Consider the following 115,343-nt stretch of genomic DNA (forward strand, 5'->3'; position numbering starts at 1 on the left):
CTACCTGGACTCGAACCAAGACTAACTGAACCAGAATCAGTCGTGCTGCCAATTACACCATAGGCCACTGGAACGCAAGCCCCTGAGGGGATCTTGTTCTAGCTTTGCGCTGTCGGTTTCCGGCCTCTCGGCCCGCTCCCCGGCGGCGCAGGAAGAACATTACCTGAAGGTGGACGGGGCTCCAAAACGGCTTTCCGAGCCGAGGATCGCGGGGAGTTCGGTGAGCGAGGCGATCCGGTGCGGTCCGGTGGAGGCGTCACCGCTGGTGTACGCGCCGCCACGGTCGATCCAGACCGACAGCAGTCCGGCGTCGGCGGCGCCCCGCCCGTCGATCTCCGGGTGGTCTCCGACGTACGCGACGAGATGCGGCGGCAGGGTCAGCGCCTCGCACACCGCGAGGAAGGCGCCGGCCTCGGGCTTGGAGACGCCGAGCTCGGCGGCGCACAGCACGGCCTCGAAGCGGTCGCGCACGCCCAGAACGCGCAGCTTGCGGTCCTGGACGTGCAGGCTGGAGTTGGAGAGCACCGCGTGCCGGTGGCTGGCGGCGAGGGCGTCCAGGGCGGGCAGTACGTCCGGGAAGAGGGCCCAGGCGGCCTCGTAGTGCCCGAGGTACCGCTCGAACCAGGCCTCGGCCTCGGCGCCGCTGAGATCCTCGCCGAGAAACACCCGTACGCGGTCCCGCCGCTGCTCCTCGAAGGACACCTCACCGGCGGCGAACCGCGCCCACTGCCGGTCCGTGACCTGCCGCCAGTGCGCGAGGGCCTGCTCGACGCTGTCGTACCCGTCGAGCAGGCCCTCGGCCGCCAGGTGCGCGCCCATTCCGGCGCGGTCCGCGGTCGTGTAGTCGAAAAGCGTGTCGTCGACGTCCCAGACCACGGCCTGAATGCTCATGGTCCGACGGTAACCCGGCGACCGCGGGTTCCGGGCGGGTACGGCGAAGGGGCGGCACCCGTTCCGGATGCCGCCCCTCGTGTGCGCTACGCCGTCAGCTTCGCCAGCGCCGCGTCGATACGGGCCAGCGTCTTCTCCTTGCCCAGGACCTCCAGGGACTCGAAGAGCGGCAGGCCGACCGTGCGGCCGGTGACGGCGACCCGGACCGGGGCCTGGGCCTTGCCGAGCTTGAGGCCGTGCGCCTCACCGGCGGCCAGGACGGCCTCCTTCAGGGACTCGGCGGAGTTCCAGTCGGCCGCGTCGAGCTTCTCGCGGGCGGTGCGCAGCAGGGCGTCGGAGCCCTCCTTCATCGCCTTGTTCCAGCTCGCCTCGTCGAAGACCGGCTCCGGCAGGAACAGGAAGTCGACGTTGTCGGTGATCTCGGAGAGGACCTTCAGACGGGTCTGTGCGTGCGGGGCGATGGCCTGCCACTTCACCTCGTCGAAGGCCTCCGGGGCCCATGGGGCGAACGGGGCCTGGAGCCACGGGCGGCAGCGCTCTGTGAAGTCCTTCACATCGAGCAGGCGGATGTGGTCGCCGTTGATCGCCTCGCACTTCTTGAGGTCGAAGCGGGCCGGGTTGGGGTTCACGTCCGCGATGTCGAAGGCCGCGACCATCTCGTCCATGGTGAAGATGTCCTGGTCGGCCGAGAGCGACCAGCCGAGGAGCGAGAGGTAGTTGAGGAGGCCCTCGGGGAGGAAACCGCGCTCCCGGTAGAGGTTGAGCGACGACTGCGGGTCGCGCTTGGAGAGCTTCTTGTTGCCCTCACCCATCACGTACGGCAGGTGCCCGAACTCCGGGACACCCTTGGCGATGCCCAGCTCGATCAGCGCCTTGTACAGGGCGATCTGGCGCGGGGTGGAGGAGAGCAGGTCCTCGCCGCGCAGGATGTGCGTGATCTCCATCAGGGCGTCGTCGACCGGGTTCACGAGCGTGTAGAGGGGAGCGCCGTTCGCTCGGACGATCCCGTAGTCCGGGACGTTCTCCGGCGTGAACGTCAGCTCGCCGCGGACCAGGTCCGTGAAGGTGATCGTCTCGTCCGGCATGCGGAAGCGGACGATCGGGGTGCGGCCCTGCGCCTGGTACTCGGCGACCTGCTCGGCGGTGAGCTCGCGGCAGTGGCCGTCGTAGCCGGACGGCTTACCGGCCGCGCGGGCGGCCTCGCGGCGGGTGTCCAGCTCCTCCTGGGAGCAGTAGCAGTGGTAGGCGTGGCCGGCGTCCAGGAGCTTCTGGGCCACGTCCTTGTAGATGTCCATGCGCTGCGACTGGCGGTACGGGGCGTGCGGGCCGCCGATCTCCGGGCCCTCGTCCCAGTCGAAGCCGAGCCAGCGCATCGCGTCGAGCAGCTGCTCGTAGGACTCCTCGGAGTCGCGGGCCGCGTCGGTGTCCTCGATACGGAAGACCAGGGTGCCGCCGTGGTGCCGCGCGAACGCCCAGTTGAACAGGGCGGTGCGGACCAGGCCCACGTGGGGGTTACCGGTGGGCGACGGACAGAAACGTACGCGAACGGGGGAGCCGGGTGCGCTAGCCACGCTTGACAACCTTGTTGGTGAGAGTGCCGATGCCTTCGATGCTGACGGAGACCTCGTCGCCGACAGCGAGGGGGCCGACCCCCGCGGGGGTGCCCGTGAGGATCACGTCGCCGGGGAGCAGCGTCATGGCCTCGGAGATGTTGACGATCAGATCCTCGATCGGGTGGATCATCTCGCTGGTGCGGCCGAGCTGGCGTTGCTGTCCGTTGACGGTGAGCTGGATGGTGAGGTCCGACGGGTCGACGTCCGTCTCCACCCAGGGGCCGAGCGGGCAGGAGGTGTCGAAGCCCTTGGCCCTGGCCCACTGCTTCTCGCGCCTCTGCACGTCACGGGCGGTGATGTCGTTGGCGCAGGTGTAGCCCAGGATCACGTCCTTGACGCGCTCGCGCGGGACCTCGCGGCACAGGCGGCCGATCACGACGGCCAGCTCGGCCTCGTGGTGGAGTTCCTCGGAGAAGGAGGGGTACTGGATCTCGTCGCCGGGGCCGATCACCGAGGTGGACGGTTTGAAGAAGGCGAACGGGGCGTCCGGGACCTCGTTGCCCAGCTCACGCGCGTGCTCGGCGTAGTTGCGGCCGAAGGCCACGACCTTGTTGGGGAGCACCGGCGGCAGCAGCCGGACCTTGCTCAGCGGGACCTTCGTACCGGAGAGCTCGAAGTCCGCGAACGGGATGCCCTTGATGATGTCGAGGACGAGCTCGTCCGGCTGGTCGCCCTCGACCGCGCCGAAGGCGACGTTCCCGTCGATGGAGAACCTGGCGATGCGCACGGGATGCTTGGCCCCTTGACTGAGCTGGCTGAAGTCTGACGCTCCAGGCTATCTCGGCGGGGCCTGTCCGGTGGATCAGGCTGGAGGGGAAGGAACGGCAGCGTCTCGGCTTCACAGGCCCCTCGCGCGTCACTGCGCAAGGGGGCCTGTGGAGTGCTTGCCTAGCCCTGCTCCGCCGCGGCAGCCCCGGCCGGGACGTCCATCAGGACCGTGCGGCGGGGGTTGGCGGTCTGGGTCGGGAGGTCGACGGAGTGCTCCGGGTGATCCGGGGTCTGCAGTTCGTCGGCGTCGTCGAGGTGCGCCAGCGTCGTGCGCCGCGGGTTGGCTATCGTGCGGAACATCATCGTCGTCTTCACGGTTGTACTGAACCCTGTCGTGTACGGGGCGCCGGAAGCGCCGGTTGGCAGAAGGTCTCCTCTTGTAAAGCGTCAGGCTAAACATCCGATTCCCAGCGGATGGCACGCAGCGCCCTGCGGCCGCGTGTGAGTTTGCTCACGATCTCGAGCTCAAACCGGTCAATTCAGGCTGGCAACTCATACCAATGAAACGGACATTGACCCCCTGAAGCCGACATTCCGCTCCTGATCATCGCGACTGGGACACCCCGCCCGCCTCGACGACTCGCTCAGAAATGTCCGCTATAAGGCGGAGGTCGCTCTACGTGTCGTGACGCACCCCTCACGCGGTGTCACGGATGTCACAGCCTGACCAACTGGCCTTGTTGGAGATCCGGCACTGTGCTGGAATTCCACGGACCGCCGCAGGATCGAGCCGGTGCGCAGGGGGCGCGAAACAGCGCCGAGTGGCGGCAAGAAGGGGGAGTCCAGCGCCGGTCACTCACGACCATCCGGGTGCGCATTCAGGGCGCTCCCGATCGACGCCGACACCGTCCTTCCGTTCGCGGAGGGGCGCCTGGTCCAGAGGTTGCGACGCTAGTGCAGGGACGTTTCAAGAGGGATGGCAGCGCTTCGGCGGAGCCGGAGCCGCACGGCGGGACCGACCGCGGTTCCTCGCCCCAGCACGCCCAGGGCCCGGGCCCGTCCGGTGACGGCGGTGCGCGCCCCGGCGCATCGGCGCCTTCGGGCACTCCGGCGGCCGCTCCGGCGGTGAAGCCTCCGCAGGGATCGAGCGGCCCCGGGCCGCGCATAGCCCTGCGCAACTGGCGCATCTCCACCCGTCTGGTGTCGCTGCTCGCGCTGCCGGTGGTCGCGGCCACCTCGCTCGGCGCACTGCGTATCAACCAGTCCATGGACGACATCCAGCAGCTCGACAACATGAAGCTGCTGACGGAAATGACCAAGCAGGCGACCGAACTGGCCGCCGCGCTCCAGGAGGAGCGCGACCAGTCCGCCGGCCCGCTGGCGCACGGCTCGACGGCCAGCACGACCACGGTCAAGGGCCTCCAGACCAAGACGGACCGGGCGCTGGAGAACTTCCTCGCCGCCTCCGAGGAGGTCGACTCCGCCAGCAAGGACGGCAACCTCCAGGGCGTCCGCGACAGCCTGGTCGGCCTCGCCCGCGATCTCAACGGCCTCAACGAGATCCGCAGCAACGCCTACGAGGCCGAGGACAACTCCACGCAGACGGTGGAGGCCTACCACCGCCTCATCACGCACCTGCTCGACCTCTCGCAGGACATGGCGGAGGCGACCAGCAACCCCGACATGATCCAGCGCACCCGCGCCCTGTCGGCGTTCTCCTCCGCCAAGGAGTACGCGTCGATCCAGCGCGCGGTCCTGGCGGCGGCGCTGCCCGCGAACACCAAGACGGCCGCCGACCTGTCCGAGAACGACCGGCTGTACGCAGAATCGGCGCTGGAAAGCCAGATATCCGAACTGCGCAGCTTCACCAGCATCTTCGGTGAAGGGGCCGAGGAGCTCCTCAAGCCCATCGACCGGGGCAACTCCGTCATCGAGGCCACCGACACCTACGCCGGCCGCGCGCTGCGGGAGAACGGCCTCGCCGGGTTGGAGAGGCGCTCCTACCGGGACTGGCTGGACGACAGCTCCACCAAGATCCAGCAGATGAAGAACATCGAGCGCAAGCTGCTCGAGGACATGGAGCAGCAGGCCCGCGAGCTGCGCAGCGAGTCGGAGCGCGAGGCGATCATCTCCGGTGCGCTGATCCTGCTCGTGCTCGGCGTCTCGCTGGTCGGCGCCTTCGTGGTGGCCCGGTCCATGATCCGCTCGCTGCGCCGCCTGGAGGACACCGCGACGAAGGTCGCCCAGGACCGGCTGCCCGAGCTGGTCAAGCAGCTGTCCGAGTCCGACCCGCAGGACGTGGACACGTCCGTGGAGTCGGTCGGTGTGCACTCCCGCGACGAGATCGGCCGAGTGGCCGCGGCGTTCGACGACGTGCACCGCGAGGCGGTCCGCCTCGCCGCCGAGCAGGCCCTGCTGCGGGGCAACGTCAACGCGATGTTCACCAACCTCTCGCGTCGCTCCCAGGGCCTGATCCAGCGCCAGCTGTCGCTGATCTCCGAACTGGAGTCCCGGGAAGCGGACCCGGACCAGCTGGCCTCGCTGTTCAAGCTGGACCACCTCGCCACCCGTATGCGCCGTAACGGCGAGAACCTCCTCGTCCTCGCGGGTGAGGAGCCCGGCCGACGCTGGACCCGCCCGGTCCCGCTGGTCGACGTGCTCCGCGCCGCCGCGTCCGAGGTGGAGCAGTACGAGCGCATCGAGCTGGCCGCGGTGCCGACCACCCAGGTCGCCGGCCGCGTGGTCAACGACCTCGTGCACCTGCTCGCCGAGCTGCTGGAGAACGCCACGTCGTTCTCCTCGCCGCAGACCAAGGTCAAGGTCACCGGTCACGCCCTGCCCGACGGCCGGGTGCTGATCGAGATCCACGACACCGGCATCGGCCTCTCGCCCGAGGACCTCGCCCAGATCAACGAGCGGCTCGCCTCGCCGCCCACCGTGGACGTCTCCGTCTCCCGGCGCATGGGTCTGTTCGTGGTCGGCCGGCTGTCGCAGCGGCACGGCATCCGGATCCAGCTGCGCCCGTCCGACTCCGGTGGTACGACCGCGCTGGTCATGCTGCCCGTCGACGTCGCCCAGGGCGGCAAGAAGCCGCAGGGCAAGCCCGGTCAGGGTGGCGCCGGTGGCCCGGCCGCGGCGCAGGCCGCCGCCGGTGTGGCCGCGGCCCGCCGTGACAACGGCGGTTCGCTGGGCGCCGGTGCGCCCGCCGCGGGTGCCCTCGGGGCCGGTGCGTCCGGTGGCGGTGGCCGGCTCGGTGCCGGCCAGGGGCCGCGGGCCGAGCTGCCGGGCCGGGACTCGGGCGGCCGTCCGGGGGCTCCGGGCGGTGCACGCGGACCGCAGATGCCCCAGGGCCGGCCCACCCCGGCGGGCATGGGCTCCCAGGCCTCCGGTGGCCCGCAGGGCCAGGACGGCCGCGGCAACGTGCCGCCGCAGCGCGGCGACGCGGGCGCGGGTACCGAGCGCAGCCGGCGTGGACGTCAGCCGCAGCTGCCGCCGCGCGGTGGCGCACGGGCCGAGCTGCCGGGCAGCAACCAGCAGTCCCGGCCGAGCTGGAGCGACGAGAACGCGCAGCCGCCGGTGCCGCGCGCCGCGCTGGACACCCCGCGCGGCCACGAGGAGCCGGACGTCTCGCAGACGGCCCGGATGCCCCGCGTGAACGACCGCCAGGGCCCCGGCGCCACCGCCGAGATGCCGGCGGTTCCGCGGATCGACGACCGCCAGGGCTCCGGCGCCCCGAACGGCCAGCAGAACAGCGGCCAGTTCGTCCGCCCGGACGTCTTCGGCACGCAGAACGGGCCGAACAACTCGTCCACGACGGGGCAGTTCGCCGCACCTCAGGCGCACGACAACGGCTCCACCGGCCAGTACGCCGCTCCGCCGCAGTACGACAACGGCTCCACCGGCCAGTTCCCGGCGCCCCAGGCGTACGGCAACGGCTCCACGGGACAGTTCCCGGTTCCTCAGGCTTACGACAACGGGGCTACCGGCCAGTTCTCCACGCCGGGCCACGACGGCTCCTCGACCGGGCAGCACACGCTGCCCGGCGGCCACCAGAACCCCTCGGGTCCGGGCCAGTACGAGCGGCCGCAAGGCGACTTCGGTGCCCAGCGGCCCCCGGCCCCGCAGCGTCCGCAGAGGCCCGCCCGCCCGGAGCCGGAGGCGCTGCCGCCGGCCTCGGGCCCCGGTGACGGGCGTACGCCGCTGTACGACACGCTGGAGACCAACTGGTTCCACGGCCAGCAGGGTCAGCAGCCCGAGCCACAGCGCCGGCCCGACCGGCCGCAGGGCAACGGCTCCGCACCGGCCCCGCGCCAGCCGCAGGCCTCCGCGGCCCCTCAGCGCCCCGCCGCCGCCTGGCGCAGCTCGCCGAACGACGATCTCGTCCGGCAGGCGGAACGCGTCCGGCAGCCGGCCGCGGGCGGTGTCACCACCTCCGGTCTGCCGCGCCGGGTGCCCCGGGCGAACCTCGTCCCGGGCACTGCTCAGCAGCAACCGCACCAGAGCGGTCCGCAGGTCTCGCGTGCGCCCCAGGACGTGCGCGGTCGGCTGACCAACCTCCGTCGGGGTATCGCACAGGGCCGTCAGGCCGGGTCCGGCCAGACGGGCAGCTTCCCGAGCCCCACTCACCAGCAGGAGCGTTAGTTGAGTCCGATGAGCCAGGCGGCACAGAACCTGAACTGGTTGATCACCAACTTCGTGGACAACACCCCCGGGGTGTCCCACACCGTCGTCGTGTCCGCCGACGGTCTCCTCCTGGCGCTGTCGGAGGGCTTTCCGCGCGACCGGGCCGACCAGTTGGCGGCGGTCGCGTCGGGGCTCACCTCGCTGACGGCCGGGGCCTCCCGGATCTTCGAGGGGGGCGACGTGGCGCAGACCGTCGTGGAGATGGAGCGAGGTTTCCTTTTCCTCATGTCCATCTCGGACGGCTCGTCCCTGGCCGTTCTCGCGCACCCCGACTGCGACATCGGTCTCGTCGGCTACGAGATGGCGCTGCTGGTCGACCGCGCGGGCGCGGTGCTCACGCCCGACCTGCGCGCCGAACTGCAAGGAAGTCTGCTCCACTAGCGATCCCGGATCCACCCGTCTCACCAAATCACCGTCCGGCCGCCACAATCCCCCCACCGGCCCCCGTCAGACGGCACGACTGACCAACTTGCTGTCCCGCCCGGAGGATTCATGACCCCGCCCACCGCCTCTCATGATCCGTACACAGATCCGTACGGGGACGAGGGCGACCAGCCGCTGGTACGTCCGTACGCGATGACCGGCGGCCGGACCCGGCCGCGCTACCAGCTCGCCCTCGAGGCACTGATCAGCACAACGGCCGACCCGGCAGCGCTCATGGGGCTGCTCCCGGAGCACCAGCGCATCTGCCATCTGTGCCGCGAGGTGAAGTCGGTCGCCGAGGTGTCGGCACTGCTCGCCATGCCGCTCGGGGTGGCCCGGATCCTCGTGGCGGACCTCGCCGAGGCCGGACTCGTGGCCGTCCACCAGCCGGGCGGCGACGAGAACAACGGCGGTGCTCCGGACGTGACACTGCTCGAAAGGGTGCTCAGTGGACTTCGCAAGCTCTGAACCGAGAGGCGCCACCACATCGGCGAAGATCGTGGTGGCGGGCGGCTTCGGCGTGGGCAAGACCACGTTCGTCGGCGCCGTCTCGGAGATCAACCCGCTGCGCACGGAGGCCGTCATGACGTCTGCTTCGGCAGGCATCGACGACCTCACCCACACCGGGGACAAGACGACCACCACGGTCGCCATGGACTTCGGCCGTATCACCCTGGACCAGGACCTGATCCTGTACCTGTTCGGTACGCCGGGCCAGGACCGCTTCTGGTTCATGTGGGACGACCTGGTGCGCGGCGCCATCGGCGCGGTGGTGCTGGTGGACACGCGCCGGCTGGCGGACTGCTTCCCGGCCGTGGACTACTTCGAGAACAGCGGTCTGCCGTTCGTCGTCGCCCTCAACGGCTTCGACGGCCAGCAGCCGTACCAGCCCGACGAGGTCCGCGAGGCACTCCAGATCGGCCCGGACACCCCGATCATCACCACTGACGCCCGGCACCGCGCGGACGCCAAGTCCGCGCTGATCACGCTGGTCGAGCACGCTTTGATGGCCCGGCTGAAGTAGCACTCAAATAGGCAGCGCCGTACGGCAGTTGCCGTAGACATATGAGTACGGATGCTGAAGCCGGCTGTGGCCTTTGACACGGTCGGCTTCGGTGTTCATAACGTTTCGGCAGAGGAATCGGGTGGCACGGCCACGCGTCGCGGTCGACTGGTGTCGCTGCGCGCACAAAAGCCCCGTCTTTTGACGGGGCTCGCTCTTTATGACCGTTTTATCTGGGGCCTTGATCGCTCGGAATCCCCGTCATCCCATGTTTGGAAGAGCGCAGGTCGACGTGCTGGAATGCCTGAACTGCCCAAAGGTCAAAGACGTACTTGATGGTCGTTGGCGAAGTGGGCTCTGAGACACAGCGGCACGACGTAGGTGCCGACGCCGCCGAGAGGTTGTTGGTCGAGTGAGGCGAAGCAACAAAGGTCCCGAGCCGCCCGCCCGGGGCAACTTCACCCCGCCGTCGCGCGGAGCGGCGCCCGCCCCCGTTGTGCCCGGTCCGGAGCCGACGGCCGCGCCCGCCCCGAGCGGCGGCCGTTTCTCCCCGCGCAACTGGCGGGTGGCCACCCGACTGAACGCGATCCTGCTGATTCCCGTACTGGTCGGCCTGGTCATGGGCGGCTTCCAGGTGAGCAGCTCGATCGACACCTGGCAGGAGGCCGAGGACGCGGAGAACACCGCGCGTCTGGTCCGGGCCGCCCTGAGCTACGGCGACGCGCTCTACAACGAGCGTGACGTCACCGCCTCCCCGCTCCTGACGGGCAAGGGCCAGGACGACCCCGCGGTCGTCCAGGCCCGCAAGAAGACGGACGAGGCCGCCGACGCCTTCGACGAGGCTGCGCAGAACATGCCGGAGAAGGCCGGTCTGGAGCGCCGTCTGGGCCTGTTCCGCGAGGAGGAGCCCAAGCTTCAGAACCTGCGCGCGGCCGCGTACACGAGCAAGCTCGACGGTGTGAAGACCGAGGAGGGCTACGTCGCCGTCGCCCACCCGCTGATGGAGATGGCCAACGAGCTCGGTCTGGGCACCGGAAACATCACCAGCTACGGCCGTACGGTCTACGCGATCTCGCTGACCAAGGCGGCGCTGTCGCTGGAGCGCTCCATCGGTACGCACCTGCTGATCAAGCCCGGCCCGAAGCCCACCGACCTGGCCAGGCAGCGCGTCGCCCTGTCCTCCTACGCCTACCTCGAGGGCATCGCCGTCCAGGAGTACATCGGCGGTGGCACCGAGGCAGACGCGCAGAAGCTCGAGGACGCCGAGACGCAGATCCGGGCGGACGGCCAGGAAATGGCCAAGCAACAGCTGGCCAAGAACCCGGATTACAAGGCGCCGCCGGCCAAACCGGAGGACATGGTCGCGGCGATCTCGGGCCTGCAGTCCGCCGACGACCTCGACGCGCTCGCCCAGCAGGGCATCACCGCGACGAACTGGTGGGCGGTCAACACGCTCAAGTACGACGCCTACCGCCAGATCGAGTCGGACCTGGCCGACACCGCGGTGAGCGAGGCCGCGAGCATCGCCGACGACGCCAAGCGGGACGCCTTCATCGTGGGTGCCGCCGTCGTGGTCGCCCTGCTCGCCGCGTTCATCCTGGCCGGCATGGTGGCCCGCCAGATGAGCCGCTCGATGCGCCAGCTGCGCAACGCCGCCTTCGGCATCGCCGAGCAGCGTCTGCCGATGCTGGTCGACCAGCTCTCGCGGACCGACCCCGGTCGCGTCGACACCCGTGTGTCGCCCATCCCGATCACCTCCACGGACGAGATCGGCGAGGTCGCCCGGGCCTTCGACCAGGTCCACCGCGAGGCCGTCCGGCTCGCCGCCGAACAGGCGCTGCTGCGGGGCAACATCAACGCGATCTTCACCAACCTGTCGCGGCGCAACCAGTCGCTGATCGAGGGCCAGCTGACCCTGATCACCGACCTGGAGAACAACGAGGCCGACCCGGACCAGCTGGAGAACCTCTTCCGCCTGGACCACCTGGCCACCCGTATGCGCCGCAACGGCGAGAACCTCCTGGTCCTCGCCGGCGAGGAGCCCGGCCGCCGCTGGGACCAGCCGGTCCCGCTGGTCGACGTGCTGCGCGCCGCCTCCTCCGAGGTGGAGCAGTACGAGCGCATCGAGATATCCGGTGTCCCGGAGGCCGAGATCCACGGCCGCGCCGTGACCGACCTCGTGCACCTGCTGGCCGAGCTGCTGGAGAACGCGACGACGTTCTCCTCGCCGCAGACCAAGGTTCGGGTGACCGCAACCCGGCTGCCCGACGGTCGGGTCATGATCGAGATCCACGACAAGGGCATCGGCCTGACCGCCGAGGACTTCGCGGACATCAACCACAAGCTGGCCAACCCGCCGACCGTGGACGCCGCGATCTCCCAGCGCATGGGCCTCTTCGTGGTCGGCCGGCTGTCCGACCGGCACGGCATCCGCGTCCAGCTGCGCCCCTCCGGCGAGCAGGCCGGCACCACGTCGCTGGTCATGCTCCCCGACGCCATCACGCACGGCGGTGGCGGCGAACAGGCGCCGGACCGCGAGGAGTTCACGGTCTCGCAGATCATCCCGGAGCAGCAGCTCCAGGGTGAGAGCTTCAACCACCCGCCGATGCGCACGGCCGCCGAACTCGGCTTCGACGACAGCCGCTACGTCGAGGTCCCCGACGACATCCGCGAGCTGGACCCGGTGGGCCGCTCCCTGATGCGCGAGGAGCGCCGCGCGGCCCTGGAGGCCCAGACGCACGGCCCGCAGGGCACCGAGGCGCCCACGTACGGCGACGGCTTCGACGGCCAGCAGGCCTACGACAACGGCCGGCAGGCGTACGACAACGGCCAGAACGGCTACCCGGACCAGTCCGCGGCCTACGGGCAGCAGACCGGTTACGAGGAGCAGACGGCGTACGAGGAGCAGCAGCAGCCGTCGTACGACGAGCCGTACTACGCGCCGAACGGCATGCCGCAGGGCGACGGTTTCGCGACCAACGGCGGCTACCCGGAGCCCGCATATGCGGAGCCGGCCCAGGAGGAGCCCGCCGCCGCCCCGACGCGTTCCGCGGAGAGCTTCTCGGCCTTCGACGAGCAGTCCTACCAGGGCGACTGGCAGCAGCGGGACGGCTACCGGAACGACTACCCGGACCAGTACGCTCCCGAAGCGGAATCTCCGCAGGCCGCTGACGCAAGTGAGCGGGACCGCGTAGGCTTCGACCGTCCGGGCACGGGCCAGTCCGCCGGCCACCACCTGACCGACGCCGGGCTCCCCCGTCGCGGGTCCAACGGCGGCGGGCAGGGCACGGGCCGGCCCGCGAACCGGGAACCGGCAGCCCCCTCGGCTCAGAGCAACGGCGACGACGGCTGGCGCTCGGCGAACGACGAGCGGTGGCAGCAGGCCTCCCAGCTCCGTAAGCCCAAGGCGGGTGGAGTCACCTCCTCCGGCCTGCCGCGGCGGGTGCCCAAGGCCAATCTGGTCGAGGGCGCGGCGGAGACGACCCCGCAGGGCGGCCCCCAGGTCTCCCGCGCTCCCGAGGACGTCCGGGGCAGGCTGAGCAACCTGCGCCGGGGTGTCCAGCGGGGACGCACCGCAGGAAGTGAAACGAACGGCCAGGGCTTCGGTCCTGACAGCACCTACAACCAGGAGCGTTAGTGTGAGCCCGATGAGCCAGGCGGCACAGAACCTGAACTGGTTGATCACCAACTTCGTGGACAACACCCCCGGGGTGTCCCACACCGTGGTGGTCTCCGCCGACGGACTCCTTCTGGCGATGTCCGAAGGCTTCCCCCGCGACCGCGCCGACCAGCTCGCGGCCGTCGCCTCCGGTCTGACCTCACTGACCGCCGGCGCCTCGCGCATCTTCGAGGGCGGCAGCGTGAACCAGACGGTTGTGGAGATGGAGCGAGGATTCCTCTTCATCATGTCCATTTCCGACGGGTCGTCGCTCGCCGTTCTGGCCCACCCGGAAGCGGACATCGGCCTCATTGGGTACGAGATGGCTCTTCTGGTGGACCGTGCCGGTACGGTCCTGACCCCGGATCTCCGTGCGGAGCTCCAGGGAAGCCTTCTCAACTAACAGACAGACGGTGCGTTTTCGCGTCCCGTGGCCGTAAGGTTTCGGGACGCGGCTCCACAGCGATGGGTGCCCGGCACAGTCGGAGGAGGAGAAAGTGGCAACACCCCCAAGCGGTTCGTCTTCGGGCAACTGGTCGTACGGCCCTGGCCAGGGTCAGAACGACGGTTCCCAGAACCGGTACAACTTCCCCTCCACGCCGAGCCACCGGCAGCCGTACGCGCCACAGGGCCCCGGGCCCTCGCCGTACGACCAGCCGGCCGCGCCGCGCATCCAGCCCGTGCAGCCGCAGCGCCGCACCCCTGAGCCGGCGCCCGGCGGGGCGTCGAACAGCCACAACCCCCTGGTGCGCCCGTACGCGATGACGGGCGGCCGCACCAGGCCGCGGTACCAGCTCGCCATCGAGGCGCTGGTGCACACCACCGCGGCTCCGCACCAGATGCAGGGTCAGCTGCCCGAGCATCAGCGGATCTGCAACCTCTGCCGGGAGATCAAGTCGGTGGCCGAGATCTCGGCTCTGCTCACGATCCCCCTCGGCGTGGCCAGGATCCTCGTCGCCGACTTGGCGGAGGCGGGCCTGGTCGCCATCCATCAGCCCGGCGGCGACGAGAACGCCGGCGGCCAGCCAGACGTGACACTGCTCGAAAGGGTGCTCAGTGGACTTCGCAAGCTCTAGCGGCGGTCCTTCCCGCTCCACCACCTCCGCGAAGATCGTGGTGGCGGGCGGCTTCGGCGTGGGCAAGACCACGTTCGTCGGCGCCGTCTCGGAGATCAACCCGCTGCGCACGGAGGCCGTCATGACGTCTGCTTCGGCAGGCATCGACGACCTCACCCACACCGGGGACAAGACGACCACCACGGTCGCCATGGACTTCGGCCGTATCACCCTGGACCAGGACCTGATCCTGTACCTGTTCGGTACGCCGGGCCAGGACCGTTTCTGGTTCATGTGGGACGACCTGGTGCGCGGCGCCATCGGCGCGATCGTCCTGGTCGACACGCGCAGGCTCGCCGACTGCTTCCCGGCCGTCGACTACTTCGAGAACAGCGGCCTGCCGTTCGTCATCGCCCTCAACGGCTTCGACGGCCAGCAGCCGTACCAGCCCGACGAGGTCCGCGAGGCACTCCAGATCGGCCCGGACACCCCGATCATCACCACCGACGCCCGGCACCGCGCGGACGCCAAGTCCGCGCTGATCACGCTGGTCGAGCACGCCCTGATGGCGCGCCTGCGGTAGCGCTGCCGCGCGATGCACGTAAGGGGCGCCCTCTCCGTTCGGAGAGGGCGCCCCTTTTGCGTGTGCGCGGCCACCGGGTTGCCTCGAAAGGTGGTTCGCCGTCTGCGGGTCGTGCGTGGTTACTCGCGCGGTTCTACCGCCAGCTGTGCGGGGCCCGGAAGCCGGGCTCGCGCTCCAGGCGGCGCCAGCCGGCCTTGGCGCGGCCGCGGTGTGCCGGGGTCGTCGTGGACGTGCGTGCCGCCGCCCGGGCCAGGAGGATCGCCGTGATGGCGGCGACTTCCTCGGGCTCGGCGTGGCCCTTCTCGACGCGGATGTCAGGGTTGTTCATGGGATCAGTCTCCGTGGATGAGGTTTCCGCGGGGGTACCGCAGAGGTTCCGCCGGGTTACTGCGGGGGGTTGCCGTGCTTGCGCGAGGGCAGGTCGGCGTGCTTGCTGTGCAGCATCGCCAGGGACCTGATCAGTACCTCGCGGGTTTCCGCGGGGTCGATGACGTCGTCCACCAGACCGCGCTCGGCGGCGTAATACGGGTGCATCAGCTCGGACTTGTACTCCTTGACCATGCGTGCCCGCATGGCCTCGGGGTCCTCGGCCTCGGCGATCTGGCGGCGGAAGATGACGTTGGCGGCACCCTCCGCGCCCATCACTGCGATCTCGTTCGTCGGCCAGGCGTACGTGAGGTCCGCACCGATGGACTGGCTGTCCATCACGATGTAGGCACCTCCGTAGGCCTTACGCAGGATCAGGCTGATCCGTGGCACCGTCGCGTTGCAGTACGCGTACAGCAGCTTGGCGCCGTGCCGGATGATCCCGCCGTGCTCCTGGTCGACACCCGGAAGGAACCCGGGGACGTCCAGGAAAGTGACGATCGGAATGTTAAAAGCGTCACACATCTGCACAAAGCGCGCAGCTTTTTCGGATGCCTCGATGTCCAACACGCCTGCCAGCACCTGCGGCTGATTGGCGATGATGCCGACGACCTGTCCGTCGAGGCGGGCCAGCGCGCAGATGATGTTCCGCGCCCAGCGCTCGTGGACCTCCAGGTACTCGCCGTCGTCGACGATCTCCTCGATGACCTTCGCCATGTCGTACGGCCGGTTGCCGTCCGCCGGGACCAGGTCGAGCAGGAGGTCGGAGCGGCGGTCGGGGGCGTCCGTGGACTCCACCCGCGGCGGGTTCTCCCGGTTGTTCTGCGGGAGCAGCGACAGGAGGTAGCGCACCTCGGCGAGGCAGGTCTCCTCGTCGTCGTACGCGAAGTGGCAGACACCGCTCGTCTCGGCGTGCACGTCGGCGCCGCCCAGGCCGTTCTGGGTGATCTCCTCGCCGGTCACCGCCTTGACCACGTCCGGGCCGGTGATGAACATCTGCGAGGTCTCACGGACCATGAACACGAAGTCGGTCAGCGCGGGACTGTAGGCCGCACCGCCGGCGCACGGGCCGAGCATCACGCTGATCTGCGGGATGACACCGGACGCCTTGGTGTTGCGCTGGAAGATGCCGCCGTAGCCGGCCAGCGCGCTGACGCCCTCCTGGATGCGGGCGCCGGCACCGTCGTTGAGGGAGACCAGCGGGGCCCCGGCCGCGATGGCCATGTCCATGATCTTGTGGATCTTCGTGGCGTGGGCCTCGCCCAGGGCACCGCCGAAGATGCGGAAGTCATGGGCGTAGACGAAGACCGTACGGCCCTCCACCGTGCCCCATCCGGTGATCACACCGTCGGTGTACGGCTTCTTGGCCTCCAGGCCGAACCCGGTCGCCCGGTGCCGGCGCAGCTGCTCGACCTCACGGAAGGTGCCCGGGTCCAGCAGCAGCTCGATCCGCTCCCGGGCGGTCAGCTTGCCCTTGGCGTGCTGCGCCTCGGTCGCCCTCTCGCTCGGGCCGGCCACCGCCTGCGTGCGGATCTGGTGCAGCTCGGCCACTCGCCCGCGCGCGTCCGTCGGCTCGCCCGTCGGCTCGCTCGTCGACTCACCGGTCGCCTCATCCAAAACGGTCATGTAGCGACCTTACGAAGGACAACCGGGAAAGCGGGCCGTCGACTCCGTACAGTCTCCGGGGTGTTTTCCTGGTACCCCTTAACAGAACCAGGGGGGCATGCAGGCGTTCCGACTGCTCAGAGGGCTTCGGGTTTGTAGGGGTCGTACAAACTCGTCGGCTGGGAGTCACGTCACATTCAGGTCGGGCGCATGCCATCCCTCGGGTGACACGTGAGGATACCGGGCCTCAGCCGAAGCGGTTCAGCAGCCGGCGGTACACCGCGGGCGCGAGGCCGCGCACCCGGCCCGGCAGGGTCAGCCAGCCGGGGACATAGACGTCGTCCCGGCCACGCCGGACCGCGTCCCAGACCGTGGCGGCGACCCGGCCGGGCGGCGTGGGGCGTGGGCGGGTGCGCTGGTAGGGAGTGCCGCGGCGGGCGAAGAAGGCGGTGTCCACCGGGCCCGGCACAACGAGCGTCACGCCCACTCCGGTGCCGCGCAGTTCCTGCCGCAGGGCCTCGGCGAACGCGGCGATGCCGGCCTTGGCGGCGGAGTAGACGGCCTCCTCCCGCACCCCCACACAGCCCGCGACCGAGCCGACGAGCACCACCCGTCCGCGGCCGGCGCTCACCATGGCGGGCAGGACCTCCCGGACCAGCAGCAGCGTGGCGTTGAGGTCGACGGTCAGCACCCGGTCGATGGCGGTGGCCGGCATCGTCACGAAGGGGCCGGCCCAGCCGATGCCCGCTCCGGCGACCAGGACGTCGATCCGGCCCGTGGCGCGCAGCGCGGACTCGGCCAGCAGGCGGGGACCGTCGGGGGCGGCGAGGTCGGCGGGCAGGACGAGGGCCGATGTCCCGGCGGCCGTCTCCTCCAGCCGGATCCGGTCCCGTCCGCTGACGATCAGTTGCCAGCCGCCGGTGGCGAAGCGCCGGGCGGTGGCGGCGCCGATGCCCGAAGAAGCACCGGTGACGAGTGCCACGGGCCGGTCGGTGCGGTGCGGCGGCCGGTGTTCGCGCACCGCGGCCGGAGTGGGGGCGGGACGTGCCTTCGGGTCGTAGGTGGAACCGGAGCCGGTGTGGGTCACTAGTCGGTCTCCCTGCGCTGTGGGTCCGGTTTTCCGGGACACGTAGTCCAGGACACCGCCTGTGCGGTCCCCGGCGCCAGTTCTGGGGCGGTCCGTCCGCGGCGAGCTCACCCGAATCGCCGCCCGCCGCCCGGTCGTCCCTTCGGTGAGTCGGGGCCGCACCGGTCACGTACCGGCGCGGCAGGACCACTCCTGCGGGCCGCGGGGTACACCCAGGCGGCGGTACGGGCGGGACGGGCGCGGGTTTACCGGGATACGAAGGGGAGACCCCGGAAGCTCCCCCAACTCCGGTTCCGGCCGGTTCACGTGGCGAGGTCACCATGCGATTGCTGCTCGTCCACCCCAGCGCCCTGATGTATTCCGAGATCTTCCTGCGGCTCGAACCTCTGGGCCTGGAACGGGTGGCGGGCGCCGCTCGGGACGCCGGGCACGAGGTGCGGGTCGTGGATCTGCAGGTGACCGGCCGGAGGCAACTGCGCGACGAGGTCCGGTCCTTCCGCCCTCAGGCTCTCGGGGTCTCGCTGAACTACCTCGCGAACATCCCGGAGGCGATCGAGCTGGCCGCCGAGGTGAAGCGGGCGGTACCGGGCTGCTTCGTGTTCTTCGGCGGGCACAGTGTGTCCTTCGTCGCCGAGGAGGTGCTGGAGCAGGCCGAGGGGGCGGTGGACGCGGTGGTCCGCGGCGAGGGCGAGCCGGCCGTCGCGCCGCTGCTGGCGGCGGTCCGCGACGGCGGGGTGCCGGGGGTGCCCGGGATCGTCACGGCCGAGGGGCGTGGTCCGGCGCCGCTGATGGTGCACAGCATCGACTCCCCCGTCCCGGCGCGCGACCTGATGCGCAACCGGCGCCGTTACTTCATCGGCGAACTGGACCCGTGCGCCTCCGTCGAGTTCACCCGCGGCTGCCCCTGGGACTGCTCGTTCTGCTCGGCGTGGACGTTCTACGGCCGCAGTTACCGCAAGGCCTCCCCCGAGGCGGCGGCGGCCGACCTGGCGGGCATCCGGGAGCCCAACGTGTTCATCGTCGACGACGTCGCCTTCATCCGGCCCGAACACGGGGACGCCATCGCCGCGGAGGTGGAGCGCCGCCGCATCCGCAAGCGCTACTACCTGGAGACGCGCAGCGACGTACTGCTGCGCCACCCCGAGGTGTTCGAGCGGTGGGCGCGGCTGGGGCTGCGTTACATGTTCCTCGGCATGGAGGCGATCGACGCGGAGGGACTGGAGCTGTACCGCAAGCGGGTCAGCCCCGACGAGAACCTCCGTGCCCTTCGGACGGCCCGCCGGCTCGGCATCAAGGTCGCCATCAACCTGATCGTCGACCCGGCCTGGGACGAGGAACGCTTCCGGGTGGTGCGGGAGTTCGCGCTGGCCGTGCCGGAGATCGTGCACTTCACCGTGATGACGCCGTATCCGGGGACGGAGATCTGGCACACCGAGTCGCGCCGGCTCACCACCCGCGACTACCGCCTCTTCGACATCCAGCACGCCGTGGTGCCCACGGCCCTGCCGTTGGAACGGTTCTACGAGGAGCTGGTGCGCACCCAGGCCGTGATCAACCGCAAGCATCTGGGACTGCGCACGGCCTTCGGCGCGGCCCGCGTGCTCGGCCGCAACCTGCTGCACGGGCAGACGAACTTCGCCCGCATGCTGTGGAAGTTCAACCAGGTCTACAACCCGCGCCGCCAGATCGCCGATCACACCAGGCCCGTCCACTACGAACTGCCCCTGCCGCAGCACCTCGACGTCACCGACCGGCGTCAGCTGTACGTCCACACCCGGGGGGCGACGCAGGGCGCACCGGGCCACCGGGCCACCGAGTAACCGGACGGGCGCGGGCGTATGCCGATCGCCGTCCTCGCCTCGCTCGCCGCCGCTGTCTGCTTCGCCGTCGCGGGCGTCCTCCAGCAGTGGGCGGCGGGCGGGCGGCCGGACGAAGAGGCGCTGTCCCCGCGCCTGTTGGGCCATCTGGTGCGGGAGCCGCTGTGGCTGTGCGGGATCGGACTGGCCGTGGTGGCGTACGGATTCCAGTCGCTGGCCCTGGCGTTCGGGCCGCTCAGCCTCGTCCAGCCGCTGATCGTCGCCGAGTTGGTGTGTGCCGTGCCACTGTCCGCGTGGCTGCACCGCATGCGGCTCGGTGGCCGGGAGTGGTTCGGCACGCTCGCCGTGGCCGTCGGCCTCGCCCTCGCCCTGCTCTCCGCCCGCCCGCACGGCGGCCGTCCGGAGTCGGCGGGTGCGCTGTCCTGGCTGCTGATCCTGGGCGCGACCGCCGCGCTGGTCGCCGCTGCGCTGACGGCCGCCCGGCTGCTGACCGGGCCCTGGCGGGCGTCGGCGACGGCCCTGGCGGCCGGGGCGGTCATGGGCACCCAGTCCGTCCTGCTGGCCGCCACCGTGGAACGCCTGAGGCACGGGCTCGGCTCCGCACTGTCCGCCTGGCAGACCTACGCCCTGGTGGCGGCCAGTGTGGTGGGCCTGCTGCTCATCCAGAGCGCCTTTCAGCAGGGCCCGTTGGCCGCGAGCATGACGGTGATCGACGCGACGGAGCCGGTGGTCGCCGTGACCGTGGGCACGACGGTCTTCGGGGAGGCCACCCGCACGGGCTGGCCGGTCAGCGCGGTCACGGTGACGGGGCTTGCGCTGGTGGCGGCCGGGATCGTGAGCCTGGACTCGTCACCGGTGATCGCGGCGCTGCGAGGGCGGCGGGCGGGTGGTACGGCGTGAGCCGGCCGGCGCACGCCGTACCACCCGCCCGCCGCCCTCGCAGCGCCGCGATCACCGGTGACGAGTCCAGGCTCACGATCCCGGCCGCCACCAGCGCAAGCCCCGTCACCGTGACCGCGCTGACCGGCCAGCCCGTGCGGGTGGCCTCCCCGAAGACCGTCGTGCCCACGGTCACGGCGACCACCGGCTCCGTCGCGTCGATCACCGTCATGCTCGCGGCCAACGGGCCCTGCTGAAAGGCGCTCTGGATGAGCAGCAGGCCCACCACACTGGCCGCCACCAGGGCGTAGGTCTGCCAGGCGGACAGTGCGGAGCCGAGCCCGTGCCTCAGGCGTTCCACGGTGGCGGCCAGCAGGACGGACTGGGTGCCCATGACCGCCCCGGCCGCCAGGGCCGTCGCCGACGCCCGCCAGGGCCCGGTCAGCAGCCGGGCGGCCGTCAGCGCAGCGGCGACCAGCGCGGCGGTCGCGCCCAGGATCAGCAGCCAGGACAGCGCACCCGCCGACTCCGGACGGCCGCCGTGCGGGCGGGCGGAGAGCAGGGCGAGGGCGAGGCCGACGGCCACGGCGAGCGTGCCGAACCACTCCCGGCCACCGAGCCGCATGCGGTGCAGCCACGCGGACAGTGGCACGGCACACACCAACTCGGCGACGATCAGCGGCTGGACGAGGCTGAGCGGCCCGAACGCCAGGGCCAGCGACTGGAATCCGTACGCCACCACGGCCAGTCCGATCCCGCACAGCCACAGCGGCTCCCGCACCAGATGGCCCAACAGGCGCGGGGACAGCGCCTCTTCGTCCGGCCGCCCGCCCGCCGCCCACTGCTGGAGGACGCCCGCGACGGCGAAGCAGACAGCGGCGGCGAGCGAGGCGAGGACGGCGATCGGCATACGCCCGCGCCCGTCCGGTTACTCGGTGGCCCGGTGGCCCGGTGCGCCCTGCGTCGCCCCCCGGGTGTGGACGTACAGCTGACGCCGGTCGGTGACGTCGAGGTGCTGCGGCAGGGGCAGTTCGTAGTGGACGGGCCTGGTGTGATCGGCGATCTGGCGGCGCGGGTTGTAGACCTGGTTGAACTTCCACAGCATGCGGGCGAAGTTCGTCTGCCCGTGCAGCAGGTTGCGGCCGAGCACGCGGGCCGCGCCGAAGGCCGTGCGCAGTCCCAGATGCTTGCGGTTGATCACGGCCTGGGTGCGCACCAGCTCCTCGTAGAACCGTTCCAACGGCAGGGCCGTGGGCACCACGGCGTGCTGGATGTCGAAGAGGCGGTAGTCGCGGGTGGTGAGCCGGCGCGACTCGGTGTGCCAGATCTCCGTCCCCGGATACGGCGTCATCACGGTGAAGTGCACGATCTCCGGCACGGCCAGCGCGAACTCCCGCACCACCCGGAAGCGTTCCTCGTCCCAGGCCGGGTCGACGATCAGGTTGATGGCGACCTTGATGCCGAGCCGGCGGGCCGTCCGAAGGGCACGGAGGTTCTCGTCGGGGCTGACCCGCTTGCGGTACAGCTCCAGTCCCTCCGCGTCGATCGCCTCCATGCCGAGGAACATGTAACGCAGCCCCAGCCGCGCCCACCGCTCGAACACCTCGGGGTGGCGCAGCAGTACGTCGCTGCGCGTCTCCAGGTAGTAGCGCTTGCGGATGCGGCGGCGCTCCACCTCCGCGGCGATGGCGTCCCCGTGTTCGGGCCGGATGAAGGCGACGTCGTCGACGATGAACACGTTGGGCTCCCGGATGCCCGCCAGGTCGGCCGCCGCCGCCTCGGGGGAGGCCTTGCGGTAACTGCGGCCGTAGAACGTCCACGCCGAGCAGAACGAGCAGTCCCAGGGGCAGCCGCGGGTGAACTCGACGGAGGCGCACGGGTCCAGTTCGCCGATGAAGTAACGGCGCCGGTTGCGCATCAGGTCGCGCGCCGGGACGGGGGAGTCGATGCTGTGCACCATCAGCGGCGCCGGACCACGCCCCTCGGCCGTGACGATCCCGGGCACCCCCGGCACCCCGCCGTCGCGGACCGCCGCCAGCAGCGGCGCGACGGCCGGCTCGCCCTCGCCGCGGACCACCGCGTCCACCGCCCCCTCGGCCTGCTCCAGCACCTCCTCGGCGACGAAGGACACACTGTGCCCGCCGAAGAACACGAAGCAGCCCGGTACCGCCCGCTTCACCTCGGCGGCCAGCTCGATCGCCTCCGGGATGTTCGCGAGGTAGTTCAGCGAGACCCCGAGAGCCTGAGGGCGGAAGGACCGGACCTCGTCGCGCAGTTGCCTCCGGCCGGTCACCTGCAGATCCACGACCCGCACCTCGTGCCCGGCGTCCCGAGCGGCGCCCGCCACCCGTTCCAGGCCCAGAGGTTCGAGCCGCAGGAAGATCTCGGAATACATCAGGGCGCTGGGGTGGACGAGCAGCAATCGCATGGTGACCTCGCCACGTGAACCGGCCGGAACCGGAGTTGGGGGAGCTTCCGGGGTCTCCCCTTCGTATCCCGGTAAACCCGCGCCCGTCCCGCCCGTACCGCCGCCTGGGTGTACCCCGCGGCCCGCAGGAGTGGTCCTGCCGCGCCGGTACGTGACCGGTGCGGCCCCGACTCACCGAAGGGACGACCGGGCGGCGGGCGGCGATTCGGGTGAGCTCGCCGCGGACGGACCGCCCCAGAACTGGCGCCGGGGACCGCACAGGCGGTGTCCTGGACTACGTGTCCCGGAAAACCGGACCCACAGCGCAGGGAGACCGACTAGTGACCCACACCGGCTCCGGTTCCACCTACGACCCGAAGGCACGTCCCGCCCCCACTCCGGCCGCGGTGCGCGAACACCGGCCGCCGCACCGCACCGACCGGCCCGTGGCACTCGTCACCGGTGCTTCTTCGGGCATCGGCGCCGCCACCGCCCGGCGCTTCGCCACCGGCGGCTGGCAACTGATCGTCAGCGGACGGGACCGGATCCGGCTGGAGGAGACGGCCGCCGGGACATCGGCCCTCGTCCTGCCCGCCGACCTCGCCGCCCCCGACGGTCCCCGCCTGCTGGCCGAGTCCGCGCTGCGCGCCACGGGCCGGATCGACGTCCTGGTCGCCGGAGCGGGCATCGGCTGGGCCGGCCCCTTCGTGACGATGCCGGCCACCGCCATCGACCGGGTGCTGACCGTCGACCTCAACGCCACGCTGCTGCTGGTCCGGGAGGTCCTGCCCGCCATGGTGAGCGCCGGCCGCGGACGGGTGGTGCTCGTCGGCTCGGTCGCGGGCTGTGTGGGGGTGCGGGAGGAGGCCGTCTACTCCGCCGCCAAGGCCGGCATCGCCGCGTTCGCCGAGGCCCTGCGGCAGGAACTGCGCGGCACCGGAGTGGGCGTGACGCTCGTTGTGCCGGGCCCGGTGGACACCGCCTTCTTCGCCCGCCGCGGCACTCCCTACCAGCGCACCCGCCCACGCCCCACGCCGCCCGGCCGGGTCGCCGCCACGGTCTGGGACGCGGTCCGGCGTGGCCGGGACGACGTCTATGTCCCCGGCTGGCTGACCCTGCCGGGCCGGGTGCGCGGCCTCGCGCCCGCGGTGTACCGCCGGCTGCTGAACCGCTTCGGCTGAGGCCCGGTATCCTCACGTGTCACCCGAGGGATGGCATGCGCCCGACCTGAATGTGACGTGACTCCCAGCCGACGAGTTTGTACGACCCCTACAAACCCGAAGCCCTCTGAGCAGTCGGAACGCCTGCATGCCCCCCTGGTTCTGTTAAGGGGTACCAGGAAAACACCCCGGAGACTGTACGGAGTCGACGGCCCGCTTTCCCGGTTGTCCTTCGTAAGGTCGCTACATGACCGTTTTGGATGAGGCGACCGGTGAGTCGACGAGCGAGCCGACGGGCGAGCCGACGGACGCGCGCGGGCGAGTGGCCGAGCTGCACCAGATCCGCACGCAGGCGGTGGCCGGCCCGAGCGAGAGGGCGACCGAGGCGCAGCACGCCAAGGGCAAGCTGACCGCCCGGGAGCGGATCGAGCTGCTGCTGGACCCGGGCACCTTCCGTGAGGTCGAGCAGCTGCGCCGGCACCGGGCGACCGGGTTCGGCCTGGAGGCCAAGAAGCCGTACACCGACGGTGTGATCACCGGATGGGGCACGGTGGAGGGCCGTACGGTCTTCGTCTACGCCCATGACTTCCGCATCTTCGGCGGTGCCCTGGGCGAGGCCCACGCCACGAAGATCCACAAGATCATGGACATGGCCATCGCGGCCGGGGCCCCGCTGGTCTCCCTCAACGACGGTGCCGGCGCCCGCATCCAGGAGGGCGTCAGCGCGCTGGCCGGCTACGGCGGCATCTTCCAGCGCAACACCAAGGCGTCCGGTGTCATCCCGCAGATCAGCGTGATGCTCGGCCCGTGCGCCGGCGGTGCGGCCTACAGTCCCGCGCTGACCGACTTCGTGTTCATGGTCCGTGAGACCTCGCAGATGTTCATCACCGGCCCGGACGTGGTCAAGGCGGTGACCGGCGAGGAGATCACCCAGAACGGCCTGGGCGGCGCCGACGTGCACGCCGAGACGAGCGGTGTCTGCCACTTCGCGTACGACGACGAGGAGACCTGCCTCGCCGAGGTGCGCTACCTCCTGTCGCTGCTCCCGCAGAACAACCGGGAGAACCCGCCGCGGGTGGAGTCCACGGACGCCCCCGACCGCCGCTCCGACCTCCTGCTCGACCTGGTCCCGGCGGACGGCAACCGGCCGTACGACATGGCGAAGGTCATCGAGGAGATCGTCGACGACGGCGAGTACCTGGAGGTCCACGAGCGCTGGGCGCGGAACATCATCTGCGCGCTGGCCCGCCTCGACGGACAGGTCGTCGGCATCATCGCCAATCAGCCGCAGGTGCTGGCAGGCGTGTTGGACATCGAGGCATCCGAAAAAGCTGCGCGCTTTGTGCAGATGTGTGACGCTTTTAACATTCCGATCGTCACTTTCCTGGACGTCCCCGGGTTCCTTCCGGGTGTCGACCAGGAGCACGGCGGGATCATCCGGCACGGCGCCAAGCTGCTGTACGCGTACTGCAACGCGACGGTGCCACGGATCAGCCTGATCCTGCGTAAGGCCTACGGAGGTGCCTACATCGTGATGGACAGCCAGTCCATCGGTGCGGACCTCACGTACGCCTGGCCGACGAACGAGATCGCAGTGATGGGCGCGGAGGGTGCCGCCAACGTCATCTTCCGCCGCCAGATCGCCGAGGCCGAGGACCCCGAGGCCATGCGGGCACGCATGGTCAAGGAGTACAAGTCCGAGCTGATGCACCCGTATTACGCCGCCGAGCGCGGTCTGGTGGACGACGTCATCGACCCCGCGGAAACCCGCGAGGTACTGATCAGGTCCCTGGCGATGCTGCACAGCAAGCACGCCGACCTGCCCTCGCGCAAGCACGGCAACCCCCCGCAGTAACCCGGCGGAACCTCTGCGGTACCCCCGCGGAAACCTCATCCACGGAGACTGATCCCATGAACAACCCTGACATCCGCGTCGAGAAGGGCCACGCCGAGCCCGAGGAAGTCGCCGCCATCACGGCGATCCTCCTGGCCCGGGCGGCGGCACGCACGTCCACGACGACCCCGGCACACCGCGGCCGCGCCAAGGCCGGCTGGCGCCGCCTGGAGCGCGAGCCCGGCTTCCGGGCCCCGCACAGCTGGCGGTAGAACCGCGCGAGTAACCACGCACGACCCGCAGACGGCGAACCACCTTTCGAGGCAACCCGGTGGCCGCGCACACGCAAAAGGGGCGCCCTCTCCGAACGGAGAGGGCGCCCCTTACGTGCATCGCGCGGCAGCGCTACCGCAGGCGCGCCATCAGGGCGTGCTCGACCAGCGTGATCAGCGCGGACTTGGCGTCCGCGCGGTGCCGGGCGTCGGTGGTGATGATCGGGGTGTCCGGGCCGATCTGGAGTGCCTCGCGGACCTCGTCGGGCTGGTACGGCTGCTGGCCGTCGAAGCCGTTGAGGGCGATGACGAACGGCAGGCCGCTGTTCTCGAAGTAGTCGACGGGCCGGGAAGCAGTCGGCGAGCCTGCGCGTGTCGACCAGGAGATCGCGCCGATGGCGCCGCGCACCAGGTCGTCCCACATGAACCAGAAACGGTCCTGGCCCGGCGTACCGAACAGGTACAGGATCAGGTCCTGGTCCAGGGTGATACGGCCGAAGTCCATGGCGACCGTGGTGGTCGTCTTGTCCCCGGTGTGGGTGAGGTCGTCGATGCCTGCCGAAGCAGACGTCATGACGGCCTCCGTGCGCAGCGGGTTGATCTCCGAGACGGCGCCGACGAAACGTGGTCTTGCCCACGCCGAAGCCGCCCGCCACCACGATCTTCGCGGAGGTGGTGGAGCGGGAAGGACCGCCGCTAGAGCTTGCGAAGTCCACTGAGCACCCTTTCGAGCAGTGTCACGTCTGGCTGGCCGCCGGCGTTCTCGTCGCCGCCGGGCTGATGGATGGCGACCAGGCCCGCCTCCGCCAAGTCGGCGACGAGGATCCTGGCCACGCCGAGGGGGATCGTGAGCAGAGCCGAGATCTCGGCCACCGACTTGATCTCCCGGCAGAGGTTGCAGATCCGCTGATGCTCGGGCAGCTGACCCTGCATCTGGTGCGGAGCCGCGGTGGTGTGCACCAGCGCCTCGATGGCGAGCTGGTACCGCGGCCTGGTGCGGCCGCCCGTCATCGCGTACGGGCGCACCAGGGGGTTGTGCTGTTCGACGCCCCGCGGCGCCGGCTCAGGGGTGCGGCGCTGCGGCTGCACGGGCTGGATGCGCGGCGCGGCCGGCTGGTCGTACGGCGAGGGCCCGGGGCCCTGTGGCGCGTACGGCTGCCGGTGGCTCGGCGTGGAGGGGAAGTTGTACCGGTTCTGGGAACCGTCGTTCTGACCCTGGCCAGGGCCGTACGACCAGTTGCCCGAAGACGAACCGCTTGGGGGTGTTGCCACTTTCTCCTCCCCTGTGCCGGCACCCATCGCTGTGGAGCCGCGTCCCGAAACCTTACGGCCACGGGACGCGAAAACGCACCGTCTGTCTGTTAGTTGAGAAGGCTTCCCTGGAGCTCCGCACGGAGATCCGGGGTCAGGACCGTACCGGCACGGTCCACCAGAAGAGCCATCTCGTACCCAATGAGGCCGATGTCCGCTTCCGGGTGGGCCAGAACGGCGAGCGACGACCCGTCGGAAATGGACATGATGAAGAGGAATCCTCGCTCCATCTCCACAACCGTCTGGTTCACGCTGCCGCCCTCGAAGATGCGCGAGGCGCCGGCGGTCAGTGAGGTCAGACCGGAGGCGACGGCCGCGAGCTGGTCGGCGCGGTCGCGGGGGAAGCCTTCGGACATCGCCAGAAGGAGTCCGTCGGCGGAGACCACCACGGTGTGGGACACCCCGGGGGTGTTGTCCACGAAGTTGGTGATCAACCAGTTCAGGTTCTGTGCCGCCTGGCTCATCGGGCTCACACTAACGCTCCTGGTTGTAGGTGCTGTCAGGACCGAAGCCCTGGCCGTTCGTTTCACTTCCTGCGGTGCGTCCCCGCTGGACACCCCGGCGCAGGTTGCTCAGCCTGCCCCGGACGTCCTCGGGAGCGCGGGAGACCTGGGGGCCGCCCTGCGGGGTCGTCTCCGCCGCGCCCTCGACCAGATTGGCCTTGGGCACCGCGCGGCAGGCCGGAGAGAGGTGACTCCACCCGCCTTGGGCTTACGGAGCTGGGAGGCCTGCTGCCACCGCTCGTCGTTCGCCGAGCGCCAGCCGTCGTCGCCGTTGCTCTGAGCCGAGGGGGCTGCCGGTTCCCGGTTCGCGGCCGGCCCGTGCCCTGCCCGCCGCCGTTGGACCCGCGACGGGGAGCCCGGCGTCGGTCAGGTGGTGGCCGGCGGACTGGCCCGTGCCCGGACGGTCGAAGCCTACGCGGTCCCGCTCACTTGCGTCAGCGGCCTGCGGAGATTCCGCTTCGGGAGCGTACTGGTCCGGGTAGTCGTTCCGGTAGCCGTCCCGCTGCTGCCAGTCGCCCTGGTAGGACTGCTCGTCGAAGGCCGAGAAGCTCTCCGCGGAACGCGTCGGGCGGCGGCGGGCTCCTCCTGGGCCGGCTCCGCATATGCGGGCTCCGGGTAGCCGCCGTTGGTCGCGAAACCGTCGCCCTGCGGCATGCCGTTCGGCGCTAGTACGGCTCGTCGTACGACGGCTGCTGCTGCTCCTCGTACGCCGTCTGCTCCTCGTAACCGGTCTGCTGCCCGTAGGCCGCGGACTGGTCCGGGTAGCCGTTCTGGCCGTTGTCGTACGCCTGCCGGCCGTTGTCGTAGGCCTGCTGGCCGTCGAAGCCGTCGCCGTACGTGGGCGCCTCGGTGCCCTGCGGGCCGTGCGTCTGGGCCTCCAGGGCCGCGCGGCGCTCCTCGCGCATCAGGAGCGGCCCACCGGGTCCAGCTCGCGGATGTCGTCGGGGACCTCGACGTAGCGGCTGTCGTCGAAGCCGAGTTCGGCGGCCGTGCGCATCGGCGGGTGGTTGAAGCTCTCACCCTGGAGCTGCTGCTCCGGGATGATCTGCGAGACCGTGAACTCCTCGCGGTCCGGCGCCTGTTCGCCGCCACCGCCGTGCGTGATGGCGTCGGGGAGCATGACCAGCGACGTGGTGCCGGCCTGCTCGCCGGAGGGGCGCAGCTGGACGCGGATGCCGTGCCGGTCGGACAGCCGGCCGACCACGAAGAGGCCCATGCGCTGGGAGATCGCGGCGTCCACGGTCGGCGGTTGGCCAGCTTGTGGTTGATGTCCGCGAAGTCCTCGGCGGTCAGGCCGATGCCCTTGTCGTGGATCTCGATCATGACCCGCCGTCGGCAAGCGGGTTGCGGTCACCCGAACTGGTCTGCGGCGAGGAGAACGTCCGTCGCGTTCTCCAGCAGCTCGGCCAGCAGGTGCACGAGGTCGGTCACGGCGCGGCCGTGGATCTCGGCCTCCGGGACACCGGATATCTCGATGCGCTCGTACTGCTCCACCTCGGAGGAGGCGGCGCGCAGCACGTCGACCAGCGGGACCGGCTGGTCCCAGCGGCGGCCGGGCTCCTCGCCGGCGAGGACCAGGAGGTTCTCGCCGTTGCGGCGCATACGGGTGGCCAGTGGTCCAGGCGGAAGAGGTTCTCAGCTGTCCGGTCGGCCTCGTTGTTCTCCAGGTCGGTGATCAGGTCAGCTGGCCCTCGATCAGCGACTGGTTGCGCCGCGACAGGTTGGTGAAGATCGCGTTGATGTTGCCCCGCAGCAGCGCCTGTTCGGCGGCGAGCCGGACGGCCTCGCGGTGGACCTGGTCGAAGGCCCGGGCGACCTCGCCGATCTCGTCCGTGGAGGTGATCGGATGGGCGACACACGGGTGTCGACGCGACCGGGGTCGGTCCGCGAGAGCTGGTCGACCAGCATCGGCAGACGCTGCTCGGCGATGCCGAAGGCGGCGTTGCGCAGCTGGCGCATCGAGCGCTCATCTGGCGGGCCACCATGCCGGCCAGGATGAACGCGGCGAGCAGGGCGACCACGACGGCGGCACCCACGATGAAGGCGTCCGCTTGGCGTCGTCGGCGATGCTCGCGGCCTCGCTCACCGCGGTGTCGGCCAGGTCCGACTCGATCTGGCGGTAGGCGTCGTACTTGAGCGTGTTGACCGCCCACCAGTTCGTCGGTGATGCCCTGCTGGGCGAGCGCGTCGAGGTCGTCGGCGGACTGCAGGCCCGAGATCGCCGCGACCATGTCCTCCGGTTTGGCCGGCGGCGCCTTGTAATCCGGGTTCTTGGCCAGCTGTTGCTTGGCCATTTCCTGGCCGTCCGCCCGGATCTGCGTCTCGGCGTCCTCGAGCTTCTGCGCGTCTGCCTCGGTGCCACCGCCGATGTACTCCTGGACGGCGATGCCCTCGAGGTAGGCGTAGGAGGACAGGGCGACGCGCTGCCTGGCCAGGTCGGTGGGCTTCGGGCCGGGCTTGATCAGCAGGTGCGTACCGATGGAGCGCTCCAGCGACAGCGCCGCCTTGGTCAGCGAGATCGCGTAGACCGTACGGCCGTAGCTGGTGATGTTTCCGGTGCCCAGACCGAGCTCGTTGGCCATCTCCATCAGCGGGTGGGCGACGGCGACGTAGCCCTCCTCGGTCTTCACACCGTCGAGCTTGCTCGTGTACGCGGCCGCGCGCAGGTTCTGAAGCTTGGGCTCCTCCTCGCGGAACAGGCCCAGACGGCGCTCCAGACCGGCCTTCTCCGGCATGTTCTGCGCAGCCTCGTCGAAGGCGTCGGCGGCCTCGTCCGTCTTCTTGCGGGCCTGGACGACCGCGGGGTCGTCCTGGCCCTTGCCCGTCAGGAGCGGGGAGGCGGTGACGTCACGCTCGTTGTAGAGCGCGTCGCCGTAGCTCAGGGCGGCCCGGACCAGACGCGCGGTGTTCTCCGCGTCCTCGGCCTCCTGCCAGGTGTCGATCGAGCTGCTCACCTGGAAGCCGCCCATGACCAGGCCGACCAGTACGGAATCAGCAGGATCGCGTTCAGTCGGGTGGCCACCCGCCAGTTGCGCGGGAGAAACGGCCCCGCTCGGGGCGGGCGCGGCCGTCGGCTCCGGACCGGGCACAACGGGGGCGGGCGCCGCTCCGCGCGACGGCGGGGTGAAGTTGCCCCGGGCGGGCGGCGGGACCTTTGTTGCTTCGCCTCACTCGACCAACAACCTCTCGGCGGCGTCGGCACCTACGTCGTGCCGCTGTGTCTCAGAGCCCACTTCGCCAACGACCATCAAGTACGTCTTTGACCTTTGGGCAGTTCAGGCATTCCAGCACGTCGACCTGCGCTCTTCCAAACATGGGATGACGGGGATTCCGAGCGATCAAGGCCCCAGATAAAACGGTCATAAAGAGCGAGCCCCGTCAAAAGACGGGGCTTTTGTGCGCGCAGCGACACCAGTCGACCGCGACGCGTGGCCGTGCCACCCGATTCCTCTGCCGAAACGTTATGAACACCGAAGCCGACCGTGTCAAAGGCCACAGCCGGCTTCAGCATCCGTACTCATATGTCTACGGCAACTGCCGTACGGCGCTGCCTATTTGAGTGCTACTTCAGCCGGGCCATCAAAGCGTGCTCGACCAGCGTGATCAGCGCGGACTTGGCGTCCGCGCGGTGCCGGGCGTCAGTGGTGATGATCGGGTGTCCGGGCCGATCTGGAGTGCCTCGCGGACCTCGTCGGGCTGGTACGGCTGCTGGCCGTCGAAGCCGTTGAGGGCGACGACGAACGGCAGACCGCTGTTCTCGAAGTAGTCCACGGCCGGGAAGCAGTCCGCCAGCCGGCGCGTGTCCACCAGCACCACCGCGCCGATGGCGCCGCGCACCAGGTCGTCCCACATGAACCAGAAGCGGTCCTGGCCCGGCGTACCGAACAGGTACAGGATCAGGTCCTGGTCCAGGGTGATACGGCCGAAGTCCATCGCCACCGTCGTGGTGGTCTTGCCCCCGGTGTGCGTGAGGTCGTCGATGCCCGCGCTCGCGGACGTCATGACCGCCTCGGTGCGCAGCGGGTTGATCTCCGAGACGGCGCCGACGAACGTGGTCTTGCCCACGCCGAAGCCGCCCGCCACCACGATCTTCGCCGATGTGGTGGCGCCTCTCGGTTCAGAGCTTGCGAAGTCCACTGAGCACCCTTTCGAGCAGTGTCACGTCCGGAGCACCGCCGTTGTTCTCGTCGCCGCCCGGCTGGTGGACGGCCACGAGTCCGGCCTCGGCGAGGTCCGCCACGAGGATCCGGGCCACCCCGAGCGGCATGGCGAGCAGTGCCGACACCTCGGCGACCGACTTCACCTCGCGGCACAGATGGCAGATGCGCTGGTGCTCCGGGAGCAGCCCCATGAGCGCTGCCGGGTCGGCCGTTGTGCTGATCAGTGCCTCGAGGGCGAGCTGGTAGCGCGGCCGGGTCCGGCCGCCGGTCATCGCGTACGGACGTACCAGCGGCTGGTCGCCCTCGTCCCCGTACGGATCTGTGTACGGATCATGAGAGGCGGTGGGCGGGTCATGAATCCTCCGGGCGGGACAGCAAGTTGGTCAGTCGTGCCGTCTGACGGGGGCCGGTGGGGGATTGTGGCGGCCGGACGGTGATTTGGTGAGACGGTGATCCGGGATCGCTAGTGGAGCAGACTTCCTTGCAGTTCGGCGCGCAGGTCGGGCGTGAGCACCGCGCCCGCGCGGTCGACCAGCAGCGCCATCTCGTAGCCGACGAGACCGATGTCGCAGTCGGGGTGCGCGAGAACGGCCAGGGACGAGCCGTCCGAGATGGACATGAGGAAAAGGAAACCTCGCTCCATCTCCACGACGGTCTGCGCCACGTCGCCCCCCTCGAAGATCCGGGAGGCCCCGGCCGTCAGCGAGGTGAGCCCCGACGCGACCGCCGCCAACTGGTCGGCCCGGTCGCGCGGAAAGCCCTCCGACAGCGCCAGGAGGAGACCGTCGGCGGACACGACGACGGTTGGGACACCCCGGGGGTGTTGTCCACGAAGTTGGTGATCAACCAGTTCAGGTTCTGTGCCGCCTGGCTCATCGGACTCAACTAACGCTCCTGCTGGTGAGTGGGGCTCGAAGCTGCCCGTCTGGCCGGACCCGGCCTGACGGCCCTGTGCGATACCCCGACGGAGGTTGGTCAGCCGACCGCGCACGTCCTGGGGCGCACGCGAGACCTGCGGACCGCTCTGGTGCGGTTGCTGCTGAGCAGTGCCCGGGACGAGGTTCGCCCGGGCACCCGGCGCGGCAGACCGGAGGTGGTGACACCGCCCGCGGCCGGCTGCCGGACGCGTTCCGCCTGCCGGACGAGATCGTCGTTCGGCGAGCTGCGCCAGGCGGCGGCGGGGCGCTGAGGGGCCGCGGAGCCTGCGGCTGGCGCGGGGCCGGTGCGGAGCCGTTGCCCTGCGGCCGGTCGGGCCGGCGCTGTGGCTCGGGCTGCTGACCCTGCTGGCCGTGGAACCAGTTGGTCTCCAGCGTGTCGTACAGCGGCGTACGCCCGTCACCGGGGCCCGAGGCCGGCGGCAGCGCCTCCGGCTCCGGGCGGGCGGGCCTCTGCGGACGCTGCGGGGCCGGGGGCCGCTGGGCACCGAAGTCGCCTTGCGGCCGCTCGTACTGGCCCGGACCCGAGGGGTTCTGGTGGCCGCCGGGCAGCGTGTGCTGCCCGGTCGAGGAGCCGTCGTGCCCGGCGTGGAGAACTGGCCGGTAGCCCGTTGTCGTAAGCCTGAGGAACCGGGAACTGTCCCGTGGAGCCGTTGCCGTACGCCTGGGCGCCGGGAACTGGCCGGTGGAGCCGTTGTCGTACTGCGGCGGAGCGGCGTACTGGCCGGTGGAGCCGTTGTCGTGCGCCTGAGGTGCGGCGAACTGCCCCGTCGTGGACGAGTTGTTCGGCCCGTTCTGCGTGCCGAAGACGTCCGGGCGGACGAACTGGCCGCTTTCTGCTGGCCGTTCGGGCGCCGGAGCCCTGGCGGTCGTCGATCCGCGGAACCGCCGGCATCTCGGCGGTGGCGCCGGGGCCCTGGCGGTCGTTCACGCGGGCATCCGGGCCGTCTGCGAGACGTCCGGCTCCTCGTGGCCGCGCGGGGTGTCCAGCGCGGCGCGCGGCACCGGCGGCTGCGCGTTCTCGTCGCTCCAGCTCGGCCGGGACTGCTGGTTGCTGCCCGGCAGCTCGGCCCGTGCGCCACCGCGCGGCGGCAGCTGCGGCTGACGTCCACGCCGGCTGCGCTCGGTACCCGCGCCCGCGTCGCCGCGCTGCGGCGGCACGTTGCCGCGGCCGTCCTGGCCCTGCGGGCCACCGGAGGCCTGGGAGCCCATGCCCGCCGGGGTGGGCCGGCCCTGGGGCATCTGCGGTCCGCGTGCACCGCCCGGAGCCCCGGACGGCCGCCCGAGTCCCGGCCCGGCAGCTCGGCCCGCGGCCCCTGGCCGGCACCGAGCCGGCCACCGCCACCGGACGCACCGGCCCGAGGGCACCCGCGCGGGCGCACCGGCGCCCAGCGAACCGCCGTTGTCACGGCGGGCCGCGGCCACACCGGCGGCGGCCTGCGCCGCGGCCGGGCCACCGGCGCCACCCTGACCGGGCTTGCCCTGCGGCTTCTTGCCGCCCTGGGCGACGTCGACGGGCAGCATGACCAGCGCGGTCGTACCACCGGAGTCGGACGGGCGCAGCTGGATCCGGATGCCGTGCCGCTGCGACAGCCGGCCGACCACGAACAGACCCATGCGCCGGGAGACGGAGACGTCCACGGTGGGCGGCGAGGCGAGCCGCTCGTTGATCTGGGCGAGGTCCTCGGCGAGAGGCCGATGCCGGTGTCGTGGATCTCGATCAGCACCCGGCCGTCGGGCAGGCGTGACCGGTGACCTTGACCTTGGTCTGCGGCGAGGAGAACGACGTGGCGTTCTCCAGCAGCTCGGCGAGCAGGTGCACGAGGTCGTTGACCACGCGGCCGGCGACCTGGGTGGTCGGCACCGCGGCCAGCTCGATGCGCTCGTACTGCTCCACCTCGGACGCGGCGGCGCGGAGCACGTCGACCAGCGGACGGGCGGTCCAGCGTCGGCCGGGCTCCTCACCCGCGAGGACGAGGAGGTTCTCGCCGTTACGGCGCATACGGGTGGCGAGGTGGTCCAGCTTGAACAGCGAGGCCAGCTGGTCCGGGTCCGCTTCCCGGGACTCCAGTTCGGAGATCAGCGACAGCTGGCGCTGGATCAGGCCCTGGGAGCGACGCGAGAGGTTGGTGAACATCGCGTTGACGTTGCCCCGCAGCAGGGCCTGCTCGGCGGCGAGGCGGACCGCCTCGCGGTGCACGTCGTCGAACACCGCGGCCACTCGGCCGATCTCGTCGCGGGAGTGCACACGACCGACTCCACGGACGTGTCCACGTCCTGCGGGTCGGACTCGGACAGCTGCTTGACCAGCTCGGGCAGCCGGTCCTGGGCGACCTTCGTCGCGGTGTCCTCCAGCGGCGCAGCGAGCGGATCATGGACCGGGCCACCACGAAGGCGCCGACCAGCGAGACGCCGAGCACGAGCAGGATCAGCGCACCGGAGATGATCGCCTCGCGCTCCGACTCGCTGCGCAGCTCGCGGGCCTGCTGCTCCATGTCCTCGAGCAGCTTGCGCTCGATGTTCTTCATCTGCTGGATCTTGGTGGAGCTGTCGTCCAGCCAGTCCCGGTAGGAGCGCCTCTCCAACCCGGCGAGGCCGTTCTCCCGCAGCGCGCGGCCGGCGTAGGTGTCGGTGGCCTCGATGACGGAGTTGCCCCGGTCGATGGGCTTGAGGAGCTCCTCGGCCCCTTCACCGAAGATGCTGGTGAAGCTGCGCAGTTCGGATATCTGGCTTTCCAGCGCCGATTCTGCGTACAGCCGGTCGTTCTCGGACAGGTCGCGGCCGTCTTGGTGTTCGCGGGCAGCGCCGCCGCCAGGACCGCGCGCTGGATCGACGCGTACTCCTTGGCGGAGGAGAACGCCGACAGGCGCGGGTGCGCTGGATCATGTCGGGGTTGCTGTCGCCTCCGCCATGTCCTGCGAGGTCGAGCAGGTGCGTGATGAGGCGGTGGTAGGCCTCCACCGTCTGCGTGGAGTTGTCCTCGGCCTCGTAGGCGTTGCTGCGGATCTCGTTGAGGCCGTTGAGATCGCGGGCGAGGCCGACCAGGCTGTCGCGGACGCCCTGGAGGTTGCCGTCCTTGCTGGCGGAGTCGACCTCCTCGGAGGCGGCGAGGAAGTTCTCCAGCGCCCGGTCCGTCTTGGTCTGGAGGCCCTTGACCGTGGTCGTGCTGGCCGTCGAGCCGTGCGCCAGCGGGGGCGGACTGGTCGCGCTCCTCCTGGAGCGCGGCGGCCAGTTCGGTCGCCTGCTTGGTCATTTCCGTCAGCAGCTTCATGTTGTCGAGCTGCTGGATGTCGTCCATGGACTGTGTTGATACGCAGTGCGCCGAGCGAGGTGGCCGCGACCACCGGCAGCGCGAGCAGCGACACCAGACGGGTGGAGATGCGCCAGTTGCGCAGGGCTATGCGCGGCCCGGGCCGCTCGATCCCTGCGGAGGCTTCACCGCCGGAGCGGCCGCCGGAGTGCCCGAAGGCGCCGATGCGCCGGGGCGCGCACCGCCGTCACCGGACGGGCCCGGGCCCTGGGCGTGCTGGGGCGAGGAACCGCGGTCGGTCCGCCGTGCGGCTCCGGCTCCGCCGAAGCGCTGCCATCCCTCTTGAAACGTCCCTGCACTAGCGTCGCAACCTCTGGACCAGGCGCCCCTCCGCGAACGGAAGGACGGTGTCGGCGTCGATCGGGAGCGCCCTGAATGCGCACCCGGATGGTCGTGAGTGACCGGCGCTGGACTCCCCCTTCTTGCCGCCACTCGGCGCTGTTTCGCGCCCCTGCGCACCGGCTCGATCCTGCGGCGGTCCGTGGAATTCCAGCACAGTGCCGGATCTCCAACAAGGCCAGTTGGTCAGGCTGTGACATCCGTGACACCGCGTGAGGGGTGCGTCACGACACGTAGAGCGACCTCCGCCTTATAGCGGACATTTCTGAGCGAGTCGTCGAGGCGGGCGGGGTGTCCCAGTCGCGATGATCAGGAGCGGAATGTCGGCTTCAGGGGGTCAATGTCCGTTTCATTGGTATGAGTTGCCAGCCTGAATTGACCGGTTTGAGCTCGAGATCGTGAGCAAACTCACACGCGGCCGCAGGGCGCTGCGTGCCATCCGCTGGGAATCGGATGTTTAGCCTGACGCTTTACAAGAGGAGACCTTCTGCCAACCGGCGCTTCCGGCGCCCCGTACACGACAGGGTTTCAGTACAACCGTGAAGACGACGATGATGTTCCGCACGATAGCCAACCGCGGCGCACGACGCTGGCGCACCTCGACGACGCCGACGAACTGCAGACCCCGGATCACCCGGAGCACTCCGTCGACCTCCCGACCCAGACCGCCAACCCCCGCCGCACGGTCCTGATGGACGTCCCGGCCGGGGCTGCCGCGGCGGAGCAGGCTAGGCAAGCACTCCACAGGCCCCCTTGCGCAGTGACGCGCGAGGGGCCTGTGAAGCCGAGACGCTGCCGTTCCTTCCCCTCCAGCCTGATCCACCGGACAGGCCCCGCCGAGATAGCCTGGAGCGTCAGACTTCAGCCAGCTCAGTCAAGGGGCCAAGCATCCCGTGCGCATCGCCAGGTTCTCCATCGACGGGAACGTCGCCTTCGGCGCGGTCGAGGGCGACCAGCCGGACGAGCTCGTCCTCGACATCATCAAGGGCATCCCGTTCGCGGACTTCGAGCTCTCCGGTACGAAGGTCCCGCTGAGCAAGGTCCGGCTGCTGCCGCCGGTGCTCCCCAACAAGGTCGTGGCCTTCGGCCGCAACTACGCCGAGCAGCAGCGCGCGTGAGCTGGGCAACGAGGTCCCGGACGCCCCGTTCGCCTTCTTCAAACCGTCCACCTCGGTGATCGGCCCCGGCGACGAGATCCAGTACCCCTCCTTCTCCGAGGAACTCCACCACGAGGCCGAGCTGGCCGTCGTGATCGGCCGCCTGTGCCGCGAGGTCCCGCGCGAGCGCGTCAAGGACGTGATCCTGGGCTACACCTGCGCCAACGACATCACCGCCCGTGACGTGCAGAGGCGCGAGAAGCAGTGGGCCAGGGCCAAGGGCTTCGACACCTCCTGCCCGCTCGGCCCCTGGGTGGAGACGGACGTCGACCCGTCGGACCTCACCATCCAGCTCACCGTCAACGGACAGCAACGCCAGCTCGGCCGCACCAGCGAGATGATCCACCCGATCGAGGATCTGATCGTCAACATCTCCGAGGCCATGACGCTGCTCCCGGCGACGTGATCCTCACGGGCACCCCCGCGGGGGTCGGCCCCCTCGCTGTCGGCGACGAGGTCTCCGTCAGCATCGAAGGCATCGGCACTCTCACCAACAAGGTTGTCAAGCGTGGCTAGCGCACCCGGCTCCCCCGTTCGCGTACGTTTCTGTCCGTCGCCCACCGGTAACCCCCACGTGGGCCTGGTCCGCACCGCCCTGTTCAACTGGGCGTTCGCGCGGCACCACGGCGGCACCCTGGTCTTCCGTATCGAGGACACCGACGCGGCCCGCGACTCCGAGGAGTCCTACGAGCAGCTGCTCGACGCGATGCGCTGGCTCGGCTTCGACTGGACGAGGGCCCGGAGATCGGCGGCCCGCACGCCCCGTACCGCCAGTCGCAGCGCATGGACATCTACAAGGACGTGGCCCAGAAGCTCCTGGACGCCGGCCACGCCTACCACTGCTACTGCTCCCAGGAGGAGCTGGACACCCGCCGCGAGGCCGCCCGCGCGGCCGGTAAGCCGTCCGGCTACGACGGCCACTGCCGCGAGCTCACCGCCGAGCAGGTCGCCGAGTACCAGGCGCAGGGCCGCACCCCGATCGTCCGCTTCCGCATGCCGGACGAGACGATCACCTTCACGGACCTGGTCCGCGGCGAGCTGACGTTCACGCCGGAGAACGTCCCGGACTACGGGATCGTCCGAGCGAACGGCGCTCCCCTCTACACGCTCGTGAACCCGGTCGACGACGCCCTGATGGAGATCACGCACATCCTGCGCGGCGAGGACCTGCTCTCCTCCACCCCGCGCCAGATCGCCCTGTACAAGGCGCTGATCGAGCTGGGCATCGCCAAGGGTGTCCCGGAGTTCGGGCACCTGCCGTACGTGATGGGTGAGGGCAACAAAAGCTCTCCAAGCGCGACCCGCAGTCGTCGCTCAACCTCTACCGGGAGCGCGGTTTCCTCCCCGAGGGCCTCCTCAACTACCTCTCGCTCCTCGGCTGGTCGCTCTCGGCCGACCAGGACATCTTCACCATGGACGAGATGGTCGCGGCCTTCGACATCGCGGACGTGAACCCCAACCCGGCCCGCTTCGACCTCAAGAAGTGCGAGGCGATCAACGGCGACCACATCCGCCTGCTCGATGTGAAGGACTTCACAGAGCGCTGCCGCCCGTGGCTCCAGGCCCCGTTCGCCCCATGGGCCCCGGAGGCCTTCGACGAGGTGAAGTGGCAGGCCATCGCCCCGCACGCACAGACCCGTCTGAAGGTCCTCTCCGAGATCACCGACAACGTCGACTTCCTGTTCCTGCCGGAGCCGGTCTTCGACGAGGCGAGCTGGAACAAGGCGATGAAGGAGGGCTCCGACGCCCTGCTGCGCACCGCCCGCGAGAAGCTCGACGCGGCCGACTGGAACTCCGCCGAGTCCCTGAAGGAGGCCGTCCTGGCCGCCGGTGAGGCGCACGGCCTCAAGCTCGGCAAGGCCCAGGCCCCGGTCCGGGTCCCGTCACCGGCCGCACGGTCGGCTGCCGCTCTTCGAGTCCCTGGAGGTCTGGGCAAGGAGAAGACGCTGGCCCGTATCGACGCGGCGCTGGCGAAGCTGACGGCGTAGCGCACACGAGGGGCGGCATCCGGAACGGGTGCCGCCCCTTCGCCGTACCCGCCCGGAACCCGCGGTCGCCGGGTTACCGTCGGACCATGAGCATTCAGGCCGTGGTCTGGGACGTCGACGACACGCTTTTCGACTACACGACCGCGGACCGCGCCGGAATGGCGCGCACCTGGCGGCCGAGGGCCTGCTCGACGGGTACGACAGCGTCGAGCAGGCCCTCGCGCACTGGCGGCAGGTCACGGACCGGCAGTGGGCGCGGTTCGCCGCCGGTGAGGTGTCCTTCGAGGAGCAGCGGCGGGACCGCGTACGGGTGTTTCTCGGCGAGGATCTCAGCGGCGCCGAGGCCGAGCCTGGTTCGAGCGGTACTCGGGCACTACGAGGCCGCCTGGGCCCTCTTCCCGGACGTACTGCCCGCCCTGGACGCCCTCGCGCCAGCCACCGGCACGCGGTGCTCTCCAACTCCAGCCTGCACGTCCAGGACCGCAAGCTGCGCGTTCTGGGCGTGCGCGACCGCTTCGAGGCCGTGCTGTGCGCCGCCGAGCTCGGCGTCTCCAAGCCCGAGGCCGGCGCCTTCCTCGCGGTGTGCGAGGCGCTGACCCTGCCGCCGCATCTCGTCGCGTACGTCGGAGACCACCCGGAGATCGACGGGCGGGGCGCCGCCGACGCCGGACTGCTGTCGGTCTGGATCGACCGTGGCGGCGCGTACACCAGCGGTGACGCCTCCACCGGACCGCACCGGATCGCCTCGCTCACCGAACTCCCCGCGATCCTCGGCTCGGAAAGCCGTTTTGGAGCCCCGTCCACCTTCAGGTAATGTTCTTCCTGCGCCGCCGGGGAGCGGGCCGAGAGGCCGGAAACCGACAGCGCAAAGCTAGAACAAGATCCCCTCAGGGGCTTGCGTTCCAGTGGCCTATGGTGTAATTGGCAGCACGACTGATTCTGGTTCAGTTAGTCTTGGTTCGAGTCCAGGTAGGCCAGCTCGCAGAGCTCATCTGCAAAGCCCCCGTTGTGTAGCGGCCTAGCACGCTGCCCTCTCAAGGCAGTAGCGCCGGTTCGAATCCGGTCGGGGGTACGGATCCTTCGGGATCAAGGCCCCCGTTGTGTAGCGGCCTAGCACGCCGCCCTCTCAAGGCGGTAGCGCCGGTTCGAATCCGGTCGGGGGTACGGACTGGTCTAAACCACATTGGTCTATGGTGTAATTGGCAGCACGACTGATTCTGGTTCAGTTAGTCTTGGTTCGAGTCCAGGTAGACCAGCTCGGATCTGCGGAAACGCAAGATCCTCGCCCCCGTTGTGTAGCGGCCTAGCACGCCGCCCTCTCAAGGCGGTAGCGCCGGTTCGAATCCGGTCGGGGGTACGCAGATCGATGGGCTTCCACTTCGGTGGGGGCCCATCGGCGTGTCCGGCCCGATTTCCCTGCCTCACGCCCTGCCGAACCGGCGGCGTGACTCCTCCGCCTCCGCCAGCCGGCGCAGGGCGAGCAGGACCGGCTCGTACAGCACGGTCAGCGCCACGGCCGCCTCCACCTGTTCGTCCGGTGTGCCGCCGTACCGCTCCACCAGATCCAGATCGTGGACGGCGAGCTGCCCCAGCGCGCGGGCGTACGGCTCCAAGTCCTCGATGGCGCAGGGGTATCCGAGCCGCTCCAGGGCCGCGATCGCGGTGACGAGCATCCCGAGCGCGGGGGGCGTCACATCGGTCGTGGGGCCGTAGCCCCAGCCGAGCAGCTCCAACAGGCGGTCCGCGCGCTGCCGGGCCGTCTCGGTCGCCGGGTCCTCCGCGTCGGCGGACCTGCCGTGGGGAGGGCCCACACGGCGGTGCCCAGGCGCGCGTTGTGGTCCAGGGAGCCGTCGTCCAGTGCGGTGAGCACGTCTCGTGTGGAGGCCACGGAGACCCCGCCGACCTGGATCAGCGCCCGCACCAGGCGCAGCCGGCGCAGTGCTCCTCGCCGTACTCGGCCTGGGTGGCGGTGACCCGGCGGCCCGGCGGGAGCAGGCCCTCGCGCAGGTAGTACTTGATCGTGGCCGTGGAGACCCCGCTGCGCTCACTCAGCTCCGCCAGTCGCATGTCCGTCCCGTGTTCGAGTTTCCGCTTGCGCTCCCTGTTGGGAGTGTCACTATCCAAGCATGGATAGTGCCGCTATCCAATGACGGGATGGGGACATCATGAGCAAGCCGATCGAAGGGCGCATGTCCGCCGCGGGTGAGGGCGAGATCGTCGTCTTCCTCATCGGGATGCGCGTCAACAGCTTTGCGGCACTGCGGAGTTGGTGGCCGGTCGCCAAGGCCATGCCGCCCATGCTGGCGGAGCTCTCGCGCGAGAAGGGCAGCGGACTGCTGGGGTACCAGTTCCTGCTGGGCTTCCCGCGGGTGCTGTACGTCGTGCAGTACTGGGACTCGAAGGAGAAGCTCCTTGCGTACGCCTCGGCGCCGGCCGGCAGCACCGCCCGGCCTGGGCTGCCTTCAACCGGCGGCTGCGGGCGGGGGGGAAGGTCGGCTTCTGGCACGAGACGTACGTCGTGCCCGCCGGGTCCTACGAGTCGGTCTACGTGAACATGCCCGAGTTCGGCCTCGGCCGGGCCACCGGGTGGTGCCGGTCGCCCGGCGCGGCGACCGTGCGGCCGACCGGCTCAAGGTGAAGTGAGCGGGGCGGACATCGGGGACGGGCCTGCCGCGGCGTTGAGGCGGGCCCTCCTCCCGGTCACCGGCCGCCGGTCAGCTCGAGCGGCGCAGGGCCTCGGAGAGGCGGGCGGCGGCGTCGATGACCGCCTGCGCGTGCATACGGCCCGGGTGGCGCGTGAGGCGCTCGATGGGCGGAGACGGAGACGGCGGCCACGACGCGGTTGGAGGGGCCGCGTACCGGTGCGGAGACGGACGCGACGCCCGGTCGCGCTCGCCGATCGACTGCGCCCAGCCCCGGCGTCGTACCCGAGAGGCGCGGTGGCGTGAAGCGGGCGCCCTGCAGGCCCCGGTGCAGGCGCTCCGGCTCTCCCAGGCATGAGGATCTGCGCCGAGGAACCGGCTTCATCGTGAGTGTCGAGCCGGACCGGGACCGTGTCCCGCAGGCCGGACAGGCGCTCCGCCGCGGCGACGCAGATGCGCATGTCGCCCTGACGCCGGTAGAGCTGTGCGCTCTCGCCCGTGACGTCACGGAGGTGGGTGAGCACCGGGCCCGCCGTGGCGAGGAGGCGGTCCTCGCCGGCGGCCGCGGCCAGTTCTGCCAGCCGCGGGCCGAGAATGAAACGGCCTGCATGTCGCGCGCCACCATACGGTGGTGTTCCAAAGCCACGGCCAGGCGGTGAGCCGTGGGTCGTGCCAGTCCGGTGGCCGCGACCAGACCCGCGAGGGTGGCCGGACCGGACTCCAGAGCGCTCAGGACGAGGGCCGCCTTGTCCAGAACGCCGACGCGCTACTGTTGTCCATGCAACGATACTTGCGTCTCACTCTGTGAAACGCAAGTTCAATTTTCGGTGGAACGCGCCACCCTGGATGTCACGAAGGCACAGTGGCCCGCGGACCGACGGGCCTGGTGGCGGGCGTCCGGCACACCGGGGGCGCGGGCGCCGCCTCCTCAAGATCTCTAGTTGGGTCGGCGCACCTTTGCCGACCGGAGGGAAAGCGATGGGTAGGACACTCGCGGAGAAGGTCTGGGACGACCATGTCGTCCGGCGCGCCGAGGGCGAGCCCGACCTCCTCTACATCGATCTGCACCTGCTGCACGAGGTGACCAGCCCGCAGGCCTTCGACGGCCTCCGCAAGAGCGGCCGGAAGGTGCGGCGCCTCGACCTCACCATCGCGACCGAGGACCACAACACCCCCACCCTCGACATCGACAAGCCCATCGCGGACCCGGTCTCCCGGGCCCAGCTGGAGACGCTGCGCAAGAACTGCGCCGAGTTCGGCGTGCGGCTGCACCCGCTCGGTGACGTCGAGCAGGGCGTCGTGCACGTCGTCGGCCCGCAGCTGGGACTGACCCAGCCCGGCACCACCGTCGTCTGCGGCGACTCCCCACCTCCACGCACGGCGCCTTCGGCGCGCTGGCGTTCGGCATCGGCACCTCGCAGGTCGAGCATGTGCTGGCCACCCAGACGCTGCCCCTGGCCCGCCCGAAGACCATGGCGATCACGTCGACGGCGAACTGCCCGACGGCGTCACCGCCAAGGACCTGATCCTGGCGATCATCGCCAGGATCGGCACCGGCGGCGGCCAGGGCTACATCCTGGAGTACCGCGGCTCCGCCATCGAGAAGCTCTCGATGGAGGCCCGGATGACCATCTGCAACATGTCGATCGAGCGGCGCCCGCGCGGGCATGATCGCCCCCGACGAGACCACGTTCGCCTACCTCAAGGGCCGCCCGCACGCCCCGAGGGCGCCGACTGGGACGCGGCGGTGGAGTACTGGAAGACGCTGCGCACCGACGACGACGCCGAGTTCGACGCCGAGGTCGTCATCAACGCCGGCGAACTGTCGCCGTTCGTCACCTGGGGCACCAACCCCGGCCAGGGCGCGCCCTTTCGGCCGCCGTCCCCGACCCTGCTTCGTACGAAGACGCTTCGGAGCGCCTGGCCGCAGAAAAGGCCCTGGAATACATGGGTTGGAGGCCGGGCAGCCGCTGCGTTCCATCAAGGTGGACACCGTCTTCGTAGGCTCCTGCACCAACGGCCGCATCGAGGACCTGCGCGCCGCCGCCGAGCTCCTGGAGGGCCGCAAAGTCGCCGACGGCGTACGGATGCTGGTCGTCCCGGGCTCCGCGCGGGTCGGTCTGCAGGCCGTCTCCGAGGGGCTGGACGTCGTCTTCAAGGAGGCCGGCGCCGAATGGCGGCACGCGGGCTGCTCGATGTGCCTCGGCATGAACCCCGACCAGCTGGCCCCCGGTGAGCGCTCCGCGTCCACTCCAACCGCAACTTCGAGGGCAGGCAGGGCAAGGGCGGCCGTACGCACCTGGTGTCGCCGCAGGTCGCCGCCGCGACCGCCGTGCTCGGCCACCTGGCCTCCCCGGCCGACCTGACCGAAGAGCCCGCCCGTACGCCCGCTGGAGTCTGATCAGTCATGGAAGCATTCACCACCCACACCGGCCGGGCCGTCCCGCTGCGACGCAGCAACGTCGACACCGACCAGATCATCCCCGCCCACTGGCTCAAGAAGGTGACCCGGGACGGGTTCGAGGACGGGCTGTTCGAGGCCTGGCGCAAGGACGCGTCCTTCATCCTCAACCAGCCCGAGCGGCAGGGTGCGACCGTGCTGGTGGCCGGCCCCGACTTCGGCACCGGTTCCTCGCGTGAGCACGCCGTCTGGGCGCTGCAGAACTACGGCTTCAAGACCGTGATCTCCTCCCGCTTCGCCGACATCTTCCGCGGCAACTCGCTGAAGAACGGGCTGCTCACGGTGGTTCTGGAGCAGAAGATCGTCGACGCGCTGTGGGAGCTCACGGAACAGGACCCGCAGGCCGAGATCACCGTCGACCTGGAGCGCCGCGAGGTGCGCGCGGAGGGCATCACCGCCTCCTTCGAGCTGGACGAGAACTCCCGCTGGCGGCTGCTGAACGGGCTGGACGACATCTCCATCACGCTGCAGAACGAGGGCGACATCGCCACGTACGAGGCGGGGCGGCCTGCGTACAAGCCGCGCACGCTGAAGGTCTGAACCTTCGGACCCCGCGGCGGTCGAGTTTCGGCCACCCCAAACCCTGGCTGTACCCCGATCGGACCGATCGGGGGTACAGCCGTTTTTACGCCCGGACGGTGCCGCGCGCGACACCGTCCGTTCCTTCAACTGCCCACGTTAGGGCGGTTGTTGTTGGGGTACGCGAGCCTTGACAACGCGGCGTCGACAGGGGCCCGGACGGCCGTTTGAGGCAGCAGTTGCCACCCCGGGCAGGCGACAACTCGCCCCAGATGGCACAATCTGTGCATGGAACACGACGGCCAACTCGAGCTCTATGCGGCGGTCGCGGACCAACTCAAGGAAGCGCACGCAAGGGTGCGCGCACTGCAAGTCCCGGAGGGCGTACGGATGGCGCTGACCCGGAAGCTGCTGGTCATCACGGCCGCGGCCAAGCACGATCTTGCCGATGCGACAAGGCGCCTGGAGCGGTTCACGCCGACCTCGACGAGGGTCGATTCCCCGAAGAGGAAGCCTGAACAGTCCGGAACCGTCGAGTCGGCTGCGGCACAAGGGTGATTAGCCCGTTTCGTGTTTGATTTGCGGTATATATCTGCCTAACGTGCGAAAAGCTTGAACACTTTCGTTCTGGCGATGTCTCCGAAGGGGAAGACGTGAACAAGGCGCAGCTCGTAGAAGCGATTGCCGACAAGATGGCGGCCGCCAGCAGGCTGCCGACGCTGTCGATCATGTACTGGACGCCATCGTCCGAGCGGTCGTTGCAGGTGAGCGGGTCTCGGTCACCGGCTTCGGTTCGTTCGAGAAGGTCGACCGGCCGGCCCGGTACGCCCGCAACCCTCAGACGGCGAGCGGGTTCGGGTCAAGAAGACCTCGGTACGCGGTTCCGTGCGGGCCAGGGTTTCAAGGATTGGTGAGCGGCTCGAAGAAGCTCCCGCGCGGGGCGAGGTCGCCGTCAAGAAGGCGCCAAGGCAGCACCGGGCGGTGCCGCGGCCACGGTCAAGAAGGCCGCCGCCAAGAAGACCACCAAGGCCGCTGCGAAGAAGGCCGCGGCGAAGAAGGCGCCTGCCAAGAAGGCCACGGTGGCTGCGAAGAAGGCCGCGGCGAAGAAGGCCCCCGCCAAGAAGACCACGGCGGCCGCCAAGACCACCGCAGCGAAGAAGACCACCGCCAAGAAGGCCCCGGCGAAGAAGGCGACGGCCAAGAAGGCCCCCGCCAAGAAGTCGACGGCGCGCAAGAGCGCCGCCAAGAAGACCACCGCCCGCAAGAGGTAGCGGCGCGGAATTGCTCACGCGCCGGGCCGGACTCCCGTCGGAGCCCGGCCCGCGGTGTGTTCCGGGGCGGTTGAGCAGGGGGGTTTCAGAGCGTCTGGAGTGTCACCAGGGTGATCCGGGGGCTGTCCTCGGGCCCCTCCAGCTCGATGCGCACCCGCTGCCCGGGCCGCAGCAGTCTGAGCCCGCCCGCATCGAAGGCGGCGGCGTCGAAGGGCACCGGAGTGCCGTCGTCGAGCAGCACCTGCCCGCTGCGCGTCTCGGCGTCGTAGGTGTATGCGGTGGCCTGCATGACGGCAGCCTACTGCCCCGGGATCAGCAACCGCGCTGTGGCCGCTGCCGTACGGGGTCCCACTCCGAGGGCGAGCGCTGCACGCAGATCGTCGCCGGTGTCCACGTCCTGGCGTACCGAATCCACGCCCCCGACGCTGAGTTCCACCGCGCCGGATGCGCGATGGCGGGCCCGGGAATCCGTGCCGAATGCCGGGAGCAATTCCCGGCCCGGAGCGGCCGCCAGCAGTGTCGTACCGATTGCGGCCGCATCGGGGAGAAAAGCGCGCGGGAATTCCCCGGCCGCCTCCAGCACCCGGGCCAATTCCGTGGGCGCAGGGCGGGAAGATCGGCGTTCAGGCGGCGACGGGGATTTCGGGGCGTTCGCTCCGGACGGTTGCCGCTCCGTGTGCCAGAGCGGCGTTCAGGCCGCCGCTCGGCTCGTCCGTGACGATCCGGGCGCCCAGCGCGGCCAGCTCCCGGCCCGCCAGGGCGTCGTCCGTGACAACTGCCACATCCCGCACCGCCGGGCAGATCAGCGCGGCGGCCACCGTGTCCTGCGCGAAAGCGAGGGCGAGGCCCGGGCGCAGCCCGTCGCCGGCGGCGTCGGAGAGCCTGCTCTTGGCCCGCGCCAGAGACTTCACGGGTATCACCAAGGTCCAGTGCACGAGCGTTCGTCCCTCTCTTGTCGCGGCCATTGTCACCCGGCCATGGGGGCGGGCGGAGACTCGGGCGTACGGTGTTCTCGACAGACAGGCGGCCTGGGGCGACACTTGTGCGGCCCCCATGCCCTGGAAGGAAGGTGTCCGTGTGCCCCGCCGCAGAATCGGCTTCTGGTACCGCTTCGCCGCGGTGATCTGCAAACCGCCGCTGGTCGTTCTGCTCAAGCGGGACTGGCGTGGAATGGAGCACATTCCGGCCGCGGGCGGTTTTATCACCGTGGTCAACCATAATTCCCATGCCGACCCCTTCGCGTACGCGCACTTTCAGTACAACACCGGACGGGTTCCGCGATTCCTGGCGAAGAGCGGGCTTTTCAGGAAGGGATTCGTGGGCGCCGTGATGCGCGGCACCGGACAGATCCCCGTCTACCGCGAGAGCACGGACGCACTGAGCGCCTTCCGGGCCGCGATCGACGCCGTGGAGCGCGGCGAGTGCGTCGCGTTCTACCCGAGGGCACCATCACCCGCGACCCGAACGGCTGGCCATGACCGGCAAGACCGGTGCCGCCCGCGTCGCGCTGAAGACCAAGTGCCCGTCATCCCGGTCGCCCAGTGGGGCGCCAACGAACTGCTGCCGCCGTACGCCAAGAAGCCGCACCTCTTCCCGCGCAAGACCCACCATGTGCTCGCCGGCCCGCCGGTGGACCTCTCGCCCTTCTACGGCAAGGACATGACCGCGGACGTCCTCAAGGAGGCCACCGAGGTCATCATGGCCGCGATCACCCGCCAGCTGGAGGAGATCCGAGGCGAGCGGGCGCCCGAGACGCCGTACGACCCGAAGCGGGAACGCATCGAGCAGCGGCGCCGGACCGAGGCGCAGACGCAGACGCGAGCACAGGCAGAGGTGCCCGCGCAGGCAGAGGCAGGGGCGCACAGGGCGGGCGGCCGGCCGGTCGGGAAGTGGCCGGGCAGTTCGGCCGGGAAGAGGGGCAGGGGCAGTGAGCAAGCCGGTCAAGGCGGCGGTCTTCAGCGCGGGTTCGTGGGGCACGGCGTTCGGCATCGTGCTCGCCGACGCGGGGTGCGAGGTCACCCTGTGGCGCGCCGCGCGGAGGTCGCGGAAGCGATCAACTCCAGCCGGACCAACCCCGACTACTTCCCGGCTTCGAACTCCCCGAGAACCTGCGCGCCACCACGGACCCGCCGAGGCCGCCGCCGGCGCCGACTTCACGGTGCTGTCCGTCCCCTCGCAGACACTGCGCGACAACCTCGCCGCCTGGGTGCCGCTGCTGGCCCCGGCACCGTTCTGGTCTCGCTGATGAAGGGCGTCGAACTCGGCTCCGCCATGCGGATGAGCGAGGTCATCGAGGATGTCGCCAAGGTCGGCCCGGAGCAGGTCGCCGTGGTCACCGGACCCAACCTCGCCCGCGAGATCGCCGCGCGCATGCCGGCGGCGGCCGTGGTCGCCTGCACCGACGAGGCGGTCGCCCGGCGGCTCCAGGCCGCCTGCCACACGCCGTACTTCGCCCGTACACCAACACCGACGTCGTCGCTGTGAACTCGGCGGTGCGGTCAAGAACGTCATCGGCTCGCCGTCGGCATCGCGGACGGCATGGGGCTCGGCGACAACGCCAAGGGGTCGCTCATCACGCGCGGGCTCGCCGAGACCACCCGGCTCGGGTCGCCATGGGCGCCGACCCGCTGACCTTCTCCGGACTCGCGGGCCTGGGCGACCTGGTGGCCACCTGCTCCTCGCCGCTGTCCCGCAACCACACCTTCGGCACCAACCTCGGCAAGGGCATGACCCTCGAGGAGACCATCGCGGTCACCAAGCAGACCGCCGAGGGTGTCAAGTCCTGTGAGTCGGTGCTGGATCTGGCCCGCCGGCACGGTGTCGACATGCCGATCACCGAGACGGTCGTCGGGATCGTGCACGAGGGCAAGCCTCCCGTGGTCGCCCTCAAGGAGCTGATGTCGCCAGCGCGAAGCCGGAACGACGCTGAGCGCTCCGCAGGTGGTGCCGCGAAGGGGAAGTGCCGCGGGGTGCCGTCGAGCGTCCGCGGCGCCGTCGTGGCTCGTCGCGCCCACGGTGGGGGTCCCCCGCTCATGGGCGTCCCCCACGCGAGCGAAGCCGAGCGGGGGAGAAGCCGAGCGTGGGGGAGGAGCCGCATGTCGATACAGTCCCCCGCCCCTTCAGGGCGCTGCCGAACCGCCGCCGACTTCGCCCCGCCCGGGGAGGCGCTAGGTCGGGGCCCTACCAACGGGTACTCTCATCGCGATATGAGCACCGAGAACCTCCCCCAGAGCCCTGAGCAGCCGTCTCGCAAGCCGCGCGTGGCCGTCGTGTTCGGCGGGCGCAGCTCCGAACACGGGATCTCCATGGTCACCGCCGGCGCCGTACTGCGGGCCATCGACCGGACGAAGTACGACGTCCTGCCGATCGGCATCACCAGGAAGGCCGCTGGGTGCTCACCGCCGACGAACCGGAGCGCATGGCGATCGCCGACCGCCGCACGCCCGACGTCGAGGAGCTCGCCGAGTCGACCGAGGGCGGCGTGCTGCTCCCGTCGACCCCGCGAGCCGCGAAGTCGTCTACAGCGAGCCCGGATCGGTACCAAGGCGCTCGGCGAGGTCGACGTGGTCTTCCGGTGCTGCACGGTCCGTACGGCGAGGACGGCACGCTCCAGGGCCTCCTGGAGCTGTCCGGCGTGCCGTACGTGGGTTCCGGGGTGCTCGCCTCGGCCGGGCCAGGACAAGGAGTACATGAAGCGGGTGTTCGTCTCGTTCGGGCTGAAGGTGGGCCCGTACGTGGTGATCAGGCCGCGCGAGTGGCAGCTCGACGAGACCGGCGCGCGGCGCCGGATCGCCGAGTTCGCGGGGGAGCACGGCTGGCCGCTGTTCGTGAAGCCCGCGCGCGCGGGGTCGTCGATCGGCATCACCAAGGTCGAGTCCTTCGAAGGCCTCGACGAGGCGATCGCCGAGGCCCAGCGCCACGACCCGAAGATCATCGTCGAGGCCGCGCTGCGTGGCCGTGAGATCGAGTGCGGTGTGCTGGAGTTCGAGGACGGCCCGCGCGCCTCCGTCCCCGCCGAGATCCCGCCGCCGGACGCGCACGCGTACTACGACTTCGAGGCGAAGTACATCGACTCCACGCCGGGGATCGTCGGCCCGCTCACCGACGAGCAGACCGCCGAGGTGCGCAGGCTCGCCGTCGAGGCGTTCGAGGCGGCGTCCTGCGAAGGGCTCGTCCGGGCGGACTTCTTCCTCACCGAGGACGGTGAGTTCGTGATCAACGAGATCAACACGATGCCCGGCTTCACGCCCATCTCGATGTACCCGCAGATGTGGCAGGCGAGCGGGGTGGCGTACGCGGAGCTGGTGGACCGCCTGATCCAGGCGGCACTTCGCCGCTCAACGGGACTGCGCTGAGGCCGCCGGGGGCGAGCCTGGTGGGCGCAGCCGTCAGTCGGCGATCCCTTCGGGATCGCCTTCTTGACGGCCGAAGCCAGGTCGATGAGCACGGCGGACGAGTCGCGCCCCGCCGGCACGGCAACCTCGACGTACGCAAGACGATTGGCGGTTGTGAAGCGATACGCCCCGTCGCCCGCGTTCTCCATCAGCCAGTCGACGCCGTTCACGCCCCCGGCCACCGCGTCGGGATCCCGCCCCTCCGCCACCTTCGGGTCGATCATCTTCGGCGGCCGTGCGACACCGCAGCGCAGTATGATCGCGGGGTTTCCCAGCCCGCCGTGAGGACGGACCGGGGCTCGGGGTCCCGGCGCTCCAGACCGGCGACCTCACGCGGCAGCGCACCGTCCAGGTTCTGACACAGCTTGGTGACCTCTGTGTCCGGGCTGGGAACCGCGGTGCCCGCGCTGTCGTCTGCTGAGGAGCAGCCCGCGACGGTGATCAACAGGACGGACGCGGGCAGACCGATGAGCCGGTGACGGGAAAACTTCACCGGCCAAGGGTAGACGGGGGCTACAGATGGACGACCGGGCAGGTCAGGGTGCGGGTGATCCCGTCCACTTGCTGGACCTTGGCGACCACCATGCGGCCGAGGTCGTCGACGGTGTCGGCCTGGGCGCGCACGATGACGTCGTACGGTCCCGTCACGTCCTCGGCCTGGATCACCCCAGGGATCTTGCTGATCGTCTCGGCGACGGTCGACGCCTTGCCGACCTCCGTCTGGATCAGGATGTACGCCTGTACCACGGAACCTCCAGGGCGGCCACGAGGATCATGTGGGGAAAAGGAACGCCACGGTATCGCGTTGCCGCTCGCCGCGGGGACCTGCGGTGACCACGGCACACGCGCCGCGGTGCAGGCACGACGGATGTTGACGGTCGGGTGGGGCGGATCGGCGGTCACTTCGACCGTATCGAGGACACTGATGACCCGCGACCGGGAACGCACAGGGACAGAAGGGGCGTAAGGGCAATGAAGGGCACTGTTGGTGAGCTCGGTGAGTTCGGGCTCATCAGGGAGCTCACCTCCCGTCTCACCACCACCCCGGCGGTGCGGGTCGGGCCGGGTGACGACGCCGCGGTGGTCGCCGCGCCCGACCGCCGGGTGGTGGCCAGTACCGACCTCCTCCTGGAGGGGCGGCACTTCCGCCGGGACTGGTCCACGGCGTACGACGTGGGCCGCAAGGCGGCCGCGCAGAACCTCGCGGACATCGCGGCGATGGGCGCCGTCCCGACCGCGCTGCTGCTCCGGTCTGGTCGTCCCGGCGAACTCCCGGTGACCTGGCCGACGGAGCTGATGGACGGCCTGCGCGACGAGTGCCAGGTCGCGGGTGCCGCCGTGGTGGGCGGTGATGTCGTACGGGGTGACACGATCATGGTGTCGATCACCGCGCTCGGCGATCTGCGCAACCAGGAACCCGTGACCCGGGCCGGCGCCCAGCCCGGTGACCTCGTCGCGGTGACCGGCTGGCTCGGCTGGTCCGCCGCCGGCTACGCAGTGCTGTCGCGCGGGTTCCGCTCGCCGCGCGCCTTCGTCGAGGCGCACCGGCGCCCCGAGCCGCCGTATCACGCCGGTCCGGCGGCGGCCGCGTTGGGCGCGACGGCGATGTGCGACGTCAGCGACGGGCTGATCGCCGACCTCGGGCACATCGCGGAGGCCAGCAAGGTCCGCATCGACATCCGCTCCGGTGCGATCGACGTCCCCTCGCAGATGAACGACATCGGACAGGCGGTCGGGGTGGACCCCCTGCAGTGGGTGCTCACCGGGGGAGAGGACCACGCGATCGTGGCGACCTTCCCGCCGGACGTGAAGCTGCCCGCCCGCTGGAAGGTCATCGGTGAGGTGCTCAACCCCTCGGCACTGCCGCAGGTGACGGTCGGGGGCGGCGTGGGCCAAGGGCGGCTGGGACCACTTCGGGGACATCGAGTCATGAGCGCGCCGCCCAGAGTGCTGACCGTGGCCGGCTCGGACTCCGGCGGGGGTGCGGGCATCCAGGCCGACCTGAAGACGATGCTCGCACTCGGCGTGCACGGCATGAGCGTGCTCACCGCGGTCACCGCGCAGAACTCCTCGGGGTGCAGGGTGCCTGGGAACTGCCGGTGGCGGCGGTGCGGGCCCAGTACCGCAGCGTCGTCGACGACATCGGCGTCCAGGCCGTGAAGACCGGGATGCTGGCCTCGGCCGAACTGGTCGAGGTGGTGGCCGAGTTGATCGGCGAGACGGACGCGCCCACGGTCGTCGACCCGGTGGGCGTCTCCAAGCACGGGGACCCGCTGCTGGCGGCCTCCGCGCTGGATTCCGTACGGACGAAGCTGCTGCCGGCGGCGACCGTGGTGACGCCGATCTCGACGAGGTCGCCCAACTGACGGGGTACGGGTCGAGTCGGAGGCCGACCTGCGCCGGGCCGCGGCGGCCGTGCTGGCGTACGGACCGACCTGGGTCGTGATCAAGGGTGGGCATCTGCCCGGCGACGCCGTGGATCTGCTCACCGACGGCTCCGAGGAGCACTGGCTGCGCGCGCCCCGGCACGACAACCGGCACACGCACGGGACGGGCTGCACCCTCGCATCGGCGATCGCGTCGCAGCTGGCGAAGGGGCAGTCCGTGCCCGAGGCGGTGGCGGCGGCCAAGGAGTACGTCACCGGGGCGATCGCGGCCGGGTTCGCGCTCGGTGGGGGATCGGGCCTGTGGACCATGGGTGGCGCTTCCGGGCGGGCGGCGGCGCGTAAACGCTTGCCCTCGGCTCGATGCCCGTGGCCGCGGATCCGCTTCGGGCACAGCAGAGAGCCGGTCCACACGAGGTGGACCGGCTCTCTGCAGCGAACCAGCAGTGGCCGCGCGCTTAGCAGCTGTGCGTCAGCGCGAGACCTTGCCGGCCTTGATGCACGAGGTGCAGGCGTTCACGCGCTTCGGCGTCCCGCCGACCACGGTACGCACACGCTGGATGTTCGGGTTCCAGCGGCGGGACGTACGGCGGTGCGAGTGCGAGATGTTGTTGCCGAAGCCCGGCCCCTTGCCGCAGACGTCGCAGTTGGCAGCCACGGGTCACTCCAAAGACTTCAGATGCACTTACGGTTGATCCCGGCATGCCGGGATCGAGATCTTAGGCTCTTGCGAGCGATCTGAGATCTGAGTGGCGTTGCCAGGGGAATAGCCCGATCGGGATCGGGCAACCGGAGCAGCATACAACGGCTGCGCCCGTACAACGAAACTACCACGGCGGCTCAGGCGTCCGCCCCGCCCTCTTCCGCCGGGCACCGGCCCCAGGGCTACGCTGCGTCCGACGTCCAGCTCAAGGAGGCGCAGGTGGCGCAGGTGCCGCAGACATTCTTCGATGCTCTGGCGGTGCGTACCTGGTGCGGTCTCGCGCTGGAGGCGCTGGGACGCGCGCGTGAGGAGATCGACGCGATCAACGTGTATCCCGTGGCGGACGGGGACACCGGCACCAATCTGTACCTGACCGTCGAGTCGGCGGTTGCCGCGGTGGAGGCGGTCTTCGCCGCGCACGAGTCGGCTCCGGAATCCAGGGGGGCCGTCGCTGGCCGAGGTCACGCGCGCGATGGCGCACGGGGCGCTCATCGGGGCGCGGGGCAATTCCGGGACGATCCTCGCGCAGCTGCTGCGCGGCATGGCGCAGGTGCTCGTCGACGGTGCGGACGCTCAGACCGACGCCCAGAGCCTGCGGCTCGCGCTGCGGTGCGCCGCCGACTCCGCCCGCCAGGCCGTGGCCCACCGTGGAGGGCACGGTCCTGTCGGTCGCCTCGGCCGCTGCCGACGCGGCCGGTGGAGCCGAGGGCGACTGCGGGACGGTCGCACGGGCCGCCTACGAGGGGCGCGGGCCGCTCTCGCCGCGACCCCGGGACAGCTGGCCGTCCTCGAGCGGGCCGGGTGGTCGACGCCGGGGGACGCGGGCTGGTGGCGGTGCTGGCGGCGCTGGTGGAGACGTTCACGGGGGAGGTGCCGGGCACGGTGGCGGTGTCGGCTTCCGTGCGGCACGCGCGCGTGGGGTCCGACACCGGGCAGGCCTCTCGGGGCGGACCGGGCGCCGACGATGCGGCGGAGTGCGCGGACGGGGTGACGGAGGGCGGTCCCGCGTACGAGGTGATCTACCTCCTGGAGGCCGACGACGCATCCGTGGCGCGGCTGCGGCAGCGGCTCGACGCGCTCGGGGACTCGCTCGTGGTCGTCGGCGGGGACGGGCTGTGGAACGTCCATGTGCACGTGGACGACGCCGGCGCCGCCGTGGAGGCGGGTGTCGAGGCCGGGCGGCCGTACCGGATCCGGATCACGCACTTCGCGGCCGACGACGTGCACACCTCTCGCGGGGAGCGGCCGGCCGGGAGCGGGCCGAGCGAGCCGTGGTGGCCGTCGTACCCGGCGAGGGCCTGGCCGGGCTGTACGCCGAGGCGGCGCGCGACCGTGCTCGCGCGCGCCCGGGGAGCCGCCCGTGAGCGGGAGCTTGTCGAGGCCGTACGGCGGGCGCACGCGCGCGAGGTCGTCCTGCTGCCCAACGACGCCGAGCTGCGCACACCGCGGCCGCGGCGGCCGAGCAGGCCCGTGCGGAGGGCATCCGGGTGGCCCTCATTCCCACGCGCTCCGCGGTCCGGGCATCGCGGCGCTCGCGGTGCACGAGCCGGAGCGCCGCTTCGACGAGGACGTCGTGTCGATGACGTCGGCGGCGGGCTCGACCCGCTACGGCGAGTCGTCGTCGCGGAACGCCAGTCCTGGACATGGCGCATCTGCCAGGCCGGTGACGTCCTCGGCTCATCGACGGGGACGTCGCGGTGATCGGGTCGGACGTCACCGCCACCGCCGAGTCCGTCCTCGACCGGATGCTCGCGGCCGGCGGGGAACTGGTGACCCTCGTCCTCGGTGACGAGGTTCCCGAGTCCGTGGCGAGCGTCTTGGAGGCCCGGGTGAGGGAGGCGTATCTCGCGTCGACACGGTGGTGTACGGGGTGGACGGCAGGGGGCGCTGCTGCTCATAGGGGTGGAGTAGGGCCCATCGGTGGAGTCGGGCCCCTCGGCGGAGGGTCCATTGCTCCCCGCCTCCGTGGGGTTTCGTTCAACGATCCTCCTGTTCCTCCACACCCGCAGCAGCTGCTCGGCCTCTGCCCGCCGCGCCCGAGCGAGGTCGGTCTCGTCGACGGCATCCGCGTACGCGGCAGTACGGCACGCGCGCGTGCAGCCGCCTCCGCGCTGCGGCCCAGGTCGGCGCCAGCAGCCCGGGCGAGTTCGGCACCGGTACGGCTGTGCACGGCGGCGTCCCGAGCGAGGCGAACACCGCGACGGCCTGGGCCTTGGGCCAGGGCCTCCGCGAATGCGGCCTGGATCGAGCGTCCCCGGCGTCCTCGGCGGACGAGCGGGCCAGCAGGTCGCCGACTGGCGTGCGTGTCGCCCAGTTCGGCGGTCAGCCGCTGCTGCGCGTCCTCGTCGGCCGTGGCATCCAGCGCCCCGCTCGCACTCACCGAGGGCGAGCGTCATCAGCTCCCGTGCGTGTCCGTGCCGTCCTCCGTGCGCAGGCGAGCCACGCGCGGGCGCGCAGCGAGCGGACCAGACCGTGGACGTTGCCGAGGGAACGCACAGGTCGCCCGCGCGCGTACGCCCGGTCCGCCTCGGTGGGCAGCCCCGCCTGTCCGAGGGACTCGGCGGCGAGGTGGGCGAGGGTCGCGTGGTCCTGCTGCTCGGCCAGTGCCGGCGATCTCGCCGCCTGCAGTCGGGCTCGGCGGAGGCGCGGTGCTCCCGAGCTCGCTGAGGCAGTCGCCGAGCCACCACTGGGTCTGGACGATCGCGCGTCGCCGTGCGTCTCGGCGGTCAGGTCGAGCAACGCCGACTCCAGCACTCGGCGGCCTCGGCGCACCGCCCTGCCGCAGCAGGAACCCGGCCGAGCAGTGCCGGGCCCAGGCGCCGAACGTCGGGCCTCGCCGGCCTCGTCGGCCAGTGTGCTGCCTCCAGAGCGTGCTCGGCGGCCTGCGGACTCGTCGCTGCCGCGAGGACCTCGGCGAGCTGCAGGTGCAGCTGGGCCCGCCGGTCGCCTCCAGGTGCGGTCCCCGTGCTCCAGGGCCGCCTTCAGCGCCCGCTCGGCCTCCGCCAGTGTGCCGAGGTGGTGGGCGAGCCCGGCCAGCCGGGCCTCGTACTCCACCGCGAACACGGCAGCCCGCGTCGACGACGCCGCGAGGCCTGCGCGAAACAGTTCGGCGGCGGCCTCCAGATCCCGTGGTGCACCGCGAGTTCGGCGAGCATGGCCCGCGCCTCGGCGGCCCGTGCGGCGAGCCGGACGTCGTCCCCGGCCTGCCCTCCACGAGCGCGAGCACCTCCGCGCCGCCGCCTCGGCCGCGGCGAGGACGGCCTCCTGCGAGGAGCCGGGGGACGGTACGGGCGTCGGCCTCTGCGGCAACGCGCCTCCGGCGCCCGGCGGCCTCGTCCGCCTCCTGCACCCTCCGCATCAGGATCCGCGCCCGCCCCATCAGCACGGACGCGGTCGCCGGAGCCGTGGCACTCTCGGCATACAGGGAGGACTGGTCGTAGGGCTCGGCGACGGCTCGACGCCTCGGGACCCGCCCCGAGGGCGCGTACGTACGCCGCACGCGCGCGTGCGCCAGCGCCTCACGGGGTGCCCGCTCGGCGTACAGCTCGGCGGCGCGTTCGAAGAGCTCGGCGCCTCGGGCCCGAGGTCCATCGCCGGTGATCGGCGATCTCCGGCGGTCACGGGCGTCCATGCCGACGCCCTCCGCGGCCCGGGCGACGGCCGCCCAGGCTCGACGGCGTTCGGCTGCAGGGCATCCGACAGGCGGCGCGCCTCGGCCAGCAGCGCGGCCAGGTCCGGCTCGTCCGCGCCCGCGGTGGGCGAGGACGCGACTGGGGCGGGGGCCACGGACGCCGGGACGACCGTACGCCGGAGACAGCCGTTCCGCGCGCACGCCCAGGGCGAGCGCTCACAGCGGCTGCTGCCCATCCGCGCGCGTGCCGCTCACTGACGTGCGACGTGGTTGGCTGGTCGAAACGCGCCGCAGGGCGAGGGCCTCCGCGCGCGCGTGGGCGGCCAGTTCGCGTGCGTTCCATGTCCGGCCGGCCGGTCCCGGGACCTGCTGATCGCCCAGGCCCAGTTCGGTGAGGTCCATGAGCAGGCTCACCACGCTCATGAACTCCATTCGGCTGCGCGGATGTCCGGTGTCGGTGAAGTACGCGGCCGTCGCCAGCAGCTCAGACCGCGTGCCTCGTTGCCGGTCAGCGTGCAGAACTCGACATGGTCGGCGTACGCGCCCCGCATGCTCTCCATGGCCGTACGAGCCGGAAGCGCGCAGATGGTGGGCGCGTGCTCGTCCAGGCGGCCCAGCCGCAGCAGGGGCACGAGGGAGGAGCCAGCGTGGTGTGCGGCTCGTGGGCGGTGAACTCGCCGTCCAGCACCGGACCCACAGCTTCAGCGCCTCGGCGTCCGCGCCCGTTCCACTGCCACAGCCCTGACCCTGCAGCTCGCATGCGTGGCAGTCGGCATCCTGTCCGGTCTGCGGCCAGCCACGGGCGTACGCCCGTCCGCCCGCTGCACGTCTCGACATGCGCGGCCACGCTGAACTCGGCGCTGCGCACGGCCCGTTCGGAGTGACCGGCGAGGGGTAGCGGTGCTCCATCTCGCCGAGCCACTTCTCGATGGAGGCCAGCGGGATGTGCGGCTGGTCGAGCATGCGGCCGACATCCATTGAAGACCAGTGCAGGGAGTGGGTCTCGTACTCGTCGAAGTCCTCGGGCGCTCGTCCCATGCGCAGCAGACGCGCGAAGGGACGAACATTTGTCCTTCTCGGAGCTGTAGTTGTAGACCTTCAGCTGGTGTCCGAGCACCTCGATCACGGGAGCGGGATGCCCAGCTTCTGGCCTCGGCGAGCAGCTGTTCCGCGCGCGCGTTGCGGGCGGGCCTCCGGCTGCTCGGAGTTCTGAGCCATCGCCGGCGCAGCGCGTCGAAGTCGGTGATCTCACTCATCGGTGACCGTCCCCAGGGGAGTCGGAGTCGCTGTGGGTGGCCCATTCGAGGAGGCCGATGAACGCGCGGTTCAGCAGCGCGGAGTCGGCCGGCCGCAGCGGCGCTGCGCCATGAGCAGGGCCTGGCCGTACAGGGACTCCGGGCGGTGCCCACGAGCTCCGGTTCGTTCAGTGAACTGATCCGGCGGATCAGCGGGTGAGGTGGTTGAGACCAGAGCGCGCGTGGGTGCTGCCGGCAGCGGCCCAGGATGGCCCGGCCCACAGGTCGTCGGCCTGCTCCTCCGCCTCGGCGCGGGCCTGCTCGTGCCGGGCCGCCCGGTCGTCCAGATGCAGCGCGGCACGGACAGGGGGTGGAAGGCCCGCAGGACCACGTCACAGCCCAGCGGGTCCAGGGTGGCCCGCGCGGCCGCCAGAAAGCCCGAAAGGCCAGCTCCTCGGCCGGGTCGACGGCATCCAGGTGGGCGGTCACCGTGTCGGCGTCGAGCTCGGCCACCACGGTGCCGGGGCGGACCGAGGGCAGCGCCTCGACCAGTTCGCTGTCGTACGTGTAACCGCCGTTGACGACGCCGATGCCCTGCGCGGACGCGATCGGGGCGACCTGCCGGTACTCCTCGACGGTGCGCGTGAAGTGCACCACCGGGTGCCGCAGGGCGAACTCCTCCAGGGACAGCTGCCCGTCGGTCGTCTCGAAGGGCAGCCACGGCAGCATCGTGCGCAGCATCCCCCTGTCGTCGGGCAAGGGACTTCACGCCCAGATGGTGCACGGACAGGAACGCCGCCAGCCGCTCCGGATCACCGGCGGCAAGACCCGTCAGCCAGGACCGGATCCGCTCGCCCAGCGCTTCCGCACGGCGGCCAGCGTCTCGTCCTCGTAGAGCGACTCGCGTGACGCCGTGGGCCGCAGGCTGTCGGTGTCGAGCACACAGCGAACGAAGAACGCCCAGTCGGGCAGCAGCTGTTCGGCGCGCTCGGTCAGCAGCATGCCCTTGAGATGGACCCGGTGCCGGGCGCGCTGCGCCGGGCTGACCGCGGAGGGCAGGACGTACGCACACACCGCGGATGCCCGCGAGCGGTACGTTGAGGTCGATCGAGTCCAGCGGCGTGAACCCGAACAGCTCGTGACAGTGCCGCGCCAGGGCCACCCTCCGGGTGGCGGGGGAGGGGTACGGCCGGTCCCAGGGCGCCGGAAGGTCGGTGACCGCCTCGTCGCCCCCGCACGTCGTACGGCAGCAGCGAGCCGAAGTCCCGCGCCAGCGCCAGCACCCGTTCCTCGGCCAGCCACTCCCCGGCCCCGGCCCGCGCCACCAGGTGCACAGTGTCCCCGGTTCGGGACGGGCCTCGTCCGGCAGCGTCCGCACCGTGTACGAGCCGTCGTCGGTCGCCGTCCACTCCACGGGCCGGGCATCGGGCGTGCGGGCGCTGCGGCTGACGACCCGGATCCGCTCGGCGACGACGAAACAGGCCAGCAATCCGATGCCGAACTGCCCGAGAAAGTCGGAGCGCACCTCCTGGATCCCCTTGGCGCGCTTGGAACTGCGGCCGATGGTCGCCAGCAGGCTGTGCACATCGGCCTCGGTGAGCCCGACGCCGGAGTCCTCCACCCGCAGGGCGCCGCTCCCGGCGTACAGCCGCACCCGCGCCGGGGCGTCGGGCTGTTCGGCCCGGCGGGCGGTGATGGCGTCGACGGCGTTCTGCAGCAGTTCGCGCAGATAGACCTTCGGCTGGAGTAGAGGTGATGGGAGAGCAGATCCACCAGACCGCGCAGGTCGACCTGGAACGTATGAGGTGAAGGGGCTGACTGGGATGCCTGTGATGACTGTGAGGTCTGGGAGTCCATCGTCACAGCGCCGGTGGGGGACGACGTCGGCGCGGGGTCGGGCGGTCCGGGTGAGGCCGTGACCGCGAAAGGATGGCCGGGGCGCGCCATCCTAAAGCCCCAGCGAGCCGTCTGACCAGGGTTTCCCGAGACGTATACGGCTGCGCGCCCGGGACCTCTACGGCATTGTCAGTGGTGTGTGTGTGCAATGGATCTCGTGCCCGCACTGGAAGAACCACTGAGAAGGTGCTCGGCCCAGCCACCGCGAAGGTGTATGCCGAGCACCTCGGCCTGAACGTGGTGACCTCCTGCACCACTACCCGCGCAGATACGAGGAGCGGGGCCAGCTGACCCACCTCGCCGACCTTCCCATGGACGAGCACGTCACCGTGGTCGCCCAGGTCGCCGACGCCCGCCTGCACACCTTCGCCTCCGCCAAGGCGCCCCGCGGCAAGGGCCAGCGCCTCGAGGTGACCATCACCGACGGCAGCGGCCGCCTCCAACTGGTCTTCTTCGGCAACGGCGTGCACAAACCCCACAAGGAACTCCTGCCGGGCACCCGGCGATGTTCGCGGGCAAGGTCTCCGTCTTCAACCGCCGTCTGCAACTCGCTCATCCCGCCTACGAGTTGCTGAAGGGGGACGCCGAGGACGCCGTCGACACCTGGGCGGCGCCCTGATTCCGCTCTACCCGGCCACCGCCAAGCTGGAGTCCTGGAAGATCGGCAAGGCGATCCAGACGGTCCTGCCCAGCGCCCAGGAGGCCGTCGATCCCTGCCGGACCCCTGCGCGAGGGCCGCGGTCTGGTCTCCCTCCCCAGGCCCTCCTCAAGATCCACGCCCGCACACCAAGGCGGACATCGCCGGCGCCCCGACCGCCTCAAGTGGGACGAGGCCTTCGTCCTCCAGGTCGCCCTGGCCCCCGCCGTCACGCCGACGCCCAACTCCCGGCGGTCGCCCGCAAACCCAAGCCCGACGGCCTCCTCACGGCCTTCGACGACCGCCTCCCCTTCACCCTCACCGAGGCCAGCAGAAGGTCTCCAGGGAGATCTTCGACGACCTGCGACGGAGCATCCGATGCATCGGCTCTGCAGGGGAGGTCGGCAGCGGCAAGACCCTGGTGGCCCTGCGCGCCATGCTCGCCGTCGTCGACGCCGGTGGGCAGGCCGCGATGCTCGCGCCCACCGAAGTGCTCGCCAGCAGCATCACCGGTCGGTCGTGGAGATGATGGGCGAGCTGGCCGAGGGCGGATGCTGGGCGGGGCCGAGCAGGCCACGAAGGTGGTCCTGCTGACCGGGTCCATGGGCGCGGCCGCCGGCGGCAGTCGTTGCTCGATCTGGTCACCGGGGAGCAGGATCGTGATCGGCACGCACGCGTTGATCGAGACAAGGTGCAGTTCCATGACCTGGGGCTGGTCGTGGTGGACGAACAGCACCGGTTCGGGGTCGAGCAGCGCGACGCCCTGCGCGGCAAGGGCAAGCAGCCTCCGCACCTGCTGGTCATGACCGCCACGCCCATCCCGCGGACCGTCGCCATGACCGTCTTCGGGGATCTGAGACCTCCGTCCTCGACCAGCTCCCGGCCGGACGCTCGCCCATCGGCAGCCATGTCGTCCCCGCCGCCGACAAGCCCCACTTCCTGGCCCGGGCATGGGAGCGGGTGCGCGAGGAGGTCGCGAACGGCCATCAGGCATACGTCGTCTGCCCCCGTATCGGTGACGAGGAGGACGACCCGAAAAAGAAGAAGTCCCCGGAGGACGAGGCCGAGAAGCGCCCGCCGCTCGCCGTCCTGGACGTGGCCGACCAGCTGAGCCAGGGCCGCTGAACGGCCTCAAGGTCGCGGTGCTGCACGGTCGTATGCACCCGGACGACAAGGACGCCGCATGCGCCGCTTCGCCGCCGTGAGACCGACGTCCTGGTCGCCACGACGGTCATCGAGGTCGGCGTGAACGTGCCGAACGCGACCGTGATGGTGATCATGGACGCCGACCGCTTCGGCGTCTCCCAGCTCCACCAGCTGCGCGGCCGCGTCGGCCGGGCTCGGCGCCCGGCCTGTGCCTGCTGTCACCGAGATGCCCGAGGCGAGCGCGGCCCGCCAGCGGCTCAACGCTGTGGCGGCCACCCTCGACGGCTTCGAACTCTCCCGTATCGACCTCGAACAGCGCCGCGAGGGCGACGTCCTCGGCCAGGCCCAGTCCGGCGCCCGCACCAGCCTGCGCGTGCTCGCCGTCATCGAGGACGAGGAGATCATCGCCGCGGCGGAGGAGGCAGCGGCGTGGTCGCGGCCGACCCGGAGCTGACCGCCTTCCGGTCTGAGGACGGCCCTGGACGCCCTTCTGGACAGGAGAGGGAGCAGTACTTGGAAAAGGGGTGAGCGGGACACCCTTCAGGGGGCGGCTGTGTCGATATGCGGCTCCGCCGCGCGGGCGTGACCAGCCACCACGAACCCGCAGCCGGCCAGGGCGAATGCGCACCCCCACCGTGGCCTGCCAAACTGAACGCAAAGGACCCACGAACAAGGACCCGAGATGACCCGCGTGATCGCCGGCGCAGCCGCGGACGCCGCCTAGCCGTCCCGCAGGGAACCCGCACCCGCCCACTCCGACCGCTCGCGAGGGCCTCTTCTCCACCTGGCAGTCCCTGCTCGGCGGCCCCCTGGACGGCGAGCGGTCCTTGACCTGTACGCCGGTTCCGGCGCCGTCGGCCTGGAAGCCCTCTCCCGGGGCGCCGGCCACACCCTCCTCGTCGAAGCCGATGCCCGAGCGGTCCGCACGGTCCGGGAGAACGTCAGAAACCTCGGCCTGCCCGGCGCCGAGGTCAGGGCAGGCAAAGCGGAACAGATCATCCGCACACCGCCCCGCGGAGCCGTACGACATCGTCTTCCTCGACCCGCCGTACAGTGTCTCGGATCACGATCTTCGCGAGATTCTGCTCACACTCCGCACGGAGGGTGGCTCGCGGACGAAGCCCTCGTCACCGTGGAGCGCAGCACCAGAAGCGGTGAGTTCGGGTGGCCGGAGGGCTTCGAAGCACTCCGTACCCGCCGGTACGGTGAGGAACGTTTTGGTACGGTCGCGCCGCCTCTACGTGCGAAGACGCACCATGACCGGACCGGAGAGCGAGGGATCTCAAGTGCGCCGTGCCGTCTGTCCCGGGTCGTTCGACCCGATCACCAACGGACACCTCGACATCATTGCCCCGCCTCCCGCCTGTACGACGAGGTCTATGTCGCGGTGATGATCAACAAGTCCAAGAAGGGCCTCTTCGAGATCGACGAGCGGATCGACCTGATCCGCGAGGTTACGCCGATACGGCAACGTGCGGTCGAGGCCTTCCACGGCCTCCTCGTCGACTTCTGCAAGCAGCGCGACATCCCGGCCATCGTCAAGGGCCTGCGCGCGGTCAGCGACTTCGACTACGAACTGCAGATGGCCCAGATGAACAACGGCCTGACGGGCGTCGAGACCCTCTTCGTGCCCACCAACCCCACCTACAGCTTCCTGTCGTCGTCCCTGGTCAAGGAGGTCGCGGCCTGGGCGGCGACGTCTCCCACCTGGTCCCCCCGCCGGTCCTGGCCGCCCTGACCGAGCGTCTCGAGCAGGACTGAGGGCGCCCGACGCACGCCCGGGACGCCCGCCGCGAGCCCTGATGGCCCGTCATCCGGTGTCCGGCGGGCACCCCATGGCCGTACAGTCGTCCCGTCCGTCTCCAACACAGCTGTAAGAGTGGCGAGCAACCGTGGACGTGCAGAAGAAGCTCGACGAGATCGTCGCGGCGGTCTCCAGTGCCCGGGCCATGCCCATGTCGGCCTCGTGCGTGGTCAACCGCCCGACCTGCTCGCCATGCTGGAAGAGGTGCGCGCGGTGCTGCCCGACTCCCTCGCCCAGGCCCAGGAGCTGATCGGCGGCCGGGAACAGATGGTCGAGCAGGCCCGTCAGGAGGCCGAGCGGATCATCCAGGCGCGCACGCCGAGCGCGGCTCGCTGATCTCCGACACCGAGGTCGCCCGCCGCCCAGGCCGAGGCCGACCGGATCCTCGCCGAGGCCCGCAAGGAGGCCGAGGAGATCCCGCCGAGGCCGACGACTACGTCGACTCCAAGCTCGCCAACTTCGAGGTCGTCCTCACCAAGACCCTCGCTCCGTCGGCCCGGCCGCGAGAAGCTCCTCGGCACCGGCCCCGGCCTCGACGACCAGGGCTACGAGGACGAGGACGCCCCCGAGCGCAGCCATGACCCGGAGACTCTGCGCCGCACCGCCGACGAGTACGTGGACGTCAAGCTCGGGCCTTCGAGGCGGTCCTCGCCAAGACCCTGGAGGCCGTCGGCCGCGGCCGGCAGAAACTGCACGGCCGGATCGCCACCGACGACCTCGGCGCCCTGGACACCACGACCGTCCAGCACAGCAGCGATGCCGACTACCTCGCCGACCTGGCGGCCATCGCCGACACCCCGCCGAACAGCCGCCGGCAGCGGTACCGGCCCAGCCGTCGTACGCCCAGCAGGACGCCTACGCGTACCAGCAGTCCCGCAGCAGAACGATCCGTACGGCTACCAGCAGCAGTACGCCCAGCAGGACCCGTACGCTATCAGCAGGCCGATCCGTACGCCGCCTACCCGCAGCAGCCCGCGTACGACCCGAACCAGGCCACCCGGTTACCAGCAGCCCCAGCCCCAGCCCCAGCCCCAGTCCCAGTCCCAGGCGCTCGACGAGACCAGCCTCTTCGACACCAGCATGATCAGCGCGGAGCAGCTGCGGGCGTACGAACAGGGCCGCGGCAACGGCTGACGCAGCCGATTGGGCCGTCAGCGAAAGGTCCAGTATCCTGGCTCTTCGGTCGCGTGTGCGCTGTGCTGACTTCGTAGACGCCCGCGATCAACGCTGCCCGGGAACACCGAAGGGCGGCGTACCTGAAGCTCACAGGATCGAAAGCAGGAATGGCTCTGAACGCCCGCCTCGACCACCGCAACCCCCTTGTGTTCGACACACACGAGCTGGGTCGGCGGCCTGGTGCGCTGCAGCGCCTGACCCGCACGATCGACGCTCCGAAGGACCTCGGTCTCAAGGACGTCATCGGAGTGCCGGAAGGCGCACCGGTGGAGCTCGAACTCCGGCTCGAGTCGGTCATGGAGGGTGTGCTCGTCACAGGCACCGCCCGTGCGCAGGCCGAGGGGGAGTGCGTAAGGTGTCTGGAGCCGGTCGAGCTCGAGCTCGAAGCGGACTTCCAGGAGATGTTCTCGTACCCTGACGCCGATGACCGGGGCCGCGTCAAAGCGGAGCCGGCCGACGACGCCGAGGAAGACGAGGACAGGCTCTTTCTCGAGGACGGCCTGTTCGACCTCGAACCCGTGCTGCGTGATGCGGTGGTGCTCGCACTGCCGATGCAGCCGGTGTGCCGGGAAGACTGCCCCGGCCTGTGCTCCGAGTGCGGAGCGCGGCTGGCGGACGACCCGGACCACCACCACGACGCCGTCGACATCCGTTGGGCGGCATTGCAGGGACTCGCCGGTTCACTCGAAGACGGCGATAAGGACGAGATGAGCGGCGCCGAACCGGGCGTCGACGAGAAGCAGGAGAAGTAGCCGTGGCTGTTCCGAAGCGGAAGATGTCGCGCAGCAACACGCGCCACCGCCGGTCGCAGTGGAAGGCTGCGGTCCCCACCCTGGTTGCGTGCGAGCGCTGCCACGAGCCCAAGCAGCAGCACATCGCGTGCCCGTCGTGCGGCACTTACAACAAGCGCCAGGTCCTCGAGGTCTGAGCGGCTGGTGAGAGGCACTGTGTCCACGCCAAAGAAGCAGGCTTCCCGTGTGAGCGGGAGTGCACCGGCGGACAACCAGGCCTCGTCCCACACGCTTCTGGAAGGGCGGCTCGGCTACAAGGTCGAGTCCGCCCTTCTGGTGCGAGCGCTGACCCACCGTTCCTACGCGTACGAGAACGGCGGTCTGCCGACGAACGAGCGGCTGGAGTTCCTCGGCGACTCCGTCCTCGGTCTCGTCGTCACCGACACGCTGTACCGCACCCACCCCGACCTGCCCGAAGGCCAGCTGGCCAAGCTGCGGGCCGCGGTGGTGAACTCGCGTGCGCTGGCGGATGTGGGGCGAACGCTCGAGCTCGGCTCCTTCATCCGGCTCGGCCGCGGTGAAGAAGGCACGGGAGGCCGGGACAAGGCATCCATCCTCGCCGACACCCTCGAAGCGGTGATCGGCGCGGTCTATCTCGACCAGGGCCTGGACTCGGCGGCGGAGCTGGTGCACCGCCTGTTCGACCCGCTGATCGAGAAGTCCTCCAACCTCGGAGCCGGCCTGGACTGGAAGACCAGTCTCCAGGAGCTCACCGCGACCGAAGGCCTCGGTGTTCCCGAGTACCTGGTCACGGAGACCGGCCCCGACCACGAGAAGACCTTCACTGCTGCCGCCCGCGTCGGAGGCGTCTCGTACGGCACCGGCACCGGCCGCAGCAAGAAGGAGGCGGAGCAGCAGGCCGCGGAGTCCGCCTGGCGGGCCATCCGCGCCGCGGCTGACGAGCGCGCCAAGGCGGCGAAAGCCGCGCAGGCCGCGTCCGCCGAGGCCGCTCAGGCGGCGGCAGCGACCGGGACCGCTCCGGCGGCCACGGCAGTCGAAGCCGACGACTGATCGCCGTCATCCAGCACAGCGCAACCCGAGCGCCCGCCCCGCACCCGGGGGCGGGCGCTCGGCTCATACACCGGTTGTCACGGGGGATGCCATGCCCGAGTTGCCCGAGGTCGAGGTCGTACGGCGCGGTCTTGAGCGGTGGGTCGCCCACCGGACCGTCGCCGACGCCGAGGTGCTGCACCCCCGTGCCGTGCGCCGCCACCTCGCAGGCGCCGACGACTTCGTCCACCGTCTCAAGGGCCACCGGGTCGGCACACCGAGCCGGCGCGGCAAGTACCTGTGGCTTCCTCTGGAGGACACCGACCAGTCGATCCTGGCCCACCTCGGCATGAGCGGCCAGCTGCTGGTCCAGCCGCACACCGCACCCGACGAGAAGCATCTGCGCATCCGCATCCGCTTCGCCGACGCCCGCGATACCGAGCTGCGGTTCGTCGACCAACGCACGTTCGGCGGACTGTCGTTGCACGACACCACCCCGGACGGCCTGCCCGACGTCATCGCGCACATCGCCCGTGATCCGCTCGACCCGCTGTTCGACGACGAGGCCTTCCACCAGGCCCTGCGCCGCAAGCGCACCACCATCAAACGGGCCCTGCTGGACCAGTCGTTGATCAGCGGCGTCGGCAACATCTACGCGGACGAGGCCCTCTGGCGTACCCGCCTGCACTACGACCGCCCGACGGCGACCTTCACCCGCCCGCGCACGCACCAACTCCTCGGCCACATCAGGGACGTGATGAACGCTGCCCTCGCGGCGGGCGGCACCAGTTTCGACAGCCTGTACGTCAACATCAATGGCGAGTCGGGCTACTTCGACCGGTCGTTGGACGCGTACGGGCGGGAAGGGCTGCCGTGCAAGCGCTGTGGCACGCCGATGCGCCGGCGCCCGTGGATGAACCGGTCCAGCTACTACTGCCCCAAGTGCCAGCGCCCGCCGCGGGTGGCGCCGTAACCGCTACCGGGGCGCGCGTTCCTCGTCGTAGCGCCCGCGCGCCGCGAGGACATCGTCCATGCGGCCCTCCACGTAGTGGATGAGGGCCAGCAGACGCTCGGCGACCTCGCGGCCCAGCGGGGTGAGTTCGTAGTCCACGCGGGGCGGATTGGTCGGCTGGGCCTCGCGGTGCACCAGGCCGTCGCGCTCCAGCGCATGCAGGGTCTGGGACAGCATCTTCTCGCTCACGCCGTCGACCCGGCGGCGCAGCTCGTTGAAGCGGAAGGACCCCTCGTGCAGGGCGCCGAGCGTGAGCGCGCCCCAGCGTCCCGTGACATGCTCCAGCGTGCCGCGCGACGGGCAGGCCTTGGAGAACACGTCGTACGGAAGGTTCTGCTCCGCCGTGCGCTCCTGCGTGGTCGTCATTCCTCAAGCGTACTCGAACGCAGCGCTGACCCATAGATTGCGCTAACCATTGGTTAGTGCCCCTGGGTCGCTCCTAGTACCCGAAGTTCTGGGTCCACCACGGGCCGCCGGAGCCGTAGTGCACTCCCACACCCAGCGTCTTGAAGTCGCAGTTCAGGATGTTGGCGCGGTGGCCGGGGCTGTTCATCCAGGCGTCCATCACGGCCTGGGCGTCGGCCTGGCCCCGGGCTATGTTCTCGCCGCCGAGGCTGGTTATCCCGGCCGCCTCCGCCCGGTCCCACGGAGTGGCGCCGCTCGGGTCGGTGTGGTCGAAGAAGCCCTGCGCGGCCATGGCGTCGCTGAAGTCGCCGGCGAGCTCGGCCAGCGCGCTGTTCGCGGCCAGCGGGCTGCAGCCGGCCTTTGCGCGCTCCTCGTTGACGAGCTTGAGCACCTCGGCCTCGGCGGCGGACTCCGCGGAGACCGGCGAGGACGGGGCGTCGGTCTTCTCGGGCGCCTTCGTGGCCGCTTCGTTCCGGGAGGGCGTCGTCTTCGGCTTCTTCGACGGCGTGGTCTGTGTCGGTTCCTCGGCGGGAGCCTTGCCGGCCGGCGGGGTCGACGGCTTCGACGTCGGGGCCGAGGGAGACGGGGAGGGGGAGCTGGAACGCTCGGTGTCCCGGCTCGCCGGCGCAGTGGTGTCGCGGCTCTCCTCGGCGCTGCCGGACGTGCCGCCCTGCTGCGTCTCGGTGTTGGTCGGGATGTCGGTGGTCTGCACCTTGTCGCCGCTGCCTCCGCCGAGCGTGTAGCTGTCACCGCCGGGCAGTACACCCGTGGCGACCGCGACCGTGCCGATCGCGACCGCCGCGGAGACGCCCAGCAGGCCGGTGCGGACCGGCGTCACGCCCTTCTTCTTACGGCGGCGGTGCGAGCCCCCGTCCCGGGGCCCGTCGCCGGACAGGTACCCGTCGCTCGAGAAGACCGCCGTGTCGGCGGCGCGCTCGTGGTCCTCGGGGGCGAAGAGATAGGCCTCGCTCTTCGTCACCGCCTCGGCGTACGCCTCCGGGTTCAGGTACGGCGCGATACCGGGCGCGGCCTGGCCGCCCCCGTACGAGTGCTGCGGGTTGTGGCCCCCCACGGCTGAGCCGTGCGTCTCGTTGCCTCCCGTGGCGCGGCCCGTGGCGGCGCGGCCGGCGGCGGAGCGTCGGTGGCGTCCCATGTCCTGGCCTTCCTCGTCCTCGCGGTCGACTCGTCCGTCCGTTCGTCCGCACGGTGCGTCTGCGCGATTTGTTCGTGTGCGGTTCGTCCGTGCGGTCAAGCAAACCCACTCGATCGAGTGAGTTTCATATGAGATTCATTGGGGCTGGACGGTACCGCATGGTGCTGGGGGAGGAAGTGTCCCCAGAGACATTGGCCGGTTAGGTTGCACCCATGAGCGAGGATGTACGGCTGGTCGCCTGGGTGCGAGGACGCGTCCAAGGTGTGGGTTTTCGCTGGTTCACGCGCGCCAAGGCGCTCGAGATCGGCGGCCTGAGTGGTTTTGCTCTCAATTTGGACGACGGTCGGGTCCAGGTGGTCGCAGAGGGTACCCCTGAGGGCTGTCAGGGTCTGCTCGACTGGCTCCAGGGCGACGACACGCCCGGGCGTGTGGAGGGAGTGACCGAGATCTGGGACACACCCCGCGGCGGTTACGACGGCTTCGCCGTGCGCTGACCCGGCAGGGCCGAAAGGGTGGTGCGGCACCGCCGGGGTATGTCACCGGCAGCTGCCCCGAGTGGAAACGACCAGGTGGTTGCCAAGAAGGGCTTGCCGTGGCAGGCTCCACACGCAAGGATGATCGCCACGCCTTGAGGGCCCCGCAGGAGTCGTCGCGCCGCCGTTTCCCGGCCGTGCACCCCGGGTTGCTCGCCGATACGGGGCGTGATCGTGTTGACCGTCAAACTTTTTGGTGAGACGCTGAAAGCCCCGCGCACCTCAGCTGTTTGGCATGGATGAACGGCAGCACAACTCCACAGTGCCAAGCGGCCGCGGGTGCGAAATCCCTCACGACCCACACCGCATCGGTCGGTCACTCAGTGTGGAGGACCATCCATCATGGCAAAGGCGCTTCTCGGTTACGTCGGCGGCTCCGACCCTCGACTCCTCGCCGAGATGCGACGGCTCCAGCAGCGCGTCCAGGACCTCGAATCCGAGCTCGTACGGATCCAGGCGGAGAACGACGCGCTGGCGGCTGCCGCTTCTCACCACGACAGGATCATGGAGAGCGTCGACGCACACCAGGCGGAGCCTGCGCTCACCTGATCGCTGCATCGCACAACGACAGCAGTGGTTGGGAGCCCGTAACAACCGCTAAGTTGTCAGAAGTGGCAAGGGACGCTCCGGCGTCCCTTCTTTCTTTGCCCCGCGCATCCTTTCACCTTCTTTAACGTCTGGTGTGCCCTGCACGTTCAAGGGTGAAACCGCAGGGTGACGAGTGTTCGTGGAGTGAGACAACCCCGGGAGGTAGAGTCCAGCGGCGTGCACCTCAAGGCCCTGACCCTCCGTGGGTTCAAATCGTTCGCCTCGGCCACGACGCTCCGGTTCGAGCCGGGCATCACGTGTGTCGTCGGACCGAACGGCTCGGGCAAGTCCAACGTCGTGGACGCGCTCAGCTGGGTCATGGGAGAGCAGGGCGCCAAGTCGCTGCGCGGCGGCAAGATGGAGGACGTCATCTTCGCCGGCACCACCGGGCGCCCGCCGCTCGGCCGCGCCGAGGTGTCGCTGACCATCGACAACTCCGACGGGGCCCTGCCCATCGAGTACGCCGAGGTCACCATCACGCGGATCATGTTCCGCAACGGCGGCAGCGAGTACCAGATCAACGGCGACACCTGCCGGCTGCTCGACATCCAGGAGCTGCTCTCCGACTCCGGCATCGGCCGCGAGATGCACGTCATCGTCGGCCAGGGCCAGCTCGACTCCGTGCTGCACGCCGACCCCATGGGCCGGCGTGCCTTCATCGAAGAGGCCGCGGGCGTCCTGAAGCACCGCAAGCGCAAGGAGAAGGCGCTGCGGAAGCTGGACGCGATGCAGGCCAACCTCGCGCGGGTGCAGGACCTGACGGACGAGCTGCGCCGTCAGCTCAAGCCGCTCGGCCGGCAGGCCGCGGTCGCCCGCAGGGCCGCCGTGATCCAGGCCGACCTCAGGGACGCCCGCCTCCGCCTCCTCGCCGACGATCTCGTACGGCTGCGAGAGGCGCTCAAGGCCGAGGTCGCCGACGAGGCCGCGCTCAAACAGCGCAAGGAGGCCGCCGAGCAGGAACTGAGGAAGGCGCTCCAGCGCGAGGCGCTCCTGGAGGACGAGGTACGGCAGCTCGCGCCCCGCCTCCAGCGTGCCCAGCAGACCTGGTACGAGCTCTCCCAGCTCGCCGAACGGGTGCGCGGCACCATCTCCCTGGCCGACGCGCGCGTGAAGAGCGCGACCTCCGCCCCGCCCGAGGAGCGGCGCGGCCGCGACCCCGAGGACATGGAACGCGAGGCCCACCGCATCCGCGAGCAGGAGGCCGAGCTCGAGGCGGCCCTGGAAGCGGCGCAGCGGGCACTGGACGACACGGTCGCCCATCGAGCCGAACTGGAGCGCGAACTCGCCCTCGAGGAACGCCGGCTGAAGGACGCGGCCCGGGCCATCGCCGACCGCCGTGAGGGACTGGCCCGGCTGAACGGCCAGGTCGGCGCGGCCCGTTCTCGCGCGGCCTCCGCCCAGGCCGAGATCGACCGCCTCGCCGACGCCCGCGACGAGGCGCAGGAGCGGGCGTTCGCCGCGCAGGAGGAGTACGAGGCGCTCAAGGCCGAGGTCGACGGCCTCGACGCCGGTGACGCGGAACTGGCCGAGCGGCACGAGGCGGCGAAGCAGCAGCTCGCGCAGGCGGAGGCCGCACTCGCCGCCGCCCGTGAGGCGACCACGGCGGCGGAACGCAGCCGGGCCGCGACGCAGGCCCGCCATGAGGCCCTCGCCATGGGACTGCGCCGCAAGGACGGCACCGGCGCCCTGCTCGGCGCGAAGGATCGTCTCACCGGCCTGCTGGGCCCGGCCGCAGAGCTGCTGACGGTGACGCCGGGCCACGAGGTCGCCCTGGCCGCCGCCTTCGGCGCGGCAGCCGATGCCATCGCCGTGACGACCCCGGCATCGGCAGCGGACGCCATCCGCCTCCTGCGCAAACAGGACGCGGGCCGCGCGGCCCTGTTGCTGGCGGGAGCACCGGAGGACACGAACGGGGGAGGCCGGGGTGGCGACCGGAGCGCCGACGTGGGGCATCGGGCGGGGTGGTGCCCGCGGAGGGTGGTGCGGGTGTTTCGGGCGGTGCGACGTCCGGGGAGCGTGGCGCGGATGCTTCAGGCGGGGCGACGACCGCAGACGCCGGTCCCCGGGCCGGTGACGCTTTGCCACCGGGCGCCGGTGCTCCTCCCGCCGTATCCGGGAAAGCGCGCCCCGATGGTCCGTCGTATGCCGCTGATCTCGTGCGGGGACCCTCCGAGCTCATGCCCGCTGTGCGGCGGCTGCTGCGGGGGATCGTCGTCGTCGGGACGCTGGAGGACGCCGAGGAGCTCGTGTACACGCGGCCCGATCTCACCGCCGTCACCGCCGAAGGGGACCTGCTCGGGGCGCACTTCGCTCACGGGGGGTCCGCCGGGGCGCCCAGTCTGCTCGAGGTGCAGGCGTCGGTGGACGAGGCGGCCGCCGAGCTGGACGAGCTGGCCGTGCGGTGCGAGGAGCTGGCCGAGGTGCAGACCGCGGCCGGCGAGCGGCGCAAGGAGGCCGCCGCGCTCGTCGAGGACCTGGGTGAACGGCGTAGGGCCGCCGACCGCGAGAAGTCGGCGGTGGCCCAGCAGCTCGGCCGGCTCGCCGGGCAGGCCCGGGCGGCCGCGGGGGAGGCCGAGCGGAGTGTCGCCGCCGCGGCACGTGCCCAGGATGCGCTCGACAAGGCGCTTCAGGAGGTCGAGGAGCTCGCCGAACGGCTCGCCGTAGCCGAGGAGATGCCGGTCGAGGAGGAGCCCGACACCTTCGTACGGGACCGGCTCGCCGCCGACGGTGCCAACGCACGGCAGACCGAGATGGAGGCCCGCCTTCAGGTCCGTACGCACGAGGAACGGGTCAAGGGGCTCGCCGGGCGGGCCGACTCACTGGACCGGGCCGCCCGCGCGGAACGCGAGGCACGCGCGCGTGCCGAGCAGCGGCGGGCGCGCCTCAGGCACGAGGCGTCCGTCGCGGAGGCCGTCGCCTCCGGCGCGCGCCAGCTCCTCGCGCACGTCGAGGTCTCCCTCGCCCGCGCGGACGAGGAGCGCACCGTTGCCGAGGCGGCCAAGGCACAGCGCGAGCAGGAGCTGGCCGCCGCCCGCACCGAGGGCCGCGACCTCAAGGCCGAGCTCGACAAGCTCACGGACTCCGTGCACCGCGGTGAGGTGCTCGGCGCCGAGAAGCGGCTGCGGATCGAGCAGTTGGAGACCAAGGCGCTGGAGGAACTGGGCGTGGAGCCGGCGGGGCTGGTCTCCGAGTACGGCCCGCATCAGCTCGTACCGCCCTCGCCGCCCGCCGAGGGTGAGGAGCTGCCGGAGGATCCCGAGCACTCGCGCAACCAGCCGAAGCCGTTCGTCCGGGCGGAGCAGGAGAAGCGGCTGAAGTCGGCCGAGCGGGCGTACCAACAGCTCGGCAAGGTGAACCCGCTGGCCCTGGAGGAGTTCGCGGCGCTGGAGGAACGGCACAAGTTCCTCAGCGAACAGCTGGAAGACCTGAAGAAGACGCGTGCCGACCTCCTCCAGGTGGTGAAGGAGGTGGACGAGCGCGTCGAGCAGGTGTTCACCGAGGCCTACCGGGACACGGCCCGGGAGTTCGAGGGCGTCTTCAGCCGGCTGTTCCCGGGCGGCGAGGGCCGGCTCGTGCTGACGGACCCGGACAACATGCTCACCACGGGCGTGGACGTCGAGGCGCGGCCGCCGGGCAAGAAGGTCAAGCGGCTCAGCCTGCTCTCCGGCGGAGAGCGGTCGCTGACGGCCGTGGCGCTGCTGGTGTCGATCTTCAAGGCCCGGCCCAGTCCGTTCTATGTGATGGACGAGGTCGAGGCGGCGCTCGACGACACGAACCTGCAGCGGCTGATCCGGATCATGCAGGAGCTGCAGGAGGCCTCGCAGCTCATCGTCATCACGCACCAGAAGCGGACGATGGAGGTCGCCGATGCGCTGTACGGCGTCTCCATGCAGGGCGACGGTGTGTCGAAGGTCATCAGCCAGCGGCTCCGGTGACTGCGTGCGGTCTGCACCTGTTGCGGCCTGCGCCTCCAAATGAGTTCAACCTGTGAACGCAAGTACGACACGCCTGCGCGAAAAAATCACAGTAAAGAACCTATTGACTTCGAAACTTGAAGACATAGTCTCTGCAACGTTGCTTTTACCTTCAGGTTGAAGGGCTCACCATCACCCCGGCAGTGACGCCGGTGGCCCGAGGAGTTACCACGTGACCAGCACAGCGCAGGCACCTCAGCAAGGAGCCAAGGCGGCACCCCCCGAACATCTGGGGCACGTCGTCTTCATCACCGCCGCAGCCGCCATGGGTGGCTTCCTCTTCGGCTATGACAGCTCCGTCATCAACGGTGCCAACGGCGGCATCCAGGCTCGCTTCGAGCTCAGCTCCGGTGCTACCGGTACCGTCGCCGCCTGCGCCCTGCTGGGCAGTGCCGTCGGTGCCGCCCTCGCCGGCCGGATCGCGGACCGCATCGGCCGTATCCGTGTGATGCAGATCGCGGCGGTGCTGTTCGCCGTGAGCGCCGTCGGCTCCGGCCTTCCGTTCGCCGCGTGGGACCTCGCCGCCTGGCGTGTCCTCGGCGGTATAGCCATCGGTATGGCCTCGGTCATCGGCCCCGCCTACATCGCCGAGGTCGCCCCGCCGGCGTACCGAGGCAGGCTCGCCTCCTTCCAGCAGGCAGCGATCGTCATCGGCATCGCCGTCTCGCAGCTCGTCAACTGGGCCATCCTCAACATGGCCGACGGCGAGGAGCGCGGGGAGATCGCGGGCATCGAGGCCTGGCAGTGGATGCTGGGCGTGATGATCGTGCCGGCCGTGATCTACGGCCTGCTGTCCTTCGCCATCCCCGAGTCGCCGCGCTTCCTGATCAGCGTGGGCCGGGTCGACGACGCCAAGAAGGTGCTCGCCGACGTCGAGGGCGACATCAACCTGGACGCCCGCGTCGCCGAGATCGACGAGGCCATGCGCAGCGACCACAAGTCGACGTTCCGGGACCTGCTGGGCGGCAGGTTCGGCCTGCTGCCGATCGTCTGGATCGGTATCGGCCTCTCCGTCTTCCAGCAGCTGGTCGGCATCAACGTCATCTTCTACTACTCGAACCTGCTGTGGCAGTCCGTCGGTGTCGACCCGTCGAGCTCGTTCTTCTACTCGTTCGAGACCTCGATCATCAACATCATCGGCACCGTGATCGCGATGATCTTCGTCGACCGCATCGGCCGCAAGCCGCTCGCGCTGATCGGCTCGATCGGTATGGGCGTCTCGCTCGCGCTGGCCGCCTGGTCCTTCTCGTACCAGAACGGCAACGACCCGCTGCCGACCGCCCAGGGTGTGGTCGCGCTGATCGCCGCCAACGCGTTCGTGCTGTTCTTCGCCCTGTCCTGGGGTGTGGTCGTCTGGGTCATGCTCGGTGAGGTCTTCCCGAACAAGATCCGTGCCGCCGCGCTCGGTGTGGCCGCCTCGGCCCAGTGGCTCGCCAACTGGGCGATCACGATCACCTTCCCGGACCTGGCGGAGTGGAACCTGTCGCTCACCTACGTGATGTACGCGGTGTTCGCCTTCCTCTCCATCCCGTTCATCCTCAAGTTCGTGCCCGAGACCAAGGGCAAGACGCTGGAGGAGATGGGCTGACCCGCCCCCTGATCTCGGGGAGAAGGGCCAAGTCCCCGCTGCCCCTCTCCTCGTACTCGTAAGAGACGTGCTGCCCCGGCTCGCAGATCATGTGAGCCGGGGCAGCACGTCGTCACAGAACAGGTGCAGGCTGCGCCAGCCCTCCTCCAGCGGCATCCCGCCCACGAGCGGATGCAGGACGAGGTTGTCGAGCCCCTGTGCCACGCACTCGTCCGGTGTGAGGACCCGGTAGACGCCCTCGGCGCGCAGCTCGTCCACCGTTGTCGCCGTCGAACGCACCGCCGAGCGGATGCCGGCCGACTGCCAGGAGGCGTACGTCCGCGCCTCGTGCAGGAAATGCCCGCCGTACGTCGCCCAGGTCCGGTCGGGGTCCTCGGCGAGGTGCAGGAGAGGAGTCTCGGCGGCGGGCATCATGGTCCAGCCCTCGGTGCCGTACTCGACCAGCCGCTCCTTGTAGTAGGCCTCCAGCTCGGGCAGGTGTGCGCTGGGGAAGAAGGGCAGGCCGAGGCGGGCGGCCCGGCGGGCGGCGGCCTTCGAGGAGCCGCCGACCAGCAGCAGCGGGTGCGGATCGGAGTACGGGCGCGGGGTGACCCGTACCGTACGGCCCCGGTACTCGAACTCCTCGCCGGTCCAGGCCTTCAGCACCGTCTCCAGCAGCTCGTCCTGCAGCCGCCCGCGCCGCTTCCACTCCACATCGAACTGGGCGTACTCCTCCGGCCGGTACCCGATCCCCGCGACGGTCACGAGCCGTCCGCCGCCGAGCAGATCCAGTACGGCGATGTCCTCGGCCAGTCGCAGCGGGTCGTGCAGCGGGCCGATGACCGCCGACACGGTGACCGCGAGGTGCCGGGTGGCGCCGAGGACCGCTCCGGCGAAGGCGAACGGCGAGGGCAGCCAGTTGTTCGCGACGCCGTGGTGCTCCTCCGTCTGCACGGTGGTGATCCCCCGGTCGTCGGCGTACGCGGCCATCTCCAGGGCGGCCCGGTAGCGGGCGTGGAGGGAGGCGGGGGTGGCGCCGGGCTCGACGAGGTTGAAACGGACGACCGTGACGGGCATGGGAAGGTCTCCCTCCACCGGGCGGGTGTGGAGGGGGACAGTAGCTGACGGAGTGTCAGACAGCCAGGGTCATGCTGATGTGCGCCTGACATGACGACGCCTCTTGGAGGAATGCACAAGATGGGCCCGGCGGACCCTCATGGCTAATACTGGACGCGTTATGGAAATCGTCATCCTTGCTGTAGTCATCGCCGTGGTCGTGCTCGGCGCGCTCGGCGGGCTCATCGTCGGCAGCCGGCGCCGCAAGTCGCTGCCCCCGCCGCCCACCACGCCCGACATCACCGCCCCTCCGGCCGAGCCGCATGTCGGCGACGAGGCCGAGACGCCGCGCGACGAACCGCGTCGCACGATCGAGGAGGTGGACCTCCCGGACGGCTCGGCCCCGGTCACCGTCGAGGAACCGCCCCTTCCCGAACTCGAAGTCCCCCTCGTCCCCCGATCGAGGTCCCCGAGCCCACCGCCGGACGGCTCGTCCGCCTGCGCGCCCGGCTCTCCCGGTCCCAGAACGCCCTCGGCAAGGGGCTGCTCACGCTGCTGTCGCGCGAGCACCTCGACGAGGAGACCTGGGAGGAGATCGAGGACACCCTGCTCACCGCCGACGTCGGCGTGCAGCCCACCCAGGAGCTGGTCGAACGGCTGCGCGAGCGTGTGAAGGTGCTCGGCACCCGCACCCCCGAGGAGCTGCGCGGCCTGCTGCGCGAGGAGCTGCTCACCCTGATCGGCCCCGACCTCGACCGCGTAGTGAAGACCGAGCCGGAGACCAGCAAGCCCGGCATCGTGATGATCGTCGGTGTCAACGGCACCGGCAAGACCACCACCACCGGCAAGCTCGCCCGCGTCCTGGTCGCCGACGGCCGCAGCGTCGTCCTGGGCGCCGCCGACACCTTCCGGGCCGCTGCCGCCGACCAGCTCCAGACCTGGGGCGAGCGGGTCGGCGCCCACACCGTGCGCGGGCCGGAGGCCGGCGACCCCGCCTCCGTCGCCTTCGACGCGGTCAAGGAGGGCAAGGAGATGGGCATGGACGTCGTGCTCATCGACACCGCCGGCCGCCTGCACACCAAGACCGGCCTCATGGACGAGCTCGGCAAGGTCAAGCGCGTCGTCGAGAAGCACGCGCCGCTGGACGAGGTGCTGCTCGTGCTGGACGCGACCACCGGCCAGAACGGCCTTGTGCAGGCCCGCGTCTTCGCCGAGGTCGTCGACATCACCGGCATCGTCCTCACCAAGCTGGACGGCACCGCCAAGGGCGGCATCGTCGTCGCCGTACAGCGCGAGCTCGGCGTCCCGGTCAAGCTGGTCGGGCTGGGCGAGGGCGCGGACGATCTGGCGCCGTTCGAGCCGGAGGCGTTCGTTGACGCCCTTATCGGAGAGTGACCACCTACCAAAACCGGTATGTGCTCGAAGAAGCGCCCGTCTCCAGGCGAAGCTGGGGACGGGCGCTTTGTCGTGTACGGCTACGCGCGTGACCGGTGCGCCACGTAAGCCAGCGTCCCCAGCAGCAGCCTCGCCGCCGGTGGCTTCGTGGCCGAGTCCAGGTCGGGCGGGCGCAGCCAGCGGACCGGGCCGAGGCCGGCGCGGTCGGAGGGCGGGGCCGTGATGTACGTTCCGGGGCCCAGGCCGCGCAGGTCGAGGCTCGGGTCGTCCCAGCCCATGCGGTAGAGCAGCGCGGGAAGCTCGGACGCGGAGCCGGGGGCCACCAGGAAATGGGCGCGGCCGTCCGGGGTGGCGGTGACGGGGCCGAGGGGGAGGCCCATGCGCTCCAGCCGGGCCAGCGAGCGCCGCCCGACCGGCTCGGCGACCTCGATCACATCGAACGCGCGCCCGACCGGCAGCATCACCGCGGCGCCCGGCACCTCGGCCCAGGCCTCGGTCACCGCGTCCAGCGTCGCTCCGGCCGGCACCTCGGACGCGAAGTCCAGCGGATGTGCACCCGGCGCCCGGCACTCGGGGCGGCCGCAGGAGCAGACGCCCGCGGCGGCCCGGGCGCCCGGGGCGACGTCCCAGCCCCACAGCCCGGTGTACTCGGCCACGGCGGTGCACTCCGACGAGCGGCCGCGGCGGCGCGAGCCGGACCGGATGTCGCGGATCCCTCGACTGCTGCCGATCGTGAAGCCCATGCCCCCTCCAACGGGTCCGGCGCACCGGTGGTTACGAGACGGAATCGGAATGTGACTCTGCGTCTCCGCCTTCCCGGTGCCGCGCGAATCCAGTCGGCGCCCGGAAGGACCCCGGGTGGTGCGTCCGACGGCGCGCGCCCCTGTGTGCGACGCTGCGCTCACTCCCGTCCGTCCTATGTCAAGTGAATCGTCTGGAGGCGACCGGGAGTTCATTCGAAGGGGTGGCGAATGGTGGCGATTCCGGGATCGCCGTGGCTGAAGCGGTGATCGTAGGATTACTTTGAGTGCACGCCACCCGGGGCACATGCGCCGGTGGGTATGCCCGGGGCAAGCAGGTTGCTCGTTCGAAGAGTGAGAACCGCCGGACGACGGCCGCATCGACGGGCATTCTGATAGGGCTTGGCGCACTTGGTGACAAGCGGTCTGAGGGATGGGGGCGTTCCAGTGGGCGGCAACGGCGGAAGCGGGATGAACGCTGAGAAGCGCCCGAATGAGCTGTTGGGCTCGTGGTTCGTGCGCAGCGGCTGGTCCAAGGGCGAGCTCGCGCGGCAAGTGAACCGCAGGGCACGCCAGTTGGGGGCCAACCACATCTCCACGGACACCTCGCGGGTGCGCCGCTGGCTGGACGGGGAGAATCCCCGCGAGCCGATCCCCAGGATCCTCTCGGAGCTGTTCTCCGAGCGGTTCGGCTGCGTCGTCTCCATCGAGGACCTCGGCCTGCGCACCGCCCGCCAGGCACCCTCCACGTCGGGTGTCGACCTGCCCTGGACGGGCCCGCAGACGGTGGCCCTGCTCGGCGAGTTCTCGCGCAGCGACCTGATGCTGGCGCGGCGCGGCTTCCTCGGGACCTCGCTGGCCCTGTCGGCGGGCCCGGCCCTGATCGAGCCGATGCAGCGCTGGCTGGTCCCCACCCCCTCCGCCCCGCAGCCGGAGCCCGCGTCGGTGCCCGCCACTCCCGCGCGCGGGCGGCTGTCCAGGCCCGAGCTGGACCTGCTGGAGACCACCACGGTGATGTTCCGCCAGTGGGACGCCCAGTGCGGCGGCGGTCTGCGCCGCAAGGCGGTCGTCGGCCAGTTGCACGAGGTGACGGACCTGCTCCAGGAGCCCCAGCCGGAGGCCACCACCCGCAGGCTGTTCAAGGTCGCCGCCGAGCTGGCCGAGCTGGCCGGCTGGATGTCGTACGACGTGGGGCTCCAGCCCACCGCGCAGAAGTACTTCGTGCTCGCCCTGCACGCCGCCAAGGAGGCCGGTGACAAGCCGCTCGGCTCGTACATCCTCTCCAGCATGAGCCGCCAGATGATCCACCTCGGGCGGCCCGACGACGCCCTGGAGCTGATCCACCTCGCGCAGTACGGCAGCCGGGACTGCGCGAGCCCGCGCACCCAGGCGATGCTGTATGCGATGGAGGCCCGCGCCTACGCCAACATGGGGCAGCCCGGCAAGTGCAAGCGGGCCGTGCGGATGGCCGAGGACACCTTCACCGATGCCGACGACTGGGACGAGCCGGACCCCGACTGGATCCGCTTCTTCTCCGAGGCCGAGCTGTACGCGGAGAACTCCCACTCCTTCCGCGACCTCGCCTATGTCGCCGGCCGCAGCCCCAGCTACGCCTCCCTCGCCGAGCCGCTGATGCAGCGGGCCGTGGAGCTGTTCGCGCAGGACGGCGAGCACCAGCGGTCGTATGCGCTCAACCTCATCGGCATGGCCACCGTGCACCTGCTCCAGCGCGAGCCCGAGCGGAGCGCCGAGTTCGCCGACCGGGCCATGACGGTCGCCAAGAAGGTCCGCTCCGAGCGGGTCAACACTCGTATCCGAAAGACCGTCGACACCGCCGCCCGAGACTTCGGTGATCTTGCCGAGGTCGTGGACCTCACCGACAAGCTCGCCGTCGAGCTTCCGGAGACCGCCGAGGCGGTCTGAGCACCCCGCCCAACCCCTGAACTCCGGCCGCGGCCGGCCCTCCCGAACTGCCCGACTCGGCTCCCCCATGCCAGGTCATCGGAAGGCCGGCCGCGGCCGGTTTGCTGTTCCCGCGCAGGCTTCCACCGAAGGTTGCGCCACGATAACGATCGGCTGGGCCGCCATCCGGCAGTTCATCAACGCGTAACACACAGGGCGCCTTCGTCACCGCCGCGAAACAGCGAGGGGCTTCCACCGAAACGGCGCTGCGCCAATCTCGTGGCCCATAACCGGCCCACCCCTCATGACCGCTCAAGGCTTCGCCCGCACGGGGCCGTATCCAACGACGAGGAGACGCCGATGGCACCAGCCATCACGCTTGCCGCAGAGACGGAGCTCTCTGCCGCCAACACAGGCTTCATGCTCATCTGCTCCGCCCTGGTGATGCTCATGACTCCGGGCCTGGCCTTCTTCTACGGAGGCATGGTCCGCGTCAAGAGCACCCTGAACATGCTGATGATGAGCTTCATCAGCCTCGGGATCGTCACCATCCTGTGGGTGCTGTACGGCTTCTCCCTCGCCTTCGGCACGGACTCCGGCAGCATCATCGGCTGGAGCTCGGACTACGTCGGCTTCACCGGGATCGGCACCGCAGACCTCTGGAGCGGCTACACCATCCCGGTCTACGTCTTCGCCGTCTTCCAGCTGATGTTCGCGATCATCACGCCCGCTCTGATCAGCGGCGCCCTCGCGGACCGTGTGAAGTTCACGGCGTGGGCGCTGTTCGTCGCCCTGTGGGCCACGGTCGTCTACTTCCCGGTCGCGCACTGGGTCTGGGGCACCGGCGGCTGGGCCTTCGAGCTGGGTGTGATCGACTTCGCCGGCGGTACGGCGGTCCACATCAACGCCGGTGCCGCGGCGCTCGGCGTGATCCTCGTCATCGGCAAGCGGGTCGGCTTCAAGAAGGACCCGATGCGCCCGCACAGCCTGCCGCTGGTCATGCTCGGTGCCGGTCTGCTGTGGTTCGGCTGGTTCGGCTTCAACGCCGGCTCCTGGCTCGGCAACGACGACGGCGTCGGCGCACTGATGTTCGTCAACACCCAGATCGCCACCGCCGCAGCCATGCTGGCCTGGCTCATCTACGAGAAGCTCCGCCACGGCGCGTTCACCACGCTGGGCGCCGCCTCCGGTGCCGTCGCCGGTCTGGTCGCCATCACCCCGGCCGGTGGCGCGGTCGACCCGCTCGGCGCGATCGCGGTCGGCGCCATCGCCGGTCTGCTGTGCGCCATGGCCGTCGGCCTGAAGTACAAGTTCGGCTACGACGACTCGCTCGACGTGGTCGGCGTCCACCTGGTCGGCGGTGTCCTCGGCTCCCTGCTCATCGGCTTCTTCGCCAGCGGCAAGGGCCAGTCCGAGGTCGAGGGCCTCTTCTACGGCGGCGGCCTGGAGCAGTTCTGGAAGCAGTGCGCCGGTGTCTTCGCGGTCCTCGCCTACTCCTTGGTCGCCTCTGCGATCCTTGCCTTCCTGATCGACAAGACGATCGGCATGCGGGTCTCCGAGGACGATGAGGTGGCCGGCATCGACCAGGCCGAGCACGCCGAGACCGCATACGACTTCAGCGGTGCCGGTGGTGGCGCCTCCCGCACCGCCTCCGCCCCCGCGCCGGTCGCCGAAGCTGCGAGCAAGAAGGTGGACGCATGAAGCTCATCACCGCCGTCGTCAAGCCCCACCGGCTCGACGAGATCAAGGAGGCCCTCCAGGCCTTCGGAGTACACGGTCTGACGGTCACCGAGGCGAGCGGCTACGGTCGTCAGAGGGGGCACACCGAGGTCTACCGGGGCGCCGAGTACACCGTCGACCTGGTCCCCAAGATCCGCATCGAGGTGCTGGCCGAGGACGACGACGCCGAGCAGCTGATCGACGTCATCGTGAAGGCGGCCCGCACCGGCAAGATCGGTGACGGCAAGGTCTGGTCCCTCCCGGTCGAGACGGCCGTACGGGTCCGGACCGGCGAGCGCGGACCGGACGCGCTCTGACACAGAGGAACAGGAGTCGCTGGGTGACGAGCACGGGCGTACGGACGGAAGCAGAGGACTCGGGACCCAGCGGCTACGCGGCGGCCCGGCTGCGCCTCCTCACAAAGGGGGCGCAGTCCGGGCCGCCGCGCCGTGCCGCCCTGGCCGAGCTGACGGACGACTGGCTGGCCGGGCTCTTCGACGCCGGAGCCGAAGAACTGCGCGGGGTGTCCCTCGTCGCGGTCGGCGGCTACGGCCGTGGTGAGCTGTCCCCGCGCAGCGACCTCGACCTGCTCCTGCTGCACGACGGCGGCGACCCCGCCGCGATCGCCGCCCTCGCCGACCGCATCTGGTACCCGGTCTGGGATCTCGGCCTGGCCCTCGACCACTCCGTCCGTACGCCGGCCGAGGCCCGCAAGACGGCCGGCGAGGACCTCAAGGTCCAGCTCGGCCTGCTGGACGCCCGGCACATCGCCGGCGACCTCGGCGTCACGGCCGGACTCAGGACCGCCGTCCTCGCCGACTGGCGCAATCAGGCCCCCAAACGCCTGCCCGAACTGCAGGAACTGTGCGCCGAACGCGCCGAGCGCCAGGGCGAGCTGCAGTACCTCCTGGAGCCGGATCTGAAAGAGGCTCGCGGTGGGCTGCGCGACGCCACCGCCCTGCGTGCCGTCGCCGCCTCCTGGCTGGCCGACGCCCCGCGCGAGGGCCTCGACGACGCCCGGCGCCGACTGCTCGACGTCCGCGACGCCCTGCACCTGGCCACCGGGCGCGCGACCGACCGGCTCGCGCTCCAGGAGCAGGACCAGGTCGCCGCCGAGCTCGGCCTCCTCGACGCCGACACGCTGCTGCGGCAGGTGTACGAGGCGGCGCGGGTCATCTCGTACGCCAGTGATGTCACCTGGCGTGAAGTGGGGCGCGTGCTGCGGTCGCGCGCCGTGCGGCCACGCCTGCGCTCCATGCTGGGCGGTGGAAAGCAGGTCGCCGAGCGCTCTCCGCTGGCCGAAGGGGTGGTGGAGCAGGACGGCGAGGTGGTGCTCGCCCGGGCCGCGCGCCCCGACCGCGACCCCGTGCTGCCGTTGCGCGCCGCGGCCGCCGCCGCTCAGGCCGGTCTGCCGCTCTCCCTGCACGCCGTACGGCGCATGGCGGCCGGAGTGCGCCCGCTGCCCACGCCCTGGCCCGCCGAGGCGCGCGAACAGCTCGTGACCCTGCTCGGCTCCGGCCGCCCCACGATCGAGGTCTGGGAGGCCCTGGAGGCCGAGGGCCTGATCACCCGGCTGCTGCCGGACTGGGAGCGGGTGCGCTGCCGGCCGCAGCGCAACGCCGTGCACATCTGGACCGTCGACCGGCATCTCATCGAGACCGCCGTCCGCGCCTCCGAGTTCACTCGCCGGGTCAGCCGCCCCGACCTGCTCCTGGTCGCCGCGCTGCTGCACGACATCGGCAAGGGCTGGCCCGGGGACCACTCGGTGGCCGGCGAGATCATCGCGCGCGATGTGGCCGCCCGTATCGGCTTCGACCGCGCGGACGTGGCCGTCCTCGCCACCCTCGTACGCCATCACCTGCTGCTCATCGAGACCGCGACCCGGCGCGACCTGGAGGATCCGGCCACTGTCCGCTCGGTCGCCGAGGCGGTCGGCACGCAGAGCACGCTGGAACTGCTGCACGCACTGACCGAGGCCGACGCGCTGGCCACCGGACCGGCCGCCTGGTCGTCCTGGCGCGGCTCGCTCGTCGCCGACCTGGTCAAGCGGGTCGCGGGCGTTCTCGCCGGGGACCCCCTCGACGAGCCCGAGGCCGCCGCGCCCACCGCCGAGCAGGAGCGGCTCGCCCTCGAGGCGATCGCGACGGGCAGCCCCGTGCTGGCGCTGCGCGCGCAGACCGAGCCGCCGGCGCAGGAGCAGCCGTCCGGCGATCCGGAGCCGCTCGGCGTGGAGCTGCTCATCGCCGTACCGGACCAGCCGGGCGTGCTGCCCGCGGTGGCCGGCGTCCTCGCCATGCACCGCCTGACCGTCCGCACGGCGGAGCTGCGGGCGCTGGAGCTGCCGGAGGGCGTCGAGGGCTCGGTGCTGCTGCTGGACTGGCGGGTCGCCGCCGAGTACGGCTCCCTGCCCCAGGCCGCCCGGCTGCGCGCCGACCTGGTGCGCGCCCTCGACGGCTCCCTGGACATCGCCGCCCGCCTTACCGAGCGCGACGCCGCCTATCCGCGCCGCCGGGGCGTGGTCGCGCCGCCGCCGCGGGTGACGGTCGCCTCGGCCGCCTCCCGCCTCGCCACGGTGATCGAGGTGCGCGCCCAGGACGCGCCGGGACTGCTGTTCCGGATCGGGCGGGCGCTGGAGGACGCCGGCGTACGGGTGCGCAGCGCGCATGTGAGCACGCTGGGCGCCAACGCGGTGGACGCGTTCTATGTCACAGACCCGGAGGGCGCGCCCCTGCCGGGCACGGAGGCGACGGGGGTGGCGCAGAAGCTGGAGGAGGCTCTGCGGGGGTGACCCCGCAGCGTCCGGGCGTTCAGCAGGGCGTAGCGGGTGGGGACGACTTTCCTGCGCGGCCGGATACCCTGGAAGACGCTCGCACTGCCCCCGACTCCGAGGACCGACGCCGCCGTGTTCGATACTCTTTCCGATCGCCTCTCAGCGACCTTCAAGAATCTGCGCGGCAAGGGGCGTTTGAGCGAGGCGGACATCGACGCCACCGCGCGCGAGATCCGCATCGCGCTCCTCGAGGCGGACGTGGCGCTGCCGGTGGTCCGGAGCTTCATCAAGAACGTCAAGGAGCGTGCCCTCGGCGCCGAGGTCTCCAGGGCGCTGAATCCGGCCCAGCAGGTCCTGAAGATCGTGAACGACGAGCTCGTCACGATCCTCGGCGGCGAGACCCGGCGGCTGCGGTTCGCCAAGCAGCCGCCGACCGTGATCATGCTGGCGGGTCTGCAGGGTGCCGGTAAGACCACCCTCGCGGGCAAGCTCGGCCGCTGGCTGAAGGAGCAGGGCCACTCGCCGCTGCTGGTCGCCGCCGACCTCCAGCGTCCGAACGCCGTCAACCAGCTGAGTGTCGTCGCCGAGCGGGCCGGGGTCGCGGTCTTCGCGCCCGAGCCGGGCAACGGCGTCGGCGATCCGATCAAGGTCGCCAAGGACTCCATCGACTTCGCGAAGTCCAGGGTCCACGACATCGTGATCGTGGACACCGCCGGCCGCCTCGGCATCGACGCCGACATGATGCAGCAGGCCGCGGACATCCGGGACGCGGTCTCGCCGGACGAGATCCTCTTCGTCGTCGACGCGATGATCGGTCAGGACGCGGTCAACACCGCCGAGGCCTTCCGCGACGGCGTCGGCTTCGACGGCGTGGTGCTCTCCAAGCTCGACGGTGACGCCCGCGGTGGTGCGGCCCTGTCGATCCGCCAGATCACCGGCAAGCCGATCATGTTCGCGTCGAACGGCGAGAAGCTCGACGACTTCGACGCCTTCCACCCGGACCGGATGGCCTCCCGCATCCTCGACATGGGTGACCTGCTCACCCTGATCGAGCAGGCGGAGAAGACGTTCAGCCAGGAAGAGGCCGAGAAGATGGCCTCCAAGCTGGCGTCCAAGAAGGGCCAGGACTTCACCCTGGACGACTTCCTGGCCCAGATGGAGCAGGTCAGGAAGATGGGCAGCATCTCCAAGCTGCTCGGCATGCTGCCCGGCATGGGCCAGATCAAGGACCAGATCAACAACCTCGACGAGCGTGACGTCGACCGCACGGCCGCCATCATCAAGTCGATGACCCCCGCCGAGCGCCAAGAGCCGACGATCATCAACGGCTCGCGCCGCGCCCGTATCGCCAAGGGTTCCGGTGTCGACGTCAGCGCGGTGAAGAACCTCGTCGAGCGGTTCTTCGAGGCCCGCAAGATGATGTCCCGCATGGCCCAGGGCGGCGGTATGCCCGGCATGCCGGGGATGCCGGGCATGGGCGGCGGGCCCGGCCGGTCGAAGAAGCAGCCGAAGAAGGCCAAGGGCAAGCAGCGCTCCGGCAACCCGATGAAGCGCAAGCAGCAGGAGCAGGAGGCCGCCGCCCGCCGCGCGGCCGCCGCTCAGAGCGGCAACGCCTTCGGAGTGCCGCAGCAGGGCGGACAGGACTTCGAGCTGCCGGACGAGTTCAAGAAGTTCATGGGCTAGTCGTTCCTGGCATACGACGCCGGGGGCGCCCCTGATGGTGGGGGCGCCCCCGGCGTCGTATGCGCACATGCTTGCGAGGCCTGTATGTCGTAACGTCCCGATATGACCAACCCTGCGCCACCGCGCAAGTCGCCCGAGCAGCCCTGGCGTACCGAGGGCACGCCCGAGGAGCCGCCGAAGCCGCCGCCCGGTGGGCGGCGGATACCCGGCGGCTGGTGGAGCCTCGCCCTCACGGCGCTAGTCCTGTTCGTGCTCGTCAACCTCGCGCTGTCGTTCTTCGGCGACGGGGACGAGCCGACGATCTCGTACACGGAGTTCAGCAGGCAGGTCGACGACGGCAACGTCAGCAAGATCTACTCCAAGGGCGACGCGATCCAGGGCCAGCTGAAGAGGGCCCAGGACAATCCCGAGGGCGACGGGACGTACACGAAGTTCCGGACCCAGCGGCCCGAGTTCGCGGACGACCGGCTCTGGACGGATCTGACCAGGAACAACGTCACCGTCACGGCGGAGCCGGTCGTCCAGCAGCGCAGTCTTGTGGCCAACCTGCTGATCTCGCTGGCGCCGATCCTCCTGCTCGTCGTGCTGTGGATCTTCATCGCACGGCGGATGCGGACGGGTATGGGCGGGGCGGGCGGCATGTTCGGGCGCAGAGAGCCGCCCAAGCCCGTCGCGCTGGAGTCGGGGGAGAAGCGCACGACGTTCGCGGACGTGGCGGGCATCGACGAGGTCGCGGGCGAGCTCAACGACGTCGTCGACTTCCTGAAGAACCCCGACGCCTACCGCAGAATGGGCGCCAAGATGCCGCGCGGCGTGCTGCTGGCGGGGCCGCCCGGCACCGGGAAGACGCTGCTCGCGCGGGCGGTGGCCGGGGAGGCGGGCGTGCCGTTCTTCTCCGCGTCGGCCTCCGAGTTCATCGAGATGATCGTGGGCGTGGGCGCCTCCCGCGTACGGGAACTGTTCGCGGAGTCCCGCAAGGTCGCTCCGTCGATCATCTTCATCGACGAGATCGACACCATCGGCCGGGCCCGCGGCGGCGGTGCCGCCATGGGCGGCCATGACGAGCGCGAGCAGACCCTGAACCAGATCCTGACCGAGATGGACGGCTTCTCCGGCTCCGAGGGCGTGATCGTGATCGCCGCGACCAACCGCGCGGACGTCCTGGACCCGGCCCTGACCCGCCCCGGCCGCTTCGACCGGGTGGTCCAGGTCGCGCCCCCGGACCGGGGCGGCCGCGAGGCCATCCTCAAGATCCACACCCGGGAGATTCCGCTCGCCCCGGACGTCGACCTCACCCGGGTCGCCCGTACGACCCCGGGAATGACCGGAGCCGAACTGGCCAACCTCGCCAACGAGGCCGCTCTGCTCGCGGTCAAACGAGGGCAGGAGCAGGTGACGCAGACCGACCTCTCGGAAGCGCTGGAGAAGGTCCAGCTCGGCGCCGAACGCGCGCTGGTGATGCCCCAGGAAGAGCGCCAACGCACCGCCTACCACGAGAGCGGTCACGCCCTGCTGGGCATGCTGCAGCCCGGCGCCGACCCGGTCCGCAAGATCACCATCGTGCCGCGCGGAAGGGCACTCGGCGTGACGCTGTCGACGCCCGAGTCGGACAAGTACGCGTACACCGAGGACTACCTGCGCGGCCGCATCATCGGCGCACTCGGCGGCATGGCCGCGGAACATGTCGTCTACGGGGTCATCACCACCGGCTCGGAGAGCGACCTCGAACAGGTCACCAACATCGCCCGCGGAATGGTCGCCCGCTGGGGCATGAGCAGACAGGTCGGCCGGCTGTCCGCCCTCCCCAACGACGCCCAGCAGACGTACGGCCTGGCCGCGGCACCGCAGACACTGGACGTGATCGACGGCGAGATGCGGCGGATCGTCGACGAGTGCTACGAGGAGGCGTGCCGCAAACTACGCGACCACCGGCAGCAACTCGACGCCCTGGCGGGGGCATTGCTGGAACGCGAGACGCTGGAGGAGGCGGACGCGTACCGGATCGCCGGGATCTCGCGGCTGACGAAGGGTGACCAGGAGGGGTAGGGGCCCCGCCCTTCCGCATGCCGGCATCTCCCGAGCCCTGTCAGGGGGTTCGGGCGATCAGGTAGCGGAACACGTTCGGCATCCACACCGTGCCGTCCGGCCGCCGGTACGGGTGCAGGGCCTCGGTCAGCTCCTTGTCGACCTGCTCCTGATCCGTCGCCGCGATCGCCGCGTCGAACAGCCCCGTCGACAGCAGCCCGCGCACCGCGCAGTCCAGGTCGGCATATCCGAAGGGGCACGCCACCCGCCCCGAACCGTCCGGCCGGAGCCCCGCCCGCTGGGCGACCTCCTCCAGGTCGTCGCGCAGGGCCGGACGCCAACTGCCCGCGCTGCGCAGCGGATCCGCCAGCTTGCCCGCCACCCGCAGCACGGACGACGTGGCGCAACGCTCCGGCGGCCCCCAGCCGGCCAGCACCACGGGCGCCCCCCGCTCCGCAAGCGGCACCGCCGCGGCGAGCAACTCGCCGAGCCCCTCCGAGTCGCCTGCCAGACATCCGATGGGCTCGAAGGCGGTCACCAGGGTGTACGCGCGTGCCCCGTCCTCGGGCGCCCCGGGAGCATCGTCGAGGAGCCGGACGTCCGCACGCGCGCGTGTGCCGGGTCCTTCCGGCAGCAGGCGCTCGCGCGCGAGGGCCCTTCTCTCGGGGGAGGAGGACTCGACACCGGAGATCGCGGCGCCCCGGGAGGCCGCCATCAGCAGCGCCAGCCCGGAACCGCAGCCGAGCCCCAGCAGCCGGGTGCCGGGGCCCACGTCCAGTCGCTCGTAGACCGCCTCGTAGAGCGGTACGAGCATCCGCTCCTGGATTTCCGACCAGTCACGCGCGCGTGCAGCCAGGTCCACGCGGGGCGCAGGTCCCGCATGAGGTAGTCGCTGCCGCACGAGCGTAGGTGTCATCGAAAGCGCCCCAATCCGCCGAGAGTTGCTGCTGTACCCGTTTCCGTAGCCCCCGTGACGTACGCCCGCCCTCCCCCGTATGCCAGGAAACTCCGGGCGCGCGACCGCGTCCAGGGGTTGCGGAGCCCGGCTTGTGGGGTGTCCGCGCAAGTGGCGAGAATTCACATTCCGGCAACGTGGGCCCGTACCATCTCGCCATGGCAAAGGCACCCGTTCTCACCTCGCGGGCGGACGACTTCCCCCGCTGGTACCAGGATCTGATCAACAAGGCCGAGCTGGCCGACAACGGTCCGGTGCGCGGCACCATGGTGATCCGACCGTACGGGTACGGGCTGTGGGAGCGGATGCAGGCGGAGATGGACGCCCGCATCAAGGAGACCGGCACCCAGAACGCCTACTTCCCGCTGCTGATCCCCCAGTCCTATCTGGCCAGGGAGGCCGACCACGTCGAGGGTTTCGCCCCCGAGCTGGCGGTGGTCACGCACGGCGGCGGCAAGGAGCTGGAGGAGCCCGCGGTCGTCCGGCCGACCTCCGAGATGATCATCAACGAGTACTTCGCGAAGTGGGTGCAGAGTTACCGCGATCTGCCCCTGCTGATCAACCAGTGGGCCAACGTGGTCCGTTGGGAACTCAGGCCCCGGCTCTTTCTGCGCACGACCGAGTTCCTGTGGCAGGAGGGCCACACCGCGCACGCCACGTACGAGGAGGCGCGGGACTTCGCTTCGCACATCCACCGCAAGGTCTACGAGGACTTCATGGTGAACGTCCTCGCGATGGACGTCGTCCCCGGCCGCAAGACCGGCAAGGAGCGGTTCGCGGGCGCCATCAACACCCTCACCCTCGAGGCGATGATGGGCGACGGCAAGGCGTTGCAGATGGGCACCAGCCACGAGCTGGGGCAGAACTTCGCCAAGGCGTTCAACACCCAGTATCTGTCGAAGGAAGGCAAGCAGGAGCTGGTCTGGCAGACCTCCTGGGGCTCGACGACCCGCATGATCGGCGCCCTGGTGATGATGCACGGCGACGACAACGGACTCCGTGTCCCGCCGCGCCTTGCGCCCGTCCAGGTCGTCGTCCTTGCGATCAAGGGTGACGATGCGGTTCTGGCCAAGGTCCGCGAGATCGGCGACCGGCTGACGGCGGCCGGGATCCGCGTCCAGGTCGACGACCGCACCGACACGCCCTTCGGTCGCCGCGCCGTCGACTGGGAGCTGAAGGGCGTGCCCGTCCGCGTCGAGGTGGGCCCACGTGACCTGGCGAACGGCACCGCGATGCTGGCGCGCCGCATCGCGGGCGGCAAGGAGCCGGTGTCCCTGGACGGGCTGGCGGAGCTGCTGCCGTCGATCCTCGAAGAGGACCAGGCGCTGCTGCTGAAGCAGTCCCGCGAGCGCCGTGAGTCCCGCACGTCCGAGGTCTCCACGGTCGAGGCCGCCGTCGAGGCCGCCGGCGCCGGCGGCTGGGCGCGCATCCCCTGGGCGACCCTCGGCGAAGAAGGCGAGGCCAAGCTGGCCGAGCACGCGGTGACCGTACGGTGTCTGGTCGCCGAGGACGGGTCGGTGCCGGACGCCGACGACGCACCCGGTAACGTCGCGATCGTCGCGCGCGCATACTGAAGCGGCGAGAGGCGACCGAAACGCCACTTGCGTATCCGCGGACCACACATATCCCCGGCGCGCGGACATGGCTACGCGCCGGACCAAAGGGGTGGCCCGGAGGGCCTCCGTTGAGAGTGGTGGTGGGAGACGGGTGGGCGTACGTCAGCGTACGTACCGGCTTGGTACGAGCTGTGCGGCTTCTCCGCAGATCAGCGCACCCGCCCTCGTCAGGACGCATCAGTGGCAACTGACGGGTACGTGCAAAATATTTGGGATGCCCCGGAATCGGAACACAGCGGGACCCAGGCTCGTTGTCATTACGTGAGCACGACACCACCTGTTCTCGCCGCAGAGCTGGCGCAGGCGTGGGCCGACATTCAGCGGTACCACCCCGAGCTGCCAGACCTTGCCGCGCCCGAATCCCTGATCGGGGAGTCGTCGTCCGCCTGCGGACACGAGCTCTCCTTCGAGCGGCTGCTCCATGAGGCAGTCCACGGCATCGCTGCCGCCCGCGGAATCCGCGACACCTCCCGCGCCGGCCGATACCACAACCGCAGATTCCTCGCGATCGCCGAGGAGCTGGGCCTGGACCACCCCGAGGAACCGCACCCCAGCAGCGGTTTCTCGCTGGTCACGCTCAACCCTGAGGCGAAGCGGCGCTACCGCACCACGATCGAGCGCCTGCAGCGCGCCCTGACCGCCCACACCGCCGCCACCTCCGCCGACACCTCCCGCACCTTCCGCGGCCCGGCGGCCCGCCACGGCTCCTCCGGCGGCGGGGTCCGGGTCAAGGCGGTGTGCGACTGCGGCCGCAACGTACGGGTCGTTCCCTCGGTCCTGGCCCAGGCCCCGATCGTGTGCGGCGGCTGCGGAAAACCGTTCCGCATCCCGGAGGTCGTGGGCGCGGGCGCGGCAAGCTGACGGTCCGGCTGCTCGTGGCAGCCGGACCCGTCCATCCGCGGGCATGCGTGCCGCCGGTGCCGGGTTGCGCACCCGACGTACGGTCACATGGACGCCGGGTGCTCCTGAGTCATGCCCAGCTGTCCCCCGGTCGGAAGCGCCCGCAGGGTGTGGCAGAATGGCTGGCTGTACTCGACAGCCGCACAGGACCCCTCTCTCCTCCGGCTGACGCGTCCATCGGGCACTCGGGTACCGCAACCCCACGCGGCCATCTCGCCGTGCCCAACCACGTCAAATCCAGGAGAACCCACTCCCGTGGCAGTCAAGATCAAGCTGAAGCGTCTGGGCAAGATCCGTTCGCCTCACTACCGCATCGTCGTCGCCGACTCCCGTACCCGCCGTGACGGCCGGGCCATCGAGGAGATCGGCAAGTACCACCCGACGTACAACCCGTCGGTGATCGAGGTCGACGCCGAGCGCGTGGCGTACTGGCTCGGTGTCGGCGCCCAGCCGACCGAGCCCGTGCTCGCCATCCTGAAGAAGACCGGCGACTGGCAGAAGTTCAAGGGCGAGCCCGCCCCGGCGCCGCTGCTCGTGGCCGAGCCGAAGAAGGCGCGCCCGTCGTTCGAGGCCCTTGGCGGCGACGACGAGGGCAAGGGTGAGGCGATCACCCAGAAGAAGAAGTCGGAGAAGAAGGACGAGGCTGCCGCCGAGTCCGAGTCGGCCGAGGCCTGAGCATGCTCGAGGAGGCTCTCGAGCACCTCGTGAAGGGCATCGTCGACAACCCTGACGATGTGCAGGTCGCCTCGCGCAACCTGCGTCGCGGGCGTGTGCTGGAGGTCCGGGTCCACCCCGACGACCTCGGCAAGGTGATCGGCCGCAACGGCCGCACCGCACGCGCCCTGCGCACCGTCGTGGGCGCCATCGGTGGCCGTGGAGTCCGTGTCGACCTCGTCGACGTGGACCACGTCCGCTGACGCAACGCAGCACCGGCTCGGGCCGGGGAGGGCCACTCGGCCGTCCCCGGCCCGTGGTCGTACGTACGACAGGAGATCTTCGAAAAGTGCAGCTCGTAGTCGCCCGCATCGGCCGCGCCCACGGCATCAAGGGCGAAGTCACCGTCGAGGTACGTACCGACGAGCCGGAACTCCGGCTCGCCCCCGGTGCCGTCCTGGCCACCGACCCGGCCTCCGCCGGACCGCTGACCATCGAGACGGGCCGTGTGCACAGCGGACGCCTGCTGCTGCGCTTCGCGGGCGTGAGCGACCGCACCGGCGCCGAGGCACTGCGCAACACCCTCCTGATCGCCGAGATCGACCCGGACGAACTGCCCGAGGGTGAGGACGAGTACTACGACCACCAGCTGATCGACCTCGACGTCGTCACCGCGGACGGTGTGGAGGTCGGCCGGATCACCGAGATCTCGCATCTGCCCTCGCAGGACCTGTTCATCGTGGAGCGTCCTGACGGGACCGAGGTCATGATCCCGTTCGTCGAGGAGATCGTCACCGAGATCGACCTCGAGGAGCAGCGGGCCGTCATCGACCCGCCGCCCGGCCTGATCGACGACCGGGCCGTGATCGACTCCTCCGGGGATGAGTCCTGATGCGGCTCGACGTCGTCACGATCTTCCCCGAGTACCTCGATCCGCTGAACGTCTCCCTGGTCGGCAAGGCACGCGCGCGTGGACAGCTGAACGTGCACGTGCATGATCTGCGGACCTGGACCCACGACCGGCACCACACGGTCGACGACACGCCCTACGGCGGCGGTCCCGGCATGGTCATGAAGACCGAACCCTGGGGCGACGCCCTGGACTCCGTTCTCGCCGACGGCTACGAAACGGGCTCCCACGCGCCCACCCTCGTCGTCCCCACGCCCAGCGGCCGCCCCTTCACCCAGGAGCTCGCCGTCGCGCTCTCCGAGCGCCCCTGGCTGATCTTCACGCCCGCGCGCTACGAGGGCATCGACCGGCGCGTCATCGACGAGTACGCGACCCGGATGCCCGTCCACGAGGTGTCCATCGGCGACTACGTCCTCGCCGGCGGCGAGGCGGCCGTACTGGTCATCACGGAAGCCGTGGCGAGGCTGCTGCCCGGCGTCCTCGGGAACGCCGAGTCCCATCGCGACGACTCCTTCGCGCCCGGCGCCATGGCCAACCTCCTGGAAGGCCCCGTCTACACCAAGCCGCCCCAGTGGCGCGGCCGGGAGATCCCGGATGTGCTGCTCAGCGGCCATCACGGCAGGATCGCCCGCTGGCGTCGTGACGAGGCGCTGAAGCGGACGACGGTCAACCGGCCCGACCTGATCGAGCGCTGCGACCCCAAGGCCTTCGACAAGAAGGACCGCGAGATGCTCTCCATCCTGGGCTGGGAACCGGACCCCGAGGGTGAGCCGTACGGCCGATTTTGGCGCCGGGCAGACGGCGTGGAAGAATAGACCGCTGTTGTGCGCCGTCCGGCGTGCGCCCCTGCCACAGGGGGACACGACGCGCGCTCCGACCAGCATGACGCTCACCCGGAAAACCTAGTTTCCGTTGATGACCTGTGGCATCAGCGAAGAAAGCAGACGAAATGTCTCACCTGCTCGACTCCGTCGACGCCGCGTCGCTGCGCAGCGACGTCCCGGCCTTCCGCCCGGGCGACACGGTCAACGTCCACGTCCGCGTCATCGAGGGCAACCGCTCCCGTGTGCAGCAGTTCAAGGGCGTGGTGATCCGTCGCCAGGGTTCCGGCGTGCGCGAGACCTTCACGGTCCGCAAGGTCTCCTTCTCCGTCGGCGTCGAGCGCACCTTCCCGGTGCACACCCCGATCGTGGAGAAGATCGAGCTCGTCACCAAGGGTGACGTCCGCCGCGCCAAGCTGTACTACCTGCGTGACCTGCGCGGCAAGGCGGCGAAGATCAAGGAGAAGCGCGAGAACTGAGCGCTTCCCGGCGTTCGAAGCGGGGCCGGATAGCATCTGGCCCCGATGAACACCGAAGCCCAGCCGACGGAGCGCGACCGCTCCTCCCGCCCTTCCGGATCCCAGGAGATCTCGGACACAGAGGGGCCGGAGGAACGGTCGCGTTTCGCGTTGGTGTCGCGGATCGCCGACTGGCTCCCCGGCGGGCGGATCACCCTGACCTTGCTGATCTGCCTGTTGTTTCTGCTGCTGCTCAGCACCTTTGTGATGCAGCCGTTCCAGATCCCCAGCGGATCCATGGAACGCGGATTGAGGATCGGCGACCGCGTTCTCGTAAATAAGTTGGCGTACCGTTTCGGTGCCGAACCGCGGCGCGGTGACGTGGTCGTGTTCGACGGCACCGGACACTTCGGGAACGCCGACTACATCAAACGCGTCGTGGGTGTAGGGGGAGACCGCGTGGTCTGCTGTGACAAGGAGGGGAGGCTCCAGGTGAACGGCCGGTCCGTCGACGAGTCGACGTTCCTGTACCCCGGCGACAGCGCGTCCACGGTGGCCTTCGACGTCGTCGTGCCCGACGGCACCCTGTTCGTCCTCGGCGACCACCGCAGCGCCTCCAGCGACTCCCGCGACCATCTGGGCTCACCGGGCGGCGGCATGGTGCCCGTCGGTGACGTGATCGGCCGGGCCGACTGGATCGTCTGGCCCGTCGGCCACCTCACCCGCCTGCACCGATCGGGCGCCTACGCGCGCGTGCCCGCGGCGGACGGTGCCCATGGGTAACCGCGGCAAACCGCGCGGCGTCCCCAGCAGCGCCGCCGACAACCTGCTGCCCACCGGCACCCGGCGGGCCGCCGGATCGTCCGGCGGCCGCACCCGCGCCGAGCGGCGCAAGCTCCAGCGCAAGGTCAAGCGTCGTCGGCGCCGCTCCGCGATAAAAGAGGTCCCGCTCCTGGTCGGGGTGGCCGTCCTCATAGCCCTCGTGCTGAAGACCTTCCTCGTGCAGGCCTTCGTGATCCCGTCCGGCTCCATGGAGCAGACGATCCAGATCGGTGACCGCGTCCTGGTCGACAAGCTCACCCCCTGGTTCGGCTCCCAACCGCAGCGCGGTGACGTCGTCGTCTTCAAGGACCCCGGTGGCTGGCTCCAGGACGAGCAGCCCACCCAGAAGAAGGAAGACCCGGTCGTCGTCAAGCAGGTGAAGGAAGGCCTCACCTTCATCGGCCTGCTGCCCTCCGACAACGAGAAGGACCTCATCAAGCGGGTCGTCGGAGTCGGCGGCGACCGCGTCAAGTGCTGTGACGCGCAAGGGCGGGTCACGGTCAACGGCGTCCCCCTGGTCGAGGACTATCTCTTTCCCGGCAACGAACCGTCCGCGACCCCGTTCGACATCACCGTGCCGGAAGGCCGGCTGTGGGTGATGGGCGACCACCGGTCCAACTCCGCGGACTCCCGTTCCCACCAGGACACTGACTACGGCGGTACCGTCTCCGAGGACGAGGTGGTGGGACGCGCCGTCGTCATCGCCTGGCCGCTCGGCCACTGGACCACCCTGGAGGAACCGAAAACCTACGCTTCCGTGTCCGACTCGGCCTCCGGGTCGACCGCTGCTCCCCAACCGTCGCATAGGGTTGCCTCCGACGATCCGAACGGAACGATCCAGCTCCCGAGCCCTGCGGAACTCCCGCTCGTTATGGGAGTGGTGGGCCTGCGCCGTGCATGGGGCAGGCGGCGGCACAGAGTAAGGAGTTGGCGTGGGGGATGTGGCGGTTGGCGCACGGTCCGGGCACGACGGCGAGGAGCACCGCGGACAGCCCGTGGAGGCAGCCCCCACGGCCCCGGGCAACGTCCCTCCTGCAGGGAGTGACACAACAGCGGCTGAGGACGGCAGGGTGACGGACGAGCAGGACCGGGCCGGGGACGGGGGGCCGGTCGGCCCGGCCCTCAAGCAGCCGAAGAAGCAGCGCTCCTTCTGGAAGGAGCTGCCGATCCTGATCGGTATCGCGCTGGTGCTGGCGCTGCTGATCAAGACGTTCCTGGTGCAGGCGTTCTCGATCCCCTCCGACTCGATGCAGAACACCCTCCAGCAGGGGGACCGCGTTCTCGTCGACAAGCTCACCCCCTGGTTCGGATCCGAGCCGGAGCGCGGCGAGGTCGTCGTCTTCCACGACCCGGACAACTGGCTGGCCGGCGAGCCGACGGCGAATCCGAACGCCCTGCAGACGGTGCTCAGCTGGATCGGCCTGATGCCGTCCGCGGAGGAGAAGGACCTCATCAAGCGGGTCGTCGGAGTCGGCGGCGACACGGTGGAGTGCCAGGGGACCGGCCCGCTCAAGGTCAACGGCAAGGCGCTGAACGAGGCGTCGTACGTGTACCCCGGCAACACGCCGTGCAGCAATGACGACCAGGGCGGGCAGTTCAAGGTGAAGGTGCCCGAGGGCTTCATCTGGGTCATGGGCGACCACCGGCAGAACTCCCGGGACTCGCGCTACAACCAGGGCGACGCCAACAAGGGCATGGTCCCGGTCGACAAGGTCGTCGGACGTGCCATCGTCAAGGCGTGGCCGATCAACCGCTGGGGTACGCTCCCGGTCCCGGACACCTTCGACCAGCCCAGTCTGGGCGACCAGTCCTCCGCGTCCGCGGCCCTGACCGCCGCCCCGAACGCCCTGGCGTTCGCCGGGGTCGTGCCGGTGGTCCTGTGGCGCCGCCGCCGGCTCACCGTCGCACAGACGCGCTGACCGGCCCTGGTGAGCCCTCCGGAACTCTGACCTCGGTCGGAGAACCGAAGGGCTGCCCCGGTCCGGTACCGCCGGGTAGGGTGCGGGTCCATGGGTGGCGAGAGCGCGACACGTACGGCCCCGCAGCGCGGCGGGGCGAGCAGTGGCCCGGCGGGCGGCCGGATCGGACAGCGGTTGTCCGGGCTGGCAGTCGCGCTGGGCCTTGTGCTGTTCCTCGGCGGATTCGGCTGGGGAGCGGTGGTCTACCGCCCGTACACCGTGCCCACCAGCTCCATGGCACCGACGATCGGAGTGGGCGACCGCGTGCTGGCCGAGCGGGTCGACAGCGCGGACGTGCGCCGCGGTGACGTCGTTGTCTTCAAGGACGTCACCTGGGGCAACGCGCCGATGGTCAAGCGCGTGGTCGCGGTCGGCGGGGACACCGTCTCCTGTTGCCGGGACGGGAAGCTGACCGTCGACGGCAAGGAGATCGAGGAACCGTATCTGCCCGAGGGGCAGGCCGCCGAAGTCGCGAACTTCCCGACCGTGACCGTGCCCGAGGGGCGACTGTTCCTGCTCGGTGACGAGCGGCACGGCTCCCTGGACTCCACCGCCCACCTCACGGACGCCGCCGGCGGCACCGTGTCGCGCGACGCCGTGTCCGCGCGGGTGGACGCCGTCGTCTGGCCCATGGACGGCATGCTCGAACGCCCCACCGGTTTCGAGGCGCTCGGCGACCTGTCCACGCCCGGCCCGCTCCGTACGATGGGCGCCATGATCGTCGTCGGAGCCGTGCTGGTGCTCGGGGGCGCCGCGTACGGTCCGCTCGCCAAGCGCGTGGCGGGCCGTAGCCGCCCGCGGACGGAGCCTGCCGGTGCCCGCTGAGGCGACGGACGCCGGAGCAGGTTCCTCCGAGGGTCTGGGCGGCACCGCGAGCGAGCCGAAGGGGCGCGCCGCGTGTGAAAACGAGGTGCGCAAGGTGGCCCGGGTCGTGCTGCTCGACCCCCAGGACCGCATCCTGCTGCTGCACGGCCACGAGCCGGACGATCCCGCCGACGACTGGTGGTTCACGCCTGGCGGCGGCCTGGAGGGCGACGAGACCCGCGAGGAGGCCGCTGTGCGGGAACTCGCGGAGGAGACCGGAATCACGGCGGTCGAGCTGGGCCCGGTGCTGTGGCGGCGGATGTGCTCGTTCCCGTTCGCGGGCCGACGCTGGGACCAGGACGAGTGGTACTACCTGGCCCGGACGAACCAGACGGCGACCGAGGCCCTGGGCCTCACCGAGCTGGAGCGACGCAGTGTCGTGGGTGCGCGGTGGTGGACGTTGCAGGAACTGACCCGTGCGCATGAGACGGTGTATCCGACCAGACTCGCCGAGCTGCTGCGCAGACTGCTCGACGAAGGTCCCCCTGCCAGGCCCGAGATCCTCGACACGGAAATCGTCTAGGGGCTCACGGGACTGGCGCACAATGGTGGGATCGCACGGCTGAAGGGGAACATGCCATGAGCGCCGAGGACCTCGAGAAGTACGAGACCGAGATGGAGCTCAAGCTCTACCGGGAGTACCGCGATGTCGTCGGTCTGTTCAAATACGTGATCGAGACCGAGCGGCGTTTCTACCTGACCAACGACTACGAGATGCAGGTGCATTCGGTCCAGGGCGAAGTGTTCTTCGAGGTGTCGATGGCGGACGCCTGGGTGTGGGACATGTATCGGCCGGCCCGGTTCGTGAAGCAGGTCCGGGTCCTCACATTCAAGGATGTGAACATCGAGGAGCTGAACAAGAGCGATCTGGAGCTCCCGAGCGGGTGATCGGTGGTCGCTGTCACTCGCGTGGGTGACGACGTTGTCCACAACTGCTGAGTAACCCACCAAGATCCACTTCTTGGCGGAGGATGCGTGACGGTTGGCGCCGGAGGTGGTGCCGACATGAACACGCATCTGGCACGCAGCGCACTGGGCAGGTACGGAGAGGAGCTGGCCGCTCGGAGGCTGGCCACGGCCGGTATGACGGTCCTGGAGCGCAACTGGCGCTGCGGCAGGACCGGAGAGATCGACATCGTGGCGCGGGACGGTGATGTCCTGGTCGTCTGCGAGGTGAAGACCCGCAGGGCGGGTCCTTTCCAGCATCCGATGGCGGCGATCACGCCGGCCAAGACGGCGCGCCTGCGGGGCCTGGCGGAACGCTGGCTGCAGGAACACGGGGGAGCGCCGCCCGGCGGCGTCCGCATCGACCTCGTCGGCGTTGTCCTGCCCGACCGGGGCGCGGCCGTGGTCGAGCACGCCCGGGGGGTGGCCTGAGATGGGCTTCGCACGTACGTGCTCCGTCGCCCTCGTCGGGGTCGAGGGCGTGGTCGTCGAGGTCCAGGCCGACCTCGAACCGGGTGTCGCCGCGTTCACGCTGGTGGGATTGCCGGACAAGAGCCTGACGGAGAGCCGGGACCGGGTGCGGGCGGCGGTCGTCAACTCCGGGGGCGAGTGGCCGCAGAAGAAGCTCACAGTCGGGCTCAGTCCGGCGTCGGTCCCGAAGGCGGGCAGTGGTTTCGACCTGGCCGTCGCCTGCGCGGTGCTGGGCGCCTGCGAGCGGATCGATCCGCGGGTGCTCGCCGACATCGTGATGATCGGCGAGCTGGGCCTGGACGGACGGGTGCGGCCGGTGCGGGGCACCCTGCCGGCCGTGCTCGCTGCGGCGGACGCGGGCTATGAGCAGGTGGTCGTGCCGGAGTGCGCGGCAGCCGAGGCCTCCCTGGTGCCCGGCGTGTCTGTGCTGGGCGTGCGCAGTCTGCGCCAGCTGATCGCCGTACTGGCGGACGAGCCCGTCCCCGACGAGGAACCGGCTGAACCGGGACGTCCCGACCCACTGCTCGCCGGCCTGCGGGTTCCCGGCACCGGCGCGGCAACGGGCATGCACAGCTCCGGCGCCGCGCAGCACGACCAGGACCACGACCTCGCCGACGTCGTCGGACAGACCTCGGCCCGGACCGCCGTGGAGGTCGCCGCGGCCGGCGGACATCATCTCCTCCTGTCGGGACCGCCCGGTGCCGGGAAGACGATGCTCGCGGAGCGGCTGCCGGCCGTCCTGCCCAGGCTCGGCCGCGAGGAGGCGCTGGAGGTGACGGCGGTGCACTCCGTGGCGGGCCTGCTGCCCCCGGGCAAACCCATGATCGACACCGCTCCCTACTGCGCCCCGCACCACTCGGCCACCATGCAGGCGCTGGTCGGCGGCGGCCCGGGGATGGCCCGCCCAGGCGCGGTGTCGCTGTCCCATCGAGGGGTGCTCTTTCTCGACGAGGCGCCGGAGTTCAGCAGCCATGCACTCGACGCCCTGCGACAACCCCTGGAGTCGGGGCATGTCGTGATCGCCCGCAGTGCGGGGGTGGTGCGGTTCCCGGCGAGGTTCCTGATGGTGCTCGCCGCGAACCCGTGCCCCTGCGGCCGCTTCTCGCAGACCGACAGTCTGTGCGAGTGCCCGCCCTCGGCGATCCGCCGCTACCAGGCCCGGCTCTCGGGACCACTCCTCGACCGGGTCGACCTCAGAGTGGAGGTGAACCGCGTCACCCGCGCCCAGCTCGCCGACCGCGGTGTGCGGGGCGAGTCCACGGCGACGGTCGCCGACCGTGTCCGGGCGGCGCGGGAGCGGGCCGCAGCACGCTTCGCCGGTACGCCCTGGCGGACGAACAGCGAGGTGCCCGGCCGGGAGCTGCGCAGCCGCTGGCACGCCGCGACCGGCGCGATGGACGAGGCGGAACGCAATCTGGAGCGGGGCGCGCTGACGGCACGCGGTATCGACCGGGTGCTGCGGGTCGCCTGGAGCGTCGCCGACCTCGTGGGACACGACCGGCCCGGCGCGACGGACGTCGCCCTGGCGCTGCAACTGCGTACGGGAGTGCCGCGCGGTGTGCCGATGGCCATCGGGGCGCTGACATGAGCGGCGGCGATCCGGACGACGAGCTGCTCTCCCGTGTCTTCCTCACCCGCGTCATCGAGCCCGGTGACGAGGTTGCCGGGCGGTGGGTGCGGGAGTTCGGGGTGGGGCAGGTGGTACGGCGTTTGCGGGAGGGCGGAAGGCCCTTGCCAGGGGTGAGTGAGAAGCGGTGGGCCGGGCTGCTGGCGCGGGCCAGGCAGGCCCAGCCGGAGCGCGATCTCGGCGTCGCGCGGGACGCCGGCGTGCGGTTTGTGTGCCCGGGGGACGCGGAGTGGCCGGGGCAGCTGGACGACCTGGGGGAGGCGAGGCCGCTCGGGCTGTGGGTCAGGGGCCGGCCCAGTCTGCGGATGTGGGCGCTGAGATCCGTCGCCGTCGTGGGTGCCCGGGCCTGCACCGAGTACGGCGCGCACATGGCCGTCACCCTCGCGGCCGGCCTCGCGGAGCGCGGTTGGGTGGTGGTGTCCGGCGGGGCCTACGGCGTGGACGGCGCCGCTCACCGCGCTGCCCTCGGCGCCGGTGGTGCCACCGTCGCCGTCCTCGCCTGCGGGGTCGACCGGCCCTATCCGCGCGGCCACACCCAGTTGATCACCAGGATCGCGGAACAGGGTCTGGTGGTCGGCGAGTTGCCGCCCGGTGATCATCCGACGCCGAGCCGGTTCATCGTCAGGAACAGAGTGATCGCCGCACTCACCCGGGGAACCGTCGTCGTCGAGGCCGCCTACCGCAGTGGCTCACTCGTCACGGCGCGGGCGGCGCAACGGCTGGGGCGGCACACGATGGGGGTGCCCGGGCCGACCACCAGCGGATTGTCGGCAGGCGTGCACGAACTGCTGCGCGGAGACGCGACGCTGGTCACCGACGCGGCGGAGGTGGTGGAACTCGTCGGAGACATGGGGGAGCTGGCCCCGGACCGCCGAGGGCCGGTGCTGCCGCGGGATCTGCTGGCGCCAGGCGCCCGGCGCGTCCTGGCCGCCCTGCCCGCCCGCGGAGCCGCCACGGCCGAGGAGATCGCACGCGGCACGCCGACGACGGAGGATGACGCGATCGCGAGACTGTACGAACTCAGAGCACTTGGTTACGTCGAACGACACGGCGACGGCTGGAAGTTGACACGCCAGGCCATGATCTCCGTTCAAGGCGGTCGGAGCCCGTGCTGACCGTGCGTGTTCGGCCGTCCGAGGGAAAACTCGACGCCCTTGGGAAATCCCGCAGTTGACGGGTCCTGGCGGTCACGGAGAGCGACCGCCATGGCCCTACGGGGCACCCGGCGGAACGTATCTGCGCATGGGTCCGGCCCCGTCCTTCGCACACCGCGACTCTTCAGTCACGCTACGCTCACAAGGATCCAGACACAGTCCGGCAACTCGACATCAGACCGACAGCTCCCCCAGGCACCACCCTTAACGGCAGAACGGCACAAGGCGACGAATGCCCCAGCACACCTCCGGGTCCGACCGGGCGGCGATCCCCCCAGCCGCCCGCGACGGTGGCAGCGTGCGGCCGCCCGCTCCCTCGACGCTCGACGAGTTGTGGCGGTCGTACAAGGCGACGGGGGACGAGCGGTTGCGGGAGCAGCTGATCCTGCACTACTCGCCGCTCGTGAAGTACGTGGCCGGACGGGTGAGCGTGGGGCTGCCGCCCAACGTCGAGCAGGCGGACTTCGTGTCGTCCGGGGTGTTCGGGCTGATCGACGCGATCGAGAAGTTCGACATCGACCGGGAGATCAAGTTCGAGACGTACGCGATCACGCGGATCCGCGGCGCGATGATCGACGAGCTGCGGGCGCTGGACTGGATCCCGCGGTCCGTGCGGCAGAAGGCGCGCAATGTGGAGCGGGCCTACGCGACGCTGGAGGCACGGCTGCGGCGGACGCCGACGGAGAGCGAGGTGGCCGCCGAGCTGGGCATGGCGGTCGACGAACTGCACGCGGTATTCAGTCAGTTGTCACTGGCCAACGTGGTGGCGTTGGAGGAGCTGCTGCACGTCGGGGGTGACGGCGGGGACGGGCTGAGCGTCATGGACACGCTGGAGGACACCGCCGCGGACAATCCGGTGGAGGTGGCCGAGGACCGGGAGCTGCGGCGGTTCCTGGCGCGGGCGATCAACACGCTGCCCGAGCGGGAGAAGACCGTGGTCACGCTGTACTACTACGAGGGGCTCACGCTCGCCGAGATCGGCAATGTGCTCGGGGTGACCGAGAGCCGGGTCAGTCAGATCCACACCAAGTCCGTGCTCCAGCTGCGTGCGAAACTGGCAGGCTTCGGGCGTTGACCTGGTCGAACGCCGACGGGGCGACGCGATTCACTCCCGCCCCGGGTGCCGCGTCCGTAAAGTGGTGGACGTGCCAAGGATTCGAGCGGCCTCTGTGGCCGAGCACCGGTCGATGCAGCGAGCCGCCCTGCTGGATGCGGCTCGTTCCCTGCTGTCCGAGGGCGGGACGGAGGCGCTGACCTTCCCGGCCCTGGCCGAGCGGACGGGTCTTGCGCGGTCGTCCGTGTACGAGTACTTCCGGTCACGGGCTGCCGTGGTCGAGGAGCTGTGTGAGGTCGACTTCCCGGTCTGGGCGGCGGAAGTGTCGGCGGCGATGGAGCGGGCGCACGGGCCGGAGGCCAAGGTCGAGGCGTATGTGCGCAAGCAGCTGGAGCTCGTCGGGGACCGGCGGCATCGGGCTGTGGTGGCGATTTCGGCCAGTGAGCTGGATGCCGGGGCGCGGGAGAAGATCCGGGCGGCGCACGGGGGGCTGGTCTCGATGATCGTCGAGGCGCTGGGGGAGATGGGGCATGCGGAGCCGCGGTTGGCGGCAATGCTGCTGCAGGGGGTTGTGGACGCGGCTGTGCGGCGGATCGAGCTGGGGGCGGCGGAGGAGCCGGGGGTGATTGCGGAGGCTGCGGTGGGGATGGTGCTGAGAGGCGTTCGCGGCTGACCGTGGGTCGGTGCGGGTCGGTGCGGGCACTCGCCGGCGTTGGCCGGGTGCCGCTGCGCCCAGTCGTGCCGCCCCAGCGGCACGACTGGGCGCAGCTACGTCTACGCCGGTGGTGGCGGTACCCCGAGTACCGGGAGGAGGCGGGACGGTCCACGGTGCAGGAGCGAGGGTGGTAGCAACGACAGTGGGTCAAGGTACGTGGCCTCCTTCAGCAAGCCCCAGTGCATGCACGTGACCGTGCAGTGGGAGCCCGTCGGTTCGATCGTGCCGAGCACCTCGCCCGCCTGTACCTCGGCCCCCTGGCGGACCGACGCGCGTACGGGTTCATAGGTCGTCCGCAAGGGCGGGGCGCCGGTACCGGTCAGTTCCACCGACACAACCCCCTTTCCGGCCACCCGCCCCGCGAACGACACCCGGCCCGCCGCCACTGCCCGTACCGGTGTTCCGGGCGGGGCCGCCAGGTCCACGCCCCGGTGGCCCCGGCCGTACGGCGTGGCAGGGGGGTCCCAGCCGCGCAGCACGGAGGGGCGTAACCCCACCGGCCACGTACGGCCGATCACCGGTACCGGCGCGTCCGCCCTCGGCGGCGCGGTCGGTGGCGGGGCGTCCGCCCGGGCCGCGGTGGCCAGGACGGTCAGCGTCAGCCCCAGCAGCATCGCCCACGTCGCTCGTACACCTCGTGCACATCGCATCGCTCGCATGCGAGAACCGTGCCGGACCCCCGCCGATCACGGCCGAAACCTGTGGATTACTCCCGGGTTGTGGACAGCGGCGTCACCCGGGACCTCCTGGGTCCCGTACACTTCTGATGGCGACCCGGGCCACCGGGTCGACTTCGCACGCCCCGATACCAGGGCCGGCAACGGTCCGGATCAGCGCCCCTCGGTCCCTTTGTGGCAAGGCGCATGTGGGCGTCAGGCGCGGGAGCCGTCCGGCATCCGCGGCACAACCGAGAAACACAAGGAGAACGGCCATGGCCGTCGTCACGATGCGGGAGCTGCTGGAAAGCGGCGTCCACTTCGGTCACCAGACCCGTCGCTGGAACCCGAAGATGAAGCGCTTCATCTTCACCGAGCGCAACGGCATCTACATCATCGACCTGCTCCAGTCGCTGTCGTACATCGACCGCGCCTACGAGTTCGTCAAGGAGACCGTCGCCCACGGCGGCACGGTCATGTTCGTCGGCACGAAGAAGCAGGCGCAGGAGGCCATCGCCGAGCAGGCCACCCGCGTCGGCATGCCCTACGTCAACCAGCGCTGGCTGGGCGGCATGCTCACCAACTTCTCCACCGTCTACAAGCGTCTGCAGCGCCTCAAGGAGCTTGAGCAGATCGACTTCGAGGACGTCGCCGCTTCTGGTCTGACCAAGAAGGAGCTTCTCGTGCTCTCGCGCGAGAAGGCCAAGCTGGAGAAGACCCTCGGCGGTATCCGCGAGATGCAGAAGGTGCCCAGCGCCGTCTGGATCGTGGACACCAAGAAGGAGCACATCGCGGTCGGCGAGGCCCGGAAGCTCAACATCCCGGTCGTCGCCATCCTCGACACCAACTGTGACCCCGACGAGGTCGACTACAAGATCCCGGGCAACGACGACGCGATCCGCTCCGTCACCCTGCTCACCCGTGTGATCGCCGACGCCGTCGCCGAGGGCCTCATCGCCCGCTCCGGCGTGGCGACGGAGGGCAAGGGCGAGAAGGCCGCGGGCGAGCCGCTCGCCGAGTGGGAGCGCGACCTGCTCGAGGGTGAGAAGAAGGCCGAGGAGGCTCCGGCCGCGGAGGCTGCCGCCGAGGCTCCCGCCACGGAGGCTCCCGCCACGGAGGCGCCGGCTGCCGAGGCGCCGGCCGCCGAGGGCGAGCAGGCCTGACCGTCCCGTCAGCGTTGACGGCGGGAGCGGTGCATGAAGACCGCTCCCGCCGTTCACCCGTAGGTCAGCGGAGTGTCGTAGATCTGCAGATGCATGCGGATCGCAGAACCCCGCAGATCTTCGATCTTCCAGACTTCGAGAAAGATTCACAGACTCATGGCGAACTACACCGCCGCCGACGTCAAGAAGCTCCGTGAGCTCACCGGCGCCGGCATGATGGACTGCAAGAAGGCGCTGGACGAGGCCGAGGGCAACGTCGAGAAGGCCGTCGAGGCGCTGCGCATCAAGGGCCAGAAGGGCGTCGCCAAGCGCGAGGGCCGCTCCGCCGAGAACGGCGCCGTGGTCTCCATCATCGCCGACGACAACTCCTCCGGCGTTCTCGTCGAGCTGAAGTGCGAGACGGACTTCGTCGCCAAGGGCGAGAAGTTCCAGGCCGTGGCCCAGGCCATCGCCGAGCACGTCGCCAAGACCTCCCCGGCCGACCTGGAGGCCCTGCTCGCCTCTGAGATCGAGCCCGGCAAGACTGTCCAGGCGTTCGTGGACGAGGCCAACGCCAACCTCGGTGAGAAGATCGTCCTGGACCGCTTCGCGCAGTTCTCCGACGGCTTCGTGACCGTGTACATGCACCGCACGATGCCCGACCTGCCGCCGCAGATCGGTGTCCTCGTCGAGTTCGACAAGCCGAACGCCGAGGTCGCCAAGGGCATCGCCCAGCACATCGCCGCCTTCGCGCCGAAGTACCTCTCCAAGGAGGACGTCCCGGCCGAGGTCGTCGAGACCGAGCGCCGTATCGCCGAGGAGACCACCCGCGCCGAGGGCAAGCCCGAGGCCGCGATCGGCAAGATCGTCGAGGGTCGCCTGAACGGCTTCTTCAAGGACGCCACGCTGCTCGGCCAGCCGTACGCGCTCGACAACAAGAAGTCGGTCCAGAAGGTCCTGGACGAGGCCGGTGTCACCCTGAAGCGCTTCACGCGCATCAAGGTCGGCATCTGAGTCCGTACAGCGACGGGTACCCGATCCCGATAGGGTCGGGTGCAGTCGTCCGTGTCGCTCGCGCAGGCAGCCCCGCCCGCGCGCGTGGCGGACGACAGCAGATCTGACGAGGAGGCCATTGCCGCGTATGGGATGCAAACCCACCACCGGCAATGGCCTTCTTCGTATGTGCACCACGAGGAGATCCCCATGACCACCAGCGTCGAGAAGAGCGACGACGGCAAAGTACGCGGCCGGTTTCTGCTGAAGCTGTCCGGAGAGGCCTTCTCAGGCGGCGGGGGCCTGGGCGTCGACCCGGACGTGGTGCACGCCATCGCCCGCGAGATCGCGGCCGTCGTACGCGACGGCGCGCAGATCGCGGTCGTCATCGGCGGCGGCAACTTCTTCCGCGGCGCCGAACTCCAGCAGCGCGGCATGGACCGGGCCCGCTCCGACTACATGGGCATGCTCGGCACCGTGATGAACTGCCTCGCCCTCCAGGACTTCCTGGAGAAGGAGGGCATCCAGTGCCGGGTGCAGACCGCCATCACCATGGGGCAGGTCGCCGAGCCGTACATCCCGCTGCGTGCCGTACGGCATCTGGAGAAGGGCCGTGTGGTCATCTTCGGCGCCGGTATGGGCATGCCGTACTTCTCCACCGACACCACCGCCGCCCAGCGTGCCCTGGAGATCGACGCCGAGGCCCTGCTGATGGGCAAGAACGGTGTGGACGGGGTCTACGACTCCGACCCGAAGGCCAATCCGGACGCCGTCAAGTTCGACTCCCTCGGCTACGGCGAGGTCATCACGCGGGACCTGAAGGTCGCCGATGCCACCGCCATCACGCTGTGCCGCGACAACAAGCTTCCGATCGTGGTCTTCGAGCTTCTGAAGGAGGGCAATATCGCCCGCGCCGTCAAGGGTGAGAAGATCGGCACGCTGGTGGGTGACCAAGCCGGCCGGGACTGACCGGTGCCTCCGTCCGCGGGAGGACACCTGTCCGAGGGACGGAGGGAACGGACCCTGGCCAGGGGATGGACAATGACCTGCCGGTCGGGAACCGTGCAGGAAGAAGACGCGACGCAGCCGGCCGCCGGCCCCGACGAGGAACCGCAGCCGGGCCTACTCAAGACACGCAGGAGCAAGTGGTGATCGAAGAGACCCTCCTCGAGGCCGAGGAGAAGATGGAGAAGGCCGTCGTGGTCGCCAAGGAGGACTTCGCCGCGATCCGCACCGGCCGTGCGCACCCGGCGATGTTCAACAAGATCGTGGCCGACTACTACGGCGCGCCGACGCCGATCAACCAGCTGGCTTCGTTCTCCGTGCCGGAGCCGCGCATGGCGGTCGTGACCCCGTTCGACAAGAGCGCGCTGCGCAATATCGAGCAGGCGATCCGCGACTCCGACCTCGGCGTCAACCCGAGCAACGACGGCAACATCATCCGGGTGGTGTTCCCCGAGCTCACCGAGGAGCGCCGCCGCGAGTACATCAAGGTCGCCAAGGGCAAGGGCGAGGACGCCAAGGTGTCCATCCGCTCCGTCCGCCGCAAGGCCAAGGACGCCATCGACAAGCTGATCAAGGACGGCGAGATCGGCGAGGACGAGGGCCGCCGTGCGGAGAAGGAGCTCGACGACACCACGCACAAGTACGTCGCTCAGGTGGACGAGCTCCTCAAGCACAAGGAAGCTGAGCTGCTCGAGGTCTGATGAACGACTCTTCCTGGGGAGCGCCGTCGCACGCCGGGTACTGGGCGCCGTCCGACGGGGGGCCGGTCCCGGGGGCCGCCCCGGCGGGTCCCACGTACGATGCGCACAACGCGCAGCAGACTCGCCCCATGCCCATCGTGCCCGACGTGTCCGCCCACGGCGGAGACCAGGACGACGACCGGGGGGCCGCTCGGCTGGGTGGCCCCTTGTTCCGCGACGAGAGCCCGACGGCGCAGCCCCATCCGGCGGTGCCGCAGAATCCGGAGCCCATGCACGACGCCCCACAGCCGGCGCCCGCACCGCAGAAGAAGAGCGCGGGCCGCGACCTGGGCGCCGCGATAGGGGTCGGAGTCGGACTCGGCGCGGTGATCGTCGCGTCTCTGTTCATCGTCAAGGCGGTGTTCGTCGGGGTCGTCGCGGTCGCCGTCGTGGTGGGCCTGTGGGAGCTGACCAAACGGCTCGACGAGCGCAAGGGCATCAAGGCGCCGATCGTGCCGCTCGCAGTGGGTGGCGCGGCGATGGTCGTCGCCGGGTATGTGCGCGGGGCCGAGGGCGCCTGGGTGGCGATGGCGCTCACCGCGCTCGCGGTGCTGGTCTGGCGGATGACGGAACCGCCGGAGGGGTATCTCAAGGACGTCACGGCGGGGGTCTTCGCGGCCTTCTACGTGCCGTTCCTCGCGACGTTCGTCGCGATGATGCTGACGGCCGAGGACGGTCCGCGCCGGGTCTTCATGTTCCTGCTGCTGACGGTCGTCAGCGACACGGGTGCGTACGCCGTCGGCTGGCGCTTCGGCCGGCACAAGCTCGCCCCGCGCATCAGCCCCGGCAAGACCCGTGAGGGGCTGCTCGGCGCGGTCAGCTTCGCCATGGTGGCGGGTGCGTTGTGCATGCAGTTCCTGATCGACGACGGCATGTGGTGGCAGGGTCTGCTGCTCGGCCTCGCGGTCGCGGCGAGTGCCACGCTGGGCGACCTCGGCGAGTCGATGATCAAGCGGGACCTCGGCATCAAGGACATGGGCACGCTGCTGCCGGGCCACGGCGGCATCATGGACCGACTGGACTCGCTGTTGCCGACGGCTCCGGTGGTGTGGCTGTTGCTGGTGCTGTTCGTGGGGTCCGGCTGACCGTCGTCCCCTCATGCGGAGGCCCGCTGCCCTTGGGGTGGCGGGCCGTTTCCGTTCAAAACCCGGTGCCCCGCGCGCGGGCGCCCGGGTACGCTCCTCGCGCCCGGGTGCTGACAAGCTCGGGGCACTGACCGGCGACCGCGTCCACCTGGCTGCTGCTTGCAGCGGGGCCCGCCTGATGGCGGGCGGTCGCCGGCGCGCGGGGAGGGTGTGCGGTGTCCATAGCTTGCCGACATGAGTGACAGCACCGAGTCCGGGACGCGGCCGTGCCGTTGGTGCGGTACGCCGGTCCCGCAGCCGCGCCGCCGGTGGCACAGACGGCGGTACTGCAGCAAGGCACACCGCCGCAGGTTCCGCGCTCGTGAGGCGGCCGCGCGCTTCTTCGACAGCCTGTAGGCCGCCCTGCGTCTGGGGAAAATCGCCCTCCCCAATTGATCTGCGACACTGGTACAGCCATGCCTAAGCCCGGAGAACTCACTTTCGTCGCCCCGCGCGGAGCCAAGAAGCCGCCGCGGCACCTTGCCGATCTCACGCCTGCCGAGCGCAGGGAAGCCGTGACCGAGATCGGCGAGAAGCCGTTTCGCGCCAAGCAGCTCTCGCAGCACTACTTCGCGCGGTACGCGCACGACCCGGAGCAGTGGACCGACATCCCGGCCGGGTCCCGCACGAAGCTGCGGGAGGCGTTGCTGCCCGAGCTGATGACGGTCGTACGGCATCTGTCGACCGATGCCGACACCACCCGCAAGACGCTGTGGCGGCTGTTCGACGGGACGCTCGTCGAGTCGGTGCTGATGCGGTACCCGGACCGGGTGACCATGTGCATCAGCTCGCAGGCCGGCTGCGGGATGAACTGCCCGTTCTGTGCGACCGGGCAGGCGGGGCTGGACCGGAATCTGTCCACCGCCGAGATCGTGCACCAGATCGTGGACGGCATGCGGGCGCTGCGGGACGGCGAGATTCCCGGCGGTCCCGCGCGGCTGTCGAACATCGTCTTCATGGGCATGGGCGAGCCTCTCGCCAACTACAAGCGCGTCGTCGGCGCGATCCGCGCCCTCACCGACCCCGAGCCGGACGGGCTCGGGCTGTCGCAGCGCGGGATCACCGTGTCGACCGTCGGACTGGTGCCGGCGATCCACCGCTTCGCCGACGAGGGCTTCAAGTGCCGGCTGGCCATCTCGCTGCACGCGCCCGACGACGAGCTGCGTGACACCCTCGTCCCTGTCAACACGCGATGGAAGGTGCGGGAAGTCCTCGACGCCGGGTGGGAGTACGCGGCCAAGTCGGGGCGCCGGCTGTCCATCGAGTACGCGCTGATCCGGGACATCAACGACCAGGCCTGGCGCGGTGACCGGCTCGGCCGGCTGCTCAAGGGCAGGCCCGTGCACGTGAATCTGATCCCGCTGAACCCGACGCCGGGCTCGAAGTGGACGGCCTCACGGCCGGAGGACGAGAAGGCGTTCGTCGAGGCCATCGCCGCGCACGGCGTGCCGGTGACCGTCCGGGACACCCGAGGTCAGGAGATCGACGGGGCCTGTGGTCAGCTGGCGGCCACCGAGCGGTAGTCTGACGCCGTACACATCTTCATATTCCGACAGGGGAGCGCCACAGCGCTGAGAGTGCGGGACAGTCCGCAGACCCTCTGAACCTCGCCCAGGTCATTCTGGGTAGGGAGATCGGTCGTCACTCAAGCTGTTGCGCCCTGCCCGGGAGCCGTCCGAAGGTCCCCGGGCAGGGCCGCGTCTCTTCCTGGTCAGCCAGGAGGAAATCGGTGAGCAACACCAGGAAGTTCACAGCCGTGGTCGTCGGGCTGGGCCTCGTCACGCTGTCCGCGTGCGGGTCCTCCGAGTCCGGCAGCGGGGGCTCCGGGGAGTCCAAGACGGTCACCCTCGTCAGCCACGACTCGTGGGCCGTGTCCAAGAGCGTGCTGGCGGACTTCGAGAAGCAGTCCGGCTACACGGTGAAGGTCCTCAAGGACGGCGACGCCGGGCAGGCCGTCAACAAGGCGATCCTGACCAAGGACAACCCGCAGGGCGACGTCTTCTTCGGCGTCGACAACACGCTGCTGTCCCGCGCCCTCGACAACGGCCTCTTCCAGCCGTACGAGGCGAAGGACGCCGGCTTCGTCCTGCCCGAGTACCGGGTCGACCAGGACAAGCACCGGGTCACGCCCGTCGATACCGGAGACATCTGCGTCAACTACGACAAGGCCTACTTCACCGAACACAAGCTGGACCCGCCGCAGTCCTTCGACGACCTGACCAAGCCCGCGTACAAGAACCTCCTGGTCACCGAGAACGCCGCCACCTCCTCGCCCGGCCTCGGCTTCCTGCTCGGTACCGCCGCGAAGTACGGCGACGCCGGCTGGCAGGACTACTGGAAGAAGCTCAAGGCCAACGGTGTGAAGGTCGTCGACGGCTGGGAGCAGGCGTACTACGAGGAGTTCTCGGGTTCCTCGAGCGGCCGGAAGGCCGGCGGCGACCGGCCGCTCGTCGTGTCGTACGCCTCCTCCCCGCCCGCCGAGGTCGTCTTCGCCGACCCGAAGCCGAAGACCGCGCCGACCGGGGTCGCGACCGGCACCTGCTTCCGGCAGATCGAGTACGCGGGGCTGCTGAGCAACGCGCGGAACACCGAGGGCGGCAAGGCGCTGCTCGACTTCCTGCTCACCAAGGAGTTCCAGGACGACATGCCGCTCAACATGTTCGTCTACCCGGTGCGCGAGGCGGCCCAGGTGCCGCCGGAGTTCACGAAGTACGGGCCGCAGGCCGAGGATCCGCAGACCATGGACCCGGCCGAGATCGCCGCCAACCGCGACCAGTGGGTCAAGTCGTGGACCTCGCTCGTACTGAAGTAGCCCTCAGGAAGCGCGTCACGAAGGGCGGCGCGGCACGCCTCGGGCTCATCGCACTGCCCGTCGCGTTCTTCGCCGCCTTCTTCGCCTACCCGGTGGCTGCGATCGTCGCCCGCGGGCTGAAGACCGACGGGGGCTGGCAGCTCGGCAGGATCGCGGACGTCCTCACACAGTCGGACATCCGCCATGTGCTGTGGTTCACCACCTGGCAGGCGCTCGCTTCGACCGCGCTGACGCTGCTGGTCGCGCTGCCCGGTGCGTATGTCTTCGCCCGCTTCGACTTCCCCGGCAAGCACCTCCTGCGGGCAGTGGTGACCGTGCCGTTCGTGCTGCCCACGGTGGTCGTCGGGTCGGCGTTCCTCGCGCTGGTCGGGCGTGGCGGGCTGCTCGACGAGCTGTGGGGCGTGCGGCTGGACACCACCGTGTGGGCGATCCTGCTGGCGCACGTCTTCTTCAACTACGCCGTCGTCGTACGGACGGTCGGCGGGCTCTGGGCGCAACTGGACCCCCGGCAGGAGGAGGCCGCCCGGATGCTCGGTGCCTCGCGGCTCTCCGCCTGGCGCACCGTGACCCTGCCCGCCCTCGCGCCCGCCGTGGCCGCCGCCGCGCTGATGGTCTTCCTGTTCACCTTCACCTCCTTCGGTGTGGTGCAGATCCTGGGCGGGCCGACCTTCTCGACCCTGGAAGTGGAGATCTACCGGCAGACCTCGGAGATCTTCGATCTGTCGACGGCCGCCGTCCTCACGATCATCCAGTTCCTGGCGGTGGGCGCCATCCTCGCCGTGCACGCCTGGACCGTACGGCGACGGGAGACCGCCCTGCGCCTCGTGGACGCGTCCGTGACCGCGCGCAGGCCGCAGGGGGTGGGCCAGTGGGCGCTCCTTGCCGGTGTCCTCGCCTGTGTCGCCGGGCTGCTTCTGCTGCCGCTGGCCGTGCTGGTGCAGCGGTCGCTGGACGCGCCCGACTTCGCCTACTACCGGGCGCTGACCAGTGAGGACGGC

General features: G+C 70.4%; 85 protein-coding genes, 5 tRNA genes, 31 pseudogenes and 1 riboswitch (1 of these 122 cut by a window edge). Of the genes and pseudogenes, 84 read left to right on the top strand and 37 right to left on the bottom strand.

The annotated features are described in order from the left end of the window. Positions 1 to 159: 159 nt before the first annotated feature. The 4 genes from StrepF001_RS31200 to StrepF001_RS31215 form a co-directional block, all read right to left on the bottom strand. Positions 160 to 891: an HAD family hydrolase gene (locus tag StrepF001_RS31200; protein WP_129801558.1), complete on the bottom strand. Its 732-nt coding sequence runs from the start codon at positions 889 to 891 to the stop codon at positions 160 to 162. Between the two features lie 86 nt (positions 892 to 977). Beyond that, positions 978 to 2,462, bottom strand: a complete 1,485-nt coding sequence (gene gltX, locus StrepF001_RS31205; protein WP_129801559.1) for a glutamate--tRNA ligase — start codon at positions 2,460 to 2,462, stop codon at positions 978 to 980. Next, positions 2,455 to 3,231, bottom strand: a complete 777-nt coding sequence (locus StrepF001_RS31210) for a fumarylacetoacetate hydrolase family protein (RefSeq protein ID WP_129801560.1) — start codon at positions 3,229 to 3,231, stop codon at positions 2,455 to 2,457. Before StrepF001_RS31210 ends, gltX begins: the two co-directional genes overlap by 8 nt. A gap of 161 nt (positions 3,232 to 3,392) precedes the next feature. Further along, complete coding sequence (locus tag StrepF001_RS31215; RefSeq protein WP_129801561.1) at positions 3,393 to 3,587, bottom strand: hypothetical protein; 195 nt, start codon at positions 3,585 to 3,587, stop codon at positions 3,393 to 3,395. Between the two features lie 579 nt (positions 3,588 to 4,166). Here StrepF001_RS31215 and StrepF001_RS31220 point away from each other — a divergent pair. The 8 genes from StrepF001_RS31220 to StrepF001_RS31255 all read left to right on the top strand — a co-directional run bounded on the left by StrepF001_RS31220 (position 4,167) and on the right by StrepF001_RS31255 (position 14,617). Then, positions 4,167 to 7,853: a nitrate- and nitrite sensing domain-containing protein gene (locus StrepF001_RS31220; protein WP_129801562.1), complete on the top strand. Its 3,687-nt coding sequence runs from the start codon at positions 4,167 to 4,169 to the stop codon at positions 7,851 to 7,853. Positions 7,854 to 7,862: 9 nt separating this feature from the next. Continuing rightward, complete coding sequence (locus tag StrepF001_RS31225) at positions 7,863 to 8,276, top strand: roadblock/LC7 domain-containing protein (RefSeq protein WP_129801651.1); 414 nt, start codon at positions 7,863 to 7,865, stop codon at positions 8,274 to 8,276. Between the two features lie 111 nt (positions 8,277 to 8,387). Further along, entirely contained in the window at positions 8,388 to 8,786 is a 399-nt protein-coding gene (locus StrepF001_RS31230; RefSeq protein WP_073941118.1) for a DUF742 domain-containing protein, read from the top strand. Further along, positions 8,767 to 9,342, top strand: a complete 576-nt coding sequence (locus tag StrepF001_RS31235; protein WP_129801563.1) for an ATP/GTP-binding protein — start codon at positions 8,767 to 8,769, stop codon at positions 9,340 to 9,342. Before StrepF001_RS31230 ends, StrepF001_RS31235 begins: the two co-directional genes overlap by 20 nt. 391 nt (positions 9,343 to 9,733) lie before the next feature. After that, entirely contained in the window at positions 9,734 to 12,958 is a 3,225-nt protein-coding gene (locus StrepF001_RS31240; RefSeq protein ID WP_129801564.1) for a nitrate- and nitrite sensing domain-containing protein, read from the top strand. Positions 12,959 to 12,968: 10 nt separating this feature from the next. After that, positions 12,969 to 13,382: a roadblock/LC7 domain-containing protein gene (locus StrepF001_RS31245; RefSeq protein WP_004983065.1), complete on the top strand. Its 414-nt coding sequence runs from the start codon at positions 12,969 to 12,971 to the stop codon at positions 13,380 to 13,382. A gap of 94 nt (positions 13,383 to 13,476) precedes the next feature. Further along, positions 13,477 to 14,055, top strand: a complete 579-nt coding sequence (locus tag StrepF001_RS31250) for a DUF742 domain-containing protein (protein ID WP_129801565.1) — start codon at positions 13,477 to 13,479, stop codon at positions 14,053 to 14,055. After that, a complete protein-coding gene (locus tag StrepF001_RS31255; protein ID WP_030216560.1) occupies positions 14,036 to 14,617 on the top strand; it encodes an ATP/GTP-binding protein in 582 nt (193 codons plus the stop codon). Before StrepF001_RS31250 ends, StrepF001_RS31255 begins: the two co-directional genes overlap by 20 nt. A 133-nt stretch (positions 14,618 to 14,750) precedes the next feature. Here StrepF001_RS31255 and StrepF001_RS31260 read toward each other — a convergent pair whose 3' ends face one another. The 3 genes from StrepF001_RS31260 to StrepF001_RS31270 all read right to left on the bottom strand — a co-directional run bounded on the left by StrepF001_RS31260 (position 14,751) and on the right by StrepF001_RS31270 (position 17,675). Next, positions 14,751 to 14,945, bottom strand: coding sequence for an acyl-CoA carboxylase subunit epsilon (locus tag StrepF001_RS31260; RefSeq protein WP_129801566.1), 195 nt, complete (start codon positions 14,943 to 14,945; stop codon positions 14,751 to 14,753). 56 nt (positions 14,946 to 15,001) lie between these two features. Then, a complete protein-coding gene (locus StrepF001_RS31265) occupies positions 15,002 to 16,609 on the bottom strand; it encodes an acyl-CoA carboxylase subunit beta (protein WP_129801567.1) in 1,608 nt (535 codons plus the stop codon). A 226-nt stretch (positions 16,610 to 16,835) separates the two neighbouring features. Beyond that, complete coding sequence (locus tag StrepF001_RS31270) at positions 16,836 to 17,675, bottom strand: SDR family NAD(P)-dependent oxidoreductase (RefSeq protein ID WP_129801568.1); 840 nt, start codon at positions 17,673 to 17,675, stop codon at positions 16,836 to 16,838. Positions 17,676 to 17,995: 320 nt separating this feature from the next. On the opposite strand from StrepF001_RS31270, the gene hpnR (StrepF001_RS31275) reads away from it, so the two are divergent. Beyond that, positions 17,996 to 19,495 (top strand): hopanoid C-3 methylase HpnR, encoded by a 1,500-nt coding sequence (hpnR, locus tag StrepF001_RS31275; protein ID WP_129801569.1) that lies wholly within the window; start codon positions 17,996 to 17,998, stop codon positions 19,493 to 19,495. Positions 19,496 to 19,513: 18 nt separating this feature from the next. Then, a complete protein-coding gene (locus StrepF001_RS31280) occupies positions 19,514 to 20,392 on the top strand; it encodes a DMT family transporter (protein ID WP_129801570.1) in 879 nt (292 codons plus the stop codon). On the opposite strand, the gene StrepF001_RS31285 is transcribed toward StrepF001_RS31280, so the two are convergent. Together StrepF001_RS31285 and hpnR (StrepF001_RS31290) are read right to left on the bottom strand one after the other, a co-directional pair. Next, entirely contained in the window at positions 20,289 to 21,281 is a 993-nt protein-coding gene (locus StrepF001_RS31285; protein WP_129801571.1) for a DMT family transporter, read from the bottom strand. The genes StrepF001_RS31280 and StrepF001_RS31285 overlap by 104 nt on opposite strands. Positions 21,282 to 21,299: 18 nt before the next feature. Further along, complete coding sequence (gene hpnR, locus StrepF001_RS31290) at positions 21,300 to 22,799, bottom strand: hopanoid C-3 methylase HpnR (RefSeq protein ID WP_129801569.1); 1,500 nt, start codon at positions 22,797 to 22,799, stop codon at positions 21,300 to 21,302. 320 nt (positions 22,800 to 23,119) lie between these two features. On the opposite strand from hpnR (StrepF001_RS31290), the gene StrepF001_RS31295 reads away from it, so the two are divergent. The 3 genes from StrepF001_RS31295 (at position 23,120) to StrepF001_RS31305 (ending at position 26,044) form a co-directional block, all read left to right on the top strand. Next, positions 23,120 to 23,959: an SDR family NAD(P)-dependent oxidoreductase gene (locus tag StrepF001_RS31295; RefSeq protein WP_129801568.1), complete on the top strand. Its 840-nt coding sequence runs from the start codon at positions 23,120 to 23,122 to the stop codon at positions 23,957 to 23,959. Positions 23,960 to 24,185: 226 nt separating this feature from the next. After that, the gene (locus tag StrepF001_RS31300; RefSeq protein ID WP_129801567.1) at positions 24,186 to 25,793 is read left to right on the top strand and encodes an acyl-CoA carboxylase subunit beta; all 1,608 of its coding nucleotides are present in this window, start codon (positions 24,186 to 24,188) and stop codon (positions 25,791 to 25,793) included. 56 nt (positions 25,794 to 25,849) lie between these two features. After that, a complete protein-coding gene (locus StrepF001_RS31305) occupies positions 25,850 to 26,044 on the top strand; it encodes an acyl-CoA carboxylase subunit epsilon (protein WP_129801566.1) in 195 nt (64 codons plus the stop codon). Positions 26,045 to 26,177: 133 nt separating this feature from the next. Here the strand turns inward: StrepF001_RS31305 and StrepF001_RS31310 are convergent, their stop codons facing one another. The 9 genes and pseudogenes from StrepF001_RS31310 to StrepF001_RS48515 form a co-directional block, all read right to left on the bottom strand. Continuing rightward, positions 26,178 to 26,618: an ATP/GTP-binding protein gene (locus StrepF001_RS31310; protein ID WP_129801572.1), complete on the bottom strand. Its 441-nt coding sequence runs from the start codon at positions 26,616 to 26,618 to the stop codon at positions 26,178 to 26,180. A gap of 122 nt (positions 26,619 to 26,740) precedes the next feature. Next, a complete protein-coding gene (locus StrepF001_RS31315) occupies positions 26,741 to 27,316 on the bottom strand; it encodes a DUF742 domain-containing protein (protein ID WP_129801573.1) in 576 nt (191 codons plus the stop codon). An 89-nt stretch (positions 27,317 to 27,405) separates the two neighbouring features. Beyond that, a complete protein-coding gene (locus StrepF001_RS31320) occupies positions 27,406 to 27,819 on the bottom strand; it encodes a roadblock/LC7 domain-containing protein (RefSeq protein WP_004983065.1) in 414 nt (137 codons plus the stop codon). 10 nt (positions 27,820 to 27,829) lie between these two features. Further along, a pseudogene (locus StrepF001_RS31325) lies at positions 27,830 to 31,029 on the bottom strand (nitrate- and nitrite sensing domain-containing protein). Between the two features lie 391 nt (positions 31,030 to 31,420). Next, positions 31,421 to 31,995: pseudogene (locus StrepF001_RS31330) on the bottom strand (ATP/GTP-binding protein). Then, positions 31,976 to 32,377, bottom strand: a complete 402-nt coding sequence (locus StrepF001_RS31335) for a DUF742 domain-containing protein (protein ID WP_129801574.1) — start codon at positions 32,375 to 32,377, stop codon at positions 31,976 to 31,978. The pseudogene StrepF001_RS31330 and the gene StrepF001_RS31335 overlap by 20 nt, the downstream one beginning before the upstream one ends. A gap of 104 nt (positions 32,378 to 32,481) precedes the next feature. Beyond that, positions 32,482 to 32,894, bottom strand: a pseudogene (locus StrepF001_RS31340) (roadblock/LC7 domain-containing protein). Positions 32,895 to 33,880: 986 nt separating this feature from the next. Further along, a complete protein-coding gene (locus StrepF001_RS48510; RefSeq protein ID WP_240797761.1) occupies positions 33,881 to 34,594 on the bottom strand; it encodes a hypothetical protein in 714 nt (237 codons plus the stop codon). A 79-nt stretch (positions 34,595 to 34,673) separates the two neighbouring features. Next, positions 34,674 to 35,201 (bottom strand): hypothetical protein, encoded by a 528-nt coding sequence (locus StrepF001_RS48515; RefSeq protein WP_240797762.1) that lies wholly within the window; start codon positions 35,199 to 35,201, stop codon positions 34,674 to 34,676. A gap of 125 nt (positions 35,202 to 35,326) precedes the next feature. Here StrepF001_RS48515 and StrepF001_RS48520 point away from each other — a divergent pair, with 125 nt between their 5' ends. Further along, positions 35,327 to 35,524 carry a hypothetical protein gene (locus StrepF001_RS48520; RefSeq protein WP_240797763.1) on the top strand — a complete coding sequence of 66 codons (198 nt, stop codon included), beginning with the start codon at positions 35,327 to 35,329 and terminating at the stop codon, positions 35,522 to 35,524. Here StrepF001_RS48520 and StrepF001_RS50175 read toward each other — a convergent pair. After that, positions 35,506 to 35,727: pseudogene (locus StrepF001_RS50175) on the bottom strand (hypothetical protein); the annotation flags it as partial. The gene StrepF001_RS48520 and the pseudogene StrepF001_RS50175 sit on opposite strands and share 19 nt — an antisense overlap. Further along, positions 35,642 to 36,142 (bottom strand): nitrate- and nitrite sensing domain-containing protein, encoded by a 501-nt coding sequence (locus StrepF001_RS48525; protein WP_240797771.1) that lies wholly within the window; start codon positions 36,140 to 36,142, stop codon positions 35,642 to 35,644. The pseudogene StrepF001_RS50175 and the gene StrepF001_RS48525, both read right to left, overlap by 86 nt. Here StrepF001_RS48525 and StrepF001_RS48530 point away from each other — a divergent pair. The 12 genes and pseudogenes from StrepF001_RS48530 (at position 36,105) to StrepF001_RS31385 (ending at position 41,104) form a co-directional block, all read left to right on the top strand. After that, positions 36,105 to 36,263 carry a hypothetical protein gene (locus StrepF001_RS48530; RefSeq protein ID WP_240797764.1) on the top strand — a complete coding sequence of 53 codons (159 nt, stop codon included), beginning with the start codon at positions 36,105 to 36,107 and terminating at the stop codon, positions 36,261 to 36,263. The two genes, StrepF001_RS48525 and StrepF001_RS48530, sit on opposite strands and share 38 nt — an antisense overlap. 878 nt (positions 36,264 to 37,141) lie before the next feature. Further along, a pseudogene (locus tag StrepF001_RS48535) lies at positions 37,142 to 37,326 on the top strand (hypothetical protein); the annotation flags it as partial. 169 nt (positions 37,327 to 37,495) lie between these two features. Continuing rightward, a pseudogene (locus StrepF001_RS31350) lies at positions 37,496 to 38,275 on the top strand (fumarylacetoacetate hydrolase family protein). A gap of 58 nt (positions 38,276 to 38,333) precedes the next feature. Continuing rightward, positions 38,334 to 38,429, top strand: a pseudogene (locus tag StrepF001_RS49665) (glutamate--tRNA ligase family protein); the annotation flags it as partial. A gap of 113 nt (positions 38,430 to 38,542) precedes the next feature. Continuing rightward, a complete protein-coding gene (locus StrepF001_RS48540; RefSeq protein ID WP_276322856.1) occupies positions 38,543 to 39,211 on the top strand; it encodes a glutamate--tRNA ligase family protein in 669 nt (222 codons plus the stop codon). Beyond that, positions 39,097 to 39,747: pseudogene (locus StrepF001_RS48545) on the top strand (glutamate--tRNA ligase); the annotation flags it as partial. The gene StrepF001_RS48540 and the pseudogene StrepF001_RS48545, both read left to right, overlap by 115 nt. 86 nt (positions 39,748 to 39,833) lie before the next feature. Continuing rightward, positions 39,834 to 40,561 (top strand): annotated as a pseudogene (locus StrepF001_RS31360) (HAD family hydrolase). A gap of 92 nt (positions 40,562 to 40,653) precedes the next feature. After that, positions 40,654 to 40,725 (top strand) — tRNA-Gln (locus tag StrepF001_RS31365). A gap of 21 nt (positions 40,726 to 40,746) precedes the next feature. After that, positions 40,747 to 40,819 (top strand) — tRNA-Glu (locus tag StrepF001_RS31370). A gap of 19 nt (positions 40,820 to 40,838) precedes the next feature. Beyond that, positions 40,839 to 40,911 (top strand) — tRNA-Glu (locus tag StrepF001_RS31375). Between the two features lie 20 nt (positions 40,912 to 40,931). Beyond that, positions 40,932 to 41,003 (top strand) — tRNA-Gln (locus StrepF001_RS31380). A gap of 28 nt (positions 41,004 to 41,031) precedes the next feature. After that, positions 41,032 to 41,104: transfer RNA gene (locus tag StrepF001_RS31385), tRNA-Glu, on the top strand. Between the two features lie 64 nt (positions 41,105 to 41,168). Here the strand turns inward: StrepF001_RS31385 and StrepF001_RS31390 are convergent. Continuing rightward, positions 41,169 to 41,814 (bottom strand): annotated as a pseudogene (locus tag StrepF001_RS31390) (MerR family transcriptional regulator). 98 nt (positions 41,815 to 41,912) lie between these two features. On the opposite strand from StrepF001_RS31390, the pseudogene StrepF001_RS31395 reads away from it, so the two are divergent. Continuing rightward, positions 41,913 to 42,390, top strand: a pseudogene (locus StrepF001_RS31395) (DUF4188 domain-containing protein). 71 nt (positions 42,391 to 42,461) lie between these two features. Here StrepF001_RS31395 and StrepF001_RS31400 read toward each other — a convergent pair. Beyond that, positions 42,462 to 43,169: pseudogene (locus StrepF001_RS31400) on the bottom strand (IclR family transcriptional regulator). A gap of 198 nt (positions 43,170 to 43,367) precedes the next feature. Between StrepF001_RS31400 and leuC the strand changes: the two are divergent. From leuC to StrepF001_RS31420, 4 genes and pseudogenes are all read left to right on the top strand, one after another. Next, positions 43,368 to 44,790 (top strand): annotated as a pseudogene (leuC, locus tag StrepF001_RS31405) (3-isopropylmalate dehydratase large subunit). Positions 44,791 to 44,796: 6 nt separating this feature from the next. Then, positions 44,797 to 45,390 (top strand): 3-isopropylmalate dehydratase small subunit, encoded by a 594-nt coding sequence (leuD, locus tag StrepF001_RS31410; RefSeq protein WP_129801555.1) that lies wholly within the window; start codon positions 44,797 to 44,799, stop codon positions 45,388 to 45,390. A gap of 267 nt (positions 45,391 to 45,657) precedes the next feature. Further along, positions 45,658 to 45,887, top strand: a pseudogene (locus tag StrepF001_RS31415) (hypothetical protein). 135 nt (positions 45,888 to 46,022) lie between these two features. Continuing rightward, positions 46,023 to 46,640: pseudogene (locus StrepF001_RS31420) on the top strand (HU family DNA-binding protein). 85 nt (positions 46,641 to 46,725) lie between these two features. Here the strand turns inward: StrepF001_RS31420 and StrepF001_RS31425 are convergent. Continuing rightward, on the bottom strand, positions 46,726 to 46,929 hold the full coding sequence (locus tag StrepF001_RS31425; RefSeq protein ID WP_129801552.1) for a hypothetical protein: 204 nt from the start codon (positions 46,927 to 46,929) through the stop codon (positions 46,726 to 46,728). A gap of 9 nt (positions 46,930 to 46,938) precedes the next feature. Further along, positions 46,939 to 47,575, bottom strand: a pseudogene (gene cofC / locus StrepF001_RS31430) (2-phospho-L-lactate guanylyltransferase). Between the two features lie 142 nt (positions 47,576 to 47,717). Here cofC and StrepF001_RS31435 point away from each other — a divergent pair. The 5 genes and pseudogenes from StrepF001_RS31435 to StrepF001_RS49685 form a co-directional block, all read left to right on the top strand. Next, positions 47,718 to 48,452, top strand: a pseudogene (locus tag StrepF001_RS31435) (lysophospholipid acyltransferase family protein); the annotation flags it as partial. Positions 48,453 to 48,567: 115 nt separating this feature from the next. Beyond that, a pseudogene (locus StrepF001_RS49670) lies at positions 48,568 to 48,626 on the top strand (hypothetical protein); the annotation flags it as partial. 96 nt (positions 48,627 to 48,722) lie between these two features. Beyond that, positions 48,723 to 49,124 (top strand): annotated as a pseudogene (locus tag StrepF001_RS49675) (hypothetical protein); the annotation flags it as partial. A 54-nt stretch (positions 49,125 to 49,178) separates the two neighbouring features. Next, positions 49,179 to 50,232 (top strand): annotated as a pseudogene (locus tag StrepF001_RS50180) (NAD(P)H-dependent glycerol-3-phosphate dehydrogenase); the annotation flags it as partial. Beyond that, positions 50,204 to 50,995 carry a D-alanine--D-alanine ligase family protein gene (locus tag StrepF001_RS49685; RefSeq protein WP_346656972.1) on the top strand — a complete coding sequence of 264 codons (792 nt, stop codon included), beginning with the start codon at positions 50,204 to 50,206 and terminating at the stop codon, positions 50,993 to 50,995. The pseudogene StrepF001_RS50180 and the gene StrepF001_RS49685, both read left to right, overlap by 29 nt. A gap of 44 nt (positions 50,996 to 51,039) precedes the next feature. On the opposite strand, the pseudogene StrepF001_RS31450 reads toward StrepF001_RS49685, so the two are convergent. Together StrepF001_RS31450 and StrepF001_RS31455 are read right to left on the bottom strand one after the other, a co-directional pair. Next, positions 51,040 to 51,527, bottom strand: a pseudogene (locus StrepF001_RS31450) (DUF3515 domain-containing protein); the annotation flags it as partial. 20 nt (positions 51,528 to 51,547) lie between these two features. Then, positions 51,548 to 51,781 (bottom strand): Lrp/AsnC ligand binding domain-containing protein, encoded by a 234-nt coding sequence (locus StrepF001_RS31455; RefSeq protein ID WP_003997603.1) that lies wholly within the window; start codon positions 51,779 to 51,781, stop codon positions 51,548 to 51,550. Between the two features lie 225 nt (positions 51,782 to 52,006). Between StrepF001_RS31455 and StrepF001_RS31460 the strand changes: the two are divergent. Both StrepF001_RS31460 and thiD read left to right on the top strand, forming a co-directional pair. Then, a pseudogene (locus tag StrepF001_RS31460) lies at positions 52,007 to 52,967 on the top strand (thiamine-phosphate kinase). Next, positions 52,964 to 53,763: pseudogene (gene thiD, locus StrepF001_RS31465) on the top strand (bifunctional hydroxymethylpyrimidine kinase/phosphomethylpyrimidine kinase). Before StrepF001_RS31460 ends, thiD begins: the two co-directional pseudogenes overlap by 4 nt. Positions 53,764 to 53,890: 127 nt before the next feature. Here the strand turns inward: thiD and rpmB are convergent. Continuing rightward, positions 53,891 to 54,076, bottom strand: coding sequence for a 50S ribosomal protein L28 (gene rpmB, locus StrepF001_RS31470; RefSeq protein WP_003993230.1), 186 nt, complete (start codon positions 54,074 to 54,076; stop codon positions 53,891 to 53,893). A gap of 264 nt (positions 54,077 to 54,340) precedes the next feature. On the opposite strand from rpmB, the pseudogene StrepF001_RS50185 reads away from it, so the two are divergent. Continuing rightward, positions 54,341 to 56,032, top strand: a pseudogene (locus StrepF001_RS50185) (DAK2 domain-containing protein). 465 nt (positions 56,033 to 56,497) lie between these two features. Here StrepF001_RS50185 and StrepF001_RS46570 read toward each other — a convergent pair. The 4 genes and pseudogenes from StrepF001_RS46570 to StrepF001_RS31485 form a co-directional block, all read right to left on the bottom strand. After that, the gene (locus StrepF001_RS46570) at positions 56,498 to 57,184 is read right to left on the bottom strand and encodes a hypothetical protein (RefSeq protein WP_206306994.1); all 687 of its coding nucleotides are present in this window, start codon (positions 57,182 to 57,184) and stop codon (positions 56,498 to 56,500) included. A gap of 784 nt (positions 57,185 to 57,968) precedes the next feature. Further along, the gene (locus StrepF001_RS46575) at positions 57,969 to 58,175 is read right to left on the bottom strand and encodes a hypothetical protein (RefSeq protein WP_206306995.1); all 207 of its coding nucleotides are present in this window, start codon (positions 58,173 to 58,175) and stop codon (positions 57,969 to 57,971) included. Continuing rightward, positions 58,172 to 58,384 carry a hypothetical protein gene (locus StrepF001_RS46580; RefSeq protein ID WP_206306996.1) on the bottom strand — a complete coding sequence of 71 codons (213 nt, stop codon included), beginning with the start codon at positions 58,382 to 58,384 and terminating at the stop codon, positions 58,172 to 58,174. The genes StrepF001_RS46575 and StrepF001_RS46580 overlap by 4 nt, the downstream gene beginning before the upstream one ends. A 620-nt stretch (positions 58,385 to 59,004) precedes the next feature. Continuing rightward, positions 59,005 to 60,844, bottom strand: a pseudogene (locus StrepF001_RS31485) (HSP90 family protein). Between the two features lie 187 nt (positions 60,845 to 61,031). Here StrepF001_RS31485 and recG point away from each other — a divergent pair. From recG to mutM, 8 genes and pseudogenes are all read left to right on the top strand, one after another. Next, positions 61,032 to 63,194 (top strand): annotated as a pseudogene (gene recG / locus StrepF001_RS31490) (ATP-dependent DNA helicase RecG). Positions 63,195 to 63,348: 154 nt separating this feature from the next. Then, a pseudogene (gene rsmD / locus StrepF001_RS31495) lies at positions 63,349 to 63,926 on the top strand (16S rRNA (guanine(966)-N(2))-methyltransferase RsmD). Positions 63,927 to 63,952: 26 nt separating this feature from the next. After that, positions 63,953 to 64,427, top strand: a pseudogene (gene coaD / locus StrepF001_RS31500) (pantetheine-phosphate adenylyltransferase). A 131-nt stretch (positions 64,428 to 64,558) separates the two neighbouring features. Continuing rightward, positions 64,559 to 65,604, top strand: a pseudogene (locus StrepF001_RS31505) (cell division initiation protein). A 149-nt stretch (positions 65,605 to 65,753) separates the two neighbouring features. Then, positions 65,754 to 66,398, top strand: a complete 645-nt coding sequence (locus tag StrepF001_RS31510; RefSeq protein WP_129801575.1) for a YceD family protein — start codon at positions 65,754 to 65,756, stop codon at positions 66,396 to 66,398. 2 nt (positions 66,399 to 66,400) lie between these two features. Then, positions 66,401 to 66,574: a 50S ribosomal protein L32 gene (gene rpmF / locus StrepF001_RS31515; RefSeq protein ID WP_003951102.1), complete on the top strand. Its 174-nt coding sequence runs from the start codon at positions 66,401 to 66,403 to the stop codon at positions 66,572 to 66,574. A gap of 7 nt (positions 66,575 to 66,581) precedes the next feature. Further along, a complete protein-coding gene (rnc, locus tag StrepF001_RS31520; RefSeq protein WP_206306997.1) occupies positions 66,582 to 67,448 on the top strand; it encodes a ribonuclease III in 867 nt (288 codons plus the stop codon). Positions 67,449 to 67,539: 91 nt separating this feature from the next. After that, a complete protein-coding gene (gene mutM / locus StrepF001_RS31525; protein WP_129801577.1) occupies positions 67,540 to 68,400 on the top strand; it encodes a bifunctional DNA-formamidopyrimidine glycosylase/DNA-(apurinic or apyrimidinic site) lyase in 861 nt (286 codons plus the stop codon). A gap of 3 nt (positions 68,401 to 68,403) precedes the next feature. On the opposite strand, the gene StrepF001_RS31530 is transcribed toward mutM, so the two are convergent. Further along, on the bottom strand, positions 68,404 to 68,805 hold the full coding sequence (locus StrepF001_RS31530) for a helix-turn-helix domain-containing protein (RefSeq protein ID WP_129801578.1): 402 nt from the start codon (positions 68,803 to 68,805) through the stop codon (positions 68,404 to 68,406). A gap of 73 nt (positions 68,806 to 68,878) precedes the next feature. Further along, positions 68,879 to 69,997 (bottom strand): CAP domain-containing protein, encoded by a 1,119-nt coding sequence (locus tag StrepF001_RS31535; RefSeq protein ID WP_129801579.1) that lies wholly within the window; start codon positions 69,995 to 69,997, stop codon positions 68,879 to 68,881. A 212-nt stretch (positions 69,998 to 70,209) separates the two neighbouring features. Between StrepF001_RS31535 and StrepF001_RS31540 the strand changes: the two genes are divergently transcribed. From StrepF001_RS31540 to StrepF001_RS31555, 4 genes and pseudogenes are all read left to right on the top strand, one after another. Next, complete coding sequence (locus StrepF001_RS31540) at positions 70,210 to 70,491, top strand: acylphosphatase (protein ID WP_129801580.1); 282 nt, start codon at positions 70,210 to 70,212, stop codon at positions 70,489 to 70,491. A 381-nt stretch (positions 70,492 to 70,872) separates the two neighbouring features. Beyond that, a complete protein-coding gene (locus StrepF001_RS31545) occupies positions 70,873 to 71,079 on the top strand; it encodes a hypothetical protein (protein WP_129801581.1) in 207 nt (68 codons plus the stop codon). Between the two features lie 216 nt (positions 71,080 to 71,295). Next, positions 71,296 to 75,053 (top strand): annotated as a pseudogene (locus StrepF001_RS31550) (AAA family ATPase). Between the two features lie 211 nt (positions 75,054 to 75,264). Beyond that, positions 75,265 to 76,680 (top strand): sugar porter family MFS transporter, encoded by a 1,416-nt coding sequence (locus tag StrepF001_RS31555; RefSeq protein WP_129801582.1) that lies wholly within the window; start codon positions 75,265 to 75,267, stop codon positions 76,678 to 76,680. Between the two features lie 87 nt (positions 76,681 to 76,767). On the opposite strand, the gene StrepF001_RS31560 is transcribed toward StrepF001_RS31555, so the two are convergent. Continuing rightward, entirely contained in the window at positions 76,768 to 77,736 is a 969-nt protein-coding gene (locus StrepF001_RS31560; protein WP_129801583.1) for an LLM class flavin-dependent oxidoreductase, read from the bottom strand. A gap of 160 nt (positions 77,737 to 77,896) precedes the next feature. On the opposite strand from StrepF001_RS31560, the pseudogene ftsY reads away from it, so the two are divergent. Beyond that, positions 77,897 to 79,110 (top strand): annotated as a pseudogene (ftsY, locus tag StrepF001_RS31565) (signal recognition particle-docking protein FtsY). A gap of 80 nt (positions 79,111 to 79,190) precedes the next feature. On the opposite strand, the gene StrepF001_RS31570 reads toward ftsY, so the two are convergent. Continuing rightward, positions 79,191 to 79,853, bottom strand: coding sequence for a bifunctional DNA primase/polymerase (locus tag StrepF001_RS31570; protein ID WP_129801584.1), 663 nt, complete (start codon positions 79,851 to 79,853; stop codon positions 79,191 to 79,193). 444 nt (positions 79,854 to 80,297) lie between these two features. On the opposite strand from StrepF001_RS31570, the gene StrepF001_RS31575 reads away from it, so the two are divergent. The 6 genes from StrepF001_RS31575 to ftsH all read left to right on the top strand — a co-directional run bounded on the left by StrepF001_RS31575 (position 80,298) and on the right by ftsH (position 89,970). Continuing rightward, a complete protein-coding gene (locus tag StrepF001_RS31575) occupies positions 80,298 to 81,773 on the top strand; it encodes a hypothetical protein (protein WP_129801585.1) in 1,476 nt (491 codons plus the stop codon). Between the two features lie 339 nt (positions 81,774 to 82,112). Beyond that, a complete protein-coding gene (locus StrepF001_RS31580) occupies positions 82,113 to 83,453 on the top strand; it encodes an ammonium transporter (protein ID WP_129801586.1) in 1,341 nt (446 codons plus the stop codon). Then, the gene (locus StrepF001_RS31585; protein WP_003997576.1) at positions 83,450 to 83,788 is read left to right on the top strand and encodes a P-II family nitrogen regulator; all 339 of its coding nucleotides are present in this window, start codon (positions 83,450 to 83,452) and stop codon (positions 83,786 to 83,788) included. Before StrepF001_RS31580 ends, StrepF001_RS31585 begins: the two co-directional genes overlap by 4 nt. A gap of 23 nt (positions 83,789 to 83,811) precedes the next feature. Further along, entirely contained in the window at positions 83,812 to 86,259 is a 2,448-nt protein-coding gene (locus tag StrepF001_RS31590; RefSeq protein WP_129801587.1) for a [protein-PII] uridylyltransferase, read from the top strand. Between the two features lie 114 nt (positions 86,260 to 86,373). After that, positions 86,374 to 87,924, top strand: coding sequence for a signal recognition particle protein (ffh, locus tag StrepF001_RS31595; protein WP_129801588.1), 1,551 nt, complete (start codon positions 86,374 to 86,376; stop codon positions 87,922 to 87,924). A 102-nt stretch (positions 87,925 to 88,026) separates the two neighbouring features. Then, positions 88,027 to 89,970 carry an ATP-dependent zinc metalloprotease FtsH gene (gene ftsH / locus StrepF001_RS31600; RefSeq protein ID WP_129801589.1) on the top strand — a complete coding sequence of 648 codons (1,944 nt, stop codon included), beginning with the start codon at positions 88,027 to 88,029 and terminating at the stop codon, positions 89,968 to 89,970. Between the two features lie 40 nt (positions 89,971 to 90,010). Here the strand turns inward: ftsH and StrepF001_RS31605 are convergent, their stop codons facing one another. Next, positions 90,011 to 90,865 (bottom strand): class I SAM-dependent methyltransferase, encoded by an 855-nt coding sequence (locus StrepF001_RS31605; RefSeq protein WP_129801590.1) that lies wholly within the window; start codon positions 90,863 to 90,865, stop codon positions 90,011 to 90,013. Between the two features lie 197 nt (positions 90,866 to 91,062). On the opposite strand from StrepF001_RS31605, the gene proS reads away from it, so the two are divergent. From proS to StrepF001_RS31695, 18 genes are all read left to right on the top strand, one after another. After that, positions 91,063 to 92,478, top strand: a complete 1,416-nt coding sequence (gene proS / locus StrepF001_RS31610) for a proline--tRNA ligase (protein ID WP_129801591.1) — start codon at positions 91,063 to 91,065, stop codon at positions 92,476 to 92,478. Positions 92,479 to 92,781: 303 nt separating this feature from the next. Then, positions 92,782 to 93,381 (top strand): hypothetical protein, encoded by a 600-nt coding sequence (locus tag StrepF001_RS31615; protein ID WP_129801592.1) that lies wholly within the window; start codon positions 92,782 to 92,784, stop codon positions 93,379 to 93,381. Positions 93,382 to 93,675: 294 nt separating this feature from the next. Continuing rightward, entirely contained in the window at positions 93,676 to 94,095 is a 420-nt protein-coding gene (gene rpsP, locus StrepF001_RS31620) for a 30S ribosomal protein S16 (RefSeq protein ID WP_129801593.1), read from the top strand. A gap of 2 nt (positions 94,096 to 94,097) precedes the next feature. Further along, positions 94,098 to 94,337, top strand: a complete 240-nt coding sequence (locus StrepF001_RS31625) for an RNA-binding protein (RefSeq protein ID WP_003973401.1) — start codon at positions 94,098 to 94,100, stop codon at positions 94,335 to 94,337. Positions 94,338 to 94,423: 86 nt separating this feature from the next. Further along, positions 94,424 to 94,966, top strand: a complete 543-nt coding sequence (gene rimM / locus StrepF001_RS31630) for a ribosome maturation factor RimM (RefSeq protein WP_129801594.1) — start codon at positions 94,424 to 94,426, stop codon at positions 94,964 to 94,966. Then, positions 94,966 to 95,799: a tRNA (guanosine(37)-N1)-methyltransferase TrmD gene (gene trmD, locus StrepF001_RS31635; protein ID WP_129801595.1), complete on the top strand. Its 834-nt coding sequence runs from the start codon at positions 94,966 to 94,968 to the stop codon at positions 95,797 to 95,799. The genes rimM and trmD overlap by 1 nt, the downstream gene beginning before the upstream one ends. A gap of 134 nt (positions 95,800 to 95,933) precedes the next feature. Then, positions 95,934 to 96,284 carry a 50S ribosomal protein L19 gene (gene rplS / locus StrepF001_RS31640; protein ID WP_129801596.1) on the top strand — a complete coding sequence of 117 codons (351 nt, stop codon included), beginning with the start codon at positions 95,934 to 95,936 and terminating at the stop codon, positions 96,282 to 96,284. 45 nt (positions 96,285 to 96,329) lie between these two features. Then, a complete protein-coding gene (lepB, locus tag StrepF001_RS31645) occupies positions 96,330 to 97,046 on the top strand; it encodes a signal peptidase I (RefSeq protein ID WP_129801597.1) in 717 nt (238 codons plus the stop codon). Next, positions 97,039 to 98,130 carry a signal peptidase I gene (lepB, locus tag StrepF001_RS31650; RefSeq protein ID WP_129801598.1) on the top strand — a complete coding sequence of 364 codons (1,092 nt, stop codon included), beginning with the start codon at positions 97,039 to 97,041 and terminating at the stop codon, positions 98,128 to 98,130. Before lepB (StrepF001_RS31645) ends, lepB (StrepF001_RS31650) begins: the two co-directional genes overlap by 8 nt. Further along, positions 98,018 to 99,004 carry a signal peptidase I gene (gene lepB / locus StrepF001_RS31655; RefSeq protein WP_129801599.1) on the top strand — a complete coding sequence of 329 codons (987 nt, stop codon included), beginning with the start codon at positions 98,018 to 98,020 and terminating at the stop codon, positions 99,002 to 99,004. The genes lepB (StrepF001_RS31650) and lepB (StrepF001_RS31655) overlap by 113 nt, the downstream gene beginning before the upstream one ends. 90 nt (positions 99,005 to 99,094) lie before the next feature. Beyond that, on the top strand, positions 99,095 to 99,868 hold the full coding sequence (lepB, locus tag StrepF001_RS31660; RefSeq protein WP_129801600.1) for a signal peptidase I: 774 nt from the start codon (positions 99,095 to 99,097) through the stop codon (positions 99,866 to 99,868). Positions 99,869 to 99,902: 34 nt separating this feature from the next. After that, complete coding sequence (locus tag StrepF001_RS31665) at positions 99,903 to 100,430, top strand: NUDIX hydrolase (protein ID WP_129801652.1); 528 nt, start codon at positions 99,903 to 99,905, stop codon at positions 100,428 to 100,430. A 56-nt stretch (positions 100,431 to 100,486) separates the two neighbouring features. Continuing rightward, positions 100,487 to 100,795, top strand: coding sequence for a DUF2469 domain-containing protein (locus StrepF001_RS31670; protein WP_003993268.1), 309 nt, complete (start codon positions 100,487 to 100,489; stop codon positions 100,793 to 100,795). 87 nt (positions 100,796 to 100,882) lie between these two features. After that, entirely contained in the window at positions 100,883 to 101,284 is a 402-nt protein-coding gene (locus StrepF001_RS31675; protein ID WP_129801601.1) for a YraN family protein, read from the top strand. Position 101,285: 1 nt separating this feature from the next. Then, positions 101,286 to 102,911, top strand: a complete 1,626-nt coding sequence (locus StrepF001_RS31680) for a YifB family Mg chelatase-like AAA ATPase (RefSeq protein WP_129801602.1) — start codon at positions 101,286 to 101,288, stop codon at positions 102,909 to 102,911. Beyond that, positions 102,908 to 104,065, top strand: coding sequence for a DNA-processing protein DprA (dprA, locus tag StrepF001_RS31685; RefSeq protein WP_129801603.1), 1,158 nt, complete (start codon positions 102,908 to 102,910; stop codon positions 104,063 to 104,065). Before StrepF001_RS31680 ends, dprA begins: the two co-directional genes overlap by 4 nt. A gap of 271 nt (positions 104,066 to 104,336) precedes the next feature. Then, positions 104,337 to 105,179: an RNA polymerase sigma factor WhiG gene (whiG, locus tag StrepF001_RS31690; RefSeq protein ID WP_129801604.1), complete on the top strand. Its 843-nt coding sequence runs from the start codon at positions 104,337 to 104,339 to the stop codon at positions 105,177 to 105,179. Between the two features lie 94 nt (positions 105,180 to 105,273). Continuing rightward, positions 105,274 to 105,831 (top strand): TetR/AcrR family transcriptional regulator, encoded by a 558-nt coding sequence (locus StrepF001_RS31695; RefSeq protein WP_129801653.1) that lies wholly within the window; start codon positions 105,274 to 105,276, stop codon positions 105,829 to 105,831. A gap of 101 nt (positions 105,832 to 105,932) precedes the next feature. Here the strand turns inward: StrepF001_RS31695 and StrepF001_RS31700 are convergent, their stop codons facing one another. Beyond that, positions 105,933 to 106,523: a M23 family metallopeptidase gene (locus tag StrepF001_RS31700; protein ID WP_240797767.1), complete on the bottom strand. Its 591-nt coding sequence runs from the start codon at positions 106,521 to 106,523 to the stop codon at positions 105,933 to 105,935. 281 nt (positions 106,524 to 106,804) lie between these two features. On the opposite strand from StrepF001_RS31700, the gene rpsB reads away from it, so the two are divergent. From rpsB to StrepF001_RS31740, 8 genes are all read left to right on the top strand, one after another. Next, complete coding sequence (gene rpsB / locus StrepF001_RS31705) at positions 106,805 to 107,692, top strand: 30S ribosomal protein S2 (RefSeq protein WP_129801606.1); 888 nt, start codon at positions 106,805 to 106,807, stop codon at positions 107,690 to 107,692. A 156-nt stretch (positions 107,693 to 107,848) separates the two neighbouring features. Beyond that, positions 107,849 to 108,685 carry a translation elongation factor Ts gene (gene tsf / locus StrepF001_RS31710; protein ID WP_129801607.1) on the top strand — a complete coding sequence of 279 codons (837 nt, stop codon included), beginning with the start codon at positions 107,849 to 107,851 and terminating at the stop codon, positions 108,683 to 108,685. A gap of 189 nt (positions 108,686 to 108,874) precedes the next feature. After that, positions 108,875 to 109,633, top strand: a complete 759-nt coding sequence (gene pyrH / locus StrepF001_RS31715; RefSeq protein ID WP_129801608.1) for a UMP kinase — start codon at positions 108,875 to 108,877, stop codon at positions 109,631 to 109,633. Positions 109,634 to 109,812: 179 nt separating this feature from the next. Beyond that, positions 109,813 to 110,370, top strand: coding sequence for a ribosome recycling factor (gene frr / locus StrepF001_RS31720; RefSeq protein WP_055623354.1), 558 nt, complete (start codon positions 109,813 to 109,815; stop codon positions 110,368 to 110,370). Further along, positions 110,370 to 111,494 carry a phosphatidate cytidylyltransferase gene (locus StrepF001_RS31725; protein WP_129801609.1) on the top strand — a complete coding sequence of 375 codons (1,125 nt, stop codon included), beginning with the start codon at positions 110,370 to 110,372 and terminating at the stop codon, positions 111,492 to 111,494. The genes frr and StrepF001_RS31725 overlap by 1 nt, the downstream gene beginning before the upstream one ends. Before the next feature lie 455 nt (positions 111,495 to 111,949). Further along, the gene (rlmN, locus tag StrepF001_RS31730) at positions 111,950 to 113,056 is read left to right on the top strand and encodes a 23S rRNA (adenine(2503)-C(2))-methyltransferase RlmN (protein WP_129801610.1); all 1,107 of its coding nucleotides are present in this window, start codon (positions 111,950 to 111,952) and stop codon (positions 113,054 to 113,056) included. Between the two features lie 21 nt (positions 113,057 to 113,077). Further along, a riboswitch (TPP riboswitch) is annotated at positions 113,078 to 113,183 on the top strand. 79 nt (positions 113,184 to 113,262) lie between these two features. Continuing rightward, the gene (locus tag StrepF001_RS31735) at positions 113,263 to 114,345 is read left to right on the top strand and encodes a thiamine ABC transporter substrate-binding protein (protein ID WP_129801611.1); all 1,083 of its coding nucleotides are present in this window, start codon (positions 113,263 to 113,265) and stop codon (positions 114,343 to 114,345) included. After that, on the top strand, positions 114,321 to 115,343 hold the 5' portion of the coding sequence (locus StrepF001_RS31740; protein WP_346656971.1) for an iron ABC transporter permease. Its footprint extends 651 nt past the window's final position; the window shows 1,023 of its 1,674 coding nt (coding positions 1–1,023); it begins with the start codon at positions 114,321 to 114,323; its stop codon lies off the right edge, out of view. Before StrepF001_RS31735 ends, StrepF001_RS31740 begins: the two co-directional genes overlap by 25 nt.

The organism is Streptomyces sp. F001 (assembly GCF_004187715.1).
GTDB lineage: Bacteria > Actinomycetota > Actinomycetes > Streptomycetales > Streptomycetaceae > Streptomyces > Streptomyces flavusporus.

Bases quoted from the DNA above. Each gene is read 5' to 3' on its own strand.
- StrepF001_RS31200 (WP_129801558.1), bottom strand. From the start codon at position 891: ATGAGCATTCAGGCCGTGGTCTGGGACGTCGACGACACGCTTTTCGAC.
- StrepF001_RS31225 (WP_129801651.1), top strand. From the start codon at position 7,863: ATGAGCCAGGCGGCACAGAACCTGAACTGGTTGATCACCAACTTCGTG.
- StrepF001_RS31230 (WP_073941118.1), top strand. From the start codon at position 8,388: ATGACCCCGCCCACCGCCTCTCATGATCCGTACACAGATCCGTACGGG.
- StrepF001_RS31245 (WP_004983065.1), top strand. From the start codon at position 12,969: ATGAGCCAGGCGGCACAGAACCTGAACTGGTTGATCACCAACTTCGTG.
- StrepF001_RS31260 (WP_129801566.1), bottom strand. From the start codon at position 14,945: ATGAACAACCCTGACATCCGCGTCGAGAAGGGCCACGCCGAGCCCGAG.
- StrepF001_RS31265 (WP_129801567.1), bottom strand. From the start codon at position 16,609: ATGACCGTTTTGGATGAGGCGACCGGTGAGTCGACGAGCGAGCCGACG.
- hpnR (WP_129801569.1), top strand. From the start codon at position 17,996: ATGCGATTGCTGCTCGTCCACCCCAGCGCCCTGATGTATTCCGAGATC.
- StrepF001_RS31280 (WP_129801570.1), top strand. From the start codon at position 19,514: ATGCCGATCGCCGTCCTCGCCTCGCTCGCCGCCGCTGTCTGCTTCGCC.
- StrepF001_RS31285 (WP_129801571.1), bottom strand. From the start codon at position 21,281: ATGCCGATCGCCGTCCTCGCCTCGCTCGCCGCCGCTGTCTGCTTCGCC.
- hpnR (WP_129801569.1), bottom strand. From the start codon at position 22,799: ATGCGATTGCTGCTCGTCCACCCCAGCGCCCTGATGTATTCCGAGATC.
- StrepF001_RS31300 (WP_129801567.1), top strand. From the start codon at position 24,186: ATGACCGTTTTGGATGAGGCGACCGGTGAGTCGACGAGCGAGCCGACG.
- StrepF001_RS31305 (WP_129801566.1), top strand. From the start codon at position 25,850: ATGAACAACCCTGACATCCGCGTCGAGAAGGGCCACGCCGAGCCCGAG.
- StrepF001_RS31310 (WP_129801572.1), bottom strand. From the start codon at position 26,618: ATGACGTCTGCTTCGGCAGGCATCGACGACCTCACCCACACCGGGGAC.
- StrepF001_RS31320 (WP_004983065.1), bottom strand. From the start codon at position 27,819: ATGAGCCAGGCGGCACAGAACCTGAACTGGTTGATCACCAACTTCGTG.
- StrepF001_RS48520 (WP_240797763.1), top strand. From the start codon at position 35,327: ATGGACCGGGCCACCACGAAGGCGCCGACCAGCGAGACGCCGAGCACG.
- StrepF001_RS48540 (WP_276322856.1), top strand. From the start codon at position 38,543: ATGGACATCTACAAGGACGTGGCCCAGAAGCTCCTGGACGCCGGCCAC.
- leuD (WP_129801555.1), top strand. From the start codon at position 44,797: ATGGAAGCATTCACCACCCACACCGGCCGGGCCGTCCCGCTGCGACGC.
- StrepF001_RS31425 (WP_129801552.1), bottom strand. From the start codon at position 46,929: ATGCAGGCCACCGCATACACCTACGACGCCGAGACGCGCAGCGGGCAG.
- StrepF001_RS46575 (WP_206306995.1), bottom strand. From the start codon at position 58,175: ATGAGCGTGGTGAGCCTGCTCATGGACCTCACCGAACTGGGCCTGGGC.
- StrepF001_RS31510 (WP_129801575.1), top strand. From the start codon at position 65,754: ATGGCTCTGAACGCCCGCCTCGACCACCGCAACCCCCTTGTGTTCGAC.
- mutM (WP_129801577.1), top strand. From the start codon at position 67,540: ATGCCCGAGTTGCCCGAGGTCGAGGTCGTACGGCGCGGTCTTGAGCGG.
- StrepF001_RS31530 (WP_129801578.1), bottom strand. From the start codon at position 68,805: ATGACGACCACGCAGGAGCGCACGGCGGAGCAGAACCTTCCGTACGAC.
- StrepF001_RS31535 (WP_129801579.1), bottom strand. From the start codon at position 69,997: ATGGGACGCCACCGACGCTCCGCCGCCGGCCGCGCCGCCACGGGCCGC.
- StrepF001_RS31540 (WP_129801580.1), top strand. From the start codon at position 70,210: ATGAGCGAGGATGTACGGCTGGTCGCCTGGGTGCGAGGACGCGTCCAA.
- StrepF001_RS31545 (WP_129801581.1), top strand. From the start codon at position 70,873: ATGGCAAAGGCGCTTCTCGGTTACGTCGGCGGCTCCGACCCTCGACTC.
- StrepF001_RS31560 (WP_129801583.1), bottom strand. From the start codon at position 77,736: ATGCCCGTCACGGTCGTCCGTTTCAACCTCGTCGAGCCCGGCGCCACC.
- StrepF001_RS31570 (WP_129801584.1), bottom strand. From the start codon at position 79,853: ATGGGCTTCACGATCGGCAGCAGTCGAGGGATCCGCGACATCCGGTCC.
- StrepF001_RS31580 (WP_129801586.1), top strand. From the start codon at position 82,113: ATGGCACCAGCCATCACGCTTGCCGCAGAGACGGAGCTCTCTGCCGCC.
- StrepF001_RS31585 (WP_003997576.1), top strand. From the start codon at position 83,450: ATGAAGCTCATCACCGCCGTCGTCAAGCCCCACCGGCTCGACGAGATC.
- ftsH (WP_129801589.1), top strand. From the start codon at position 88,027: ATGACCAACCCTGCGCCACCGCGCAAGTCGCCCGAGCAGCCCTGGCGT.
- StrepF001_RS31605 (WP_129801590.1), bottom strand. From the start codon at position 90,865: ATGACACCTACGCTCGTGCGGCAGCGACTACCTCATGCGGGACCTGCG.
- proS (WP_129801591.1), top strand. From the start codon at position 91,063: ATGGCAAAGGCACCCGTTCTCACCTCGCGGGCGGACGACTTCCCCCGC.
- StrepF001_RS31625 (WP_003973401.1), top strand. From the start codon at position 94,098: ATGCTCGAGGAGGCTCTCGAGCACCTCGTGAAGGGCATCGTCGACAAC.
- trmD (WP_129801595.1), top strand. From the start codon at position 94,966: ATGCGGCTCGACGTCGTCACGATCTTCCCCGAGTACCTCGATCCGCTG.
- rplS (WP_129801596.1), top strand. From the start codon at position 95,934: ATGTCTCACCTGCTCGACTCCGTCGACGCCGCGTCGCTGCGCAGCGAC.
- lepB (WP_129801597.1), top strand. From the start codon at position 96,330: ATGAACACCGAAGCCCAGCCGACGGAGCGCGACCGCTCCTCCCGCCCT.
- lepB (WP_129801598.1), top strand. From the start codon at position 97,039: ATGGGTAACCGCGGCAAACCGCGCGGCGTCCCCAGCAGCGCCGCCGAC.
- lepB (WP_129801600.1), top strand. From the start codon at position 99,095: ATGGGTGGCGAGAGCGCGACACGTACGGCCCCGCAGCGCGGCGGGGCG.
- StrepF001_RS31670 (WP_003993268.1), top strand. From the start codon at position 100,487: ATGAGCGCCGAGGACCTCGAGAAGTACGAGACCGAGATGGAGCTCAAG.
- StrepF001_RS31680 (WP_129801602.1), top strand. From the start codon at position 101,286: ATGGGCTTCGCACGTACGTGCTCCGTCGCCCTCGTCGGGGTCGAGGGC.
- dprA (WP_129801603.1), top strand. From the start codon at position 102,908: ATGAGCGGCGGCGATCCGGACGACGAGCTGCTCTCCCGTGTCTTCCTC.
- whiG (WP_129801604.1), top strand. From the start codon at position 104,337: ATGCCCCAGCACACCTCCGGGTCCGACCGGGCGGCGATCCCCCCAGCC.
- StrepF001_RS31700 (WP_240797767.1), bottom strand. From the start codon at position 106,523: ATGCGATGTGCACGAGGTGTACGAGCGACGTGGGCGATGCTGCTGGGG.
- rpsB (WP_129801606.1), top strand. From the start codon at position 106,805: ATGGCCGTCGTCACGATGCGGGAGCTGCTGGAAAGCGGCGTCCACTTC.
- tsf (WP_129801607.1), top strand. From the start codon at position 107,849: ATGGCGAACTACACCGCCGCCGACGTCAAGAAGCTCCGTGAGCTCACC.
- pyrH (WP_129801608.1), top strand. From the start codon at position 108,875: ATGACCACCAGCGTCGAGAAGAGCGACGACGGCAAAGTACGCGGCCGG.
- StrepF001_RS31725 (WP_129801609.1), top strand. From the start codon at position 110,370: ATGAACGACTCTTCCTGGGGAGCGCCGTCGCACGCCGGGTACTGGGCG.
- rlmN (WP_129801610.1), top strand. From the start codon at position 111,950: ATGCCTAAGCCCGGAGAACTCACTTTCGTCGCCCCGCGCGGAGCCAAG.